The sequence below is a fragment of the Lysobacter arenosi genome (assembly GCF_016613475.2).
GTDB classification, from domain to species: Bacteria; Pseudomonadota; Gammaproteobacteria; order Xanthomonadales; family Xanthomonadaceae; genus Lysobacter_J; species Lysobacter_J arenosi.
The window spans coordinates 2,323,108-2,438,450 of the sequence record NZ_CP071517.1; the positions used below are offsets into that span (position 1 = coordinate 2,323,108).

90 protein-coding genes and 2 pseudogenes (1 of these 92 running past the window's edge) are annotated in these 115,343 nt (G+C 66.6%); 35 read left to right on the forward strand and 57 right to left on the reverse strand.

Features of this window, described 5'->3' with window-relative positions; all coding sequences use genetic code 11:
- On the reverse strand, positions 1-254 hold the 5' portion of the coding sequence (locus HIV01_RS10925; RefSeq protein ID WP_207526927.1) for a hypothetical protein. The gene continues 211 nt to the left of window position 1, outside the view; only the first 254 of its 465 coding nucleotides appear in the window; its start codon is at positions 252-254; the stop codon falls past the left edge of the window.
- 455 nt (positions 255-709) lie between these two features.
- On the opposite strand from HIV01_RS10925, the gene HIV01_RS10930 reads away from it, so the two are divergent.
- Together HIV01_RS10930 and HIV01_RS10935 are read left to right on the forward strand one after the other, a co-directional pair.
- Positions 710-1,243, forward strand: a complete 534-nt coding sequence (locus HIV01_RS10930) for an outer membrane beta-barrel protein (protein ID WP_200607043.1) — start codon at positions 710-712, stop codon at positions 1,241-1,243.
- Positions 1,244-1,947: 704 nt separating this feature from the next.
- Positions 1,948-3,258, forward strand: coding sequence for an APC family permease (locus HIV01_RS10935; protein ID WP_200607045.1), 1,311 nt, complete (start codon positions 1,948-1,950; stop codon positions 3,256-3,258).
- Here the strand turns inward: HIV01_RS10935 and HIV01_RS10940 are convergent.
- Positions 3,216-4,007 (reverse strand): N-acetylmuramoyl-L-alanine amidase, encoded by a 792-nt coding sequence (locus tag HIV01_RS10940; protein ID WP_200607047.1) that lies wholly within the window; start codon positions 4,005-4,007, stop codon positions 3,216-3,218. The genes HIV01_RS10935 and HIV01_RS10940 overlap by 43 nt on opposite strands.
- A gap of 13 nt (positions 4,008-4,020) precedes the next feature.
- Positions 4,021-5,121, reverse strand: coding sequence for a winged helix DNA-binding domain-containing protein (locus HIV01_RS10945; protein ID WP_200607048.1), 1,101 nt, complete (start codon positions 5,119-5,121; stop codon positions 4,021-4,023).
- Between the two features lie 165 nt (positions 5,122-5,286).
- Between HIV01_RS10945 and HIV01_RS10950 the strand changes: the two genes are divergently transcribed.
- Positions 5,287-5,613, forward strand: coding sequence for a hypothetical protein (locus HIV01_RS10950; protein WP_200607050.1), 327 nt, complete (start codon positions 5,287-5,289; stop codon positions 5,611-5,613).
- Positions 5,614-5,673: 60 nt separating this feature from the next.
- Here the strand turns inward: HIV01_RS10950 and HIV01_RS10955 are convergent, their stop codons facing one another.
- From HIV01_RS10955 to HIV01_RS10970, 4 genes are all read right to left on the reverse strand, one after another.
- Positions 5,674-6,111: a hypothetical protein gene (locus tag HIV01_RS10955; protein ID WP_200607051.1), complete on the reverse strand. Its 438-nt coding sequence runs from the start codon at positions 6,109-6,111 to the stop codon at positions 5,674-5,676.
- A gap of 114 nt (positions 6,112-6,225) precedes the next feature.
- On the reverse strand, positions 6,226-7,131 hold the full coding sequence (gene gnd / locus HIV01_RS10960; protein ID WP_200607053.1) for a phosphogluconate dehydrogenase (NAD(+)-dependent, decarboxylating): 906 nt from the start codon (positions 7,129-7,131) through the stop codon (positions 6,226-6,228).
- A gap of 125 nt (positions 7,132-7,256) precedes the next feature.
- Positions 7,257-7,688 carry a hypothetical protein gene (locus HIV01_RS10965; RefSeq protein WP_200607055.1) on the reverse strand — a complete coding sequence of 144 codons (432 nt, stop codon included), beginning with the start codon at positions 7,686-7,688 and terminating at the stop codon, positions 7,257-7,259.
- Between the two features lie 70 nt (positions 7,689-7,758).
- Entirely contained in the window at positions 7,759-8,196 is a 438-nt protein-coding gene (locus tag HIV01_RS10970; RefSeq protein ID WP_200607057.1) for a hypothetical protein, read from the reverse strand.
- 218 nt (positions 8,197-8,414) lie between these two features.
- On the opposite strand from HIV01_RS10970, the gene HIV01_RS10975 reads away from it, so the two are divergent.
- Complete coding sequence (locus tag HIV01_RS10975) at positions 8,415-9,959, forward strand: phospholipase D family protein (RefSeq protein ID WP_200607059.1); 1,545 nt, start codon at positions 8,415-8,417, stop codon at positions 9,957-9,959.
- A 10-nt stretch (positions 9,960-9,969) separates the two neighbouring features.
- Here HIV01_RS10975 and HIV01_RS10980 read toward each other — a convergent pair whose 3' ends face one another.
- The 8 genes and pseudogenes from HIV01_RS10980 to HIV01_RS11015 form a co-directional block, all read right to left on the reverse strand.
- Complete coding sequence (locus tag HIV01_RS10980; RefSeq protein WP_200607061.1) at positions 9,970-10,275, reverse strand: antibiotic biosynthesis monooxygenase; 306 nt, start codon at positions 10,273-10,275, stop codon at positions 9,970-9,972.
- A gap of 1 nt (position 10,276) precedes the next feature.
- A complete protein-coding gene (locus HIV01_RS10985; RefSeq protein WP_200607063.1) occupies positions 10,277-10,501 on the reverse strand; it encodes a hypothetical protein in 225 nt (74 codons plus the stop codon).
- Positions 10,502-10,711: 210 nt separating this feature from the next.
- Complete coding sequence (locus HIV01_RS10990) at positions 10,712-10,921, reverse strand: dodecin (RefSeq protein ID WP_158732594.1); 210 nt, start codon at positions 10,919-10,921, stop codon at positions 10,712-10,714.
- A 140-nt stretch (positions 10,922-11,061) separates the two neighbouring features.
- Positions 11,062-11,618 (reverse strand): annotated as a pseudogene (locus tag HIV01_RS10995) (lipocalin family protein).
- Positions 11,619-11,730: 112 nt separating this feature from the next.
- Positions 11,731-12,555: an aldose epimerase family protein gene (locus HIV01_RS11000; protein WP_200607065.1), complete on the reverse strand. Its 825-nt coding sequence runs from the start codon at positions 12,553-12,555 to the stop codon at positions 11,731-11,733.
- Complete coding sequence (locus HIV01_RS11005) at positions 12,545-13,561, reverse strand: glycoside hydrolase family 43 protein (protein ID WP_200607067.1); 1,017 nt, start codon at positions 13,559-13,561, stop codon at positions 12,545-12,547. The genes HIV01_RS11000 and HIV01_RS11005 overlap by 11 nt, the downstream gene beginning before the upstream one ends.
- 31 nt (positions 13,562-13,592) lie before the next feature.
- Positions 13,593-15,077: an MFS transporter gene (locus HIV01_RS11010; protein ID WP_200607068.1), complete on the reverse strand. Its 1,485-nt coding sequence runs from the start codon at positions 15,075-15,077 to the stop codon at positions 13,593-13,595.
- A gap of 157 nt (positions 15,078-15,234) precedes the next feature.
- On the reverse strand, positions 15,235-18,225 hold the full coding sequence (locus tag HIV01_RS11015; protein WP_207526928.1) for a TonB-dependent receptor: 2,991 nt from the start codon (positions 18,223-18,225) through the stop codon (positions 15,235-15,237).
- Between the two features lie 458 nt (positions 18,226-18,683).
- On the opposite strand from HIV01_RS11015, the gene HIV01_RS11020 reads away from it, so the two are divergent.
- The 5 genes from HIV01_RS11020 to HIV01_RS11040 are packed head-to-tail and all read left to right on the forward strand — an operon-like array spanning position 18,684 to position 26,229.
- On the forward strand, positions 18,684-19,985 hold the full coding sequence (locus tag HIV01_RS11020) for an MFS transporter (RefSeq protein ID WP_200607072.1): 1,302 nt from the start codon (positions 18,684-18,686) through the stop codon (positions 19,983-19,985).
- 23 nt (positions 19,986-20,008) lie between these two features.
- Positions 20,009-21,013 carry an endo-1,4-beta-xylanase gene (locus tag HIV01_RS11025; RefSeq protein ID WP_200607074.1) on the forward strand — a complete coding sequence of 335 codons (1,005 nt, stop codon included), beginning with the start codon at positions 20,009-20,011 and terminating at the stop codon, positions 21,011-21,013.
- 22 nt (positions 21,014-21,035) lie between these two features.
- On the forward strand, positions 21,036-22,457 hold the full coding sequence (gene uxaC / locus HIV01_RS11030) for a glucuronate isomerase (protein ID WP_200607076.1): 1,422 nt from the start codon (positions 21,036-21,038) through the stop codon (positions 22,455-22,457).
- A 35-nt stretch (positions 22,458-22,492) separates the two neighbouring features.
- Positions 22,493-25,183 (forward strand): beta-galactosidase GalB, encoded by a 2,691-nt coding sequence (gene galB, locus HIV01_RS11035; RefSeq protein WP_200607077.1) that lies wholly within the window; start codon positions 22,493-22,495, stop codon positions 25,181-25,183.
- The gene (locus HIV01_RS11040; protein ID WP_200607079.1) at positions 25,183-26,229 is read left to right on the forward strand and encodes an SMP-30/gluconolactonase/LRE family protein; all 1,047 of its coding nucleotides are present in this window, start codon (positions 25,183-25,185) and stop codon (positions 26,227-26,229) included. Before galB ends, HIV01_RS11040 begins: the two co-directional genes overlap by 1 nt.
- Before the next feature lie 31 nt (positions 26,230-26,260).
- On the opposite strand, the gene HIV01_RS11045 is transcribed toward HIV01_RS11040, so the two are convergent.
- From HIV01_RS11045 to HIV01_RS11070, 6 genes are read right to left on the reverse strand one after another with little or no spacing between them, the layout of a single operon-like run.
- The gene (locus tag HIV01_RS11045; RefSeq protein ID WP_200607081.1) at positions 26,261-27,718 is read right to left on the reverse strand and encodes a mannitol dehydrogenase family protein; all 1,458 of its coding nucleotides are present in this window, start codon (positions 27,716-27,718) and stop codon (positions 26,261-26,263) included.
- Positions 27,715-30,414, reverse strand: a complete 2,700-nt coding sequence (locus HIV01_RS11050) for a glycoside hydrolase family 3 protein (RefSeq protein ID WP_200607083.1) — start codon at positions 30,412-30,414, stop codon at positions 27,715-27,717. Before HIV01_RS11050 ends, HIV01_RS11045 begins: the two co-directional genes overlap by 4 nt.
- Positions 30,411-32,099, reverse strand: coding sequence for a glycoside hydrolase family 43 protein (locus HIV01_RS11055; RefSeq protein ID WP_425600226.1), 1,689 nt, complete (start codon positions 32,097-32,099; stop codon positions 30,411-30,413). Before HIV01_RS11055 ends, HIV01_RS11050 begins: the two co-directional genes overlap by 4 nt.
- On the reverse strand, positions 32,099-33,370 hold the full coding sequence (manD, locus tag HIV01_RS11060; protein ID WP_200607086.1) for a D-mannonate dehydratase ManD: 1,272 nt from the start codon (positions 33,368-33,370) through the stop codon (positions 32,099-32,101). Before manD ends, HIV01_RS11055 begins: the two co-directional genes overlap by 1 nt.
- Positions 33,371-33,393: 23 nt before the next feature.
- Positions 33,394-35,445 carry a sialate O-acetylesterase gene (locus HIV01_RS11065; RefSeq protein ID WP_245156780.1) on the reverse strand — a complete coding sequence of 684 codons (2,052 nt, stop codon included), beginning with the start codon at positions 35,443-35,445 and terminating at the stop codon, positions 33,394-33,396.
- A 6-nt stretch (positions 35,446-35,451) separates the two neighbouring features.
- Positions 35,452-37,590, reverse strand: a complete 2,139-nt coding sequence (locus HIV01_RS11070; RefSeq protein ID WP_200608474.1) for an alpha-glucuronidase family glycosyl hydrolase — start codon at positions 37,588-37,590, stop codon at positions 35,452-35,454.
- Positions 37,591-37,775: 185 nt separating this feature from the next.
- Here HIV01_RS11070 and HIV01_RS11075 point away from each other — a divergent pair, with 185 nt between their 5' ends.
- The gene (locus tag HIV01_RS11075; RefSeq protein WP_200607088.1) at positions 37,776-38,852 is read left to right on the forward strand and encodes a LacI family DNA-binding transcriptional regulator; all 1,077 of its coding nucleotides are present in this window, start codon (positions 37,776-37,778) and stop codon (positions 38,850-38,852) included.
- Between the two features lie 65 nt (positions 38,853-38,917).
- Here HIV01_RS11075 and HIV01_RS11080 read toward each other — a convergent pair whose 3' ends face one another.
- The 4 genes from HIV01_RS11080 to HIV01_RS11095 form a co-directional block, all read right to left on the reverse strand.
- Positions 38,918-40,351 carry a sugar porter family MFS transporter gene (locus tag HIV01_RS11080; protein ID WP_200607090.1) on the reverse strand — a complete coding sequence of 478 codons (1,434 nt, stop codon included), beginning with the start codon at positions 40,349-40,351 and terminating at the stop codon, positions 38,918-38,920.
- Positions 40,352-40,456: 105 nt separating this feature from the next.
- Positions 40,457-41,791 carry a xylose isomerase gene (gene xylA, locus HIV01_RS11085; protein ID WP_200607092.1) on the reverse strand — a complete coding sequence of 445 codons (1,335 nt, stop codon included), beginning with the start codon at positions 41,789-41,791 and terminating at the stop codon, positions 40,457-40,459.
- A 53-nt stretch (positions 41,792-41,844) separates the two neighbouring features.
- Positions 41,845-43,356, reverse strand: a complete 1,512-nt coding sequence (gene xylB / locus HIV01_RS11090) for a xylulokinase (RefSeq protein WP_200607094.1) — start codon at positions 43,354-43,356, stop codon at positions 41,845-41,847.
- 284 nt (positions 43,357-43,640) lie between these two features.
- Positions 43,641-44,708, reverse strand: a complete 1,068-nt coding sequence (locus HIV01_RS11095) for a phosphotriesterase family protein (RefSeq protein WP_200607095.1) — start codon at positions 44,706-44,708, stop codon at positions 43,641-43,643.
- Between the two features lie 135 nt (positions 44,709-44,843).
- Here HIV01_RS11095 and HIV01_RS11100 point away from each other — a divergent pair, with 135 nt between their 5' ends.
- The gene (locus tag HIV01_RS11100) at positions 44,844-45,551 is read left to right on the forward strand and encodes a hypothetical protein (RefSeq protein WP_200607097.1); all 708 of its coding nucleotides are present in this window, start codon (positions 44,844-44,846) and stop codon (positions 45,549-45,551) included.
- Between the two features lie 102 nt (positions 45,552-45,653).
- Here the strand turns inward: HIV01_RS11100 and HIV01_RS11105 are convergent, their stop codons facing one another.
- The 9 genes from HIV01_RS11105 to HIV01_RS11145 all read right to left on the reverse strand — a co-directional run bounded on the left by HIV01_RS11105 (position 45,654) and on the right by HIV01_RS11145 (position 61,107).
- Positions 45,654-48,755 carry an autotransporter domain-containing protein gene (locus tag HIV01_RS11105; RefSeq protein WP_207526929.1) on the reverse strand — a complete coding sequence of 1,034 codons (3,102 nt, stop codon included), beginning with the start codon at positions 48,753-48,755 and terminating at the stop codon, positions 45,654-45,656.
- A 63-nt stretch (positions 48,756-48,818) separates the two neighbouring features.
- On the reverse strand, positions 48,819-49,868 hold the full coding sequence (gene glk, locus HIV01_RS11110; protein WP_200607101.1) for a glucokinase: 1,050 nt from the start codon (positions 49,866-49,868) through the stop codon (positions 48,819-48,821).
- Positions 49,865-51,649 carry a cellulase family glycosylhydrolase gene (locus tag HIV01_RS11115; RefSeq protein WP_200607103.1) on the reverse strand — a complete coding sequence of 595 codons (1,785 nt, stop codon included), beginning with the start codon at positions 51,647-51,649 and terminating at the stop codon, positions 49,865-49,867. Before HIV01_RS11115 ends, glk begins: the two co-directional genes overlap by 4 nt.
- A gap of 10 nt (positions 51,650-51,659) precedes the next feature.
- Positions 51,660-53,189, reverse strand: coding sequence for a tryptophan halogenase family protein (locus tag HIV01_RS11120; protein ID WP_200607105.1), 1,530 nt, complete (start codon positions 53,187-53,189; stop codon positions 51,660-51,662).
- A 10-nt stretch (positions 53,190-53,199) separates the two neighbouring features.
- Positions 53,200-54,219, reverse strand: a complete 1,020-nt coding sequence (locus HIV01_RS11125) for a cupin-like domain-containing protein (RefSeq protein WP_200607106.1) — start codon at positions 54,217-54,219, stop codon at positions 53,200-53,202.
- Positions 54,203-54,925 carry a SapC family protein gene (locus tag HIV01_RS11130; protein WP_200607108.1) on the reverse strand — a complete coding sequence of 241 codons (723 nt, stop codon included), beginning with the start codon at positions 54,923-54,925 and terminating at the stop codon, positions 54,203-54,205. Before HIV01_RS11130 ends, HIV01_RS11125 begins: the two co-directional genes overlap by 17 nt.
- Before the next feature lie 75 nt (positions 54,926-55,000).
- The gene (locus HIV01_RS11135) at positions 55,001-56,554 is read right to left on the reverse strand and encodes a tryptophan halogenase family protein (RefSeq protein WP_200607110.1); all 1,554 of its coding nucleotides are present in this window, start codon (positions 56,552-56,554) and stop codon (positions 55,001-55,003) included.
- Positions 56,555-56,679: 125 nt separating this feature from the next.
- Entirely contained in the window at positions 56,680-59,721 is a 3,042-nt protein-coding gene (locus HIV01_RS11140; protein ID WP_200607112.1) for a TonB-dependent receptor, read from the reverse strand.
- Positions 59,722-60,099: 378 nt separating this feature from the next.
- Entirely contained in the window at positions 60,100-61,107 is a 1,008-nt protein-coding gene (locus tag HIV01_RS11145; protein WP_200607113.1) for a LacI family DNA-binding transcriptional regulator, read from the reverse strand.
- Between the two features lie 350 nt (positions 61,108-61,457).
- On the opposite strand from HIV01_RS11145, the gene HIV01_RS11150 reads away from it, so the two are divergent.
- The 3 genes from HIV01_RS11150 to HIV01_RS11160 are packed head-to-tail and all read left to right on the forward strand — an operon-like array spanning position 61,458 to position 66,138.
- Positions 61,458-63,971, forward strand: a complete 2,514-nt coding sequence (locus tag HIV01_RS11150; RefSeq protein WP_245156781.1) for a glycoside hydrolase family 3 protein — start codon at positions 61,458-61,460, stop codon at positions 63,969-63,971.
- Positions 63,943-64,809 carry a polysaccharide deacetylase family protein gene (locus tag HIV01_RS11155; RefSeq protein WP_200607117.1) on the forward strand — a complete coding sequence of 289 codons (867 nt, stop codon included), beginning with the start codon at positions 63,943-63,945 and terminating at the stop codon, positions 64,807-64,809. Before HIV01_RS11150 ends, HIV01_RS11155 begins: the two co-directional genes overlap by 29 nt.
- Positions 64,810-64,836: 27 nt before the next feature.
- On the forward strand, positions 64,837-66,138 hold the full coding sequence (locus HIV01_RS11160; RefSeq protein WP_200607119.1) for a sugar MFS transporter: 1,302 nt from the start codon (positions 64,837-64,839) through the stop codon (positions 66,136-66,138).
- 578 nt (positions 66,139-66,716) lie between these two features.
- Here the strand turns inward: HIV01_RS11160 and HIV01_RS11165 are convergent.
- The 4 genes from HIV01_RS11165 to HIV01_RS11180 are packed head-to-tail and all read right to left on the reverse strand — an operon-like array spanning position 66,717 to position 70,736.
- The gene (locus tag HIV01_RS11165) at positions 66,717-67,958 is read right to left on the reverse strand and encodes a cation:proton antiporter (protein WP_207526930.1); all 1,242 of its coding nucleotides are present in this window, start codon (positions 67,956-67,958) and stop codon (positions 66,717-66,719) included.
- 48 nt (positions 67,959-68,006) lie between these two features.
- Complete coding sequence (locus HIV01_RS11170) at positions 68,007-69,398, reverse strand: aspartate aminotransferase family protein (RefSeq protein WP_200607123.1); 1,392 nt, start codon at positions 69,396-69,398, stop codon at positions 68,007-68,009.
- Between the two features lie 13 nt (positions 69,399-69,411).
- A complete protein-coding gene (locus HIV01_RS11175; protein WP_245156782.1) occupies positions 69,412-69,834 on the reverse strand; it encodes a VOC family protein in 423 nt (140 codons plus the stop codon).
- A gap of 17 nt (positions 69,835-69,851) precedes the next feature.
- Positions 69,852-70,736, reverse strand: a complete 885-nt coding sequence (locus HIV01_RS11180) for an iron-containing redox enzyme family protein (RefSeq protein WP_200607127.1) — start codon at positions 70,734-70,736, stop codon at positions 69,852-69,854.
- A gap of 198 nt (positions 70,737-70,934) precedes the next feature.
- Between HIV01_RS11180 and HIV01_RS11185 the strand changes: the two genes are divergently transcribed.
- Positions 70,935-71,732 carry a hypothetical protein gene (locus tag HIV01_RS11185; protein WP_207526931.1) on the forward strand — a complete coding sequence of 266 codons (798 nt, stop codon included), beginning with the start codon at positions 70,935-70,937 and terminating at the stop codon, positions 71,730-71,732.
- A 4-nt stretch (positions 71,733-71,736) separates the two neighbouring features.
- Here HIV01_RS11185 and HIV01_RS11190 read toward each other — a convergent pair whose 3' ends face one another.
- Complete coding sequence (locus HIV01_RS11190; protein WP_200607131.1) at positions 71,737-72,369, reverse strand: DUF4136 domain-containing protein; 633 nt, start codon at positions 72,367-72,369, stop codon at positions 71,737-71,739.
- A gap of 225 nt (positions 72,370-72,594) precedes the next feature.
- Here HIV01_RS11190 and HIV01_RS11195 point away from each other — a divergent pair, with 225 nt between their 5' ends.
- Both HIV01_RS11195 and HIV01_RS11200 read left to right on the forward strand, forming a co-directional pair.
- Positions 72,595-72,921, forward strand: coding sequence for a hypothetical protein (locus HIV01_RS11195; protein WP_200607133.1), 327 nt, complete (start codon positions 72,595-72,597; stop codon positions 72,919-72,921).
- A 13-nt stretch (positions 72,922-72,934) separates the two neighbouring features.
- Positions 72,935-73,516, forward strand: a complete 582-nt coding sequence (locus tag HIV01_RS11200; protein WP_200607135.1) for a manganese efflux pump MntP — start codon at positions 72,935-72,937, stop codon at positions 73,514-73,516.
- Between the two features lie 25 nt (positions 73,517-73,541).
- Here HIV01_RS11200 and HIV01_RS11205 read toward each other — a convergent pair whose 3' ends face one another.
- Positions 73,542-73,997 carry an EF-hand domain-containing protein gene (locus tag HIV01_RS11205; RefSeq protein ID WP_200607137.1) on the reverse strand — a complete coding sequence of 152 codons (456 nt, stop codon included), beginning with the start codon at positions 73,995-73,997 and terminating at the stop codon, positions 73,542-73,544.
- 222 nt (positions 73,998-74,219) lie between these two features.
- On the opposite strand from HIV01_RS11205, the gene HIV01_RS11210 reads away from it, so the two are divergent.
- The 3 genes from HIV01_RS11210 (at position 74,220) to HIV01_RS11220 (ending at position 78,181) form a co-directional block, all read left to right on the forward strand.
- Entirely contained in the window at positions 74,220-75,836 is a 1,617-nt protein-coding gene (locus HIV01_RS11210) for an esterase/lipase family protein (protein WP_200607139.1), read from the forward strand.
- 71 nt (positions 75,837-75,907) lie between these two features.
- Positions 75,908-77,455 carry a phospholipase D family protein gene (locus tag HIV01_RS11215; protein WP_200607140.1) on the forward strand — a complete coding sequence of 516 codons (1,548 nt, stop codon included), beginning with the start codon at positions 75,908-75,910 and terminating at the stop codon, positions 77,453-77,455.
- Between the two features lie 81 nt (positions 77,456-77,536).
- Positions 77,537-78,181: a glutathione S-transferase family protein gene (locus tag HIV01_RS11220; RefSeq protein WP_200607142.1), complete on the forward strand. Its 645-nt coding sequence runs from the start codon at positions 77,537-77,539 to the stop codon at positions 78,179-78,181.
- A gap of 48 nt (positions 78,182-78,229) precedes the next feature.
- Here the strand turns inward: HIV01_RS11220 and HIV01_RS11225 are convergent, their stop codons facing one another.
- The 3 genes from HIV01_RS11225 to HIV01_RS11235 form a co-directional block, all read right to left on the reverse strand.
- Positions 78,230-78,724, reverse strand: coding sequence for a BON domain-containing protein (locus HIV01_RS11225; protein WP_200607144.1), 495 nt, complete (start codon positions 78,722-78,724; stop codon positions 78,230-78,232).
- Positions 78,725-78,819: 95 nt separating this feature from the next.
- The gene (locus HIV01_RS11230; protein WP_207526932.1) at positions 78,820-80,436 is read right to left on the reverse strand and encodes an autotransporter outer membrane beta-barrel domain-containing protein; all 1,617 of its coding nucleotides are present in this window, start codon (positions 80,434-80,436) and stop codon (positions 78,820-78,822) included.
- 75 nt (positions 80,437-80,511) lie between these two features.
- The gene (locus HIV01_RS11235) at positions 80,512-84,108 is read right to left on the reverse strand and encodes a beta strand repeat-containing protein (RefSeq protein WP_207526933.1); all 3,597 of its coding nucleotides are present in this window, start codon (positions 84,106-84,108) and stop codon (positions 80,512-80,514) included.
- 480 nt (positions 84,109-84,588) lie between these two features.
- Between HIV01_RS11235 and HIV01_RS11240 the strand changes: the two genes are divergently transcribed.
- On the forward strand, positions 84,589-85,356 hold the full coding sequence (locus HIV01_RS11240; RefSeq protein ID WP_200607148.1) for a TerC family protein: 768 nt from the start codon (positions 84,589-84,591) through the stop codon (positions 85,354-85,356).
- A gap of 40 nt (positions 85,357-85,396) precedes the next feature.
- Here HIV01_RS11240 and HIV01_RS11245 read toward each other — a convergent pair whose 3' ends face one another.
- The 3 genes from HIV01_RS11245 to yczE form a co-directional block, all read right to left on the reverse strand.
- Complete coding sequence (locus HIV01_RS11245; protein WP_200607149.1) at positions 85,397-86,554, reverse strand: MFS transporter; 1,158 nt, start codon at positions 86,552-86,554, stop codon at positions 85,397-85,399.
- Positions 86,554-87,858, reverse strand: coding sequence for an HdeD family acid-resistance protein (locus tag HIV01_RS11250; protein ID WP_207526934.1), 1,305 nt, complete (start codon positions 87,856-87,858; stop codon positions 86,554-86,556). The genes HIV01_RS11245 and HIV01_RS11250 overlap by 1 nt, the downstream gene beginning before the upstream one ends.
- A gap of 89 nt (positions 87,859-87,947) precedes the next feature.
- Positions 87,948-88,628: a membrane protein YczE gene (gene yczE / locus HIV01_RS11255; RefSeq protein WP_200607153.1), complete on the reverse strand. Its 681-nt coding sequence runs from the start codon at positions 88,626-88,628 to the stop codon at positions 87,948-87,950.
- A gap of 60 nt (positions 88,629-88,688) precedes the next feature.
- Between yczE and yczR the strand changes: the two genes are divergently transcribed.
- From yczR to HIV01_RS11275, 4 genes are all read left to right on the forward strand, one after another.
- Positions 88,689-90,140, forward strand: a complete 1,452-nt coding sequence (gene yczR / locus HIV01_RS11260) for a MocR-like transcription factor YczR (RefSeq protein ID WP_200607155.1) — start codon at positions 88,689-88,691, stop codon at positions 90,138-90,140.
- Positions 90,141-90,190: 50 nt separating this feature from the next.
- Complete coding sequence (locus HIV01_RS11265) at positions 90,191-91,222, forward strand: oxidoreductase (RefSeq protein ID WP_200607157.1); 1,032 nt, start codon at positions 90,191-90,193, stop codon at positions 91,220-91,222.
- A gap of 24 nt (positions 91,223-91,246) precedes the next feature.
- A complete protein-coding gene (locus tag HIV01_RS11270; protein WP_200607159.1) occupies positions 91,247-91,870 on the forward strand; it encodes a cysteine hydrolase family protein in 624 nt (207 codons plus the stop codon).
- Between the two features lie 180 nt (positions 91,871-92,050).
- Complete coding sequence (locus HIV01_RS11275; RefSeq protein WP_200607161.1) at positions 92,051-92,557, forward strand: hypothetical protein; 507 nt, start codon at positions 92,051-92,053, stop codon at positions 92,555-92,557.
- Positions 92,558-92,620: 63 nt separating this feature from the next.
- Here the strand turns inward: HIV01_RS11275 and HIV01_RS11280 are convergent, their stop codons facing one another.
- Both HIV01_RS11280 and HIV01_RS11285 read right to left on the reverse strand, forming a co-directional pair.
- A complete protein-coding gene (locus HIV01_RS11280; protein WP_245156783.1) occupies positions 92,621-93,304 on the reverse strand; it encodes a response regulator transcription factor in 684 nt (227 codons plus the stop codon).
- 4 nt (positions 93,305-93,308) lie between these two features.
- Positions 93,309-94,784 carry a sensor histidine kinase gene (locus HIV01_RS11285; protein ID WP_200607164.1) on the reverse strand — a complete coding sequence of 492 codons (1,476 nt, stop codon included), beginning with the start codon at positions 94,782-94,784 and terminating at the stop codon, positions 93,309-93,311.
- A gap of 192 nt (positions 94,785-94,976) precedes the next feature.
- On the opposite strand from HIV01_RS11285, the gene HIV01_RS11290 reads away from it, so the two are divergent.
- Genes HIV01_RS11290 through HIV01_RS11310 form a run of 5 tightly spaced genes read left to right on the forward strand, consistent with a single transcriptional unit; the run spans position 94,977 to position 98,825 of the window.
- Positions 94,977-95,357 (forward strand): response regulator, encoded by a 381-nt coding sequence (locus HIV01_RS11290; protein WP_207526935.1) that lies wholly within the window; start codon positions 94,977-94,979, stop codon positions 95,355-95,357.
- Between the two features lie 52 nt (positions 95,358-95,409).
- On the forward strand, positions 95,410-95,847 hold the full coding sequence (locus HIV01_RS11295) for a DUF3302 domain-containing protein (RefSeq protein WP_200607168.1): 438 nt from the start codon (positions 95,410-95,412) through the stop codon (positions 95,845-95,847).
- A gap of 2 nt (positions 95,848-95,849) precedes the next feature.
- Positions 95,850-97,031, forward strand: a complete 1,182-nt coding sequence (locus tag HIV01_RS11300) for an HlyD family secretion protein (protein WP_200607170.1) — start codon at positions 95,850-95,852, stop codon at positions 97,029-97,031.
- A gap of 7 nt (positions 97,032-97,038) precedes the next feature.
- Positions 97,039-98,484: an efflux transporter outer membrane subunit gene (locus HIV01_RS11305; protein ID WP_200607172.1), complete on the forward strand. Its 1,446-nt coding sequence runs from the start codon at positions 97,039-97,041 to the stop codon at positions 98,482-98,484.
- Entirely contained in the window at positions 98,481-98,825 is a 345-nt protein-coding gene (locus HIV01_RS11310; RefSeq protein ID WP_200607174.1) for a hypothetical protein, read from the forward strand. Before HIV01_RS11305 ends, HIV01_RS11310 begins: the two co-directional genes overlap by 4 nt.
- Here the strand turns inward: HIV01_RS11310 and HIV01_RS11315 are convergent.
- Both HIV01_RS11315 and HIV01_RS11320 read right to left on the reverse strand, forming a co-directional pair.
- On the reverse strand, positions 98,804-99,811 hold the full coding sequence (locus tag HIV01_RS11315; RefSeq protein ID WP_200607176.1) for a hypothetical protein: 1,008 nt from the start codon (positions 99,809-99,811) through the stop codon (positions 98,804-98,806). The two genes, HIV01_RS11310 and HIV01_RS11315, sit on opposite strands and share 22 nt — an antisense overlap.
- A 113-nt stretch (positions 99,812-99,924) precedes the next feature.
- Entirely contained in the window at positions 99,925-100,755 is an 831-nt protein-coding gene (locus HIV01_RS11320; RefSeq protein ID WP_245156784.1) for a LysR family transcriptional regulator, read from the reverse strand.
- Positions 100,756-100,874: 119 nt separating this feature from the next.
- Here HIV01_RS11320 and HIV01_RS11325 point away from each other — a divergent pair, with 119 nt between their 5' ends.
- From HIV01_RS11325 to HIV01_RS11335, 3 genes are all read left to right on the forward strand, one after another.
- Positions 100,875-101,369 (forward strand): lipocalin-like domain-containing protein, encoded by a 495-nt coding sequence (locus HIV01_RS11325; RefSeq protein WP_200607179.1) that lies wholly within the window; start codon positions 100,875-100,877, stop codon positions 101,367-101,369.
- Positions 101,370-101,432: 63 nt separating this feature from the next.
- Positions 101,433-101,777, forward strand: coding sequence for a 5-carboxymethyl-2-hydroxymuconate Delta-isomerase (locus HIV01_RS11330; RefSeq protein ID WP_200607181.1), 345 nt, complete (start codon positions 101,433-101,435; stop codon positions 101,775-101,777).
- Complete coding sequence (locus HIV01_RS11335) at positions 101,728-102,942, forward strand: SMP-30/gluconolactonase/LRE family protein (protein ID WP_207526936.1); 1,215 nt, start codon at positions 101,728-101,730, stop codon at positions 102,940-102,942. The genes HIV01_RS11330 and HIV01_RS11335 overlap by 50 nt, the downstream gene beginning before the upstream one ends.
- Positions 102,943-102,959: 17 nt before the next feature.
- On the opposite strand, the gene HIV01_RS11340 is transcribed toward HIV01_RS11335, so the two are convergent.
- Positions 102,960-104,636, reverse strand: coding sequence for an NAD(P)/FAD-dependent oxidoreductase (locus tag HIV01_RS11340; RefSeq protein ID WP_200607186.1), 1,677 nt, complete (start codon positions 104,634-104,636; stop codon positions 102,960-102,962).
- 139 nt (positions 104,637-104,775) lie between these two features.
- Positions 104,776-106,098, reverse strand: a complete 1,323-nt coding sequence (locus HIV01_RS11345; RefSeq protein ID WP_200607188.1) for a GAF domain-containing sensor histidine kinase — start codon at positions 106,096-106,098, stop codon at positions 104,776-104,778.
- Positions 106,099-106,274: 176 nt separating this feature from the next.
- Between HIV01_RS11345 and HIV01_RS11350 the strand changes: the two are divergent.
- Positions 106,275-107,001: pseudogene (locus HIV01_RS11350) on the forward strand (DUF72 domain-containing protein); the annotation flags it as partial.
- 31 nt (positions 107,002-107,032) lie between these two features.
- On the opposite strand, the gene HIV01_RS11355 reads toward HIV01_RS11350, so the two are convergent.
- A complete protein-coding gene (locus HIV01_RS11355) occupies positions 107,033-109,306 on the reverse strand; it encodes a catalase (RefSeq protein WP_245156785.1) in 2,274 nt (757 codons plus the stop codon).
- Positions 109,307-109,531: 225 nt separating this feature from the next.
- On the reverse strand, positions 109,532-110,302 hold the full coding sequence (locus tag HIV01_RS11360; protein ID WP_200607190.1) for a hypothetical protein: 771 nt from the start codon (positions 110,300-110,302) through the stop codon (positions 109,532-109,534).
- 284 nt (positions 110,303-110,586) lie between these two features.
- Here HIV01_RS11360 and HIV01_RS11365 point away from each other — a divergent pair, with 284 nt between their 5' ends.
- Complete coding sequence (locus HIV01_RS11365; protein ID WP_200608480.1) at positions 110,587-111,852, forward strand: phospholipase D-like domain-containing protein; 1,266 nt, start codon at positions 110,587-110,589, stop codon at positions 111,850-111,852.
- Between the two features lie 20 nt (positions 111,853-111,872).
- Here HIV01_RS11365 and HIV01_RS11370 read toward each other — a convergent pair whose 3' ends face one another.
- From HIV01_RS11370 to HIV01_RS11380, 3 genes are all read right to left on the reverse strand, one after another.
- A complete protein-coding gene (locus tag HIV01_RS11370) occupies positions 111,873-112,364 on the reverse strand; it encodes an inorganic diphosphatase (protein ID WP_200607192.1) in 492 nt (163 codons plus the stop codon).
- A 137-nt stretch (positions 112,365-112,501) separates the two neighbouring features.
- Complete coding sequence (locus tag HIV01_RS11375; RefSeq protein WP_200607194.1) at positions 112,502-114,499, reverse strand: hybrid sensor histidine kinase/response regulator; 1,998 nt, start codon at positions 114,497-114,499, stop codon at positions 112,502-112,504.
- A 124-nt stretch (positions 114,500-114,623) separates the two neighbouring features.
- Positions 114,624-115,331: a M23 family metallopeptidase gene (locus tag HIV01_RS11380; RefSeq protein ID WP_207526937.1), complete on the reverse strand. Its 708-nt coding sequence runs from the start codon at positions 115,329-115,331 to the stop codon at positions 114,624-114,626.
- Between the last annotated feature and the right edge of the window lie 12 nt (positions 115,332-115,343).

Here is a 115,343-nt window from a genome sequence, read left to right on the forward strand (position 1 = left end):
GATGCCTGTGCGCGTTCTTCGGCGCTCAGCTCCTCGTAGCGGCGACCGTCGATGATCCCGATCAGGGCGTCCTGGCGCTCGAGGAGCTCGCGACGCTTGTCGGTGGACAGCGAGCTGAAACCGGCAGCGTTTGCCGATACATCGCGACGGATGCGGTCCTGCTTTTCCATTACCGCGACGGTGTCGAACGGCGTTTCGTCCGCAGCCTTCACTGCGGGCATGGCCAGGCAGCTGCCCGCCAGGACGACCGCCAACACCAGATTCCTTGAAAACATTCGCATGGCTCCCTGCTTTGACTGTCCAGAAGATTTGGGGGATTGATCGGGGCAATGCTGTGGCGGCGCAGCCATTGCTGGCTCCGCTCGCGGCGATGGACACAGTCCCCGGATCGCGCCCGCGACGGCAACCAGTCGAAGTTCACAGTTCCGCCGCGGACGTGTCGATCGTATTGCGGCGCGCGCGATTTCACGGCCACCCGTGACCTTTCCGCCAGATTGGGAAAAGTCCCATCGGCGCGAGGCCGCGCGGGGCATATGTTCCAGACGCGGGACAGTGAATCCCCGGACCTGGCCCTTGGGCCGCGCGTACGCAGACCCACTTATCCCGTGCAGCGAAGGCTGCCCAGGCATTCCGCCGGGGCCCGTCGCAGACACGCCACCGCTCCCTCCCCCGATTGGCCGCGGTGACCGTTGCAGGAGTCAGTACAGCAATGAGCAAGAACAAGATGCTTTCCCGTGCCCTCATCGCCGTCCTCGCCGGTGCCGCCGCATTCGGCGCACAGGCCGCCGACAAGGGTTTCTACGCCGGTGCCGGCGTCGGTCAGTCGTATGTCGATGAAGGCAACTACGACGACGAGGACACCGCGTTCTCTCTGTTCGGCGGTTATCAGTTCAATCGCTACTTCGGCCTCGAGGCCGGCTACGCCGACTTCGGCAAGCTCGAGCCGCGCGGCAATGGCCGCGATCTCGAAGCCAGTTCGGTCTACCTGACCGCGGTCGGCACGGTGCCGATCACCGACAAGTTCTCTGCTTACGCCAAGGCCGGTTTCCAGCGCTGGGACCTCGACGCGGCGATTCCGAGCGTCGTCGGCAATTCCGATGACAGTGGCACCGACCCGACCTACGGTGTCGGCGTGCAGTACCGTTTCACCGACCACATCGCCCTGCGTGGCGAGTACAGCCGCTTCGAGATCGAAGACACCGACCTCGACCTGGCGCAGGTCCAGGTCCGCTACGACTTCTGATCGCGGCGATCTGCGTGACGATGAAGCCGCCGGTGAAAGCCGGCGGCTTTTTTTTTGCGCGATACGTGGTGCGTGGTGTGTGGTGTGTGGTGTGTGGTGTGTGGGCAGGGGGAGGAGGTGGGGTGTATTCCGCGAACCTCCGCTTCGCTCCGTTTACTGTTCGCGAAATACACCCCACCCCCTCCTTCCGGAAGCTTCTACTGTTCTATTGACTTCAACTGGTGGCGAGAGCGCAGTGCCCGCGTGATGCATCCGCGCCGGTCGGACTCGCGCTGTGCCGGCCCTGGACGGTGTCCGTGCCCTCGCTCATTCGCACGTCTGCTCGGTGATCTGGGTCCCGGACGCCCGCGAAAGGATGTGGTTGTTCCAAACCCAGGGGGTTGAAGAGAAGGCAACGAAGAAAAGGAAATGAACTGCCGGAGCGTCGTTCGACGGGCCGGGGATTGATCCGCAGTGGGCCATGGATGGCCCACGCCCCGCATCAGACAGGATGTCTGACTAAGGGGCGGAGCAATCCCCGGCCCGGCGGACGACGCCATGACGCAGACGCAAGCCCAATACGCTCGGCAGTCCTTCGACTTCGCTGCGCTACGCTCAGGACGAACGGTAGTCTTTGATCATCTTCGAGATCCAACGCGCGACAGTGGCAACCGCAGCGCAGCATCAGGCACTCTCGGCACATCGACCTCGCGCAGGCAACGCCCTTGGACCAGCAGGCAGCGGCACGTCCTACCACCACGCTGCGTGCGGTCAGCCGCTGGCAGATCGTCGGACTCTCGATCAACGACGTGATCGGCAGCGGCATCTACCTGCTGCCCGCCGCTGCGGCGGCACTGCTGGGGCCTGCGAGTCTCTGGGCCGTGCTGCTGGCCGGGTTCGCGGTCAGCCTGCTGGTGCTGTGCTATGCCCAGGCCGCGAGCTATTTCGACGGGCCCGGCGGCGGCTATCTCTATGCACGCGAAGCCTTCGGACCCTTCATCGGATTCGAAGTCGGCTGGATGCTGCTGCTCACCCGCCTGGCCACCGCCGCCGCGCTCAGCAACGGCCTGGCCGCGGCGGTCACCCACTACTGGCCCGCGGCCGCGACGGGGCTGCCGCGGATAGCCATCGTCACCGGCTCGCTCGGCCTGCTGGTGATGATCAACGTGATCGGCGTGCGCGCCGCGGCCCGCACCGGCGTGGTCCTGGCGATCGGCAAACTGCTGCCGCTGCTGCTGTTCGTCGCGATCGGCGCCTTCCATGTCGATGCCGCGCTGGCCTCGCCGGCCAACGCTCCCATCTCGACCAAGACACTGGCCGAAGCGGCACTGCTGTTGCTGTTCGCCTACGCCGGTTTCGAGAACCTGCCGGCCGCCGCCGGCGAGTACCGCAATCCGCGACGTGACGTCCCGTTCGCCCTGCTGACCATGATCGCCACGGTCACCCTGGTCTACGCCAGCGTGCAATGGGTGGCACTGGGCACGCTGCCCGGCCTTGCCAGCTCCTCGACGCCGCTGGCGCAGGCGGCCGCCGGCTTCAGTGGTGAAACCCTGGCGCTGCTGATGACGGTCGGCGCGAGCATCTCCATCCTCGGCACCACCAGCAACACGGTGATGATGGCGCCGCGCTACCTCCTGGCGCTGGCAAGCGACGGCTACGGCCCGCGCTCACTGGCCGCGATCCATCCGCGCCTGCACACACCCGCGGTCGCGGTGGTGGTGATCGGCGTGATCTCGCTCGCGCTGGCACTGTCGGGTTCGTTCGTGCAGCTGGCACTGCTGTCGGTGGTATCACGGCTGTGCACCTACATCGGCACGGCCTGTTCCGTGCTGGTGCTGCGCAAGCGCCACGGCCACCACGAGGGCGCACTGCAACTGCCCGGAGGGCCGCTGATACCGCTCGCGGCGATTGCCCTCAGTCTTGGCCTGCTCGCCAGTGCGAGCATCGCCAACCTGGTGGCCGCCGCAGTCGCGCTGCTGGTCGGCGCAGTGGTCTACATGTTCCGCCGCACGTCGGAGACCGGGTCAACGGCCTGAGCAGGCGGCATCTCCATCAGCTGGAGTTGCAGGTCGTGAAGGATCTCGGCGTCACCCGGCAGCCACTGCTCGTCTTCGTTGCCACGGTAGTGACGGTGGAACGCACGCACGGCTGCTGCCGGGTCGCGCAGGTCGTAACCGACCAGGCGCAACGCGGCCCACGGATCGAAGCCGGCAGGGACCGGCGCCAGCGGTGCTCGTGGCCACAGGCCATAGCCGGCCTCGGCCAGGCGCTGCCATGGGAACAGCGGGCTGGGATCGCGCTTTCGCGCCGGCGCGATGTCGCCGTGGCCGATGATGAGATGGCGCGGAATATCCAGGCGCGCGCTGATGTCGCCCAGCAATTGCAGCAGCGTGTCGATCTGGGCGGTGCTGAACGGTGCGACGCCGTCGTTGTCCAGCTCGATGCCGATCGAACTGGAGTTGAGGTCGGCCACGCCGCCCCAGCGCGATGCACCGGCATGCCAGGCGCGCGAGGACTCGGCCACCAGCTGGTAGAGGCGACCGTCCTTGCCGATCAGGTAATGGGCACTGACGCGACCGCCGGAGTTGCGCGTCTGCAGGGTCAGCAGCGCCGCCTCGGCCGACTCCATCTCGGTCTGGTGGATGATGATCATCTGCGCGCTGCGGACGTCGTAGTTGGGCGATGGATGCCACTCGGGCTGCTGCGGCGTGCGCGCAGCCGGCGGCGCGCTGGCGCAAGCGGTGATCGTCAACGCCATGACAATGGCCGCGGTGACTGACTTCATCAGGAACTCCAGCTCACTTCAGTTCGACCTCGTGATCTTCCGCGTCGGGCTCGAGGAAGCGCAAGAGCGCCTTTGCCTCGGTCGCGATCTCGTCACGCGTGCCGGCATCGACGCGCTCGAACATCCGCACCTGGATGCTGGCCCGGCCCTTGTCGCAGGCATGTGACCAGCCGGCGCGGATGAAGCCGTCGATCAGCACCGCGCGCAGGCGCCGACCGTTCGCCGTCTGGGTGAAGTGCTGGTTGTGCTGCGGCTCGATGATGCGGGCGCGGTCGTCGTGGGACAGGAAGACGTTGTCGTACTCGGGCAGGAAGCGCACCGGTGCTGGCGTCTCCGCGCGCGGCCTGGCCGCCTCGGGCAGGTCGAACAGCTCGCGCCCGGCCCCGTCGCGATACACGCGCAGCTGCGGACGCAGTGACTCAAGCACTGGCTTGATTCCGCGCAGCGCCGACCAGCTGCGCAGGTCGGCGGAGCTGGCCGGGCCGATTGCCGCGATGCCCTGCAACAACAGCTCAGCCATGCCGGCAGCCGTCAGCGGGCGTTGCAGCCATTGTTCCACCGGCGCGAAGCGTGGCGGCCGCGAATAACCCCATCGGTCGTCGCTCGGCACGATCGCCAGCGGCACGCGCGTGCGCACCCAATGGCCAAGCCCGGCCTTGTCCGCCTCCGGAAAATGCGCCAGCAAGGCGGCCCCGAGTTCCTGCGCGCTCATCGCCCGTTCGGCCATCAGCGCGCGCGCCAACGGTTCGACGCGATCGGGATCGAATCCGCCGCTGATCGACCGCCAGTGCGCGGTCTCCAGTTCGCGATCGATCACCTGTTGCAGCAACGGTCGGAACGCCAGGAAGTCGGCGCTGGCGACGGTGTGGATGGTCGAGCGCAGGTAGCTTCCGCGCACGATCTCGCGGCGCTGCGCGGCCGCGTGCAGTTTGTCGCTGCTGAAGCCGGTCAGGCGCGACCACAGCGCCACGTGTGGATCGCGCGGCTCCTGCGACTGCAGTCCGCCGACGCGATGGAGCATGTCGGGGATGGCGAGGCGTTGGCGCTTGAGCAATCCCTGCCTCGCCAGCAGGGCACGATTGAGTGCGCGGTCACTCAGGGGTTGTATCGCCATCAGGTCGGTTCCATTGCCGGTGGCGGTGACGGAGCAAGGGATTGTTTCACAGGTGCCTTTCACGCCATCGGCACGACCGTTCAACCCAGGCCTGGGCCTGTCGCGGGCGTGAATGCCGGTCGCTATCCTCCCGCGCTCGGAACACAGGGGCTCTGGGGAACAGGGATGGATATGCTGATTGCAGCGCTGCAGGACACGGTCGCGTCCAGGATGCTGGTCGCGATGCTGCTGACAGGGACAGTGGCGTCTCTGCTCGCGCTGATCGCGCCCCGCGGCGCGAAGTGGTTAGCGGTCGCCGCGATCACACTACTTGCGGCGGCCCATGTGTTCTTCGGGCATCGACTCGTGGGTGCGCCGCTGGTGCCCTATGGCGAGATCGGCGAGATCGGCGACAGCCATGACGCCCGATGCACCGGACACGCATTCGGCGAGGCGCAAGATGCTGCACGCCATGGCCGCGGTTCAACGCGGCAGGTCGAGACGGCACGCTGAGATCGGTTGGCGCATCGCCACGGGCAGCGGCGATGCGCCGTTTGCATCAGCCAGCCTCTCTCAGCCGATCCAGCGCCGGGCCGCGGCCTTGCCCGCGTACGACAGCAGGAACAGCGCGATGACCAGGATCAGCGCCGGCATGGCCAGGCTCATCGGTCCCATCGCGCTCCAGGCCGGGGTCACCGCGAACGTGCCGGCGATCTGCACTACCAGGGCCGCCAGCGACAGCTGGAACAGGATCACTGCCCAGCGCCGCTTCATCAGCAGACCGATCGCGCCGAATGCGCCGGCGAACACGGCCACGCCATAGGCGGCGTTGAGCCACGAAGGTGTCGCCGCGAGGACCTGCTGCTGCTCGGCGGGCATTGTCGCCAGCTGCGCGGGTGTTGCGGTCATCTGCATGTAGAACATGCACACGCCGATGAGATTCCATACCAGCGCCAGCGTGGCGATGATCCAGTAACTTGTGGGACGCGACGACGCGACAACGGTAGTCATGCTTGTCTCTCCTCCCCGAGGGCGGATGCCCGGCGGCAAGACTACCCGGCCCCGGGGCGGCGTGTTGCCGCACTGCGACATGACCCCGCCCGGCAGCCCGGACGGCGCGGACGCTCAGCTCTTGCGGATGGCGTGGCCGCCGAACTCGTTGCGCATGGCCGCCAGCAACTTGTCGGCGAAGGAGTCGTCCTCGCGCGAGCGCAACCGCTCCAGCAGCGACAGCGTGATCACCGGTGCCGACACGTCCAGGTCGATGGCCTCGGCGACCGTCCAGCGCCCCTCGCCCGAGTCGGCGACGTAGGGCGCGATGCCGTCCAGCTGCGGGTTGCGCTCGAGCGCGCCGGCGCTGAGGTCGAGCAGCCACGAACGGACCACGCTGCCGTGGCGCCAGATCTGCGCGACCTGTCCCAGGTCGAGGCCGAAATCGCTTTTGCGCTGCATGATCGCGAAGCCTTCGGCATAGGCCTGCATCATTCCGTACTCGATGCCGTTGTGGACCATCTTGGCGAAGTGGCCGGCGCCGCTCGGGCCTACCCTGCCCCAGCCGGTATCGGGCGTCGGTGCCAGCGCGCTGAAGATCGGCCGCAACCGTTCGACCGCCGCTTCGTCGCCGCCGATCATCAGGCTGTAGCCTTCGGCCAGGCCCCACACGCCACCGCTGGTGCCGCAGTCGATCCAGGCGATGCCATGCGCGGACAGCCGCTGCGCACGCCGCATCGAATCCTTGTAGTTGGAATTTCCGCCGTCGATGATCGTGTCGCCGGCGCTGAGCTGCGGCAGCAGTTCATCGATGCTGCGATCGACCGGGTCGCCGGCAGGCACCATCAGCCACAGCGCGCGTGGTGACGGCAGCGCGGCGATCAGTTCCGCCTGCGACGCCACCGCTTCGATGCCGCGCGTGGCCGCCTGCTCGCGCGCAGGCGCGCCCGGGTCGAAGCCGACGACGCGATGGCCGTTGCGCACCAGCCGTTCGGCCATGTTGGCGCCCATCCGGCCCAGTCCAATCATGCCAAGTTCCATGCAGCCTCCTCGCTTGTGGGGTCGCGCGGGCGACGCGACAGCATCGCGCAGGCTGCGGTGCAGGGGAAGCGTGCTGGTTCAGCTATCGCCGGACCGTTCGGGATCGAGGATCTCGATCACGCAGGTCAGGTACCGGCGCAGCGGCCGAAGCGCGACTTCATTGCCGGACCGCCGATGACCGCGGTGGCGCTGGGCACGTAGCCTTCCAGCGGTACATACATGCCCTTGGCGTCCTCGAACACATACAGCGAGAAGTCGTCGCCGATGAACTCGACTTTGTAGCCCTCGGGGACGGCCGACGTCGGTGCGCCGCCAAAGCTCGTATAGGAGTCCATGCGTGCCGGCGTGCTCACGTTCTTGCCGCTGGCGCTGATCTGCAGGCCGTCGGCGGCGATGCGCACCTGTGGCGCGCCAGCGTTGCCGCAATCGGGCGAATAGGTGCCGCCGTACAGTTTCAGCGACTCCGGACGCAGATCCTGCGCGGTCGCCGTCATTGGCATGGTCGGCATTGCCACGGTCGCCAGGACCATGGCGAGGCACATTCCGTGAGTGCGCATGGTTCTGCTCCGGTTCCTTGTCTCCGGAACAACGCGCCCCACTCCGCGTGCAGGCCAGAAAGACGCAGGATTACTGCAGGCGCGTTGGCGCTTCCAGGCCGGTTGACGGACGCGGCGGCGCGTCCTCCTCATCGCGGCTGCGGCGCTCGTGCTCGAGCGCGGCCAGATACTCCTCCAGCGTCTGCTCGTGCACGGCGGCTTCACGCGCGGCCGCGGTCAGCAGCGGCGGCGAGGCGTGCAGTTCCAGCTCCTTGCCGGCCCGTGCCTGCACGGCGACGACGTGCCGCAGCATCGCCAGCGCCATGGCCGCGCTGTCGCTGCTGGCGACCACCTGCCCGGCCAGCACCAGCAGCCACTGGTTGTCGCGCCAGCCGACGCCACCGACGGCATTGCCGTCGCCGTCGAGGAGCTGGGCGTGGGGCTGCAACGACGCGCCAAGGCGGCGGATGGGGCGCTTGGGTTCGTTCTTCCTGCGCACCGCGCGCTTGACCTTGGAATTGCGAGACATGGAGTTCCTTGCTTTGGCCAGATGGCTGGTCGGCCAGGTGGCGGATGAGGCGGCCTGCCGTTGAGTCGGCGTGCCCTGCGGCCTGCATCGGCATTCTAGGCCCAAGGGCGTGGATGCCGCGATGCGGCGCCGAGGCGGAAACGAACCACCCCGGCGCGCCCCATTGTGCCTCTGCAGGCCCTGTGGTATCCGACTGCAACCCAACCGGTGGAACGACCATGGCGCGCAAGATCCGGGTAGTCCTGTCGCTGTGCCTGCTCGCCCTCGCCGCATGCTCCAGCCTGCCCGAACGCCCGGTCCTGCCCGATGCCTTCGCACCGGCGCCCGCAACCCAGGGCGAACTGGCCCAGCGCACCGGCCCGGCGGAAACGCGCCACCCCGGCCAGTCCGGTTTCCGCCTGCTCAGCAACGGCACCGAGGCGTACGCCCTGCGCATGTACACCGCCCAGGTCGCCACCCGCAGCCTCGATATCCAGACCTACATCTGGCACGCCGACCTGACCGGCAAGATGCTGGCCCAGCGCGCACTGGCCGCGGCCGACCGCGGCGTGCAGGTGCGCCTGCTCGTCGACGACATGGACGCGCGCGCCAAGAATGCCGGCTTCGCCGGACTCGATGCGCACGAGAACATCGAAGTCCGGATCTTCAATCCCTTCGTCAGCCGCAGCGGCACCGCCAACCGCCTGGGCGAGATGGGCACGAGCTTCAACCGGCTCAACCACCGCATGCACAACAAGAGCTGGATCGCCGACAACCGCGTCGCCGTGGTCGGCGGCCGCAACCTCGGTGACGAGTACTTCAACGCCAGCGCCGAGAGCAACTTCGTCGACCTCGACCTGGCCATGGTCGGCCCGGTGGTGCGCCAGGTCAGCGGCAGTTTCGACCGCTACTGGAACGCGCCCAGCAACTACCCGATCGCCACGATCAGCCCAGGAGCGGTGACCCCCGAGGCGCTGGCGAAACTGCGCGGCATGCTGCAGGGCACGCCGGCCGAACTGGCCGCCAGCCCCTATGCCAGGGTGCTGCGCGAAGACCCCGACGTGCAGCGCATTCTGGTCGGTGGCACGCGCCTGCACTGGACCGCGGACTGGACGTTCGCCAGCGATGACCCGATGAAGCTCAATCTCAAGGGCAATGAAACCGCGATGGATCGCTCGGCCGTGCTGTCGACGCTGACGCCTGCGATCCGCGCCGCGCAGCGCGAACTGCACCTGATCTCGCCGTACTTCGTGCCCGGCCCGGTCGCCACGCAGTCACTGGTCACCTCGGCCATCGCCGGCACCGACGTGCGCGTGCTGACCAACTCGCTGGCCGCCACCGACGTCGCCGCCGTGCATGGCGGCTACTCGCGCTATCGCGAGGACCTGGTCGACGGCGGCGTGAAGGTGTGGGAGCTCAAGCCGACCAGCGACGCCGCCTCGCGCTTCAGCCTGCGTGGCTCGTCCGGATCGAGCCTGCATACCAAGGCGGTGATCATGGATGGGCGCCAGGTGTTCGTGGGCTCCTACAACCTCGACCCGCGCTCGACCTCGATCAATACCGAACAGGGCGTGCTGGTATCGCATCCGGCGCTGGCGCAGGAACTGGAGCGCATCTTCGAGGAGCAGCTGCAGGGCAGCCGCGCCTGGCGGGTCGAGCGCATCGACGGCAAGTTGCAGTGGAGCGACGGCACGCAGACCTTCACGCGCGACCCGGAGGCTTCGGGCTTCCGCCGCTTCCAGGCCTGGCTGATGAAGGTGCTGCCGCTGCAGTCGCAGCTCTAGCTCGCGCAGCTCAGTCAACCGCGCAGACTTCGTAGTGGACAACTTCCCGCTCGAACTCGAGCAGGAAGCGGTCGTCTTCCGGGTAGTACTTGGCCCTGGCCACTTCGCTGCCGGCGAAGGCTTCGATCGCCGCCAGCGACTGCCAATGGGTCAGGATCAGGAAGTGCGCGAGCCTGCCATCGACACGGTGCATCAGGCTGACCGACAGGTTGCCCGGCGTGCCACGGTAGTCGGGCACGGCACGCTGGCGGAGGAACGCCAGGTACTCGTCGGCGTCCTCGCGCAGCGTGATGCCGTGCCAGAGTCTGGCGATCATGTCAGCGCGGCAGCATCAGTTCGTTGAGCAGCACGGCCAGCGCGCCAAGACGGGAGGTGCTCCGACGGGAGGCGCCGCGTCCCTGCTGGTGCTGGCTGCCGTCGCGCGGCGCGGCCAGGCCCTTCGGCGTGGCCTGTGCTTCGTCGCCGTCCTGGGCCAGCGACAGAGCCAGCTCCGGGTTCTGGATATAACCGTGCTGGAACAGCAAACCGGTATAGATGTTCATGGCCAAGTCCTTGTTGCCTTGAGTGGAAGGCAACGTTAGTCCCAGCCGATTCGGCAAAAAAGCGATTGTTTGGCAAGCCTGTCTTGAAACAGGCTCAAGCCTGCGTGGCGGTCGACCGCGCCTGCGACAGGCGCGCGCAAACCGCCCGCCCTGCAGGCAACGCCGACGAACCATTGGATTGCTTGGGCGCGGCAGGCAACCGCGCGCCGGTCAACCTTCGAGCGTGAAGCCGATCTTGATGGTGACCTGCCAGTGCGCGACCTTGCCGTCCTCGACGTGACCGCGGGTTTCCAGCACCTGGAACCAGCCGATGTTGCGCACCGTGCCCGAGGCACGCTCGATCGCCTTGCGGATGGCGTCGTCGCAGCTGGTCTTCGACGAGCCGGTCAGCTCGAGGGACTTGTAGACGTGCTCACTCATGGCCTGGGTCTCCGTAGGGGAAGGACAACGCCGGGAAGCAAAACGCCGAGCAGTGAAACCACGATCCCCCCGCCGGTCAGACCACGGCGCGGGTGCCGCCGATCATAGCTCCGCCCATCCCTGTCCCCGTTGATGCGCCTTCACAACAGCGGCGCCATCACCTTCAGCTCGTCCAGCTGGTAGCCCTTGGCGATGGCACGCGCCTTGATCTGCTCGAGCAGGCACCGTCCATCCCCGGCGTCCGCGACAGGACCCACAGATGGTCGCGATCCGGGCCGCCGACCACCGCCCAGCGGTACTGGGGATCCAGGTCGATCACCCAGTAGTCGGCCCACACCATCGGCACCCAGGCCAGCCATTCCGGTGCGAAGCGGACTTCCAGTTGCCCCGGCTTGCCGCTGACAGGTCGTGCCACGCCTTCGGAGACGTCGTGCTTGCCATCGCTGGTGCGGCAGGCGTTGCGCACGCCGACGGTGCCGTCGGGTCTTGGCGTGTACGTGGCCGTGATGTCACCGACGCACTGGCGCTGCCAGAACATGGGCAGGTGCGCGATCTCGTGCCACTGGCCGCTGTAACGCCGCAGGTCCAGCGCGGACACCGGTGCATTGGCCGTGGTGCTGGCGCGTGCCTGTGCGTGCACGCCAGGCGCGGCCAATGAAGCAATCGAAAGACTCACTGCGAGGATCAGGCGTTGCATGGCCTCTCCTTGTGGTCAGGGAGGTGCAGGTTCCCGATCGCGGCGTTGGCGAGGCGTGAGAGCCAGGTGGAACACGTGGGCAATGTTCAGCTTTGCCACGATCCCGCGATGGTCACAGCCACTGCAGCAGGAACCACGCCTCGACCGACGTGTGGGGTGCCAGCAGCATCGGCTCGAGATTGAAGGCATCCGGCGGCCCGCTCTGCGGCTCGACGCAGGTGGCGTGTGCGGCTGCGTCGTAGACCACCCAGTGCAGGCAGTCGGATGTCATGCGGACACGTGCGTCGCCGCGCTCGATGAGCACCGGCAGGTCGTTGATGAAGCAGTCGTCCCACGGCCCCGGCGTCGGCGCGGTCAGTGGCCGGATGGCGATCCCGTCGGCGTCGCGCGGGTAGATCATGCGCGGCTCGAACTGCATGCGGTCGGGCTTGCGGAACCAAGGATGCCAGCCGATCGTCGCCGGCATCGCATGCTCGCCCGCGGTCGCCGACAGGGTGAGCCTCATATGACGGTCGCCGACTTCGATGCGCTGACGCGAGCTTCCACCGAAGGGCCAGTGTTCGTCCTGCGGCAAGGCCAGCGAAAGTTCGGCGTGATCGGCGTCGTGCGACTGCAGTTGCCAGGGCATGGTGAAGCCGACGCCATGGATCGCATGCGCACCCAGGTTCTGCGGCAGACGGTAACCACGGCCTTCGCTGGCGAAGCGACCGTTTCGCACTCGTCCCGCCCACGGCACCATCGGGTAGCAGCCCCACGCGATGGCGGCGCTGGTGCCTTCGCCATGGCCGACCAGTTGCTCGACGCCATCCAGGCGGATCTGCGCGATGCGTCCGCCCGCTTCGGGCGCGATGTCGACCGCGAGCGCTCCGGTTCCGATCGTGGTGACCGGTCCCGTCGCCAGCGGCGCCATCGCGTGGGCGCGCGGATCACTCCCCATAGGGATGGAGGGTCCTGATCTTGCCGTGGTCGTCGTAGTGGAGCTCTGCAACCTTGATCGAACGCAGGTGCGTCACGCCGCCCGACAGGATCGAGTCGTGATAGAACAAATACGTGCGGCCCTGGAACGCGCAGATGGAGTGATGCGTCGTCCAGCCCACCACCGGCGTCAGGATCGTGCCCTGGTAGGTGAACGGACCGTAGGGGTTGTCGCCCACCGCGTAGCACAGCAAATGCGTGTCGCCGGTCGAATACGAGAAGTAGTAGCGGCCCTGGTGCTTGTGCATCCACGACGCCTCGAAGAAGCGCCGGTCGTGGTCTTCGGCGCGCAACGGCTGGCCGGTCTCGTCGAGGATCAGCACCTCGCGCGGCACTTCGGCGAACTGCTTCATGTCGGCGCTCATGCGCGCGACGCGCGCACCCAGCGCCGGCTCGCCATCGGCCGGTTCCCCGTGCGACGCGGCGTAGGCGTTGTCGCGGTACTTCTGCAGCTGCCCGCCCCAGATGCCGCCGAAGTACATGTAGTGCTCGCCGTCGTCGTCGCCGAAGACGGCCGGGTCGATCGAGTAACTGCCCACGATCGCCTGCGGCTCGGGCACGAATGGACCTTCCGGCCGCGCACCCACCGCCACGCCGATCTGGAAGATGCCGTCGGCGCGCTTGGCCGGGAAGTACAGGTAGTACTTGCCGCCCTTGCTGGCCGCATCCGGGGCCCACATCTGCCGCTGCGCCCACGGCACGTCCTTGACGTGCAGCGCCAGGCCGCAGTCGACGGCCTCGCCGGTCGGCGAGTCCATGCGCAGGACGTGATAGTCCTCCATGCCGAAATGACCGCCGTCGTCGTCGAACGGCAGGCCGGCATCGATGTCGTGCGACGGATAGATGTAGAGCTTGCCGTCGAACACGTGCGCCGACGGGTCGGCGGTGTAGATGTGGGTGACCAGGGGCTGCGAGATGGCCTTCGCGGCCAGTGCTTTCAGCTCGTCGGTGTCGGTGTCGTCAGCCATGGCGATTGCCTTCGTGGTGGGGCGTGTGCGATCAGGTGGCGGCGCCGGCCTGCAGCCTGCGCGCACCCAGTTCCTGCTCGATGCGCGACTCCATCGACTTGTTGATCTGGTACAGGAACAGCAGCACGACGCACAGCAGCAGCGGAATCGAGCAGTAGATGCTGACCGCCAGGCGGATGCCGTCGATGGTCTGCGCCGACTGCACCGGCTCGCCGGCCTGGTAGCCGTAGTAGGCGAGCAACCCGGCGACCAGCGCGCCGCCGACGCTCAGGCCGATCTTCAGGCCGCACAGCATCGCCGAGAAGATGATCGCGGTGGCGCGGCGGTAGTTGCGCCACTCCGAGTAGTCGGCGACGTCGGCGATCATCGCCCACAGCAGCGGGATGGTGATGCCGTAGAAGAAGCCGTGCAGGACCAGCGAAACGAACACCAGGCCGACCGCCGTTGGCGGGTAAAAGAAGAACGCCAGCAGGAATATCGTCGAGACGAAAAGTGCCCCGCCGAACACGTCCCGCTTGCCGAAACGGTCGGCAAGGCGCTTGGAGAAACCGATGCCGATGATCATCGAGATGATGCCGGCGGCATTGAACATGCTGTACGCCGAGGTCGGCGCGTCCTTGGGCCACTGGAACTCGGTCAGGCCGATGCCGGTGAGCACGGCATTCAACCCGCCGATCAGGCGGTTGAAGCCGACGTCCTCGAGGAACCGACCCAGTGCGCCCGGATCCAGGTAGTACTGGAAGTAGTAGATGTACGAGCCGCCCTTCAGCGCCAGGGTGACGAACACCAGGATCGTCAGCGCCAGCATCACCAGCCACGGACGGTTGCGGGCCAGGTCGGCCAGGTCCTGCTTGATGCTCGACTTGTGTTCCGGCGCGGCCACGATGCGCTCGCGCGTGGTGAAGAAGGTGATCAGGAAGAACACGGTGCCGACCACGGCGAACAGCATCATGGTGTTGTGGAAACCGCGCACCTTGTCGCCGCTGCCCAGGATCAGCACCAGCGGCAGCAGCAGCACCTGGATCACGAACTGCGCCAGCATCACCGCCACGAAGCGGTACGAGGACAGGCTGTTGCGCTGCGCCATCGAGCCGGTGAGCACGCCACTGAGCGCGGAGTACGGCAGGTTGTTGGCGGCGTAGATCATCACCAGCAGGATGTAGGTCGCCAGCGCATAGATGACCTTGCCCTCCTCGCCCAGGTCAGGCGTGCTGAAGGCCAGCAGCGAGAACACGCCGAACGGGATCGCCGTCCACAGGATCCACGGGCGGAACTTGCCCCAGCGCGTATTGGTACGGTCGGCGGCAAAACCGATGATCGGCGTGAACACGAACGCACCGAGCATGCCGCCGATGAAGATGATGGTCGCCGCCGTGCCGGCCGGTATCCGGTACACGTCGGTGTAGAAGAAGGCCAGGAAGGCGACAAGGGTCTGGAAGATCAGGTTTGCGGCGAGGTCGCCGAGGCTGTAGCCGACCTTTTCCCTGACGGAAAGAATTTCTGATGTGCCGTTCATTGACCACTGCTTGATGAAGGTGGGAAAGCGTCCTGTACCGCGTCCCGGCACAGGCCCCGTATGGCGGCCCCAGTATGGCGCGGCCCGCCCGCTGCAGAAGCACCGGGCGGGCCACGCTGTGGTTCAACCACCGGTCAAACCAGTCTTTGCATCTGCATCAGAACGTGCCGCGAACACCCAGCAGCACGGTGTAACCCGGCTCGTAGTACTCGTAGGCAGCGTTGTCGTAGGCGAACGTGGTGCGCAGCGGCTCGCTGGTGATGTTGATGACGTTGAGCGTGAGCTGCGGCTGCGAGCGGATGTTGGCCAGGGTGTAGCTGGCCGACAGGTCGAGCTGGCCACGCGAATCGGTCAGCAGGCGGGCCGTCGGGATGCCGTTCTGGTTGGCGCCGGAGGAGATGATGTCGTCGGTCCAGGTGTAGGACAGGCGAACCTGGGCGACGTCATTTTCCCAATAGGCCGTTGCGTTCCACAGGTTCGGCGCCACGCCCACCGCCACTGCCGGGACACCGGAGCCTTCCGAGCTCTGGTCGACCTTGGTGTAGTTGGCGGTGAAGCCCAGGCCTTCAACCCAGCGGTCGAGCGGCTGCACCCAGATCGCTTCGTAACCGGCGATCTTCAGCGTGCCGTCGGCATTGACCTGCTGCTGCACCTGCACCGTGGCGGCGGTCGGGCCACCGCGCTGGTTCAGTGCGGCCTGCTGCGTCGGGTTCAGGTCTTCGTACGGGATGCCCAGGTCGGCGAACGGGATCGTGCGCGTGCCCAGGACGGTGAAGCCCTCGATGTCCTTGCGGAAGTAGGTCAGGCCGACGAAGCCCTCGGCGCCGGTGTACCACTCGCCACCGATGTCGAAGTTGGTCGACAGGTACGGGGCCAGGTCCGGGTTGCCCTGCGTGGCCTGCTGTGCCGACGGATCGCTGAAGTTGGTGTTCGGCAGCATGTCGCTCGGGTTCGGGCGGGTCAGCGTGCGCGAACCGGACATGCGCAGGACGACGCTGTCGGTCGCATCCCAGGCAAGGTTCATCGACGGCAGCATTTCGTCGTAGCTGGACTGCAGCGTGCGCCACACGCGCGTCGTGCCGGTCTGGACCGGACCGCTGGTCACCTGGTCGGTGCTGACATAGCGGACGCCGGCGTTGATGCGCAGCGGGCGCTTCCAGACTTCGGCTTCGCCGTTGGCTTCGACGTACGCGCCGAGGTTCTCCTCGTCGATCGCACCGGTGGTGGCGGCGGTGTTGGCCGAGCCCGACTCCGGTGCGTTGTCACGCAGGGCGTAGTAGTTGGTGTCGTTCTTGAAGCGGTCGAAATCGACGGTGACGAAACCGAACGGACCCGGGCGCAGGTACGACGCCAGCTCCGGCTGCGGCACGCCCGCCAGCGGACCGCCGATACAGGCCGGACGCGGGTTGGGCACGCTGCCATCGGGGTTCAGGCCGCGGCACGCCGCGTCTTCCCAGGCGGCGCTGTTGTCGAAGCCCTGGATGCGGCGCGAAGCCTCGTCGTAGGCGATACCGACGCGGATGTTGCTCTTGTCCTCGCCGAACTGCAGGTCGGCACGGCCGCCCTTGGTCTCGACGACGCGCTTTTCGTTGTTGATGTTGACGCGGCCACCGTTCCAGGTCCAACCGGAGTTGGGGTCATTGAGATCCAGCGGCGTGGTCCAGGTCGGGATGTCGCCGCCGTTGTTGCTGTACTCGACCGTCGTGAACGGCGTGTTGACCAGCACCGTCGGCGATTCGCGGAACAGCCAGCTGCGGCTCATGTTGGCCTGGAAGTCGAGCTTCAGGTCGTCGGCGAACCAGAACGTGCCGCCCGGGTTGATGTTCCAGAACTTCACGTCCTCGATGTACGGGCGTGCTTCCAGGAAGAACTGGGCGTTGGTGAACGTGGCGCTGGTGACGACGTTGTTGGAGTCGACCTGCATGTTCAACGGAATGATATTGCCGTTGCGACCGATCAGGTTGATGTCGATGCGGTCGTTGGTGCGGTGCGCCTCGGTGTACATCGTGTCGAGGTAGAAGTGCGCCGTGTCGGTCGGACGCCATTCCAGCGAGCCGACGAAGGCGTCGCGGTCGCGGTCGCCGGACATGTGCACCGGGCGGCCGAGGCGCGGGATCAACGCTTCGCTGATCTGGTCGATCGACAGGCCCGGGTTGTTGGCGAGCAGGAAGTTGCGGTCGATCAGCGTGTTCGGCACCAGGCCGGCGCCGGCCGTGGTTGGAACGCGATCGGGGATGCGCCAGTTGCCGCCGCCGCCGACGTTGCACGCGGCTGGCTGGTTGGTCGCCGGCGTGCCGGCGGGCGGGGTCAGGCCGCACTGGGTGTAGGTCAGGCCAGGGTTGGTCCAGCCGACGCTCTCGAAACCTTCGACGCCGATCTTGCCCTGCACCGTCGACAGGCCGACCAGTGCACCGAAGGTGTTGTCGTCGTTGGTCCAGCTGCCGATCAGCGAACCGCGCGGGCTGTACTTCTCGCTGGTCTCGTTGTAGTCGGCCTGCAGCTGGTAGGTCAGGTGCGTACCGGCCCGGTCGAACGGTCGCACGCTGCGCATGTCGACCACGCCGGAAACGCCGCCTTCGAGCTGGCTCGCCAGCGGCGTCTTGCTGACCGACAGCTGGTTGAAGAATTCGGTCGGGAACAGGTTGAGGTCGACTTCGCGGTTCTGGTTCTGCGCGTTGAGGCCGATCGAGGCCGTCGCGATCGAGGAACCGTTGAGCGTGGTCTTGGTGAAGCTGCTGCCCAGGCCGCGGATGGCGATGTTGAGGCCTTCGCCGTTGACGTCACGGGTGAGCTGCACGCCGGGGATGCGGTTGAGCGACTCGGCGATGTTGAGGTCCGGGAACTTGCCCATGTCCTCGGCGAACACCGTGTCGGTGACGTTGACGGCGTCGCGCTTGGCCTCGGTCGAATACTCAAGGCTCTTGCGGAAACCGGTGGCAACGACACGATCGAGATTGACCGCATCCTGCGAGCCGGCCGGCGTCTGCGCCGGTGCGGCCGCGGTGTCTGCCTGCGCGACCTGGGTCGACTGCGCCTGCTGTGTGGTTGCCTGTTCTTGAGCCTGCGCCAGCGCCGAACTGCTGGCCATGCCAATCAGGGCAATGCCCAAGGCGCGCGACAAGGCCGTTCTTGCGATATGGATTTGCACCGTACTCCCCTCCCGTTTCTGGTGTCTGCGCCTGCGCGCGGTCTTTGTCGCTGCGCAGGCGAGGCTAGGTTTTTTGTTGGCTACAACAGTGGTGACGCTACAAATCCGTCTGAGGCGATCCGGGTCGGATGGTAGCGCTACCATTTTTGCCCCGCACGCTGCATAGCAACATGAGCGTTTTCACCCCCTCCGATCGGGCAGCTGGCAGGCGCCCGATTGCGCAAGACGCAGAACCCATGGCGTTTTTTCGTTTGTGACCGCCGTCGAAGAGCAGTAGCCCGCGGCCTGATCCATGTGCTAATGCTAGCGCTAACACTCGTCTGGACTGCGTCAGAAAACGCATGGAAAACCGCGATGACACGATTCGCCATAGCCGCGCATGACGCGCTGCACTGCAGCATTTTTCCTCGCGCCTGCCGCCCTGCGGCGACACTGGCGCAGGTCCTGACGGGGGTCGCATGAGCGAAGCAACCACCAGCATCGGCGCTGCGGCACCGGTGGCGAAGGTCGGCATGTACCGCTGGCGCATCTGCGCGATGCTGCTGCTGGCCACGACCATCAACTACATCGACCGCCAGGTGCTCGGCGTGCTGGCGCCGTTCCTGCAGACCGAGATCGGCTGGAACGAGATCGAGTACGGCTACATCGTCACCGCCTTCCAGGCCGCCTATGCGATCGGCCTGCTCTGCGCCGGCGCGATCATCGACCGCCTCGGCACGCGTGTCGGCTACGCCATCGCGATCAGCATCTGGAGCCTGGCGGCGATGAGCCATTCGCTCGCCGCGAGCGTGATTGGCTTTGCCGCCGCGCGCTTCGTGCTCGGCTTTGGCGAGGCTGGCAACTTCCCGGCCGCGATCAAGACCGTGGCCGAATGGTTCCCGCGCAAGGAGCGGGCGCTGGCGACGGGCATCTTCAATTCCGGCTCCAACATCGGCGCGATCGTGGCGCCGATGATGGTGCCGGTGGTGGCCGCGACCTGGGGCTGGCAGGCGGCGTTCCTGGTCACCGGTGCGCTCAGCGCGGCCTGGCTGGTGGCATGGCTGCTGATCTATCGCACACCGGAAGACCAGCCCAGGCTCAGCGCCGGCGAACTGGCCTACATTCGGAGCGACCCGCCGGAACCGACTGTGCGCGTGCCGTGGTCGCGCATCCTGCGCCATCGCCAGGCGTGGGCGTTCGTCGCCGCAAAGTTCATTACCGACCCGATCTGGTGGTTCTTCCTGTTCTGGCTGCCGAAGTTCCTGCACGCCGAGTACGGCCTGACCCTGCTCGGCCTGGGCCTGCCGCTGATCGTGATCTTCGTGCTGGCCGACGTCGGCAGCATCTTCGGCGGCTGGCTCGCCGGACGCTTCATCAAGATGGGCTGGAGCGTCAACCGCGCGCGCAAGACCGCGATGGGCATCTGCGGCCTGGCCGTGGTGCCGATCGTGTTCGCCGCGAATGCCGACAACCTGTGGCTCGCGGTCGGCCTGATCGGCCTGGCGACGGCCGGCCATCAGGGCTGGTCGGCGAACGTGTTCACGCTGACGTCCGACATGTTCCCGCGCCGCGCGGTGGCGTCGGTGGTCGGCATCGGCGGCTTCGCCGGGGCCGTCGGCGGCATGATGATCGCCACCTTCACCGGCTTCCTGCTGCAGACCACCGGCAGCTACGTGCCGGTGTTCCTGATGGCCGGATCGGCCTACCTGATCGCGCTGCTGGTCGTGCACCTGCTGGCGCCGCGGCTGGAACCGGCGCAACTGGACGGAGCAGGCGCATGAACGTCATCAAGGGGGATGGAAGGATGAAAGCACTCGTGTTGGCCCTGCTCGCTGCCATGCCGCTGACGCTGCAGGCGCAGGGCGCCCCGCTCGCCGCCGGCCAGGCGAAGTTCCTCGGCAGTGTCCACAGCCCGCTGCAGGTGGCCGGTTTCACCGGCTACTGGAACAAGGTCACGCCGGAGAACGCCGGCAAGTGGGGCTCGGTCGAAGCCGTGCGCGACCAGATGGACTGGTCCGGCCTGGACGCGGCCTACCAGTTCGCCAAGAGCCACGGTTTCCCGTTCCAGATGCACGTGATGGTCTGGGGCAACCAGCAGCCGGAGTGGATGGAGAAGTTGCCGCCGAAGGAACAGCGCGAGGAAATCGAGGAGTGGTTCGCCGCCGTCGCGCAACGCTATCCGGACCTGGACTACGTCGAGGTGGTCAACGAGCCGCTCAACGACCCGCCCAACAAGGACGACGAAGGCGGCGGAAACTACATCAATGCCCTCGGCGGCAGCGGCGCCACGGGCTGGGACTGGATCGTCGAGTCGTACCGCCTCGCCCGCAAGACGTTCCCGCGCGCGAAGCTGCTGATCAACGACTACAGCATCACCAACAAGGACGAGAGCACCCGCCGCTACCTCGAGATCATCGAGCTGCTGCGCAAGGACAACCTGGTCGATGGCATCGGCGTGCAGGGCCATGCCTTCGCGACGACGTCCGAAACGCCGATGTCGGTGCACCGCGCCAACCTCGACCGCCTTGCTGCGACCGGTCTGCCGATCTACGTGACCGAGTTGGACATCGATGGCGCCACCGACGCGCAGCAGCTCAAGGACTACCAGCGGATCTTCCCGGTGTTCTGGGAACATCCGGGCGTCAAGGGCATCACCCTGTGGGGCTTCCGTCCGGGCATGTGGCGTACCAAGGAGAAGGCCTACCTGGTGCGCAGGGACGGCAGCGAACGACCGGCACTGTCATGGCTGCGCGGCTATGTTCGTGGAGTGACCGGGCCGGCCGCCTCCACGACCGCAGCCGCGAAGTGATTGCAACGAAGAGAACTGCACCATGAGCACCCCCAAAGCACTCGACCTGCACCCGGACCGCCTGTTCCCCGCCGAACCCGGCGCACGCGCGATCGCGCGGCGCCTGTACGGCCAGGTCGCGCAACTGCCGATCATCAGCCCGCATGGCCACACCGATCCGTCGTGGTTCGCCGGCAACGAGGCATTCGCCAACGCCACCGAGTTGCTGCTGATCCCGGACCACTACGTGTTCCGCATGCTCTACAGCCAGGGCATCGAGCTGGACGCGCTGGGCATCCCGCGTCGCGACGGTTCGCGGTCGTCCGTCGATCCGCGCGCGGCCTGGCGCCTGTTCGCATCCAACTTCCACCTGTTCCGCGGCACGCCGTCGTCGATGTGGCTCAACCACGTCTTCCACGAGGTGTTCGGCCTGCGCGAGCGCCTCGATGCCGGCAGCGCCGACCGCTACTACGACCACATCACCGCCGCGCTGCAGCAGCCTGGGTTCCGGCCGCGCGCGTTGTTCGACCGCTTCCGCATCGAACTGCTGGCGACCACCGAATCGCCGCTCGACCTGTTGCAGCATCACGCCGAAATCCGCGCCAGTGGCTGGCCGGGTCGCGTGGTCACGGCGTACCGGCCGGACCCGGTGGTCGATCCGGAGCATGAGGAATTCGCAGCATCGCTGGAGCGCTTCGGCGAGATCACCGGCGAGAACGTCTACACCTGGGACGGCTATCTGCGCGCGCATCGCCAGCGCCGTGCCGCGTTCGCGGCAATGGGCGCGACCTCGACCGACCACGGGCACCCGACCGCCGCCACCGCCGACCTGCCCGCCGACGAAGCGCGCCGCCTGTTCGAGAAGGTCGCCCGCGGCGGTTCCAGCGCGGCCGAAGCCGAGCTGTTCCGCGCCCAGGTGCTGACCGAGATGGCGGCGATGAGCCTGGACGACGGCCTGGTGATGCAGATCCACCCCGGCTGCTTCCGCAACCACAATGCGCGCCTGTTCGAACGCTTCGGCCGCGACAAGGGCGCGGACATGCCGATGCGCACCGACTACGTCAACGCGCTCAAGCCACTGCTCGACCGCTTCGGCAACGATCCGCGCCTGCGCGTGATCGTGTTCACCCTCGACGAGAGCACCTACGCGCGCGAACTGGCGCCGCTGGCCGGCCACTATCCGGCGCTGTTCCTCGGCCCGGCATGGTGGTTCCATGACGCGCCCGAAGGCATGTGGCGCTTCCGCGAACAGACACTCGCCAGTGGCGGCTTCTACAACACGGTCGGCTTCAACGACGACACGCGTGCGTTCCTGTCGATTCCCGCTCGCCACGATGTGGCGCGCCGCGTCGATTGCGCGTTCCTGGCCAAGCTGGTCAGCGAGCACCGCATGGACGAGGACGAAGCGGCCGAGCTTGCCGTCGACCTGGCCTATCGCCTGCCGAAGCAGGCCTACAAGCTGTGACGTTGCGGCACTGCCTGCGCTTGGCGGCGGCGCCGATGCTGGCGCTGTTCGTGTTCGCGGCCGCGCATGCTGTCGAAGGCGATGCGTCTGCGCGCGAGCGCATTTCGATCAACAGCGGCTGGCGTTTCCATCAGGGCGATCCGCCGGGCCTGGCGACGCGCCTGGACTACGACGCGCGGCCGAAGGTGACGGACAACCAGGACGGCAAGGCCGCCGATGCCCGTCCCGAGGAGGCCGAGCAGCTTGCTGCACGGGCCGAGGGCGTGCTCAAACCGTGGATCCTGCCCAGCGGCAATGCCTTCATCGGCGACCCGTCACGTCGTCATGTCAGGCCCGCGGGTGATCCCGGCGGTGATGTGGCGTTCGTGCAGGCCAACTTCGACGATCGGGGATGGCAACAGGTCACGCTGCCGCACGACTGGGCCATCGCCGGGCCATTCCTGCGCGAAGGTCCCTATGGCGGCATGGGCCGGCTGCCGAGCTGGGGCATTGGCTGGTACCGGCGCAAGCTGGACATCCCGGCGAGCGACCGCGGCCGTTCGGTCTTCCTCGATGTCGACGGTGCGATGTCGTACGCGACGGTGTGGCTCAACGGCCATCTCGTCGGCGGCTGGCCGTATGGTTACAACTCCTGGCGCGTGGACCTGACGCCGTACCTGCGGCCCGGTGGCAACAACCAGCTGGCGATCCGCCTCGACAATCCACCGGATTCGGCGCGCTGGTATCCCGGTGGCGGCCTGTATCGCAGTGTCTGGCTGAGCAAGGTCGATCCGCTGCATGTGGCCCACTGGGGCACGCGGGTGACGACGCCGCAGGTGTCGGCCGATGCGGCGACGATCCGCCTGGATGCGTCGATCGACAACGACTCCGCGCGTGCCGCCGAAGTCGAGGTGGCCACCCAGATCGTGGCGCTCGACGACTCCGGGCAGCGCTCCGGTGACGTGATCGCGCGCATCGAGCCGACACGCATCAAGGTGCCGGCGCGTTCCAGCGCGAGCGTCAACGGCACGACCACCCTCGCCCGCCCGCGGCTGTGGGGCCCGCCGCCGACACAGCGGCCGAACCGCTATGTCGCCATCACCACCGTTTCGCGCGGTGGTCGAATCATCGACCGTCACGAGACGCCTTTCGGCATCCGCTCGGTTCGCTTCGATGCCAACGAGGGCCTGGTCGTCAACGGCGAACGCATCGTCATCCGCGGCGTCAACAACCACCACGACCTCGGCGCGCTGGGCGCCGCCTTCAACGTCCGCGCCGCCGAGCGCCAGCTCGAGATCCTGCGCGAGATGGGCGCCAACGCCGTGCGCATGAGCCACAACCCGCCGGCACCCGAGTTGCTCGAGCTCACCGACCGCATGGGCTTCCTCGTGATCGACGAAGTGTTCGATTCGTGGGAGCGCAAGAAGACGCCGCTGGACTTCCACCTGATCTTCAAGGACTGGCACGAACCCGACCTGCGCTCGATGCTGCGTCGCGACCGCAACCATCCGTCGATCGTTGCCTGGAGCGTCGGCAATGAAGTCGGCGAGCAGTACACCGGCGAGGCAGGCGCGGCGATTGCCAGGCGCCTGCACGACATCGTTCGCGAGGAAGATCCGACCCGCCCGACCACCAATGCCATGAACTGGGCAAAACCTGAAATGCCATTGTCGGCCGTGCTCGACGTGATCGGCCTGAACTACCAGGGCGAAGGCATCCGCGACACGCCCGAGTTCGAAGGCACAGAGCGCATCCGCACGCCGCCGCAGTACCCGGCGTTCCATGCGCGCTTCCCGGACAAGGCCATCGTCAGCACCGAGACCGCATCGGCACTGAGCAGTCGCGGTGTGTACCTGTTCCCGGTGACGAAGGAGACCAGCGCACCGGTGCGTGACGGCCGGGGCGGTGACTCGAAGATCCGCCAGGTCAGCGCGTACGAACTGCATGCGGTCGATTTCGGCTCCAGCGCCGACAAGGTGTTCGCCTCGCTCGATCGTCATCCGTATGTCGCGGGCGAGTTCGTCTGGACCGGTTTCGATTACCTCGGCGAGCCGACGCCCTACTACGACTCGCGCAGCTCCTACTCCGGCATCGTCGACCTGGCCGGATTCCCCAAGGACCGCTTCTACCTCTACCAGGCGCGCTGGCGCCCTGAGCTGCCGATGGCGCACCTGCTGCCGCACTGGACGTGGCCGGGACGCGAGGGCCTGGTCACGCCGGTGCATGTGTTCACGTCCGGCGACGAGGCGGAGCTGTTCGTCAACGGCAAGTCGCAGGGGCGCAGGACGAAGGGCCCGTACGAGTACCGCCTGCGCTGGGACGACGTGGTGTACCGGCCCGGCGAACTGCGCGTGCAGGCTTACCGGAACGGCAAGCCCTGGGCCGAGGCGAGCACGCGCACGGCCAGTGCGCCGGCCAAACTCGAGTTGCAGGCCGACCGGCAGCAGATCCGCGCCGACGGCAGCGACCTGTCGTTCGTGACATTGCGCATACTCGACCGCGATGGACAGCCCGTGCCCGATGCCGCATCGCACATTGCGTTCAGCGTCGACGGCCTGGCCGAGATCGTCGCCACCGACAATGGAGATCCAACCGACATGACGCCGTTTCCGTCGCACCAGCGCAACGCGTTCAACGGCCTTGCGCTGGTGATCCTGCGCAGCAAGGCAGGCCAGGCCGGCACCGTGACGGTGCGGGCGCAGTCGGAAAACCTGCAAGCCGCACAAGCCACGTTGCAGGTGCGCTGATGCTTCGCAACCCGATCCTCGCCACATTCGCTGCCACGCTGCTGGCGACCGCAAGCGGGTGCGCACCGGCAGTGGATACCGCTGCCACGCACGCCTACCCGACCGTCGGACGCATCACCGTATACGACGACGCCCTGCGCTCGATCGTCGCGCCTGACGCACGCATCGAGCGCATCGCGGAGGGCTTCACCTGGTCCGAAGGGCCGCTGTGGGTGGGCGACGGCCAGTACCTGCTGTTCAACGATGTGCCCGGCAACACGATGTATCGCTGGTCGGCGCGCGACGGACTGTCGGTGTTCCTCAAGCCATCGGGTTACGGCGGCACGGACCTGGAAGGGCTGCGCGAGGCCGGTGCGAACGGGCTGGATGTCGAACCGGAAGGCACGGTGCTGCTGGCCGACTCGGGCTCGCGCCTGGTCGCCCGCCTGGACCCGGCGAGCAAGCGCAAGACCACGCTCGCCGCGACCTACCAGGGCAAGCGACTCAACAGTCCCAACGATGTTGTCCGCCACAGCGGTGGCTCGGTGTACTTCACCGACCCGCCGTACGGACTCAAGGGCATCGACGAATCGCCGCTGAAGGAGCAGCCCGCCAACGGCGTCTACCGCCTCGACAGAGACGGCTCCGTGCATCTGGTCGAAGGCGGCCTGCGCTTCCCCAACGGCGTCGCGCTCTCGCCCGACGAACGCACGCTCTACGTGGCCAACTCCGACGGGAAGCACCCGGTGTGGATGGCGTACCGGCTGGACGCTCGCGGCGACGTGCTCGACCGGCGCGTGCTGGCCGACGCGTCCGACCTGGTCGCGTCCGGCGCCAGCGGCGCGCCGGACGGACTGTGCCTGTCCAGCGACGGCCACCTGTTCGCCAGCGCTCCCGGCGGTCTGCTGGTGATGGATGCCAACGGCAAGCGACTGGGGTTGATCGAGACCGGCAGTCGCGTGTCGAACTGCGCCTTCGGCGATGACGGCAGGACGCTTTTCCTGACCTCGCACACCTTTGTCGCCCGGGTGCGGGTGCAAGTCACCGGGCTGGGATCCGACAGGTAGCCAGCAGGAGCGAGTTTGCCCGCTCCTGCGGTCAGTCGCTGAGGGCGCGCCAGACGGCCGCTGGCGTGCCGTCGCCCAGGCGCACGTACGCAACCCGCACCGCATCGACAAAGCGGTCATCGGCCGAGAGCGGCGCGAATATCGAGTCCAGTGCCAGGAACCGTGCGACGTCGTCATTCGCGTCGCCGGTCGTGGCGCGGCCGACTTCTGCAAGCACTTCCGCCATCGGATCCACCAGCGTCACGCCGTTGCGCGCCTGCCGACGCACGAACTGCATCCACGCCGCCACCGGCAGGCACAGCAGGTCGATCGGATGGCCCGCGGCGAGCGCGTCGCCGATCGTGCCGAGCAGACGCACGGGCAGTTTCTGCGAGCCGTCCCAGGCGATCTGCAGCAAGCGGTGCTGGATCGCCGGATTGCGGAAGCGCGCCAGGATCGCTTCGACGTAGGCACCGGCGTTGAAACCGGCAGGTGCCTTCACGTTCGGGACGATGCCGTCGTGCATCAGGCGTTCGACGAAGGCGGCGAGCACCGGCGTGGCCATGGCCTGCGCCACGGTCTCGATCTCCATCAGCGCGCCAAGGTAGGCCAGCGCCGAATGCGGTGCGTTGAGCAGGCGCAGCTTGGCGCGGTCGTAGCCGGCGATGTCGGCGCTCAAGGTGACGCCGACCCGTTCCAATGCCGGCCGGCCGTTGCAGAAACTGTCCTCGACGACCCACTGCGTGTACGCCTCGCGCTGAACGGGCCAGGCGTCGGTGCAGGCGAGCTGCGTGGCGACGCGCTCGCGCAGTGCCTCGTCGGTTGCCGGCGTGATGCTGTCGACCATCGAACACGGAAAGGCCACCTCGGCCTCGATCCAGCGCGCGAGGTCGGGGTCGACCTTCCATGCGTACTGGACGACAGCGCGGGCAAGCTTGCGGCCGTTCTCGGGGAGGTTGTCGCAGCTGAGTACGGTGTACGGCGGCAGATGCAGCTTGCGCCGTGCCGCGAGTCCCGCGACGACGTAGCCGATGGCGCCATTGGGCGCGTCCGGCGAGGCGAGGTCGTGGACGATCTCCGGATGGGCCAGGTCGAGGTCCGCACCCGCCAGGCAATAGCCCTTCTCGGTGATGGTCAGGGTGACGATGCGCACCAGCGGATCGGCCAGGCGCCTGAGGACTTCGTCGCGCTGCTCGCGTGCGAACAGCAGTTCGCGGATCGAACCGATCACGCGCAGCGACGGGTTCTGCCCGAGCAGCGCCAGTGTGTACAGGCCATCCTGCGGCTGCAGCGCATCGCGCACGTCACAGCTGTTGAGGCTGACGCCGCAGATCGCCCAGTCCGGTTCGCTGGCGAGCACGTCGTCCACGTAGACGGCCTGGTGGGCACGGTGAAACGCGCCGACACCGATATGGACGATGCCGATGCGGGTGCCGGCCCGGTCGTAACCGGGGCGGATCACGTCGGGCGGCAGTGCTGCGAGCGCAGCCTGGTTCAAGCGATGGCTCATTTGGTTACGCTCAGCTTCGCCTTCGCCCGAATGTCCTCGCTGGACGCGCCGACCTGCACTTCATAGCTGCCCGCATCGACCGCGTACGACTTGGCGCCTTCATCGTAGTAACGCAGGTCGACCGACGGATCGAGCTTGAACGTCAGCGCGCGCTCCTCGCCCGGCTGCAGCGTCACGCGCTGGAAGCCGCGCAACTCCTTGCGCGCACGCGGCTGCTTCGGATCGAGCGCGCGCACGTACAGCTGCACGACCTCGTCGCCTGCACGCTTGCCGCTGTTGCGCACCTTGACCGTCGCCGTCACCGGCTGCTTCGGACCGGCCTTGGCCCGGTCCAGACGCAGGTCGGAATAGGCGAAGGTCGTGTACGACAGGCCGTGGCCGAATGGATACAGCGCCTCGCCCTCGAAGTAGCGATAGGTGCGGCCCTGCATCGAGTAGTCGTCGAACGCCGGCAGCTTTTCGTCGGCCTTGTAGAACGTGACCGGCAGGCGACCGGCCGGGTTGGCATCGCCGAACAGCACGTCCGCCACCGCGTTGCCGCCGCGCTGGCCCGGGTACCACGCCATCACGATCGCCGGCAGGTTCTGCTTCGCCCAGTCCACCGCCAGCGCGGAACCCGCGGTCAGCACCATCACCACCGGCTTGCCGGTCGCGTGCAGCGCTTCGAGCAACTTGCGCTGCGTCGCGGGCAGGCGCATGTCGGTGCGGTCGCCACCGGCGAAGCCCGGGTAGCTGACCGTCATCTCCTCGCCTTCGACGTCGCCGGTGAGGCCGCCGACGAAGATCACCACGTCGGACTCGCTCGCGACCTGCAGCGCTTCCTCGAACGGCGGCTTGGCGCCGGGCATGCGCCAAGCCAGGCGCACGCCTGCGTCGCGCTCGCCGTCGTAGTACTCGAGCTTGAGGTCGTAGCTGCGTCCGGCCTGCAACGTCACCGTGGCGCTGTCGGCGCGCAGGCGGTCGCTGTCCTTCCACTGGTCGAGCACCAGCTTGCCGTCGAGGTAGAGGCGGAAGCCGTCGTTCGCCGACGCTTCGAGCTGGTAGCTGCCCGACACCGGCGGCAGCAGCTGGCCGCTCCAGCGGATGCTGAAGTTGTCCGACGGCACCGATTGCCCGCCGTGCGCCTCGCCACGTGCCATCAGGTTGTCGGTCGGCGATCCGCGGTCCCAGCGGAAGCCGATCTGCGAATCGACGCGAACCAGCGCCGGCTTACCGGACAGGTCGCGGCTGCGGAAGTACTCGCCACGCAGGCCGCGTTCGCTCGATCCCTTCTCCGGGCGCAGGTACTGCGGCTCGATCAGCGGCGTGGCCGCCGGGTCGTCGCGACCTTCCACCAGGTCGACGCCGCGCGCATGCACGACCTGTGCGTTCGGAACGGCCTCGCGGATGCCCTGCAGGATCGTCACCGGTGCGGCCGGCGTGCCGTAGTAGTTGCCAAGCAGCGCCATGGTGTCGTCGGCGGTCGGGCCCACGACCGCGATCCGCCTGGTGTCGCGCGATAGCGGCAACACGCCGTCGTTCTTGAGCAGCACGATCGACTCCTGCGCGACCTTGCGCGACAGCGCGTCGTGCGCGGGCGCCTGGTTCACCGAGTACGGGATGCCCGCCCAGCGCACCTTCTCCGGCGGGTCGAACATGCCAAGACGCATCCGCGCGGTGAACAGCTGCGTCAGCGCGTGGTCGATCTCGGCCTCGGTGATCAGTCCCTTCTTGACCGCCACCGGCAGCGACGGCGTGTAGGTGTCGCCGCAGTCGAGCTGGGTGCCGTTCTTCACTGCAAGCGCCGCGGCTTCTTCGGGCGTGGCGACGATCTTGTGGTGCTTCCAGATGTCGACGATGGCCCAGCAGTCGGAGACGACGTAGCCCTTGAAGCCCCACTGGCCGCGCAACGTGTCCTGCAGCAGGAACTTGCTGCCACTGGCGGACTCGCCGTAGACGCGGTTGTACGCGCCCATCACCGCGTCGACCTGGCCTTCCTTCACCAGCACCTCGAACGCGGGCAGGTAGGTCTCGTAGAGATCGCGCTGGCTCGGCCTGGCGTCGAAGGTGTGGCGGTCGGCCTCGGGACCGCTGTGCACGGCGAAGTGCTTGGCGGTGGCGTCGAGCTTGCGGTACTTCGGGTCGTCGCCCTGCAGGCCCTTCACGAACGTCACGCCCATACGCGCGGTGAGGTACGGGTCCTCGCCGTAGGTTTCCTGGCCACGGCCCCAGCGCGGGTCGCGGAAGATGTTGATGTTGGGCGACCAGAAGGTCAGGCCCTGGTAGCGGCCGTGCTGCCCCTGCCGCGCGAACTCATGGTGCTTGGCGCGCGCCTCGTCGCTGATGACGGTGGCGATCTGGCCCATCAACGGCACGTCGAACGTCGCCGCCATGCCAATCGCCTGCGGAAACACGGTGGCCGCGCCGGCGCGGGCGACACCATGCAGCGCCTCGTTCCACCAGTCGTAGGCGGGAACGCCAAGGCGCTCGATGGCGGGCGCACCGTTCTGCATCTGCCCGGCCTTTTCCTCGAGCGTCATGCGCGAGACGAGGTCGGCCGCGCGATCTTCGAAGCTGCGGTCGAGATCGAGGTAAGCCGGTGCCCTGGTGTCGGCCGACGGCGTCGCGCCCAGTGCCTGTGCACTGGCCGCCAGGAGCACGGCAGCGATGATCGTGCGCAAAGGTGAACCGGGGTCTTCGCGGCGAGTGTCGTTCATTTGTTCGTCTCCGTACGCGCATAGGGCCCCACGACCGCGCCGACGAACCCGCCGGCGACATCGGTGCTGAGGATGGTTCCGTCTTCATTGCGGCGCAGCCATTGCCAACCCTTGCCGTCGGCATCGAAGCCGAACGAGTAGGCACCGCTGTCGCCGGTGATCTTCAGTTTCAGTGTCTTCGCGTTCGCGATGGCCTTCGTGGCGACGATGCTGGCCTTGCCGTCGCTGCTTCGTTGCAGGAACAGTTCGAGACCGGCACCGGCACGACGCACACCCAGGAAGTACCAATGGCGTTCGTTCTGGAATGCGACGATGCCCGCTTCCGTTCCCGCCTCGACCGGCACCGTCAGCGCGGTGCTCGACTCGAAGGCAAGGTGCTGCTGCCGTCGTGCCAGGAACGAGGGATTGCGCAACGTGTTCAGGCCCTCCGCGAGCGGATGGATCGCCAACTGGCCAGGCTTCGCTGCCAGGTCGGCCCAGGGCTGCTTCGGCACTCGCACATGCATCCACGCGCGATCGAGCGTGGGCTTGTCGAAATCGTCGCGCCAGGTGAAGTTGCCGGTCATGGGCGCCTGCGACTTGCCACCTTCCATGAAGCCCGGGCCGGGCAACACCTGCGGGATCGCCCGTCCATGCTCGAGGATCAACGGCCAGCCGTCCTTCCACGTGACCGGCAACAGGTAGGTCTCGCGCCCGGTGTTGTAATGCACGCCGCCGTAGTTTCGGCTGGCGAGGAAGATCGCCCACCAGCTGCCGTCGAGCCCTTCGACCAGGTCGGCGTGGCCGGCGTTGGTGATCGGGTTGGCACGCTCCGGATCGAGATCGCGCTGGGTCAGGATCGGGTTGCCCGGGTACGGCGCATACGGACCCCACACGCTGCGACTGCGCAGCACCACCTGCGAATGATCCGGGCCGGTGCCGCCCTCGGCGCAGACCAGGTAGTACCAGCCTTCGCGCTGGTAGATGTGCGGACCTTCGATCCAGATCGGGTTCTTCGACGGATCGACGCCGCCGTCGATCAGCACCTTGCGCGGACCGACCGGCTTGCGCTGCGCCAGGTCGAACTCCTGCATCCAGATCGCACGGTGGCCGTCGTAGCGCGGCTTGCCTTCCGGCTCGCCGTTGTTGAGCAGGTAGGTCTTGCCGTCGCTGTCGAAGAACAGCGACGGATCGATGCCGTCGATGGTCGGCAACCAGACCGGATCGGACCACGGGCCGGCCGGATCCTTCGCCGTCACCAGGAAGTTGCCGCCGTTGTCGACCGCGGTGTTGACGACATAGAAGGTGCCGTCGTGGTAGGCGATCGTCGGTGCGAACACGCCACGCGACATGCCCAGGCCATCGAAGTCCAGCTGCGACGGCCGCTCGATCGCGTTGCCGATCTGCGTCCAGTGCACCAGGTCGCGGCTTTCGAACACCGGGATGCCCGGGAAGTAGGAGAAGCTGGAATTGACCAGGTAATAGCGATCACGCGCGCGGACCACCGCCGGATCGGGATGGAACCCGGCAAGCACCGGATTGCGGAAGCTCCCTTCCGGCAACGGTTGCTCGAACGTGGCGTCGTGGCCGCGGTACTCGAACCAGTCGAACAGGACCGGCTCGCGCGCCTGGGCGTGCCCCGAGCCTGCTGCAACGGCCGACAGCGCCAGCAGCAACGGAACCATCTTCCTCGACGGATTCATCATCACCAGTCCCACATCGAGCCGTCTTCCAGGCGCGCGATCGGCAGTTGCTTGGGCGAGTACGGGTAGCGCGCGGCGAGCTTCTCGTCGATGGTCACGCCGTGGCCCGGTGTGTCGCCCACGTGCAGGCGTCCATCGCGGAACACGTAGTCGTGCGGGAACACTTCGTTGGTTTCTTCGGAATGGAACATGTACTCCTGGATGCCGAAGTTCGGCACCCAGGTATCGAAGTGCAGCGCCGCGCCCATGCACACCGGCGAGAGATCCGTGGCGCCGTGGAAGCCCGTGCGCACCTGGTGCAGTCCGGCGAAATCGGCCAGCCGGCGCAGGTGAGTGATGCCGCCGCCGTGCACGATGGTGGTGCGGATGTAGTCGATCAGCTGGTTCTCGATCAGGTGCTTGCAGTCCCAGATCGAGTTGAAGACCTCGCCCACCGCCAGCGGCGTGACCGAGTGCTGACGGATCAGCTCGAACGACTTCTGGTTCTCGGCCGGGGTGGCATCTTCCAGCCAGAACAGGCGGTAGGGCTCGACGTCGCGGGCCAGGCGCGCGGCCTCGATCGGACTCAGGCGGTGATGCACGTCATGCAGCAGCTCGACATCGTTGCCGTGGTCGGCGCGCAGGCGCTCGAACAGCTTCGGCACCACTTCCAGGTACTTCGGCGTCGACCACACGGTCTCGGCAGGCAGTTCGCTCTCGGCCGGTTCGTAGGGCTTGCCGCCGCTGGAGATGCCGTAGGCCTTCTTCACGCCCGGCACGCCGCACTGCGCGCGCACGGCGAGGAAGCCTTTCTCGCGGTACTTGCCGACTTCCTCGCTGGCTTCGCTGATGTCGCGACCATTGGCATGAGCATAGACCAGCGCGCCTTCGCGCGAACGCCCGCCGAGCAGCTGGTACAGCGGCAGGCCGGCCATCTTGCCGAGGATGTCCCACAACGCGACGTCGACCGCGGCGATCGCGGTCATCGTTACGGGGCCACGGCGCCAGTACGCGCCGCGATAGAAGAACTGCCAGATGTCCTCGATGCGGCCGGCGTCGCGGCCGATCAGGTTCGGCACGAGGTGATCCTGCAGGTAGGACGCCACCGCCAGCTCGCGGCCATTTAGCGTCGCATCGCCGAGGCCGACGACGCCCGATCGGGTTTCGATGCGCAGGGTGACGAAGTTGCGTCCCGGGCAGGTGACGATGACACGCGCATCGACGATCTCGCGATCGCGCGAGGAACCGTGAGTCGTGGTTTCAGTGTGGGCGTCGGTGTGGGCGTTAGTGCTCATCTCAATCACTCGGCTGGATGCTTTTACTTGATCGGGGTTTCGAACGGACCGGCGGGCAGGCCGGCGCCGTCAAAGAGGGTGCAGACCGGGCCATCGGCCCAGCAATAGCGCACGCGCGTGACATCCACCGGCGCAGGGGCGCGCAGCGTCACGTTGCTGCCGCTGATGCGGGCATCGGCGTAATGGCAGCTGTCCTTTGCCGCGCCGCACAGCTCGAAGCCGATCGGGCCGTCGGCGCCGAAGGCGACCAGGCCATCGCTCACATCGGCGAACGAAACCACCACGGCATCGCCTTCGCGCTTCGCCGACGCAGGCACCGGTCCCGACGGCGGCTGCTTGTCGCGGTAGATCACATGCCGCGCGGCGCGAGCGAGGCGGCGTCCGAGTTCCTGCTTGTTCGGCGGGTGGATGTCGTAGCGGTCGCCGATGTCGATCGTTACCGCCAGGCCGCTGTGGGCATCCTCATCGACCACGTGGCGCTGCGCCTCGCGCAGCTCCGCCCAGCCGCTTTCGGCCGGCTGCGACTTCGGCATGCCATAGCCGGCGAGCTGGATGATCAGCGCCGGCAGGTCGGCACCGAAGCGCGAACGCCAGTCCTTGCGCCACATCCGCAGCAGGTCGGCATAGCGATCGGCTTCGAAGGTGTTCGATTCGCCCTGGTACCAGAGCATGCCGCGGAAGCCGTACTTGCCGATCGGCGCGATCATGCCGTTGTAGAGCGTCGACAGGCCCGCGGCCGTCTGCCACGGCGCGCGCGGCGGCCAGTCATGACCGGGCGCCGGACGATACTTCCACGCGCCGTCGAGCGGCACCGTGGTGCCGTCCTTGAAGCGGACCGCATACGCCGAGGCCGGACCGCTCATGCCACCGGCGCGATAGGTGTCGAGCACGTTGATCGTGACCGAGTTGTCGCCTGCCTTCAGCAGGCCGGCCGGCAACGGATACTCGCGACCGGAGCCCGGCCCGTACGTGCTGCCGACACCATGGCCGTTGACCCAGGTCATGTCGACTTCATCGATCGAGCCCAGCAGCAACACCGCCTCCTGTGCGGCCTGCTGTTCGGTGAGCTTCACCGAAGTGCGGAACCAGACCATGCCGTCGTACGCAGCCAGGTCTTTCTCGCCCCACTCCTCCCACGGCCCGAGTGCACGCGGCGCGTCGCGCCAGCCCTCGGTCGCGGCGTAGCCCGCCGTCCACGGTTCATCGCCCGCCTTGAAGTCCTTGCGACCGCGCCACCACTTGCCCCAGACCTCGCCCCACTGCCCTACCGCGGCGACGGGATCCTTCGCGTACGACGCCAGCACGTCGAGCTCGTCGTCGTACTGGCCCGAGGCGCGCAACGCCTCGCCGCTGGTCCAGGCCTGGATGCGCGAGCCGCCCCAGGCCGCGGTGACCAGACCCATCGGCACCTTCACGGTCTTCTGCAGTTCGCGCGCGTAGTAGAAGCAGGCCGCGGAGAAATCACCCACCGTTTCCGGCGACGCCTTGAGCCACTTCACCTGCGTGGCGAAATGCTCCAGCGGCGTGACGCTGCCGGTTTCGCCGACGGTGAGCATGCGGATGGAGTCATTGGCGGAACCGGCGATCTCGGCACGCGAGTCCAGCGTGCGATGCACCTGCAGCACCATGTTCGACTGGCCCGAGCACAGCCACACCTCGCCGACCATCACGTCGTCGACAGTCTGTTTCATGCCGCCCTGGGCGCTGACGTTGAGCGTGTACGGACCGCCCGCAGCCATCGGCGGCAGCGTCGCTTGCCAGCGACCGTTCTCGTCGGCGCGCGCACTGGCCTGCTTGCGCGCAAGCGTCACCTTCACCGCCTGCCCCGGCCCCGCCTGTCCCCAGACGCGGATCGGCGCGTTGCGCTGCAGGACCGCGTGGTCCTGGAACATCTCGTGCAGCAGCGGCGCTGGTCTGCGCTCGGTCGTTGTCGCGCCGGGCTGGTCCTGCAGCGGCTCGTGCGCGTTGCCGCCGGCGTGAGCGGCTGACGTCGCCAACAACGCCAGCGCAAGCATGCCGGCACGCGGGAGACGCAAAGACTTCGATGCGGTGGCTGTCGTCAGAGGGGATGTCATGCTGGCTCAGTTGCCCGGCGCGAAAGGAAAGGAAAGTGCTTCGTAGTACTCGAGCGAATGCGCGGGCGGCGCCTGGCCTTCCGGCAACGGTCGCTGCGAGAACGTCTGGAAGTAGGCAATGCTGGCGTCGCGCCACCACTGCGCTTCCTTGTGCTGGATGGCGAGGAACGTGGCGACCTGGGCGTGGCGCTCGGCATCGATGCGGCCGTCCAGCCCGTTCCAGGCCTGCTCCATCTGCTTCACGCTGTCGACGCCGTGCGTATAGCGGTGGACGAGCTCGTCCCACAGGGTGCGGCCGGACTGCGTGCGGTAATCCCACGGAACATGGTGGAACCAGAGCAGGTACTTCTCCGGCACGTGCTTGATGTCGCCGAATTCACGCGCCACCGGCGGCGCGTACTGGGCCACGGCATTGCTGCCGCTGGCACTGCGGTCGAAGCCGATGCCGTCGCGGTTGGCGCGGTGGTAGTAGACCGAGGTCCAGTCGGCACGCGGACCGCCCGACACCCACGGACCCGGGCCGTAGTGGTGACCGTTGCCCATCAGGTGATGCAGGCCGAGCGGCGTCATGTAGTCCACGACTGCTTCGCGCGAACCCATCATCATCTCGACGATCGGCTTCACCACGTCGGCGTCGTTGGAGAACGTCATCCGCGTCCATTCCTCGGCGATCGGCCGGGCCTTGAGCGACGGATCCCAGGCCATGCGGCCGAAGACATACCAGTTGGCCTGATCGAACTGCGATCCGCTCCAGTTGCGGTCCGAACCGATGTTGGCGACGCCGGCCATGCCGGTCAGCGCGTACTTGTGCAGGGAGCCGTCGACCACCTTCGCCACGGTCGAACCCTTGCCGCGACGATGGGTGTCGGCTTCCAGCGTCTCCTCGTACATCGGTCCCAGGTAGGCCAGGTGCGTGGCGAAGCCCAGGTATTCCTTGGTGATCTGGAACTCCATCATCAGCGGCGTCTTCGGCATCGCACCGAACAGCGGATGGAACGGCTCGCGCGGCTGGAAGTCGATGGCGCCGTTCTTGACCTGGACGATGACGTTGTCGCGGAACTTGCCATCAAGCGGCACGAACTCGCTATAGGCCTGCTTGGCGCGGTCGTCCGGCTCCTCGTGCGAGTAGACGAACGCGCGCCACATCACGACGCCGCCGTGCGGCTTGACCGCGTCGGCAAGCATGTTGGCGCCGTCAGCGTGGGTGCGGCCGTAGTCCTGCGGGCCAGGCTGGCCTTCGGAGTTGGCCTTGACCAGGAAACCGCCGAAATCGGGAATGACCTTGTAGATCTCGTCGGCCTTGTCGCGCCACCAGCGCTGCACCTGCGGATCGAGCGGGTCGGCGGTCTTGAGGCCACCAACCTCGATCGGCGCGCTGAAGCGCGCACTGAGGTAAACGCGGATGCCGTAAGGCCGGAACACGCCGGCCAGCGCCGCCGCCTTCTCCAGGTACATCGGCGTCAGGCTCAGCGCATTGGCGTTGACGTTGTTGAGCACCGTGCCGTTGATGCCGAGCGAAGCGTTGGCGCGGGCGTAATCGGTGTAGCGCGGGTCGAGGTAGTCGGGCAGCTTGTGCCAGTCCCAGATCGATTCGCCGGCATAACCGCGTTCGACGTGGCGATCGAGGTTGTCCCAATGGTTGAGCACGCGCAGCTGCACATGCGGCGCCTGGCGCAGGTCGAGCGCCGCCAGCGGCTGCGCGGTCTGGACCAGGCGCAGGAAGTGGAACGCGCCGTACAGCGCGCCGACGTCTTCATTGGCGGCAATGACCGTGGCGCGGTGGCCACCGACGCTGACGCTGCGGATCAGGTAGCCCTCTCGGCCAAGGCCCTGCAGCTTCAGGCGAAGACCGGCGATCAGCGGCGAGGACGCGGGCGTGCCGACGATGACGGCGCCGTCCGCGCTGACCGAAGTCGACACCGAAGGCGTGCTGCCAAGCAGCCCGGACAGGCCGCGCAGCAGTTCGGCACGGGTGGCGGCCTGGGTCGGCGTCGCGTCGGGCAAGATCAGCTGCGAGACGTTCGCGCGGTAGGTCGTGGCACTATCGGCCGGCAATGGCCGGTAGCGCAGCCACAGGTCGTAACCGTCCTCTGCGTGTGCGGCCGGCACGACCGACAGCGTCGCCAACAGGGCAACCATCGCCATCCCGGCCAGGCCCAGGTGCCGGAATGCTCGGCGCAGCAGGCGCCTTGCCCCGGAGATCGCGGAGGCGCTGTCGCTGCGTGGGACGGTTGTCGGTACCATGTGCTTCGTTGTCATTCCCTGTCCGATGTCACTTTGGTGTGGATAAGAACGTCTGCGCCGACCTAAGCAGAGCTAAGGAAGGAACGTTGGAAAAGCCCAAGAAATCGGTTCGCCGCAAGGGTCGTGCAGTCACCATCGACGAGGTGGCGGCGCTCGCCAACGTTTCGCCGATGACCGTGTCGCGCGTCGTCAACGGCTACGGCAAGGTCCGCGAGTCCACCCGCGAACGCGTCACCCAGGCGGTGCGCGAGCTGGGCTACACGCCCAACCAGGCCGCCAGTTCGCTGGCCGCGGCGCAGGACACGCGCATCGCGCTGATCTACACCAACCCCAGCGCGGCCTACCTGCGCGAGTTGCTGGTGGGTGCATTGAACGGTGCCTCGCGGACCGCCGCGCAGCTGGTCATCGACACCTGGGAAAACTTCGACGCCGAACAGCAGCGCCATGCCGCGCGCGCACTGGCCAAGACCGTGGCCGGCGCGATCCTGCCGCCGCCGCTGTGCGAGTCCAAGGCCATCGTGTCGGAACTGGTCAATGCCGGCGTCGCAGTTGTAGCGATCGCGTCGGGTCGCTTCAGCCAGGAAATCTCCAGCGTCCGCATCGACGACTTCCACGCCAGTCGCGAGATCACCGCGCACCTGATCTCGCTCGGTCATACCCGCATCGGCTACATCAAGGGCAACCCGAACCAGACTGCCAGCGCGCGCCGTTACGAGGGTTTCCAGGCCGCGATGAGCGAAGCCGGCCTCACGCTGGATTCGGCGCTCGTGCAGCAGGGTTACTTCACCTATCGCTCCGGTCTGGACGCCACCGAAAAGCTGCTCGGGCTGCGCAAGCCACCGACCGCGATCTTCGCCAGCAACGACGACATGGCCTCGGCGGTCATCTCGGTCGCACACCGACGCGGGCTCGACGTGCCGCGCGACCTGTCGGTCGTTGGCTTCGACGACACCTCGGCCGCGACCACGGTGTGGCCTGAACTGACCACCATCCACCAGCCCATCGCCTCGATGGCCGATTCGGCGATCGACATCCTGCTGCGCAACATCCGCCGCAAGGATCGCAACACGCGCGTGGTCGTCGACCACGTGCTTCCCCACCAGCTGGTGTCGCGCGACTCGGTCGCACCGCCGGCCAAACCGGGCGACACGACCGGCCAGTGAGGCCCGCATGGCGGGCCTCATGGCAACGCGAAACGGAAAGGGTGGAACCGGAAGCATCCTCCGGCTCAGCCTTCCATCTGTTCCAGTTCCTTGCCCTTGGTCTCGTAGACGTAGCGCAGGACGAAGAACACCGAGATGATCGCAGCGACCGTGTAGATGCCGTACGCGCCGGCCAGGCCGATGCTGGCCAGCAGCATCGGGAAGGTCACGGTGATGGCGAAGTTCGACGTCCACTGCGCCGCACCGGCGACCGCCAGGCCCGAACCGCGGATCTGGTTGGGGAACATCTCGCCCAGCATGACCCACATCACCGGGCCCCACGACGCGTTGAAGAAGATCACGTAGACGTTGGCGGCGACCAGCGCCAGCGTGCCCATCGAATCCGACAGCGCCAGCTTGTGGTTGGCATCGATCGAGCCGGTGGTGAAGGCCCAGGTCATCAGCGCCAGCGACACCGCCATGCCGGCCGAGCCGACCCACAGCAGCGGCTTGCGGCCGATGCGGTCGATCAATAGCACCGTCACAAGGCAGGCGCCGATGCTGAGCGCACCCGACAGCACGTTGATCAGCAGCGCGTCGCTCTCGGAGAAGCCGACCGCCTGCCACAGCACCGCGCCGTAGTAGAAGACGACGTTGATGCCGACCAGCTGCTGGAACGTGGCCAGGCCGATACCGATCCAGACGATCGGACGGATCTTGCCGGTGGTCTTGTTGATCAGGTCCGACAGCTGCGGGCGGTGATGGTCGGCCGACAGCGATGCATCGATCTCGGCCAGCTTGGTCCGCGCCTGGGCGGCGCCGTACAGGCGGGTGAGCACCGCCAGCGCATCGGCCTGGCGCTTCTTCACGACCAGGTAGCGCGGGCTTTCCGGAATCGTCAGCAGCAACACCAGGAACAGCAGCGACGGAATCGCCTGCACCCAGAACATCCAGCGCCATGCCGCCTGCCCCAGCCACAGACCCTCGGTGGAAGCGCCGGCGGCCTTGGCCAGCAAGTAGTTGCTGAGGAAGGCGCAGAACAGTCCACCGATGATCGCGATCTGCTGCACCGTGGCCAGGCGGCCGCGGTAGCGCGCCGATGCGACTTCGGCGATGTAGGCCGGTGACATCACGCTGGCGGCACCGACGGCGAAACCACCGAGCACGCGCGCGATGACGAACATCGTCGAGGTGGCCGCCGCGCCGGCGCCAATGGCCGACAGCAGGAACAGCACCGCCGAGATGATCAGCACCGAGCGCCGGCCCCAGCGGTCGGCCAGGCGCCCGGCGAAGAACGCGCCGATCGCGCAACCCAGCAGCATCGAGGCGACCTCGAAGCCGAGGCCGGCCTTGCTCGAACCGAATGCCTGCTGCAGTCCGTCGACGGTGCCGTTGATCACGCCGCTGTCGAAGCCGAACAGGAAGCCACCGATGGTGGCCACGCAGCTGACCAGGATGATCAGGCGTGTGTTCTCGGCGTCGTGGTTGGACGTGGCGTTTTCGAGCGTGGCGCTGTTCATGGCCTACCCCTCATTGTTGATCCGGCCCCCTGTCACCGCGCATGGCGCGGTGACCCTCCCGTCTTCCCTTCCCCCGTTGCCGGAACGGGGGAAGGCTTGTGCCGCTCAGCGCATCAGGTACTGGTTGAGCAGGTTCTCGTAGCGCTCCTGCTTGCCGCTGATCTTCGCAGGCTCGCCCTTGCCCGCAAGTGCGCTGAGCGCGGCGAGGTCCAGCTTGCCGGCGGCGAAGTCGTTGCCGGCGCCCTTGTCGAAGCTGGCGTAACGCTCGGCGCGCCACTGTTCCCACGGCGACTTGGTCAGCAGCGCGTGCGCCACTTCCAGGCCGCGCGCGAACGCGTCCATGCCGCCGATGTGGGCCAGGAACAGGTCGTCGGCATCGGTCGACTCGCGACGCACCTTGGCGTCGAAGTTGAGGCCGCCCGGCTGCAGGCCGCCCTGGCGCAGCACCACCAGCATCGCGCCGACGGTGTCGTACAGGTCGGTCGGGAACTGGTCGGTGTCCCAGCCGTTCTGGGCGTTGCCGCGGTTGGCGTCGATGCTGCCGAGCATGCCGGCGTCGGACGCGACCTGCAGGTCATGCTCGAAGGTGTGGCCCGACAGCGTGGCGTGGTTGGCTTCGATGTTGAGTTTGAAGTCCTGGTCCAGGCCGTGCTCGCGCAGGAAGCCGACGACCGTGGCCGAGTCGAAGTCGTACTGGTGCTTCATCGGCTCCATCGGCTTGGGTTCGATGAGGTAGTTGCCCTTGAAGCCGATGCTGCGGCCGTAGTCGCGCGCCATCGTCAGGAAGCGGCCGAAGTGCGCCAGCTCGCGCTTCATGTTGGTGTTGTGCAGCGAGGCGTAGCCTTCGCGGCCGCCCCAGAACACGTAGTTCTCGCCGCCCAGCTCGACCGTCGCCTCGATGGCGGCCTTGACCTGCACGGCAGCGCGCGCAACCACGGCGAAGTCCGGGTTGGTCGAGGCACCGTTCATGTAGCGCGGGTGGCTGAAGAGGTTGGCGGTGCCCCACAGCAGCTTCATGCCGGTCGCCTGCTGGCGCTCCTTGGCGATGGCGACCATGTGCTTGACGTTCTTCTCGTACTCGCCGATGTCCTCGGCGTCGGGCGCCAGGTCGATGTCGTGGAAGCAGTAGTACGGCACGCCGAGCTTGGTGAAGAACTCGAACGAGGCATCAGCCTTGGCCTCGGCACGAGCCAGCGGCGTGGAGGCGGCATCCCACGGATAGACGCGGGTACCCGGGCCGAACGGGTCGTGGCCGGCGTTGCAGAAGCTGTGCCAGTAGCACACCGCGAAACGCAGGTGCTCTGCCATCGTCTTGTCGCCGATGCGCTTGTTGGCGTCGTAGTGCTTGAACGCCAGCGGGTTGTCGGAATCGCGTCCCTCGAACGGGATGCGGCCAATGCCGGGGAAGTATTCGCGGGCGCCGATGAAGGGAGTCGTCATGGTGGCAGTCACTGTCTGGTGTGTTTGGGTGGCGGGCCGCAGCCCGGCTGGCGTCAGGGCTTGGGGGTGTTGGAATTGGCGTGGGATTGCATGGCCGCATCGAGGTGGCGGCGGAACTGGCGGTAATGCGAGCGATAGGCGGAGGCGGCGTTGCCGTCGGGACGCGCGACCGAAGCCGCGTCGGTACCGACGTGCTCGCGCGCGATCGTGGCGATGTCGTCGCCGCCGCCGTTGGCGCGGCCGTGCGACCACAGCGCCTGCAGCGCGGCACCGAAGGCGGCGCCCTCGCTCTGTTCCGGCACGGCGACCGGCAGCTCGAACACGTCGGCCACCATCTGTCGCCATGCGGCGCTCTGGCTGCCGCCGCCGGTCAGGCGGATGGCGTCGAATTGCAGGCCCGCCGCGGTCAGCGCGTCGTAGCCGTAGCGAAGGGCGTAGGTCGCGCCCTCCATCGCCGCGCGGTAGACATTGCCGCGGGTGAGGTTGGTCGAGTCCATGCCGTGCAGCGAACCGCGTGCATGCGGCAGGTCGGGCGTGCGCTCACCGTTGAGGAACGGCAGCATCACCAGCCCGCCCGCGCCGGGCGCCGTGTCGGCCATGACCGCATCGCCGTCGCGGCTGCTGAAGCCGAACATGCGCGCGACGCTTTCGGTGGCGACGGTGCAGTTCATAGTGCAGATCAGCGGCAGCCAGCCGCCGGTGGACGAGCAGAACGCGGCCCAGCCGCCAGCCTCGTCGACGACCGGATGGTCTGCATGCGCGAACAGCGTGCCCGACGTGCCCAGGCTCATGCTCAGCACGCCGGAGGCGACGTTGCCGGTTCCTACGGCGGCCATCATGTTGTCGCCGCCGCCGGCGGACACGCGCACGCCGTGCGGCAGGCCGAGCGCTTCGGCGATGTTTGCGGCGATGGTGAAGCTGGCATCGGCCTCGACCAGCGGCGGCAGCAGCGCCGACAGATCGCGCTGCGCATCGGTCGCGGCGAGCATGCGCGACGACCAGCGGCGCGTGCGCACGTCGAGCCAGCCGGTGCCGGAGGCGTCCCCATACTCCATCCAGCGTTCGCCGGTCAGCCAGAAGTTGACGTAGTCGTGCGGCAGCATGATCGCCGCCAGGCGCGAGTAGACCTCGGGCCGGTGCTTGCGCGTCCACGGCAGCTTGGATGCGGTGTAGCCGGCGAGGATCGGATTGCCCGCCAGCGCGATGCAGCCCTTGGCGCCACCGGCCGCGGCCATGATCTCGTCGCACTCGACCGTGGTGCTGGTGTCGCACCACAGCTTGGCCGGCGCGAGCACGTCGCCGGCGGCATCGACCGGCACGAAACCGTGCTGCTGCCCGGAGACACCGATCGCGCTGACGCGTGCGCGTTGCGCGGGCTCCATGCGCGCGAAGCAGGCGCGGATTGCGTCGATCCACCACCGCGCGTGCTGCTCGCGACTGCCGTCATCGCCGGCGATCAGTTCCAGCACCTGGCCGTGCGTGGCCACGACTTTGCGTGCCTGCGGATCGTAGGCAATCAGCTTGACGCTCTGGGTACCAACGTCGAGACCGACGAAGAGGCTCATGCAGACCTTCCAGAAAAAAAGTTAGCGCTACCACTCTGGACGCATAAAAAAACATCACTGGTGATGCTGGCCAGCCGAGTCATAGGTAAGAGGGGGTCCCGGGACGGATGGTGGAACTCTACCCAGCGTTTCGCCAAATGGCTTGCTGCAATGCGGAATGCCTTTGGCGACAGGCACTTACGACGGTCACCAGGGCGCTGGGGGGGCGCCCCGATGGGCCGGCTGGCGGCCGCGGCGGCGGGGGCGGCCATCAGGCCCTCGGTTCCGGGCGCCAGGCGATCCTGTCAGCTCACTACTTTCCGGAGCGCAAACGCACGCGCCGGGTTGTCGACCAGGATCGTGCCGATCTGCGCCTCGTCGAAACCGCCCTCGCGCAGCGCCGGGACGAGCGCAGTGAAAAGTGGCAGATAGGGTTTGAACTCGCCGCCTCGCGGCTGGCCGGCGTTGTACCAGCCTGCGTCCTGGGACACGAGCACGTGGTCGAGCAGGCCTTCGTCGCGCATGCGAGCGATCATCGCCAGATAGGCCACCTCCTGTCCCGGCCGGAAGCCATCGAACGACACCCAGGCACCGCGGCGCGCTGCCTCGACATGCTGGCTGCCCTGCACTTCGTTTTGCGCATGCACCCAGATCCAGGCCGAAGGCGCGACGCCTGCCGCCTGCAACAGGTCGAGTTGCGCGAAGGCGCATCTCGCATTGCGGCCTGGCTCGACATCCGCCCACGGCCCGGTGTGCGAGGCAATGACGAGTCCGGATTCGAGATGCGTCATTGCCGCGGCGCGAAGCACCTTGCGTTCGATGTCACTGGGCGGATCGCCCTCGATCCCGAGCTTGATCAGGCCCGGGCGAATGCCGGTATCGCCAATGCCGTCGCGCCACTCTGCGCTCCAGCGATGTGCAAGCTGTTTGTCCGTTTCCGCCACCACGTACGGCGGCACGAAACGACCGCCAGCGGCGACATAGGCGCCGGTGACGGTCAGCATCTGCAGCCCGCTGGCTTGCGATAGCCGCCGTGTCAGAACCGGATTGCGCCCGAGCGTCGTGGCGGTGCAGTCGACCAGCGTGCGGCAGCCCGCGCGGTATATCTCGCGGAGGTAGGGGAGCACCACCTCCACCACTTCATCCATGTCAGGCGCGATCGGCTTCGCCATCTGCTCCGCGTAAGGACGCACGTCGGCGAACAGGTGCTCATGCGCCAGCGTCATGCCCAAGTCCGCGGCCGGGACGGGACCGCTCACCGTCATCGCGGATGCGCCTGCCTTGCCGGCGGCGCCGTCGATACCGGCGCAGCCGGGCAGGCCCCATGCGAGCGACGACGCCGCCAAGGCGCCGAGAAATTCCCTGCGTTGCATTGCGCGGCATCCCGTCAGGACTGAGGCATCGCGATCTTATCGCCATCGTTGCCGCCCCGGCCCGCACGCGGCCGTCACGGACGCCGCGGTGGTGTTGCCTACAATGGATCCGCCGTCCGCCTAGGGAGCCGCTGCATGCGCAATCTGGATTTCAGTTCCTGGCAGACCGTGCTGTCGACACTGGTCGGGCTGGCGGTGATCACGCTGATCGGCGTCGGCATCCGCCTCCTGGTAATGCAGGTGGTGCAGCAGCGCCGTGAGCGCGAGAACCGGCAGATCAACGAGCGGCTGCGTACCTTGATCGCGGCCTACAAGACGCTGGGCGGTTCCTTCACCGGCGATCTCGCGGTGGATCCGACCCACCTGCGCGAGCTGCGGCTGCGCGAAGCGCGGCGCGCCGAGCAAGGCGAAGCCGCAGGTGAAACGGTACTGGCCACCGGTAGCGACCGCTCGCGCCGCGTGCGTGATGCGGTCGAAGCCGCGCTGTCCGACATCATCCTGCTCGGCACCGAGGAACAGGTGCGGCTGGCCGCGCGCGCCGCCGGCGAGCTGGTCGCCGGCCGTCCGATCCATACCGGCGAGCTGGTGGTGTCGCTGCGCGACTTCATCCGTGGCGTGCTCGACCTGGAACCGGTGCCGCGTGGCCTGGAAATTCCACGCCAGGGACCGGCGCGCCCGTCGTCTTCCGCTGCCAAGGGCAAGGCGGATGCAGGCGGCAAGGAGGACGGCCGTGGCGGCAACAAGGGCATGGGCGGCGGCGCCGGCATGGGCGCCGGCATGGGCATGGGTGTTGGCCTGGGCGGAACGCTGGTCGCCGAAGACGACGCCGATACGCATCGCTAGGTTCGCGGTCGTCGCCGCTTCGCGCTGACCGCTGCTTTTCCAGGCTTGATGACGGACTGGGCAGTCACCGGCTTCCTGCTCGGCGACTGAGAGCAGGGGCTTCTACAGCCCCATGCTCCATTCCACCATGGCCGTGCCCCAGCGCTCCTGTGAAGACTCGCGCGCCCCCAGACTGACGCGCATCTGCGCGTCCGATCCGAACCCGCGCTGCAGCCCGAACTCGAGCAAGCCTGCATCTTCGGCGAGGCCACGATCCGCCAGTGGCGTCCAGGAATCGATTCCGGTGAAGCGTGCCCGCATGCCGCCCGATTGCGCGAACACGTGTTGCCATTCGACTCGTCCATGCAGGTCCCAGCGCGAACGACCGGTCCGCAGCGCGTGACTCCAGCGGGCGCCGGCCACACCCAGCGCGGCGGTGGTTTCGGAGTCCGCCGCAGTCAGGCCGAAGCCTGCAGCGCCATCCTCCTGGAACCCGTCGCGCTGCAAGTGCAGGGCCTGCACACCGACATATGGCACCAGTCGCGAATGTGCCCACGCCAGGTGTTTGCCGGCCTGCAGGGTCAACGTTCCGTATTGCTGCTCGTTCGCGGAAGACAGCTGATGGCGCTCGCCGCCCAGGTCGATCTCGCGGCGCAGCCAGCGCTGGCCGTGACCGAATCCGACGCTGCCCAGCAGGTAGGCCCCTGCGCCGAGATCCCGGTTGGCGTACCACTGGCCGTCAACAAGCCGGCTCTGCTCACGATCGTTGCGGAATCCGTTCCACACGGTCGCCTGCGTCGATGTCATCGACACACCCATCGTTGTCGTTGCCGTGCGCAACAGGTCCGTGCCGATGATCCAGCCGCTGGACCGGACGTCGAACGAGGTTCCTCCGCGCTGCTGGTCGAATGTGTCGGTCCAGGCCCGCGGCGATGCCGCGTCGCGCCTGCCGTCCACGCGCGACTCGAGTGCGCGGCGCGCGTCGTCGGCGGACATCAGCGTGAAGGTCGTATCCATGCGATGAAGCTCGCCGGACAGGCTGCGCAGCGAACGATCAAGCTGCTCGGCCGAGGCGGTTGCCTGCAGTGCCGCGGCGCCGGCAACGAAGCTGGCATCGGCCAGATCCGGGGACTGGTCCAGATCGGTGAACGCCTCCTCCACCAGCTGCGCACCGGCAATCGCTTCCGCAGACAGTCCCATGCTCATGGCCGTGGCGGTGACACTGTTGCGCGCCAGCTCAAGCCATACCTGACCAGGTTCGTAATGCGGGGTCACGCTGACCAGGTACGACGGACCGGTCCAAGTCACCGTATCGAACTGCCCGACCACCTGCGAGGCGTCGAGCACGTCGGCACGCGTGTTGAATATGTATCCGTTGACCGCGCCAACGATGACCAGTTCGCCGGCCAGACTGGCGACGCCTCCGACATGAACTGGCTTGGCACCCAGGTACATCTTGCTCGAAGCGCCTGCCGACTGCGTGTAGTTGCCGCCGATGGTGACCGAGAGGTCGCTCTTCGATGGCATCCACATTGCCGACTGGTTGACGACGTCGCCATCGATCTGGAGCGTGGTCTTGTTGGCCGCCGCCGACCAGCTCGGGTCAGACCCCAGGAGCAGGGAGCCGCCTTCGACGCGGATGTCGCCGCCGAAATGCGAACCGTTGGCGGCGGTCAGGAAGGCGTTGCTCCGCACAACGAAGTCCCCTGCCTGGTAGCCGAACACACCCAGGGTGAAATCGTTGCCGATGGTCGTCGCACCGGTATAGGTGTTGTTGCCTTGCAGCCACATCAGTGCCCCGTGGCCGTCACCATTGATGGTCAGGCCGCCCGTGCCGCTGATGTCGTTGGTCCAGTTGCCGGCCCAGCCACCGCTGGTCATGCGGCTCAGGTCGATCACCATGTCCTGCGAGCCCAGCCGCTCGGGGCCGTTGAGGGCCTTGGCGACGTTCAGGAGGCCGTGGCCATAGACGTCGTCGACGCCCGCAGCGCCCAGGTCGGTGGCGGTGCCCAGCAGCACCTGCTGCACGGTCTTCGCATCCATGTAGGTGTAGCGGTCGCGAACCAGTGCGACCGCGGCGGACACCTGCGCCGCCGCGAAGCCGGTGCTGTGGCCGTCGACGAGACCTGTAGCGTTGGGATCCACGGTCTTCACGTCGCCCGGCGCCATCAGGCAGACGTCCTTGGCCACCCCGCAGGCATTGGAGTACGCCGAAATCAGCGATGTCACTTCGCTGGAGACGGCGCCGGCCACCAGCCAGCGGTCGCGAAGGCGCGAGGGGTCATCGCCCGACCAGGGCAGTTGCGCCAGCTGCGATGGTTCGCGGCCAACCGCGTCGCCTGCAGCGACCACCACCATTGCATCGGTCGCGCTCAAACTGGCGAATCCGGAATACAGCGCGGCGCGTCCCGCCTCGTTCTCCCAGCGCAACGAATCGGTGGACACGTTCACCACGTCCACGTCGTTCGTGTTGAACACGTCCATGGCGATGCCGAAACGTGAGCCGGGGGCGACGTATTGCTCTGCCGGGTAGTCGTCGCCGAGATAGCGCACCGACACCAGTTTCGACCTCTGCGCAACGCCGCCCGGATGGCCGCCTGCAAAGCCTGCACTGAAGCCCAGCATGATCCGCGCGACCTGCGTGCCATGACCGGACTTGTCGGGCACGGACATGTCCTTGCTCGACGAATCGACCGTGGTGTGGGAGCCGAAAACCATGCCGGTCTGCGTGAGTTTCCGCGTGTCGACTCCCGTATCGAGGATGCCGATGGTCGCGCGCTCACCGGAATACGTCAGACCCGTTGCGCCGATGCCCGACACGTGCGCGTCGATCGCCGGGTTGGCCACCGGCGCGGCACGCTCGATGGGCGGCGGAGGCGGCGGCGGTGGCGGCGGAGGCGGCGGCGGTGGCGGCGGCGGCGGCGGCTCCGGAGGTGCGGGCGGTACCGGCGGCGGGGGTTCCGGTGGCGCCGGCGGAGGCGGGCTCGGAGGTGACGGTGGCGTGCCGCCCCCTGTTGCGGGCGGAGGGTCGCTGCGAACGTTGCCGCCACCACCGCCGCCACCGCACGAGGCAAGGACCATCGTGAAAAGTCCCACGGCAACAGCACGCGCAAGCGGCGCGTAGCCTCCCGTTCCCAGATCCATTGGCTGTCCCCATTTGCTTCCGCCGACCGGCACGGTCGACGCCCCTTGCCGAAGACTAGGCAATCGAGTGAGCAGGCTCAAGTCGGGCTGCCAACCCGGTCACACTTTGACCGGCATGCCGGCAAAACCGGGCGTCACCGACGCTCAAGCATTGGACGCGTGCAGCAACTCCGCCGCGTGCGCCGCCGCACCCAGCAACCCGGAGCTGGGATGCACGATGGCCAGCGAAGGCACTTCGGCCAGCGCCGAGGAGAAGCGGCCCTTGCTTTCGAACCTTTCGCGGAACGACGACGCCTGCAGCGCGGGCAGCAGCTTCGGCACCAGACCGCCCGCGAGGAATACGCCATCCCATGCGCCGTGCGTGAGCACGAGGTCGCCGGCCATCGAGCCGAACGCGGCGCAGAACACTTCGATGGCCCGCTGGCAGTTCGCGTCGCCGGCCGCTGCCCTGGCCGTGATCGCCGATGGCTCCGTCGTCTCCTGCGTTTGCCCATGAATCTCGCACACGGCGCTGTACAGGTTCACCAGGCCTGGCCCGGATACCAGGCGCTCGCACGAGACGCGACCGAACCGGCCGATGAGGCATTCCAGCAGGCGCAGGTCCGCCACCGTCACCGGCGCGAATCCGGCGTGACCGCCTTCGGTCTCCAATGGGTAGCACCTGCCGTTGCGAACCAGCAGTCCGCCCACGCCCAGTCCGGTGCCCGGACCGATCACGGCATAGGTGCGCGGCACGCGCGCATCGAACGGGCGCCAGGCCTGCGGCCCGATCGCAACGACGTCATCGCGCTGCAGGCAGGTGATCGCCATCGCCTGCGCGGCGAAATCGTTGATCAGTGCTACATGGCTGATGCCCAGCGCGCGCTCGGTCTGCTCGCGCGAGATCACCCACGGGTGGTTGGTGATGCGGACTTCGTCGTCGACGATGCGCCCCGCCACGGCGAAGACCGCCAGGTCGACATGCTCGCCCTGCATCTGCAGGTAACTGCCGGCCGCTTCGCTCAGCGAAGCAAACCCGGCCACCGGGAACTCGCGGACACTGCCCGCGACCAGCACGCCGCGACTGCCGGCCTCGGCCAGGCCGAAGCGCGCGTTGGTGCCGCCGACGTCGCTGACCAGCACGCGCGTCCCTGCCCGTCTTGCGAAATGTCGAGCGCTTCCGCTATCACGGAAGCGACCCGCGGCGTTGTTCATCTGCGCTCCGATGCCGCGGTCGGCGGCGTGAACTGGACGGACTGCAGGTCGGTGCCGGCGCTTATGGCCTCGATGACCAGCGTGTTACGCCCTTCGAGCAGCGCCACCTCGCGCGGTCGTCCGGTCGTGGCCTTCCCGACCACGACACCGTTGAGGGTGACGCGGGCATCGCCGCGGCTGCCCTGCAGTTGCAATCCATAGCGGCCCGCATTGGCGGCCGTGAAGGTGTACTTCAACCACTCGCCCGGCTGCATGTCGGCGACGTGCAGGCCGTCCGCGCCGTCAGCCAGGTCGACGCCGTCGTTGCGGTAGGTCTTCGAAGGATTCCAGCCGGTGTCGGGCTTGCCGCTTTCGTTCGCGGACGTGAGGTCGTGGTAGGCGACGCCATTGCGGCCCATGTCGAAGTCGACGGCCGCTATCGTGTCCATGCCTGTGCCGCCGCCTGCGCCGATGCGATGGTCCTTGAACGGCACGCTGCGGTCGTCGCCCGGCGCGCGCAGCAGGGCGTCGACGACGTCGGGGTGGAAGGTGTTGTTCTCGTAGCGGATGTCGTGCGTGGCCAGCGTCATCAGCGCCGCTTCCGCCTCGGCCGGTGCCGGCCTGGCACTTTCGCCGCGCCAGTACGCCAGCACCTTGGCGTAACCGGGATTAGGCTGGATCTGCAGCGGATTGTTGTAGCGGATCTTCTTCAGCGGCCAGATCGCCCAGCCGATGCCCTCGGCCTCGACCGTCGCCACGGTGCGGGTGAACCAGTCGTTGGAGTTCTCACCGGTCTCGCCCAGCCACAACGGCAGGTTCCAGCGTTCGCGCAGCGCCAGCGGGTCCTCGAGGGTGTCGCGACGGGTGCCGTTCCAGTACTTGTGGAAGCTGACCACCAGGTTGTCGTCCCAAAGCCCCTGGTCGAGCACGCCGCGGTAGTTGTTGCCCCAGCAGTTGCCCTCGATCACGACGATGTGGCGGCGGTCGACTTCTCGGATGGCCTGCGTGGTGCGCACCAGCAGGTCGCGCAGGGGCGCGTTGCCGTTCTCGCTGCAGCCGTGCTTGTCGCCGGCATCGGCGAAGCCCCAGTTGGGCTCGTTGATGATGTCGTAGGCGGCGATCGCCGGCTCGTCCTTGTAGCGATCTGCCAGCTTTCGCCACAACGCGACCATCTTGTCGCGGTTGGCCTCGTCATCCCACAGCGACGGCGTCGCCGGGTCGCGGTCGGAAATGTTGAGGTCGTTGCCCTGCCCGCCCGGCGCCGCGTGCAAGTCGAGCACCAGGTACATGCCGTTGGCCTTCACCCACGACAGCAGCTCGTCGGTGCGGCGGAAACCTTCCTCGCGCCAGGTCTGCTGGCCGCGCACGGGCTCGTCCGACACCGGCGGCGTGTAGAGCTCGTAATGCATCGGCAGCCGCACGGAGTTGAAACCCCATGCCGCCAGCGCGTCGATGTCGGCCTTGGTGACATGGTTGTCGCGCCACGCCTGGTAGAACGCTTCGGCCTTCTCAGGGCCGATCAGTTCGCTGATGCGGGCGCGGATCGAACGCTGGGTGCCATTGCCCTGCACTTCCAGCATGTAGCCTTCCTGCAGCATCCAGCCGCCCAGGCCGATGCCGCGCAGCAGCACCACGTTGCCCTGCTCGTCGACGATGTGCCTGCCCTGCGCGCGAAGGAATCCGCCGGCATGGGCGGGCAGCGCCGCCAGCAGGCAGCTGGCCACGAGCGCACTGGCCGCAACGCGGCCCGCTCCCAGCCCGACCCGGCGGCAGATGCCGCCGACGTTCTCCGGCGAGCGCATCCGCGCCGACTCAGGTCGCGCCGACCGGCGCCGGCTCGCGCGGGCCCGGGCAGTACTGGTCGATGTAGGCCTGATGCTGCGGCAGCGCCCTGACGGTGCTGTCGACATTGCGACGGATGTCGTCGAGGAACCGCTTCAGGTCCGGCTCGCTCATCACGTCGGCGGTCGGGTGGTACTGCCTGGGCATGACGCCCTGCCCCATCATCACCTGGATCCACGAGTTCTCGGCGAACAGCTCCTCGGCCTGGCGGAACACCTTGCCGGTCTCGCGGAACAGGTCGATGCGATGCTTCAGCGTCGCCGGGATCTCCATCGCCTGGATGTCGCGCCAGTACTGCGAGTCGCGACGGTTGGTCAGGTGGTAGTGCATCACGACGAAGTCGCGCACATGCTGCAGCTCGGAATCGAGCGTGGCGTTGTACTGGTCGATGTCGGGCTGGGTGACCACCTGCGGGAACATCCGCAGCAGGTGAACGATGCCGCGCTGGATCAGGTGGATCGTGGTCGATTCCAGCGGCTCGATGAAGCTGCCGGCCAGGCCGAGCGCGATGCAGTTCTTCTCCCAGCTTTTCTTGCGCTGGCCCGGCTTGAAGCGGATCGGCCACGGGTCCTTGATGATCTCGCCTTCCACGCTCGACAGGAACTCGTGCTTGGCCTCGTCGTCGCTCATGTGCTTGCTGGAGTAGACGATGCCGTTGCCGACGCGGTGCTGCAGCGGGATGCGCCATTGCCAGCCGGACTTGCCGGCGATGGCGCGCGTATAGGGCACCGCGTCGCGCACGGCCAGCGTCTGCGTGGCCAGGGCGCTGTCGTTGAACAACCAGTGCGACCAGTCCTCGAAGCCGACGCCGAGCGCCTTGCCGATCAGCAGCGCACGGAAGCCGGTGCAGTCGATGAACAGATCGCCCTCGACGGTCGAACCGTCAGCAAGCTTGAGCGCGGTTATGAAGCCCGAGGCCTCGTCGGTCTCGACTTCGACGATCTTGCCTTCGATGCGGCGCGCGCCATGGTCCTGGCTGAGCTTGCGCAGGAAGCGCGCATACAGGCTCGCATCCATGTGGTAGGCGTAGTTGATGCCGCCGCGCGGCAGGTGCGCGAACTTGTCCTCGAGCGCGGCCTTGAGCTCGACGCAGTAGTCCTCGTAACCGCTGGCGATGCCGAGCTTCTGGCCGCGCATCCAGAAGTGCTGGAAGCCGGCGGACCAGTGGTCCTTGCCGCTGATGCCGAAGGAGTGGATGTAGCGGTGGCCTTCGTCGAGCCAGTTCTCGAACGAGATGCCGAGCTTGATCGTGCCCTTCACCGCCGACATGTACTCCTGCTCCTTGATGTCGAGCAGGCGGTGGAACGTCACCAGGGTCGGGATGGTGGCTTCGCCGACGCCGACCGTGCCGATCTCCTCGGACTCGATCAGGGTGATGTCGAGCACCTTGCCCAGCGTCTTCGAGAGCGCCGCGGCCGCCATCCAGCCGGCGGTGCCACCACCGGCGATGACCACGCGGCGGATCGGCTTGTTTCGGAGGTCGGGGCGGTCGGTCGTCATACGGTATGCCTCAGCGGTTGAGTCGTTGCAGCAGGCGCGCGCGCAAGCTGCGCGCCTGGGTTTCATCGAGGGGCGAGAGCACGCGGCGCGCCCCCTCGGGGATGTGGTCGGCGGTCGCCTCGCCGGGCTGGAACACGTAGTGGCGGAACACGTCTTCCCAGTTGGCGCGCTGCTCCGGCGGCAGGTCGCGCACGGTCATGATCGCCAGCATCAGCGCGTTCATCGGCGTGTCCATCCACGCCGGCGTCTGCCGCCACCAGTAGTTGACCAGCACGTTGAAGTCTTCCAGCGCCTCCATGTGGTGCCACCACAGGCTCGGGATCAGCACCGCGTCGCCGGGTTCGAGCACCGCCGTCAGCGCATGCGCCTGCGCCTCGCGGAAGCGCGGGAAGCGCTCGTAATCCGGCGCGGCGAAATCGACCAGGCTGATCGGCTGGCCGGCCGGCGTGTGGTCGAGCGGACCGATGTAGAGGTTGCGCAGCTGGTCGGGCGGGAACAGCGTCACCCGGCGCCGGCCGGCAACCACGCAGGCCAGGTTGTCCGGCACGTCCTGGTGCGCGGCGATGCGGGTGCGGTTGCCGATCCAGATGCTGGCCAGCGGCTCGGCGCCCGGGATCGTCAGGTCGTTGCGTTCGCGGAAGCCCGGCAGCCAGGTGTCGATCGTGGTCGAGCCGATGTAGATCGCCGGGGACGTATCCTGCTGCGCGTACTTCAGCAGCGTCTTCAAGGCGACGCCGAGCGGCACGTGCTCCTGGCGGAAATTGAAGCCGCTCAGATCGTCGTTGTAGAAGAAGCGCCCGCCGATCTCCGGCGGCCCGACGGTGGCGACCACCGGCGGCGCATCGGCGCGCTCAAAACCGCGCAGGTAGGCCACCGACGCTTCTGCCGGGCCGCGGCTTGCCTGCACCATCGGCCAGTTCGCCACCAGACCGCGCAGCACCACCGGCTTGCCCGATTGCAGCAGGTCGGACGGGATTGCACGCGGATCGACGTCCGCGAGCTCGCCGATGGGGCTAGTGCCCGGCAGCATGGCGGCGGTTCATCCGCGCGATGAGGTCGCGGAAGCGCGAGACCGACGCGACCACCATGTACACCGGCTCCAGATGACCAGCACGGTGCAGCTCGTCCAGCGCGGCGGCATCGAGCGCGCGCAGCCGCTCCTCGTTGATCGTGTAGAAGCCGACCAGGCGATTGAGCGAACCGTCGTCGAGTTCGACATCGAGGGTGAACGACTCGATCAGGTCGTGGCGCAGCATCGCCGCCATGAAGGCCGGAGTGCCCTCCAGGCCATCGTGCAGCGTCATCAGCACCGAGGTGATGCGGTCGAGGTAATCGGTGGTGCCGCCCTGGTCGCGGAACAGCATCTCGCCGCGGTCGCTGCGCACGCGCGGATGGTCGAGGTCGATGTGCACCATCAGCTGCTCGCCGTCGCGACCGATGAGGAACGGCTGCCGCTCGATTGCCAGCGGTACGTAGGTCGCGTCCCAGCGTCCTTCATCGAGGAAGAGGTTGCTGCCCTGCCTGTCCTTGCCCTGGTAGAAGCCGAACATCGCCACCGGCTGCAGTTCACCCTGGGCGTCCTTGTGGAACACGATCGGGTAATGCGCCTGGACGCTGCGGAACTCCGCCGGGAAGGTCACCGTGAACATGACATCGTCGCCCAGCGCGGCGTCGTGGCCGGTGTCGACGCGCAGCGCCTTGTGGTCGATGTTGTTGAGCAGTACGTGGTTCGGCATGGCCCTGGTGTGTCCTGGCAAACGCGTGAGTTCGTATCCTATGCCGCCACCGCGGCCCTTTGCCGCGACTGGCAACTAGATCTTCGACATCCCCCGCGTCATCACGTGGTCGAGCATTTCGCGATGTCCGGGCAGCGCGGCCAGCATCTTGCGGGTCAGCTCGGCCGCTTCGCGGAAGTAGCCCTCGGCCTGCGCGGGATCGTCCATGCGCCGGGTGGTCGGTCGCTGCTCGGGATGGAAGCCCATGCCGTAGAGGATGTACTGGTAGCTGGCCGAGGGGAACACCTCCTCGATCCTGTACAGGTCATGGCGCGACGGTGGCTGGTGACGCCACAGCTGCAGCAGTTGCTTGAGGCGATCGGGGATCGACTCGGGCCGGCAGTTGTCGCGCCAGTAGTCGCTGTCGGTGCGCCCGGTCAGCACGTAATGCAGCTTGAGGAAATCGACCACCCGTTCCCAGCGGTACTGGAACGAGTCGTTGTAGCGCGCGGCGACGATGTCCATGTCGCTGCGCGTGGCCGGCAGCTGGTCGCTGAGCATGCCGGCCGCCAGTTCCACCAGCACCAGCGAGGACGCTTCCAGCGGTTCCATGAACCCGCTCGACAGGCCGATCGCGACGCAGTTGCGGTGCCACGACTTGGGCCGGTAGCCGGGGCGGATGGTGATCTTCGGCAGCGTGTAGATGTCCTGCTCGCGCCCGCCGGTGGCCTTGACGTACTTCAGCAGTTCGTCGGCAGCCGCCTCGTCCGTCGTGTGCGTGCTCGAGTACACATGGCCGACGCCGCGCCGCGTCTGCAGGCCGATGTCCCAGACCCAGCCGCTGCTCTGCGCGGTCGAGATGGTCTGGCAGGCGATCTCCTGGCGCGGGTCCGCATACGGCACCTGCAGGGCGATCGCGCGGTCGTTGAACAGCACGTGCTTCTGCGACTGGATCTCGATGCCGTAATGCTGGCCGATCAGCAGCGCGCGCATGCCCGTGCAGTCGATGAACAGGTCGCCCTCGATGGCGCCGTGATCGCGCGTCTGCAGCGAGGCGATATCGCCGTTGTCGTGGGCGTTGACCCCGGTCATGTGGTCGCTGACGTGGCGAACGCCGAGCCGCTCGACGCAGTGCTTGCGCATGAACACACCGAGCTTGCCGGCGTCGAGGTGGTAGGCGTAGTTGGCCACGGCCGCCCACTCGGGCGTGGAGAACTGCTTGGGTGCCTTGCCGGCCTCGCACAGGTGCGGCTGGAAGCTGACCAGCTTGCCGAACGGCACCTGCGAATGCTTCATCCACCCGGCGACCACATTGGTCTCCAGGTAGCCCTGCGGCAGCACGAACGGATGGTAGTAGTAGTCGTCGTCGCGATCGACGCGCCAGCGGGCGAACTTGGAGCCCTGCTTGAAGGCGCCATCGCACTCGCGGATGAAATCGGTCTCGGTCACGCCGGTCCTGCGCAGGGTATCGCGCATGGTCGGCCAGGTACCTTCGCCGACACCGATCGTGGCCACGTCGGGCGATTCGATCAGGGTTACTTTCAGGCCGCCAGCGCTGGACGCCTGGTGGTCAGCGGCCAGCACCGCCGCCGTCAACCAGCCCGCCGAGCCGCCGCCAAGGATCACAACGTGCTTTACACCTTGACTCAAACCAGCCTTTCCCAGATCAGCCTGACTCAAATCGTCCCCCTGGCCACGCCGGCTAGCGTGGCACTACTCCCCGGACAGCGAACGGGAGCCACCGGCGTACCGGCGGCCCCCGCGACTTTCGCACATCAGAACTGGTAGCGGAATCCGAGCATGTAGCGCGGACCGTTCTGCGTGGCGAACAGCGTCTGCCGCTCATTCCGGCCGAACACCCGCACCGTCTCGTCGGTGATGTTGATGCCTTCGAACTGCACCGACATCTGGTCGTTGATCTGGTAGCCGATGCTGATGTCGAGCTGGCCGTAGTCATCGACGTAGTTCGGGTTCGGAATGCCCGAGCCGTCGAACACCGCCGACAGGAACTGGTCGCGCCAGTTGTAGGCCGTGCGGACCGACCAGTCGTACTTCTCGTAGAACAGCACCAGGTTGGCCGAATCGCTGAGGCCGACCAGGGCGAACTGCCCGCCGAGCACTGCGTTGTCGTAGTTCAGGTCCGGACTGTCGACGATGGTGTAGTTGGCGGCGACGCCGAAGCCGGTCTCGCCGAACACGTGCTGGACGTTGAATTCCCAGCCGTCGAGCGTGGAGTCCTGCTTGTTGGCCGGCGTGGTGATCCTGAAGCTCGCCAGCGGATCGCTGGACAGGCCGTTGATCGTGCCGGTGGCGTTGCCGTTGGCATCCGTGCCCGTCCTGGTCACGCCCGGCTGGCCGTTGAAGTTGCCCAGGATGTAGTTGCGGATGCAGACCACGTCGGCCTGCGGGCAACCGTTGGCCAGTGCCGCGTTCCAGTAGCCGCCGCCGACCGGCGTGTGCAGGTTGAACGGCGTCTCGCCGTCGCTGCCGCCCACGTCGATGATCTGCGAGGTGCCGATGTAATTCTCGATGTCCTTGCGGAAGTAGCCCACCGAGACGTAGCTGGATTCGGCGAAGTACCACTCGAACGACAGGTCGAAGTTGTCCGACACCAGCGGCTTGAGCGACGGATCGCCCTGGGTGCCGGTGCCGCCGTCGACGCGCACGATCTGGTCGAGCGTGCGCCCGCCCTGGATGTCCGCCCAGCCCGGCCGGCCGATGGTCTGGCTGTAGCTGCCGCGCAGGATGATGCTGTCGGTGATGTCCAGGCTGGCGTCGAGGTTGGGCAGCCAGTAGTCGTACTCGCCACGCAGCGTCGCGAAGCCCGGCTCGCCGAAGTTCAGGTTCAGCTCGTTGGCCGCGCTCCAGGAGATGCCGGTGGCGGTCGGCACGAGTGCCGAGGACGTCACCTCGGTCTTCTCGTAGCGCACGCCGGCCGCCAGGTTCAGCGGCATCGACCAGTTGAACGTGGTCGTGTACTGCATGTAGCCGCCGGTGGACTTCTCTTCCGTGCGCAGGTCGCGGGTGAACGCCTCCGGTGCCCGGTACCACTCGGGGTGGCCGGTCAGCTCGGCCGCCCGCGCGCGCAGTCGATCGAAATCGAACAGCAGGAAGCGGTCGGTGAAGGCCGGGGCGTTATGCCCGGAGAAGCTCTCGAAGTATTCACCCATGTTGTCCGGGGTGAAGATGCTGTCGTCGTAGTCCGCCGCGGTGCCGACGCCGCCCCAGGTATCGCGCTGCATGAAGCCGAACGCGGTCCGGTTCTCGACGTCGGTGTAGGAGGCGCCGAAGTCCAGTCCGGAGTACTCACCGAACTCGAAGCGGCCCTTGACCTGGGTCTGCTCGATCTCGGACTTGTTGTAGGCGTTGTTGAACACCGAGCCCGATACCAGCGCCTGCGACGGTTCCACCTGCGACACGCCCGGCGGAAGCGCGATGGTCACCACCGGGAAGTCGCGGGTGAAGTCCGCCGTGGTGTCGCCACGCACGAACGCCGACATGCCCAGCACGCCAGCCGAGCCCCACGGGCTGTCCGGACGCGTTTCGGCCGAAGAGTTGTGGTAGTCCAGCGACAGGTCGAGGGCGTCGCTGATTTCCCAGTCGACGTTGAAGCCGAGCGACTTGTTCTCGTTGACGTTGGCCAGGCGCATGCCGCCCATCGAGACGTCGCTGTTGGCCGGGTTGATGATTTCCTTGTAGATCAGCGGCGCGGCCACCGGGCCATCGGTCCAGGAGGAGACCGACGGGCCGAAGTTGAACCACACCGACAGCTCGTTGCGCTGCTGCTGGATCTTGTTCTCGGAGTAGGTGTAGTCCAGCGTCGTCGTGACGTTGTCGGCCGGCGCCCACTGCAGGGTCAGCTGGCCGTTGGTGCGCTGGCGCTGCACGCCGTTGACGCTGTAGTTGAGGTTCTGCGGAACCGAGTAGATGTCGGTCGGACCGGGGCGGTTGGTGATGTTCTCCGAACCCGGCGTGCCCGGCTGCGGAATCGTGCCCCAGTTGTTCTCGTCGCCGCGGAACGGACGCCAGCCGTTGGGCACGCCGACCTGGCTGAAGCCGAAGTCGCGTTCCTGGTAGCTGCCGGTCAGGGCCACGCCGAACGTACCGTCGAAGTAGCGCTGGCTGAAGATGCCCGAGATTTCCGGGGTGATGTCGTGGCCCTGCAGCGAATCGGGCAGGTTGCCGTTGGACGTGTCGTGCACGGCCTTCATGCCGACATTGATGACCGGCTCGGACTCCAGCGGCCTGGCGGTGCGGATGTTGATCGTCGCGCCGATGCCGCCGGGCGGGATGCTGGCCCGGCTGGTCTTGTAGACCTCGACGCTGGAGATCGCTTCCGACGCCAGGTTGGCGAAGTCGAATGCGCGCGAGTTGGAGACGCCGGCGCCGTTGCCGTTGCTCGAGGCCGGCATCTGCCGTCCGTTGAGCATGACCATGTTGTAGTCCGGGCCAATGCCGCGCACGGTGACCCGCGCGCCCTCGCCGAGCGAGCGGTCGATCGACACGCCGCTGATTCGCTGCAGCGACTCGGCCAGGTTGGTGTCCGGGAACTTGCCGATGTCCTCGGCGACGATGCCGTCGACGACACCCTGCGAGTCGCGCTTGAGGTTCATCGACGAGGTCAGGCTTCCGCGGATGCCCTGCACCACGACGGTGTCCAGCGTCCGCGCGTCCTCATCGACCGTTGCCGAGCGCTGCCCGGCTTCGGACGTGTTGGTGGTGTTGGTTGTTTGTTGTGCATACAGCGGCTGGCTCAGCGCCAGCAGCAATGCGGACGTAAGAAGTGTGCGCTTGGGGGCGACACGCGACTGCTTCATCGAAACTCCTCCCCAGAATTCACGATCGAGATTGCAGGCGTCGCCACGCTGCCCGCATGTTCAGTGCGGAGGGATTTGACGTCGGATTGACAGCGCTGTCAACACACCCCTGTCCGGAGACTCTTTTTGATCGAATACCGCTGTTTTTCAGTTGTTTTTTCGTTGTGCAGTGCAGCGATTCAGGCCGACTTGCCCGCGAATCGAAGCATTGTCGCGTCAGTGTTAGCGCTAGCATTTGTGCACTTCGTGCGCGCTCGCACATACGCGCGCACACGCATGCACGCGCGAGCAGTCATGCGCAGCAGTTGACGGGAGTGGTGTTCGAACGGTCGCGCGTCGATCGAGTGGCCGATCGCGTCTTTAACCACGCGACATCCGTCAGCGGCGCGACGGCGCCTGCGTCGATTCGCGCATGACCAGTGCATGGTCGACGCGCAACATGCGCCCTGCTTCGGGCGACTTGATCCTGGCCAGCAGTTCCAGCGTGGCCAGTCGCCCCATCTCGGACGTGGGCTGGCGGATGGTGGTCAGCGACGGATAGATGTGCCGCGAAATAGGCGTGTCATCGAAGCCGCACACCGACAGGTCGCCCGGCACGTTCAAGCCGCGCTCGCGGGCGACGCGTATCACGCCTGCCGCCATGTCGTCGTTGGCGGCGAAGATCGCGGTCGGCGGCTTGCGCAGGTCGAGCAGTTCCTGCGCTCCAGCGCAACCGGACTCGAACGAGAACGCGCCCTGCACCACAAGCTCCGGATCGAATTCGATCCCGGCGTTCTGCAGCCCCTTGCGATAGCCGTCGAATCGCCAGCGGCAGGCACCGTGCGCGGCGGCGCCTTTGATGTGACCGATCCGGGTGTGGCCGAGTTCGACCAGCTTGGCCATCAGTTCCAGCACCGCGGTCGTCTCGTCCATCGCCACGCCGATCCGGCCGGCGGCGTTCTTGGGCGCGATGCAGGCGAACGGCACGCCCATCTTCTCCAGCTCGTCGATGATCAACTTGTCGTCGGTCAGCGGCGGGATCAGCAGCACGCCGTCCGGGCCGAAGTTGCGGAACAGGCCCTGGATGTCGGCGACCCGCTCGCGGCCGAGGCTGACCGCGGCCAGGAAAAGGTTGTAGTTGCTGGCATGGCAGGCCTCGAGCATGCCGTTCTGCACTTCCATCATGTAGTTGCGCGACGGGTTGTTGTAGGCCAGTGCCACGCTGTAAGAGCGCTGCCCGGCGAGGCTGCGCGCGGATGGATTGGGTTTGTACTGCAGCTCGGTCACGGCCTGCATGACGCGCTCGCGCATCTCTTCGCGCACGTTGGGCTCGTTGTTGAGCACGCGCGAGACAGTCTTCATCGACACGCCGGCAGCGGCGGCGACATCCTCGATTCGAATACGCATTGAGCGGCGGATGCTCCAGGGGGCGGAACGCGGCAGATGGTGCCAGAACCATGGCTGTCCGCGATGACAGGACCGGACATGGGCTCCGAGCGGCCAGAGTATGCATCGCAAAGGCTTGCTGCGGCGCAGCAGCCAGGACCGGGCCGCCGGGGGCTATTTCGCGACGGCTTTGCATATCCATGCGATGGCTGGTCGCGAACATTGACAAGGGGCATTGCCGGCTTGTATTGACAGCGCTGTCAATCGCTGGCGCGGCGGCTGCCGGACATGGTCCCGGCCAGCCTTGCGCTGCCAGAATCGTCCATGGGGAGCAGAACGTGCAGGCGAGAGTTTTCGTTGGAGCAAGTCTTTTGGCGATCGGTGCGGCACTGTTCCTGTATGGCGGCAATGGAGTTGCGGCCGACCAGTCCTCCGGGCAGGCGACGGCCCTGCAGGACTGGCCACGTGTCGACAGCGCCATCGCCCGTGACGCGGCCATCGAGGCGCGCGCCCGGCAGATCCTCGCCGGCATGACCCTGGCCGAGAAGGTCGGCCAGATGACGCAGCCCGAGATCAAGGCGATCACGCCCGATGAGGTGCGCAGCTACCACATCGGCTCGGTCCTCAACGGCGGCGGTTCCTGGCCGGCCATGAACAAGCACGCGACCGTCGCCGACTGGCTGGCCCTGGCGGACAGCTACCACCAGGCGTCGATGAGCGCGCAGGTCAAGACGCCCATCCCGGTGATCTGGGGTACCGACGCGGTGCACGGCCACAACAACGTGGTCGGTGCGACGCTGTTCCCGCACAACATTGGCCTGGGCGCGGCACACGACCCGGAGCTGGTCGAGAAGATCGGCCACGCCACCGCACAGGCAACCCGCGCCACCGGCATCGACTGGGCCTTCGCGCCGACCCTGGCCGTCGCCCAGAACATGCGCTGGGGCCGCAGCTACGAAAGCTTCTCGTCCGACCCGGCGGTCGTGCACGCCTATGCCGCGTCCTACATCCGCGGCCTGCAGGGCGACCTGCGCGGTGACGGCACCGTGGTGGCAACGGCCAAGCATTTCATCGGCGACGGCGCCACCGACATGGGCCGCGACCAGGGCAACGCGCTGATCCCGCGCAGCGAGATGATCAACGTCCACGGCCAGGGTTACTACGGCGCGATCGGCGCCGGCGTGCAGACGGTGATGGCCTCGTTCAACAGCTGGGACGACGTCGACGGCGGCGTTGACTACGGCAAGATGCACGGCGCGCAGGCGCTGCTGACCGGCGCGCTCAAGGACAAGATCGGCTTCGACGGCTTCATCGTCTCCGACTGGAACGGCATCGCCCAGGTGCCCGGCTGCAGCAATGCCAGCTGCCCGCAGGCGATCATCGCCGGCATTGACATGGTGATGGTGCCCGAGGACTGGAAGGCGTTCATCGCCAACACCATCGCCCAGGTCGAGGACGGCTCGATCCCGATGTCGCGCATCGACGATGCCGTCACCCGGATCCTGCGCGTGAAACTGCGTGCCGGTTTGTTTGACCGCAAGCCGTCCGACGGGCGTTACGCCGGCAAGGCCGACGCGCTGGTGCATCGCGAGCTCGCCCGCGAGGCGGTGCGCGAATCGCTGGTGCTGCTCAAGAACGAACGCAAGGCGCTGCCGCTCAAGGCCGGCCAGCGCGTGCTGGTGGTCGGCAAGAGCGCCGACAGGTACACCAACCAGACCGGTGGCTGGACACTGACCTGGCAGGGCACCGACAACACCAGCGCCGACTACCTCAACGCCGAGACCGTGCTGGCCGGCCTGCGCGAGGCGCTCGGCGCGGACCGCGTGACCTTCGACCCGACCGGCACGGCCGCCGATCCGGGCAAGTTCGACGTCGTCGTCGCGGTGATCGGCGAAACGCCGTATGCCGAGACCAACGGCGACATCATCGGCTCGGACACGATGGCGCACAGCCGCCGCCACCCCGAGGACCTGGCGGTGCTGAAGGCGGCCGCCGCGCACGGCAAGCCGGTGGTGACCGTCTTCATGTCCGGCCGCCCGCTCTACAGCAACGACCTGATCAATCTGTCCGATGCCTTCGTCGCCGCGTGGCTGCCGGGCTCTGAAGGCGGCGGTGTCGCCGACGCACTGGTGGCGTCGAAGCGTTTCGACTTCCGTGGTCGCCTGTCGTTCTCGTGGCCAGGCGTCGCCTGCCCTGCGCCGGAGAACCGCCCAGATCCCAAGCGCCCGCCGCTGTTCGCGCGTGGCTACGGCCTCACCTATGCCAAGCCGGCTTCGGTGCCGAAGCTGGATGAGTCCGACGTCGATGCCTGCGGCCCGGCGACGTCGCTGCCGATCTTCAACACCAACGACGCCGCGCCGTTCCAGCTGCAGGTCGAAGCCGGCGGCGCCACGCAAGTGGTCGGTGCCTCGCTCAACGACACGCTGGAGTGGCCGAAGGCCAGGCCGGCGATCCGCGTCGCCACCACGCAAGTCAACACGCAGCAGGACGCCAAGTCGGTGACCTGGCTGGCACCGGCACGCCTGCTGGCGCGCAGCACCGGCGCCAACAACCTCAACGCACTCGCCTTCGCCGGCGGCGGCTTGCAGTTCGACGTCGTCGTGCAGAAGGCACCGACCTCGCCGGTGCTGGTGGGCATGACTTCGGGCAAGGTCTCGGGCAGCGTCGACATCGCGCCGCAACTGATCGCGGCCGGCATCGGCAAGAAGGTGACGATCAACGTGCCGCTGAAATGCTTCGCTGACCAGAAGGTCGACGTCGGTGCCGTCGACGTGCCCTTCAGCGTCTCAGCAAAGGCGCCGTTCGCGGCTGCGTTCACCCGCGTGGCGGTGGTCGCCGGCGCGGCGAAGCAAGCCAATGCGATCGACTGTGGCCCGGCACCGTAACCGGCCGCAGGTCCGCGCCGCTGCGGCGGCGCTGGCCCTGCTGGCGATACTGGGCGGCTCGCAGGCCGCCATCGCCGCCGAACCGTTCGCCTGGCCGCAGGGACGGCAGGCCGCAGTCAGCCTGGGCTATGACGACGCGCTCGATTCGCAGCTCAACATCGCCATCCCGGCGTTGGACAGGCACGGTTTCAAGGCGACGTTCTTCCTGGTGATGGCCAACAAGCCGGTCGCCGCGCGCCTGGCCGACTGGCGCGCGGCCGCGGCCAACGGCCATGAGCTGGGCAACCACACGTTGTTCCACCAGTGCTCGCGCTCGGCCCCAGGCCACGAGTGGGTCGAGCCGCAGCGCGACCTCGACACGACCACGGCGCAGCAGATGAAGGACCAGGTGCTGCTGGCAAACACCATGCTCAACGCCATCGACGGCAGGACAGTCCGCACCATGGCGCTGCCCTGCAACGAGTCCGTCGCCCAGGGCCAGAACTACCTGGCGCTGGTCGCCGATGCCTTCGTCGGCGTTCGCGTCGGCGGCCATGCCGTCACCGCCGACGTCGCCGGAATGGACCCCGCCGCCGTCACGGTAATCTCCACCGAAGGCATGAGCGGCAAGGACATGATCGCGCTGGTGAAGGAGGCAAGGCGCAGGCAAGGCCTGGTGAGCTTCACCTTCCACGGCGTCGGCGGCGACTACCTCACCACCTCGGCCGAAGCACACCAGGAGCTGCTCGATTACCTGGCCAGGCACCGCGATGTGTACTGGGTCGATACTTTCGCCAACATCATGACCCACGTCAGGCAGCAGCAGGCGGCGGTCAGCAACGCACCGGGCGCCCCTTAGGCCCATCCTTTCGTCAGCGGAGCCCACATGAACCAACGCCAGCTGTCCACCCCCGTCACCATCGCGATGATCAGCCTGATCTTCTTCGCATGGGGCGGCATGACCAGCCTCAACGATGTGCTGATCCCGCATCTGAAAGCCGTGTTCGCGATGAACTACGCGCAAACGATGCTTATCCAGTTCACCTTCTTCGGCGCCTACTTCCTGATGTCGTTGCCGTCGGGCGCGATCGTCTCGCGCATCGGCTACAAGTCGAGCATCGTCGTTGGCCTGCTGACGGCGGCGGTGGGCGCGGCCATGTTCTATCCGGCGGCCCGACTGCCTTCGTATGCAGTCTTCCTGGCGGCGCTGTTCGTGCTGGCCAGCGGCATCACCTTGTTGCAGGTCGCCGCCAATCCCTACATCAGCCTGCTCGGCAACCCGGCCACTTCGGCCAGCCGCCTCAACCTGGCGCAGGCACTGAATTCGCTGGGCACGACGGTCTTTCCGTTCTTCATTGGCCCGTTGATCCTGTCCGGCGCGGTGCTCGGCGCGGACCAGCTGGCGGCGATGGCGCCGGAAGCGGTGGCCGCGTACAAGACCACGCAGGCGCAGTCGGTGCAGGTGCCGTACCTGCTGCTGGCGGGCGGCCTGCTCGCGATGGCGGCCCTGGTGCTGCTGCTGCGCATCCCGTCGTTGCGCGAGGCCACCGACGCCGGCGACAAGCTGCACCACCACACGTATCGCGAGACGCTGCAGCATCCGCACCTTCGCTGGGGCGTGCTGGCGATCTTCCTGTATGTCGGCGCCGAGGTCTCGATCGGCAGCTTCCTGATCAACTACATGGCCCAGCCCGACATCGGCGGCTTGAGTGAAGCCACCGCCAGCCGCTATCTCGTCTATTACTGGGGCGGGGCCATGGTCGGCCGCTTCATCGGCGCGGCACTGATGACCGTGGTCGACGCGCGCAAGCTGCTGGCGCTGTTCGCTGTCGTCGCCGCGGTGCTGCTGGCGACCACGATGGGCACCAAGGGCAACATCGCGATGTGGAGCGTGCTGGCGATCGGCCTGTTCAACTCGATCATGTTCCCGACCATCTTCGCTTCGGCCATCGAGGGCATGGGCCCGCTGACCGGCAAGGCCTCGAGCCTGCTGGTGATGGCAATCGTCGGCGGTGCGCTGGTGCCGATGCTGCAGGGCGGGCTGGCCGACAGCATCGGCATCCAGGCGGCATTCGCCGTGCCGCTGGTCTGCTATGCGTATATCGCGTGGTATGGCATGCGCGGGTCGCGGGTGGTCGAGAACCTGGGCCAGGCGGAAGGTGCTGCGATGGCGCATCCGCGGCATTGAGGCGTTGCCGTTGCGCCGATAACGACAAAGGCTCCGCGAGGGGCCTTTGTCTTTGTTGGGCTTGTTCTTTGCGTGGTTGGTTTGTGGGGGGAGGAGGTGGGGTGTATTCCGCGAACCTCCGCTTCGCTCCGTTTACTGTTCGCGAAATACACCCCACCCCCTCCTTCCGAAAGCTTCTACTGTTTTATTGACTTCGACTGGTGGCGAGAGCGCAGTGCCCGCGTGATGCATCTGCGCCGGGCGGACTCGCGCCGTGCCGGCCCCTGGACGGTGTCCGTGCCCTCGATCATTCGCACGTCTGCTCGGTGATCTGGGTCCCGGACGCCCGCGAAAGGCTCACGTGGCTTTGAAAACCAAGCGGGGAGCAACGTCCCTGGGTTCCCGCCTTCGCGGGAATGACGGCCTTCGGACGAAGACAGTGCAGTGAATTGCCGAAGCGTCGTCCGCCGGGCCGGGGATTGCGCAGCAGCGGGACATGGATGTCCCGCGCCCCGCATCAGACAGGATGTCTGACTAAGGGGCGGAGCAATCCCCGGGTCGGCGGACGACGCCACTCCGCAGAATCAACCGCAAGCCCCTCAAGCCATCTCGCGGCTCGGAGATTCCACCATCCGTGGCCTTACCAGCCAGCGGAATGCGGGGCCGGTGAGGAGCGTCGACAGCACGGCCAGTGTCACCAGCGCCGCGAACGCATGCTCCGACAACAGGCCTTTGTCGCGCAGGATGGTGGCCGCGACGATTTCCATCAGGCCCTTGCACTGCAGCAGCGCGCCAACTGCCAGGGCCTCACGTCGCGGCAACTGCGGCGCAGGCGGACAGATCAGCACCGCTGCGAGCTTGGCGGTCACCGCCAGCACCAGCAGCACGACCGATGCCTGTAGCGATGCCCAGCCGAGCACGTCGCCGTCGATCTTCATGCCGCTATGGCCGAAGAACAGCGGCGCCAGCGCGAGCAGTGCGAACTGGCCTATGCGCTCGACCGGCACCTGCTTCGACCACGCCTGCGGCACCATCGCGCCGGCGAAATAGGCGCCGAGCAGCTCATGCAGACCAAGCTGCGACGTCGACCAGGAACCCGCGAACAACAGCACCGGCAACGCCGCCCACACCAGCCAGCGCGGCGGCGACAGGCCCAGGCGCTTTACTGTCGAGCCGATCAGCGCCAGCGCCACGAGCAGCAGCAGCGCGAGCACCTGCGTGCCCGAAACACCGTCCAGCAGCGAGCCGCCGTTGGCAGCCAGCAATACCGCTGCCAGACCGATCCACAGCACGGCGTCATCGATCACCGCGATGCTCAATGCCAGCTGCGAGAGACGACGATGCAAGGGACCCAGTTCGCGAACGATGCCGATCAGCACCGGTAGCGCGCTGACCGCCACGCACAGCCCGATCGCGATCGAACCCAGCCACTCACCACCATTCGGCGCGGCCCAGCCGGGTAAGCGGGTGAAGTAGAAATGGGCGGCAACGGTACCGACGCAGAATGGCAGCAGCAACGCGACCGCCGCGCTGGCAAGGAAGCGCCGCTTGCGCGGACGCGCCTGCGAGGCTGCACCCGGGTTGGCCGGGAGGTGTGCCTCCTGCCGGGTCTCCAGTCCCGCCGCGAAGGCCAGCAGCAGCACGCCGAGCCAACCGATGTCCTCGCCGATCGCGGAGGGCAGCCCCCAGGAGGCAGGTATCACTCCGGTTCCCGCCAGCACCAACCCGATGATGATCGGGATCACCGCGATGGGAATGGATCGGCCCAGCGCACGCCACACGCACCAGGCGAGGACGACGAATACCAGCGAATCCAGAACGGCTGCGAGCAGTGACGGCATGAGGCCGATCATAGCCATCCGGGGCGGCGATGGGCCACCACTTTCACCTCATCCGACGCAGTAGCGATCGGCCGTGGCCAGCGCCTCGTCGATGATGGCCAGGCCTTCGCGCATGGTCTGCTCGTCGATGATCAGCGGCGGCGCGATGTGCAGGCGGTTGCCGACCACGAACGGCCACAGGCCCTGCTGCTTGCAGGCGGCCGCGAACATGGTCATCGGCGCGTTGTCGGCGCCGGAGGCATTGAACGGCACCAGCGGTTCCCGCGTATTGCGGTCGCGTACCAGCTCGATCGCCCAGAACACACCCAGCCCGCGAACGTCGCCGACGCTGGGGTGTCGCTTCTGGATCGCCTGCAACGCCGGATCGATCACCTCGTCGCCCAGACGCCGGGCGTGATCGATGATGCCCTCGTCCTTGTAGATCCCGATGCACGCCACGGCCGCGGCGCACGCCAGCGGATGGCCGGAGTACGTCAGCCCGCCGGGATAGGCGCGCGATTCGAAGCTGGCGGCGATGGCGTCGCTCATGATTACGCCACCGAGTGGCACGTAGCCGGAGTTGACGCCCTTGGCGAAGGTGATCAGGTCCGGCACCACCTTCCAGCGATCCACCGCGAACCATTCGCCGCAGCGGCCGAAACCGACCATGACTTCGTCGGCGATCAGCATGATGCCGTGCTTGTCGCACAGCGCGCGCACGCCCTGCAGGTAGCCATCGGGCGGCACCAGGACGCCGCTGGAACCGATCACCGGTTCGAGCACGATCGCGGCGATGCCCTGCCCGCCTTCGACCATGATCGTGTCGGCCAGGTGCGCCAGTGCGCGTTCGCATTCCTCATGCGCGGTGGCTGCATGGAATGCGGAGCGATACGGATACGGTCCCCAGAAGCGGGCGAAGCCGGGCGCGCCGGGCTCGGATGCCCAGCGCCGCGGATCGCCGGTGGCGGTGATCGCACCGGCGGTGGCGCCGTGGTAGCTGCGGTAGGCGGTCAGCACCTTGTGGCGGCCGGTATGCAGGCGCGCCATGCGGATCGCGTTCTCGATCGCTTCGGCGCCGCCGTTGGTGAAAAAGACCCGGTTCAAGTCGCCCGGTGCCACCTCGGCGATCAGCCGCGCCGCTTCGCTGGTGGCGGGGTTGGCGTGGTACGGCGCGACCGTGCACAGCACCTCGGCCTGCGCCTTGATCGCCGCAATGAGCTTCGGGTGCTGGTGGCCGACGTTGACGTTGACCAGCTGGCTGGAGAAGTCGAGCCAGCGTCGCCCGCTCTCGTCGTGGAAGTGGACACCGGACGCGCCGGTGACGACGAGCGGATCGAGCGCGCCATGGGCCGACCAGGAATGCAGTACATGCAGGCGGTCATCGCGGGCAGCGGCGGATTTCGCAGCTACAGGTGGCGCCGCGCCCGCACTGGGCACGGCATCAGGGGAGACGTCACGCATTGGCTTTGCGCCCTCAGGGGATGAAGGTCTGTTCCGGGTCGTCGAACGACTTGAACTCTAGCGCATTGCCCGAAGGGTCGAAGAGAAACATCGTCACGTGCTGGCCTGGCTTGCCCTTCAGCCGCAGGTGCGGCTCCTCGGCAAAGGCGATGCCAGCTGCCCGGAGACGCTTGGCCAGCGTCTCCCACGCCTCACGGTCCAGGTTCATGCCGAAGTGCGGAACCGGCACCGCTTCGCCGTCGAACCGGCTGTCCAGCACGGGCTGGCTGTCGCCGCCGAGGTGGGCGACCAGGTGGTGGCCGAAGAAATCGAAGTCCTGGTAGTTGACGTCACTCCTGCCCTGCGGGCAGCCGATCACGCCACCATAGAAACCGCGCGCCTCATCCAGGTCGCGGACCGGGAACGCCAGGTGGAACTGCGTGATTGTGGACGGCACCCTCGGCCTCGCCTGGTTCATGACACCGCGCCTGGCCGGATCGTGCACGTTGCAAAGATGTTCTGCCAGAACAGGTTCCATGCGGTGATGCTGCATTCGTAACCGTCGGCCAACTCGGACAGCGCCTCGGGTTCGTGCCGGATGTAATCGTCGATGGCTTGTCGCGTCAGCTCGCCGTGGATGATGTCCTGCTCCCCCGTATGGATGGTCCAGAACTCCCAGTCGATGCGTTCGGCGTTCTCGACCATGTAGGGATGTGTCTTGAGGTGTTCGAACAGCACCGACAGATAGGTCTGGCAAAGGCACTCGCCGCCCATCCCGCGCAAGCCAACGCCAAACGCGGAGCTGCGCGCGCCCAGCTGCCGCGTCAGGCTGTCGAGGTTCCTGCGATTGGCGGGAATGCATCGCTCCAGCTGCGCCGGCCCGACACCTATGGTCGTCAGGAAGCGGTCGTAGATCGCCGGATGCGCCTTGTCCGGATCGCCTTCGCCCAGTTCCTCGGCAAGGATCTCGCTGAGCAGGCTGCGCAGGCCACCGAACGGCAACTTCGCCAGCAACAGGGCCAGGTCGCTGATGTAGTCGATGGTGAAGAACCGGTACTGCACGCAAACCTGGCGCAGATCCTCGATCGATAGCTGCGGCAATACTTTCATCTTCTGCGCCGCCAGTGCTTCCGTCGCTTCCTTGGCCGCGTCGGCAAACTGCCAGAAGCTCTGCCGATCCCACGCGCCGGAAGGCATCGATACGGATTCGATGGATGATGGTGTCGTCTGCGCGTCTTGGCTCTTCAGCAATGTCATTCGTCCAACCCTGGAGAGTTCTGGCCGAGCATAGCCTCGGAAAGCGGTGCCGCATTTCACGTTGCGTAGACCATCACGTCGCAATTTCGAGCGATGGTTCACTGAATGTTTGATCTGCGTTCGCTGCACGCAATCTCAGGCGTATTCATCATCAGGATTCGATGCTCCGCGATTCACGATCCGTTTTGAATGAGCGAAACGCGCCGTGCAGCTTTTGTTCACGGCCTGACGTGCCATATAGGCCTTCGTATGGATGGACGCACGATGCAAGCCACGCGTGATGACAAACGCGGATCCACCGTGAACCTGCTCTGGACGGGCGGGTGGGACTCGACGTTCCGCTTGTTGCAGCTGTTGTTGAAGCATCGCGTTCCGGTGGTTCCTTACTACCTGGAAGATCCGACCCGGGCCTCGACGCAGATCGAGCTGCAGACCATGGTCCGCATCGGCGACCACCTGCGCGCGACCTATCCGCGTACCCGTGAGCTGCTTCAGCCTATCCGGATCGCCTCGGTCTGCGACGTCGTCGAAGACGACGAGATCAATGCCGCGCTGCGGGAGATCCGCCGGCGCATGTTCATCGGCAGCCAGTACGCGTGGCTGCCATCGTTCTGCAAGCACAACGCAATCGGCGAGATGGAACTGGGCGTGCACGTGGACGACAAGGTGCAGGCGCTGGTACGGCCCTATGCGCTGGAGTTCGATCACCCGGACGGCTACCGCAACGTCCGCGTCGACCCCCGCCATGCCCACACGGCCGAGTTCCGCCTGTTCCGCTACTTCAGCTTTCCGCTGTTCCACATCGACAAGGTGGGCATCGACCGGCAAGCAGCGGCCGAAGGCTGGAGCGAGATCATGGACATGACCTGGTTCTGCCACACGCCCGTGCATGGCAGGCCCTGCGGCATCTGCGCGCCGTGCCTCTACACGATCGAGGAAGGACTGGCGCGCCGCGTCCCGGCATCGCGACGGATCGTGTCGTTCTTCTATCGGCACCTCGCACTGCCGCTGAAGGCACCGCTGCGGCGCGTGCGGATGTCACTGCGCGCGGGACGAGCGGGCGGGCGCCCTCCCGCGCCGGGCGTGGGCCGCCCGTGAAGCCTCAGGGCGAGGTCGTGCTCGCCTTAGGCAGCTGCGCCAGGGTCTTCGTGGCCACCGTGTCGAGATTGACCGACGGCCCCTTGCTGGCGCGCACGGAACCGCGATAGAGCGCGCGCCACAGCACGCGGATGTCAGCTGGCTGCAGCACTTCCACCAGCAGCCCGCCTTCGACCATCGACTTGGTATCCAGCTTCACCGCCGGCACGCCGTTGACGCCCTGGGTGACGATCTGCGAACAGCCACCGGCCTTGCACTCGACACCGGCCTCATTGGCGCTGGCCAGTCCGGTGTCGCGGACCAGCGTTTCCTCGCTGTCGCGCACGCCGACGCGGTAGGCCACGGCAATGTCGGCCTGGCGCAGGTCGTTGGTACGCCGGTAACCCTTGGCCGCGAGCGCCTTGTCCAAAGCCGCCTGCAGCCTCGCGCGCAGCTTCGGGTCCTGCACGCGCTTGTCGAATTCCGCCGCCAGCTGGGGCGGCATGTCGACCCAGGCGTAGCGATTGCCCGGCATCGAGGTCGCCGGCTTGGACACCTGCACCTGGGCATCGGGTTGGCTCGCATGCACCGCCGGTGCAGCCGGTGCGAGGAAGGCCACCAGAGCACAGCAAAGCAGGCACGACTGCAGACGATTCATGGGCGGCGCTCCGACTCTAGGGATGTGAACCAGGGATGTGACCTTCGACCCAATCGTCGTGTCAGCGCATGTGAAACAGACGTGATGGCAAATGCGCGCTCTGCCCCGTTCACGACACCATCACCGGCGCGGGCGACGCTACTCGCCGGGGACGAATAGCGTCGTTGCATCCACCGCAGAGGCCGGCATCGCATGAACCTTTCACCGAGAAGCCTGTTCCTTGCCATGCTGGCCATCGCCGTCAGTGGTTGCGGCGACCAGTGCAGGAACGAGCCGGTCACCATCGTGCCATCGCCTTCCGGTGCGAGCCGCGCCGTCGTGTTCCATCGCAACTGCGGGGCGACAACGGAAATCAACACGCAGGTCGCCGTATTGCCGCGTAGTGCGCAGCAACCCAACATCCCCGGCAACGCCCTGATCCTCAGTGGTGACGTGCCGTTGAAGGTGCGATGGGATTCGGAGACGGCGCTGACCGTGTCCGGACTGGGTAGTGCGCGGGTGTTCAAACAAAGCCCGGCGGCGGCGGATGTAGCGATCACCTACGAGAAGTAGGACTGCCCCGTCGATGAACCCGATATCCATCGTCCTGCTCGGCCTGGCCATGTCCACCGATGCCTTCGCCGCAGCCCTTGGTAAAGGCGCCGGCATGCTCAGGCCGCAATGGCCGGAAGCGCTGCGGATCGGACTGATATTCGGCGTGGTGGAAGGCCTCACGCCCATCGTTGGCTGGTTGCTGGGCTCGGCAGCCTCTCGCCATATCGAGCAGTGGGACCACTGGATCGCCTTCGGAATGCTCGGAGCGCTGGGTCTGCACATGATCTACAAGGCCGTCACCGACGATGGCGACGCCGAAGGATCAGTCGCCGGACAAGGCAGGGCCGGGATGTGGTCGCTGGCCCTCACCGGCCTGGCGACCAGCATCGATGCGATGGCCGTCGGCGTCGGCCTGGCTTTCGTCGACGTGAACATCCTGGTCGTCGCCGTCGTGATCGCGCTGTGCACGTTCACCATGGTCACGCTGGGGATCATGGCGGGACGGGCGCTGGGCACGTTGATCGGAAAGCGCGCCGAGATGGTCGGTGGCGTGATCCTGATCCTGGTGGGCGCGACGATCCTCTACGAGCACCTGCATGCGGCTCCCGCCTGATCGCGCTCCTGCACGCGACGTTTGATCAGGGACGGACGCGAACGCCGTAACCGGATTTCATTTCCTCGAGGTCGAGGTTGCCGTCGCTGTTGCGGTCGAGCCAGCCGAAGCGCATTTCCAGGGCGCGACGAAGTTCGTTGTCGTTGAGTTCGCCGTCGCTGTCGAGATCGGCAATGATGAGCCGGTCGGCGATCGGCACGCCGGGCGCCTGCGGTCCCAGGATCGCCTCCAGCTCACTGGGGGAGATCAGTGAGTTGTGGTCGCGGTCGGCGGTTTCGAAGGCGATGTCACTGTCGTACTCGTACTTGCTCAGGACACCGTCGCGATTGACGTCAAGGTACTCGAAGCGGGCCTCCGCGCCCTGCGGGAGCGCCTGCGTTGCAGTCCCGGGCGCGTCGCACAGGCCCGGACCTGCGATTCCCAGGCCGAGCGTGAGTACGGACAAGCGCAGCAGGCAGGCGGCGGTCGTGGCGGCGGTCATGGTGGAGTCCCCCGGAGTGATGAGCACAAGCTCATGCAACGGTGGCGAGACCCGGAAGCGGACAGCCGGCCGGCGCATTGTTGCGCCCGGGGCAACACCGGGTGGAGGCGGCCGGGCCTACCGCTGCAACTGGACCGGCCCTACCGTGTCCCCGGGAGGAGGCGCATTTCCGTGCCTTGTTGGCCGGCGCCGGCACGATCGCCGGCGTGCGCGATTCGGGATATGAGCTCGTCGCAGTCGACTGCCGGATCATCGTGCGACAGTGCCGGCACGCCGGCGCCTGCGTCCCTGGACGCGTGTGCCGCCAACGCGCTCGAATCGGCACGCCACTGGGCCAGTCGAGCCGGGCAAGCAGGTCACCGTGCGTTGCCGGCGTGGCTGCAGTGCGCCACCGACGCTTACCGCGCGCTGCACACCGACGACCCCTCGCGCGCCGATGCAGCGGCGACATTGGCGACACAGGCGACCGCCGAACTGCTGTCGCGCTTGCTGCAACAGCATCCGCACGGCTGGTCGCCCGGCCTGCTGCAGGTGGACGGCATCCGTCTGCAGGTCGAGTTTCGCCAGGTATCGCCCTGGCTTGTGCCGCCAGTGCGGATCAGGCTCGCCCGCGACGTGCCGATGGATGCTTTCGGTGGTGAACGCTTCGCTCGCCCGGGGTTCGGTGTGCCCGTGGCGGCGCTGTCCCGTCGCCATGACGACGAGCCATACGGCCGGCTGCAACCTCTCTTCGGCGCATTCCGGAACCTCACGGCCTGGATCGAACCGGACCCCGCGCAGAGCGATGCGCCGCCGATCCTGGTGTTCGCCGACCCGCAGAAGATCGGCGCCATTGCCATTGGTCCTCATCGGCGCCAGCTCGCCAGCGACACCTCGGCCGCCTATGCCTGGGCCATGCGAATCTCGAAGCTGGCGCGCACCGGGCTGTGGGGCCTGCTCGGTGGAGAGGCGATCGAGCATCGCGCAGGCTTGTACCTGCTCGAGGACTACGATCCGGACAAGCGGCCGCTGGTGATGATCCATGGACTGGGCAGCATTCCCCTGATCTGGGCGCATCTGTCCAACGCCGTGTGGGGCATGGACGAGCTTCGTGCCCGATACCAGATCTGGCAGGTGATCTACCCGACCGACGAGCCGCTGTTGGTGACCCGCTCACGGATACAGGGTTACCTGGACGCCGCCTGGCAAATGCTCGATCCGGACGGCGATGCCCCTGCCCGCTCGGGTGCGGTGCTGGTCGGCCACAGCCTCGGTGGCGTGATTGCACGACTGCTGTGCGTGGATAGCGGCGATGCGCTGTGGAACGCCGCCTTCCTGGTTCCGCCCGGGTCGCTCGATGCCAGCGTCGAAGATCTGCAAGTCATACGGCGGCTCTTCTCCTTCCATTCCTATCCCGGCATCGCGCGCGCGGTGTTCCTGGCCGCGCCGCATCGCGGCAGCCCCAGCGCCGCAACGCCACTGGGACAGGTCACGCGCGCCCTGGTCGGTCGACGCACGGCCGAAGTGCATGCCCTGCAGCGCATTGCCATGGCCAACCCGGAAGCGATCCGGCCGGAGTTGCTGCACACCTTCCAGCAGGGCTGGATCAACAGCATCGCCACGCTGCAGTCCGAGCAACCGGTCCGGCGGGCAACCGAATCGCTGCTGCCACCCGCGGGCATCAGCTTCCACACCATTGCCGGCGTGCAGCCGGGCCGCCGGCAGCAGACCGACGGCGTCGTGCCGCTCGACAGCGCGCAGATTCCCGGCGCCGCCTCGTGCCTGGTGGTCGAAGACGGACATCGCCTGCATGACAACCCGCAGGTGGTTGCAGAAGTCCTGCGAATCCTTCGCCTGTGATGGGCCAACGGACGCCTGCTGGCCAGGCTCGCCCTCACATGCCGCCCACTGCCAACGCCCCGGAGAAACCGATGTGGCCCTGGTTTGCCGTTGCATTCTTGCTGCTGCTCGCGCTCATCGGCGCCAGCCTGCTGCTCGTCAACCACCTCGCCCCACCGGCAACCGGCAGGCCCAGCCATACCCTGCCCCTGCAGGCGGCGCAGACCGACATCGACCGCGAGCTGTCGCCGCTGCTGGCTGCCCATCCCGGCAAGACCGGCACGGTCGTGCTGACCGATGGCGTCGACGCCTACGCCGCGCGCGCGGTGTCGGCGCGCAAGGCCGGTCGCAGCCTCGACCTGCAGTACTTCATCTGGCACAACGACCTGTCCGGGCGAATGCTCGCCAGCGAAGTCCACGCTGCCGCCGAGCGCGGTGTGCGCGTGCGCATCCTGCTCGACGACATGAATGCCGCAGGCCTCGATCCGCACTTGCTGGCCATGGACGCCCATCCCGGCATCGAGTTGCGGGTCTATAACCCGTTCCGCAACCGCGCCGGTCCCGGCCGCGCCTTCGAACTGCTGCGGCGACTGTTCAGCATGAACCACCGCATGCACAACAAGGCCTGGATCGCAGACGGCCGCGTTGCCGTCATCGGCGGTCGCAACATCGGCGAGCGCTACTTCGGCGCCGCGACCGAGGTCAACTTCCGCGATCTCGACCTGCTGCTGCTCGGACCGGCCTCCGGGCAGGCGAGCGCGCTCTTCGACCGCTATTGGAACAGTGCAGCCGCGGTGCCGATCGCCACCCTTGGCGCACAGGCGCCGGAGGCATTGCGCAACCTGCTGGACGAAGTCCATCGCGATGCGCGCAGCGAACGCGCCAGGCGATACCTCGATCGCGTCGCCGACTCGCAGCTGGTGCGCGACTACTACCAGCATGCGCTCAGTCCGCACTGGAGCGTCGGGATTGAAGTCTTTGCCGACCCACCGATCAAATGGAGAAGCGACGACCGCGAACAGTGGCTGGTGGGGCACCTGGTGCCAATGATCTCCGCGGCACGCAGCAAGGTGATGGTGATTTCGCCGTACTTCGTTCCGGGCAATGATGGCGCGGCCATGCTCGCCGCCCTGACTGGACGCGGAGTCAGAGTCGGCGTCGTCACCAACTCGCTGGCGGCCACCGATGTCTACCCCGTGCACAGCGGCTACGCCGGTTACAGGGAACGACTGCTCCTGCATGGGGTCGACCTCTACGAACTGCGCTCGCAAGTGCATGCGAAAGAGATGCCGCGCGTGGTTCGCCAGGGCGTCAGCCTGCACACCAAGGCGCTGGTGCTCGACGATGCGCGCGGCTTCGTCGGATCGTTCAACGTCGACCCGCGCTCGAAGAACCTCAATACCGAGATGGGCGTGCTGTTCGACGACCCGGTCATCGCCACACAGGTTCGCGACGAGTACCTGCGCCTGACTTCTCCCGCCATGAGCTACTGGGTGTATCGAAACCGGCAGGGGGAGCTTCGCTGGCTCGATCGCACACAGCCCGAACCGGTGGAGATCGAGCACGAGCCCGACGCGGACTGGTGGATGCGGGCCGTCGCGTGGGCCTCGGGCTGGTTGCCGATCGAGTCGCAGCTTTAGGTTGGGCTTGTCGAATCCGGGTCCGGTCGTTCGTCTGTATCGTGAAGCCGGACGACCGGCATTCCACACCGGAGCGATTCAATGATCCCGACCATTACCGCCTTTGATCGCTCGCCTGACGGCGGCAAGGGGCTGGCGCGAGATACGCGCGTGCGCTGGGCGTTCGAGGAAGTCGGCCAGCCCTATGAGGTCCGCCCTGTTTCCATGCAGGCGATGAAGGAGCCGGCGCACCTGGCGCTTCATCCTTTCGGCCAGATTCCGACCTACGAGGAAGGCGACCTGGTGCTGTTCGAGACCGGATCGATCGTGCTCCACATCGCGCAGCGCCATAAGGGCCTGCTGCCGGACGATGGCGATGCCCGGGCGCGCGCGATCACGTGGATGTTCGCCGCGGTCAATACCGTCGAGCCGCCAATCCTCGAACTGACCAACGCCAGGCTGCTGGAACGCGACAAGCCGTGGAACAAGGAGCGCCTGCCGCTGGTCGAGGACCGTGTACGCGAACGGCTGGGACCGCTTTCCGATCGCCTCGGCAATGCCGACTGGCTCGATGGCGCTTTCAGCGCGGGCGATCTGATGATGGTGTCCGTGCTGATCCGACTGAAGCGATCGGGCATCGTCGACGAGTACCCGAACCTGTCCGCCTACGTCGCTCGTGGCGAAGCGCGACCGGCGTACAAGCGCGCATATGCCGCACAGGCTGCGGCTTTCAAGGGTGATGCGTGATCGAGAACCCGGCCGCTGCTTCGGCCAGGTCCTTCAATGGCAGCAGGATCAATGCGGGCCGAGTCGCGGCCCCTCCGGCTGTGGCGGCGGCGAAGTCGTGCGCAGCAGGCTTTCAAGATTGCGTACGCCGCGCATCGACGAGACCTCGCGCAGCAGGTCCTCGAACTCCTCCTCGGCCACCGCGCCCTTGAGCTGCACCCATCCGTCGTGCACATGCACTTCAACATCGTGCGGGTGACCCACCACGCGCCCGAGCCGGGCGCGGATGCGGTCGTGCAGCCTGTCGTCGTCGAGCAGCTCGGTGGACAGGCTGGCGCGTCCGCGCGCGGCGACGCCCTTGAGGCGATGCGCCGCGCGTTTGGCCTTGCCGCGCACGTAGTGCCCGGCGTCGTTGCCCAGCGACGCCCCGCGGTCGCGAATCAGCGCGCGACGCCTGCGCCCGGTGTTGGGGTCCATCAGGTACATCGCCAGCGCACCGGCGGCAAAAGCCAGGGCGACGCCGTACAGCGTCTTCAGGGTGCTATGCGCGGTTGATTCATGCATGGGGCATCTCCACTCGACTTCGCGTGAACAGTGATGCTGCCAAACCTGTTGCAAACGAAGCGCGAAGAAATGGCCATGGTTGGCTTAACCGGCGATCAGGGCGCTCCTTGTCGACGGCACTGGCGACCCGTGCACGCTGGCTCCTGATCTGCAACGCCGGAGGCCGGCGCCGATGCAGGGCGGGCGCCGGAAGCGCCGTACGAGATCGAGAGGCCGACGCTGTTGGCGCGGGTGGAGTTGCCGCCCTGCTCGTGACCGACCAGCAGCGTGAACAGCCAGCCGGCGCGCAGGCGTACATCCATGCCCGCGCCGATCGCGAACAGATCGTCGTAGTAGCTGCGCAGGCGCAGGCCGTAGTCGCTCGATACCGGCTGCTGCGAATAGTTGATGCGCGCCAGCCCCTGGTTCTCCAGCGCCTGGGTGTACTCCACGGTCCAGAAGGGACGGTAGCGTGCATTCAAACCGGCGAACTCGTAGCTGCCTTCCATGCCCACGGCCAGCGAGGTGTTCTGCACCGTCTGCTCGCGGTAGCTGAGGTCATAGATGCCCAGTCCGCCTTCCTGGTACGGGTCGAGCGTCGTCCGGCTGCCGTCGAGGCGACCGTAGCCTGTCAACGCGAGTCCGCGGGTGTTGCGGTGCTCGTAGCCGAAGCTCACCGATCCGAAGAACTGATCACCGTCGCGTCGTGCATTGGCAGCGCGTCCGGCCGCCTCGCTCCAGCGAACCAGGTCGAAGTCGAGCTGGCCGTAGGCCAGCATGCCGTCGACGAAGAGGTGTTCGCCGGCGCCCCACAAACCGTACACGCTGAGCGAACGCTGGTCGGCGTTCACGCTCGATGCGGAACCGACGGCATCGCTGTCGTGCGTGGCCATGCTGCCTGCGAGGCCGATCAACGCATGATCGCCCAGCGCCCGATCGGCGCCGAAGCTGACACCGTCGGTCTGGAAGTCGTAACGACGCCCTTCACCGCTCTTGCCGAAGTTGACGGTGCCCGCCATCCACATGCCCCAGCCATTGCCCAGCATCGGCCAACGGCCACCGACTGCCTGGCCAACGGGCAGCGCCATGCCTGGCGAACCGGTTTGGCCGGCATAGGCCAACGACAGCGATGTGCTGGAGGCGTTGTCACCGTTGCGCACCTGGCGCAGGCGTCCGCGGATGTTGCCCTGCTGTACGGCGGCGAAGCGAACGCTGGCATCCACCTGCGCCTGCAGTCCGCCGACCACGTCCGCGTCCCGCGTCGGATCGGGGCGATCGACGACCTGCAGGCGCATCTGCACCGAGCCCGCGGTGAAGTTGCCCGCGGCGGCCTGGGTGGCGGTCAGCACCGCAACACCGGCACCGACCACGGTCACGGTGCGGCCATTGACTGTGGCCACCTGCGTGTTGTCGCTGCTGTAGGTGAAGGCGCCGCTGCTGTCGCTCTGCGGTTCGGGCAGGTCGAAACTCGGCTCGCCGTACACCTTGTGCAGCTCGTCGACCCACTGCAGCGTCGGCACGGCGGCGGCGATGGTCACCTCCAGGGTGACTTGCGCAGCCGCCTGGTAGTTGCCATCGCCGGCCTGGTTCGCGGTCAGCGCGCACAGGCCCGACGACAGCATCGCCACGCTCGCGCCGGTGACCTGGCAGACCGCAGGCGTCGTGGTGGCAAACACCACGGCGTTGCCGGAAGCACCGCCCGTCGCCGACAGCGCGAAGTGGCCATTGCGCACATAGACCGGCGCCTCCGGATTGGCGGCAAAACCGCTGATGACCTGCGTGGCCTGGGCTATCTGCAGGTCGAATGCCTAGGTGGCGGCAAAGCCGTTGGCATCGTGTGCTTCAACGGTGAACGCGTATTGCCCCGCTTGCTCGGGCACACCGGACACACGGCCCGCGGCATCCAGGCTCAGCCCGGCAGGAAGCGCGCCTGCAATCACGGCGAAGGTGTACGGCGCCGTTCCGCCGGAGACGTCGAGCGCCTGGTCGTAGGCGGCCCGGTGGGTGGCATCAGGCATGGCGCTGAGCGCGAACACCAGTTGCGGCGCGGCGATCACCAGCGTGTAGACACGTTGATCCGAGAACGGCCCGGTGCCCGTGCTGCTGTCGCTAACTTGTACCGTCAGGTCGAAACTGCCGGCCACCGTCGGTGTGCCCGACAGCTCACCGTTGCCGGCGAGCACCAGTCCAGCCGGCAGGTTCGCCGACACCACCTGGAAGCTATACGGCGCCGAACCACCGCTGGCATGGAGCTGATGGTGGTACGCGGAGCCGCCCGTCGCACCCGGCATCGCGGACGCATCCAATGCCACCGCCGCATTGGCCACGGTGATGCTGACGGAGGCCGGCGCAGTCGTGCTGTAGGCGTCGGTGGCGGTGTAGCTGAAGCTGTCCGGGCCCGCATAACCGGGATTGGGCCGGTACGTGATCGAGGTGCCGCTGGCAACGGCGGTGCCGTGTGCGGGCGCACCGGCAACAGCCACCGCGTTCGCATTGCCGACGATGTTCAACGTGATTGCGGTGGCGTTGGCCGCGTACGGAATGTTCGCGCTGACTGGCGACGCCACCAGTGCCGGCACGGGCGTGACCGCGTTGGACGGGGCCGAGGGCACACCGGTACCGGCCGCATTGGTGGCCGTCACGGTGAAGGTATAGGTCACTCCGTTGACCAGGTTCGTCATCGTGAGCGGCGAAGCGGCACCCGTGGCGGTGACCCCGCCCGGACTGGAGGTCACCGTGTAGCCGGTGATCGCGGCGCCGCCGACAAAGGCCGGTGCGGTGAAGGCAATGTTCGCCTGGGCATTGCCGGCGCTTGCGCTGACCGCGGTCGGCGCCCCGGGCGCCACTGCGCTGACGGTGAACGATCGCGACACTTGCGGCGCCGGCAGGTAGCTGCTGTTGCCACCCTGATCAGCGTTGATCGTGCACCTACCCGCCGTCACGAAGGTGAGCACACCGACGGGAGTGATGGTGCACACGCCGGTCGTCGAAGAGCTGAGGGTCGGCGTCAGCCCCGACGTTGCGGTGGCCGTCACCACGGGTGACGTACCGAAGTTATGCGGGCCCGGATTGTTGAACGTGATGAGCTGCGGCGCTGCCGGCATCACCGAATTGCTGGCCGCCGATGCGCTGCCGGTACCGGCCATGTTGGTCGCGGTGACGGTGAAGGTGTAAGCCTCGCCATTGGTCAGCCCGGTCACGGTGATCGGGGAGGCGGCACCTGTAGCGGTGGCCCCGCCGGGGCTGGCCGTCGCCGTGTACTGGGTGATCGCAGCGCCACCCGTCGATGCGGGCGCGGTGAACGTCACCGTGGCCTGGGTGTCGCCGGCCGTCGCGGTGCCGATGGTCGGCGCCGACGGAACCACACTGTTGACGGTGAAGGAACGCGTGATCGTCGACGCCGCATCGACCGTGCTGTTGCCTGCCTGGTCGGCGTCGATGGTGCACGTGCCGGCCGTGACGAAAGTCAGCACGCCATTGGAAGTAACCGTGCAGACACCGGTCGTCGAGGAGCTGAAGGTCGGCGCAAGGCCGGACGTTGCCGAGGCCGTCAAGGTGGGCGACGTGCCGAAGTTCTGCGCACCGGGGTTGGCGAAGGTGATCGACTGGCTCGCCTTTGGCGTGACCGGGTTGGACGCCGCCGAGGACACACTGGTGCCGATGGCATTAGTCGCCGTGACGGTAAAGGTGTAAGCCGTGCCGTTGCTCAGGCCCGTCACCGTGGCAGTGCAGGCCGCAGGCCCTGCGCAGGTTCCGAATGCGCCACCGGGACTGGCCGTCGCGGTGTAGGTGGTGATCGCGGACCCGCCATTGCTGGCAGGCGCGGTGAACGTGATGGACGCCTGCGCGTCGCCTGTCGTCGCGGTACCGATCGTCGGCGCGCCTGGCGCAACGGGAATCACCACGGTATGGACCGAACCGCCGTTGAAGCCGGCCTGGGCATTGCCCGCGTCGTCGGTGATGTCGGTGGCGGCATTGAGGTCCAGCCTGAGCGAGCCGTTACCGGTGATGCCGACGATGTTGACGTTGACGCTGGCACCGCCGGCGGCGGAAACGCTGTCGATGCTGGCCGACGCAGTGCCGGTGCCCACCAGGGTGAAATCATCGGTGGAGACATTGCCGACCGGCTCGCTGAAGGCAACGGTGAACGCAATGCTCGTGGCGCCCGCAGTCGGCGTGCCGTTCACCGCGATGCTGCTTGCGGTGGGACGAATGTTGTCCACCGTGGCATTGCTGGAATCGGACGTCGTGGTCGCATTGCCGGCGTTGTCGGTCGCGGTGACCGATACATTGCGGCTGGCGTTGTCGATTGACCCGGCAGTGATGGTGTAGGTGGCGGTCCAGGTGCCGCTGCTGTTGGTCGCCGCAACCGCCGCGCCGCCGCCGAACTGCGCGAAGTTGACCGTTACCGAACTGATCGAGTCGCTATTGTTGTCGCCACCGGCCGTGTTGTTCCAGGTAGCGGTGACCGTGTCGCCGATCTTGTAGGCGCCTGCGGTACCGGAGGCACCGGAGACGGTGATGCGTCCGTCGCTGACCGTCGGCGCCACGCTGTCGACGGTGGCATTGGAGCTGTCGGCCCGGGTGGTCGATCCGGCCACGTTGGTCGCCGTCACGCTGACGTTGCGGTTCGCCGCATCGATGGCGCTCGCAGTGATCGTGTAGGTCGCGGTCCATGTCCCGGAACTCTCCGTCGCGGTCACTGCCGAACCACCGCCGAACTGGCTGAAGTCGACGGTGACGCCGGTCACGCCACCGTTGTTGTCGCCGCCGGCCGTGTTGTTCCAGGTGGCAGTGACGGTGTCGCCAATCTTGTACGCCCCGCCTGTTCCGCTCGCACCCGAGACGCTGATCCGACTGTCGCTGACCACCGGCGGTACCGGCGCTTCGCTGTCGCCGCTGATGTTGTCGAAGTTGGTCAGGAAGAAGTCGCTCGAGGTCAGCCGCACCTCGTCGACCAGCAGTCGGCCGAAGCTCAGGCTGACCGACGTTCCCGGGGCCACTGTCCGCGGCGTGCCCGTGGGGACGCCGTCACGGTAGGCCTGGACGGTCACCGACTCGCCCATCAGGACATCAACGAGGAGGCCTTGGAAAATGAAGTCGGCGCCATCGCTGCGGGCGATGGTGACCCTTTCGATACTGGCGTCGGGCGGCGCGGAGGAATTTGCCGACAGCATCGGGTTGCCGAGGTAGGTCGTGTCGTCCCACGCGAGGTCGCCGCTACCCGTGAAGGTGTATCGGAAGGAGGTTCCTCCCAGCACGCGGGTGACCGCGGTGGTTGGAGAGTCGAAGAACGGCGAGGTGAAGTCGTCGTTGAACGGGGCCGCTTGCGCCAATGGCGCGGCCGCGCACAGCAGCATGACCATCGACTGCGCAAAACGACGCCACGCGCGATGCGTGCTCAACGAAATTCCCACGATGTCCCCTTTCATCCTGATGGTCGCGGGGGCATGCAGAGTGCTCGCCACGCGCACGAAAACGACGTCGCCGCTTCACTGCGGCAACGCAACCTGCAATACGTCGGAAATCCCCTGTCGCCCCCCGCCGTCAGAAGTGGGGAGGGCCTTCGCAAACGGTCCCTGCCAATAGCCGGGCCTGATGCGAGTCGCGGGAGTCTATCACTGTTATCTCGTGATGAACGTCTCGTTCAGCACTGGACACGAATGGCACAGCCGAGGGTTCCCGGGCCGGCAATATGCATTACCATCGCGGTCACGAAGGGGAGTAGCTCCCAATGCTGTCACCGTCATTACGGGATTCGTCCCCGGTGCAGCAGCAGGTCGCCTGAGGCGGCCTGCGAGCAAGACCTTCGCCGTTCCACGGCGAAGGTGCGTCCATCGGATACGCAGTCGTCGTGGCACCCCTGCCCTTCCGACGAGCTCCCAATGGACGTACTGCTGAACCCCGAAATCTGGATTGCACTGGCGACGCTGACCGCGCTCGAGCTCGTGCTCGGCATCGACAACATCATCTTCATCTCGATCCTGGCCGGCAAACTGCCGCCGGAGCAGCGCAACAAGGCCCGCCGACTGGGCATCACCCTGGCTGCGGTGACACGACTGGGCCTGCTGCTGGCCATTGCCTGGATCGTCAGCCTGACCGCACCGCTGTTCTCGGTGCTGGGCAATGAGTTCTCCTGGCGCGACCTCATCCTCATCGGCGGCGGCCTGTTCCTGATCGGCAAGGCCACCCATGAGATCCACCAGAAACTGGAAGGCGCCAGCGAGCATGTCAGCGTCGGCGCGGCGACGGCGACTTTCGCCAGCATCATCGCCCAGATCATGGTGCTCGACATCGTGTTCTCGCTGGACTCGATCATCACCGCCGTGGGCATGGTCGACGAGCGCTGGGTGATGGTCACCGCGATCCTGATCTCGATCGTCTTCATGCTGATGTTCGCCCGACCGATCGGCGATTTCGTCGAGCGCCACCCGACCGTGAAGATCCTGGCGCTGAGCTTCCTGATCATGATCGGCCTGGTGCTGATCGCCGATGGCTTCGGCCAGCACATCTCGAAGGGCTACATCTACGCGGCGATGGCTTTCTCGGTGTTCGTCGAGATGATCAACCTTTGGATCCGCAAGCGCGAACAATCCAAGGTCGCGCCGGTGAAGCTGCACGAGCGGTTCACGGACGACGCACCGTCGGCGTGATGTCCTGATGCGGAAGCGGCCGGCCTTCGGGTCGGCCGCTTCAAACGTTCGGCTCGGCAGCGCGCGGCGACATCATCAGTCCCAGCGCGAACAGCGCACAGCAAACCGCAGCGAACCACGGCAAACCGTGCGCGGAGATTTCCAGCGCCAGGCCCGCGCCCAGCGGCCCCAGCAGCGCGCCTGCACCCCAGGCCACCGACATGGCGCCATACACGGCAACCAGTTCGCTGCCATGGAACTGCGTGCCGACCTCGGTGACGATCAGGGTGTAGATGCCGACGAATGCGCCACCCCAGACGAACAGCAATCCGTAGGCGAGCGGCGCGCTGGCCATCACCCATGGCCACAAGCAGGCGCCTGCGGCCGACAGCACGCTGAGCAGCAGGATCAGCGGCCGCCGCGGGAAGCGGTCGCCGAGCCAGCCGATCGGTAGCTGCAGCACGATCGCGCCGAGCATCAACGTCGAGATCAGCAAACTGGCCGATGCCGGCGACCAGCCCTGTTGCACGGCATAGATCGGCAGCATCGACAGGCCGGCAGCCTCCAGCGCGGCATTGAGCGCGGTGCCGGCCATCGCCAGCGGCGCGGCGGCGGCCAGTGCCAGCAGACCGCGGGAATCGCCACTTCCGGTGACAGCGCGCGGTCGTGCGCGTCCGGCGGCGAGCACGCCCAACGCGATCAGCGGCAGGACACCGCCGACCGCATACGTCACCCAGCTGTGCGTGCCCAGCACGCTGAGGATCGCCGGACCGATCGCGAATCCCGCCGACAGGCTGGCGGTGTAGACGGCGATGTTGGTCGAGCGTCGGGCTTCCTCGCTGGAGTTGCTGACCCAGGTTTCGGTCAGCACCATCACCGTCTCGGAGCCGACGCCGAGCAGGAACCTCAGCACGAACCACACGCCGATCCACGGCAGCAGCCAGAACAACGGCAGCGTCAGCGCCACAACGAGCAGGCCGAACACCAGCAACGGCCAGCTGCCCCAGCGGGTGATCGACCCGGGCAAGCGCGGCGCCATGGCGAGAACGCCCAGCGCATACATCGCCGCGTTGGCGCCGATCACCGACTCGGTGATGCCGCGCTCATGCAATGCCAGCGAGATCAGCGGCGCACTCAGGCCATACGCGAGGCCGAACACCGCAGCGGCGGCGTGCACGGGCAGCAGGGCCGTGACGCTGCCGCGGGTCGTGGCTGACATCAGGCCGTTTCCCGGTTGGCGGCGATGCCGTGGTTGGCGCGCTGGCGCGAATACCCCTCGCCAACGATCACCCGCAGCAATCGCGCATAGTCCAGCACCAGGCCCGGCGTCCATGCCATCGTCGCGCCGCGCCGGCGCAGGATGGCTGCCGTCCATACATTGGCATCGCACAGCAGGCGAAGGAGCGTCAGCATCGGCCGGGAACTGGCCAGCGTGCCTTCCAGTGCCGACTCGATCGCCAACGCAGTCACCGTCGAGCAGCTGCGGCTGGTGAGGTTGTAGGTGGCGTCGACGCGGTAGTTCGCCCAGAACTGCTCCAGCGCGCCGGCGTTGTAGTACTTGAAGTGGACCTGCTGGTCGGCCTCGCACCATTGGCCGACCTCGAAGGCATGGTCGGGCTGCCAGCGGCCCGCGATGTCGTTCTCCGGACCGGCGCGCAGCAACGCGGCGAAATCATCGGGGGCATGGTCGATCTCCACTGCCGGGTAGTGGCTGATATAGAGGTCGGGCAATCGCTCCAGCGCCGAGTGGCCCGTGGAGATCACGCCGTTCGCATCGACCGCGGCGATGTAGCGGTCGACCAGTAGTCGTCTTTGCGGATGTTCGGCCGATCCCACCGGCGTCCACACGTACAGCGTCATCGGCGCATCATGCACGGCCGGCCGGCTGTCGATCACCACCGGCGTGGCGGTGGCGTTGTACCAGCTGCGTGCCGAGAAGATCGGCAGCGAGGTGATCGACCGGCCTTGCGGCAAGCTGCGGATCTGCAACGCCAGGATGATCGCGCTCCAGCCCGACACCGCCAGGATCACGGCGAACACCATCGGCACGGTGTAGTGGTGATGCAGCGGCCAGTTGCTGCCGATGGCGACGGCGGCGAACAGTTCGACCAGACCGGCGACCATGGCGATGCGCCAGTGCGGGAAGCGCACGACCCAGGCCGAAGCGACGCGCAGCGCGCCATCGGCGAGGAAGGCGGTGGCGAACAGAACGCGATCGGGCAGGCCATTGTCCAGGCTCAGCGGCAGCGCGATCATCACCCCGAGCAGCAGCAGTATCAGCCCGCGCACGTAGAGCAGCTGCCGCACCCGCGGTGGTTTGCCCGTGGCCCGCAGCAACGCCGTCAGGCCCTGCAACACCAGCAACAGACCGAGCGCATCGACGGTGTAGAACAGCTCGCCGTCGGTGGCATCGAGCACCAGCCACAAGGCCAATGCGATCCCCAGCAGGCCGTACAGGCACAGCAGCCACCAGCGATGGCGTATCGAATCGGCTCCCAGCAACAGCATCGCCAAACGCACCATGGGTTACCGCGCCTCGGGTATCGCCTCCAGCGAATGGAACTACCGCTGGCGTTGGCATGCCGTGAGGGCTGGTGCGCGCCACGGCCACGCTACGAAACCGCAGCGGAAACCTTTTCCGTCGGCGCCTCCAGGCGCAGCACCAGGTAGCGCATGAAGAACTGCGTGATCGGCCCGACACACAGTGCGAACACGATGGTGCCGACGCCGGCGGTGCCGCCCAGCACCATGCCCATCGCGAGCACGACGATCTCGATGCTGGTGCGCACGCGCTGTATCGACCCACCCGTGCGGCGCGCGAATCCGGTCATCAGGCCGTCGCGCGGTCCGGGACCGAGCTGCGCACCCACGTAGAGCGCCGTGGCGATCGCACACACCACCACGCCACCGACCAGGCAGAGCCAACGCAGCGGCAACGACTCGGGCGTATCGAGCATCCAAAGATTGGCGTCGGTGAACGGCCCCAGCAGCAGCGTGTTGGCGAGGGTGCCCAGCCCGGGCATCTGCCGCAGCGGGATCCACAACAGCAACACCGCCACCGCGACCAGGATCATGATCACGCCGAGCGACAGCGGCAGGTGCAACGACGCGCCCTGGTGGAATACCACCCATGGCGAGCCGCCGAGCCCGCTTTCCATCAACAGCGCGTTGGAGACGCCGTACAGCCACAGGCCGGCCAGCAGGCGCACGAGCCGTTCGGGCAGGCGGCCGGCCCGGAGCTGGGCGAGCGGGCCGAGATTGGCCAGTCCAAGGGGGGAGGTGTCGGGATTCATGGGGCCAGTATCTGGACGATTGGCACTTCCACGTAGAGCCACTTTCGCCATAGTGGCCTCATGAACCGGTCCCTGACCCCCGAGCACCTGGCCACTTTGATCGGCCAGTTCCCGCGCAAGCCGGCCTACCGCGGGCTGCGCCAGGTCCTGCAGGAACTCATCGGCGACGGCCGCATTCCCCTCGGCACCCGCCTGCCCAGCGAGCGGGCGGTGTCGCAGGCGCTCGCGGTCTCGCGCAATACGGTCACCCGCGCCTATGTGGACCTGGTCGCCGCCGGTTTCGCGACCACGCGCCAGGGTGCGGGCACGTTCGCCGCCGTTCCCGACGACCGTCGCCGCGCGCACGAACACTCGCTGCGCTCGCTCGCCAGCGCGCAGGCACTGGAAGGCGCCATCGATCTCAACTGCGCCGCCACGGCCGCGATTGCGGGCATTTCCTCCGCCTACGAACGCGCCCTCGAAAGGTTGCCCAGTCACCTTGGAAGCGACGGCCACCGCCCCACCGGCCTGCCGATGCTGCGCGCCCTGATCGCGCAGATGTACGCGCGGCGTGGATTGCCGACCGAGCCCGAACAGATCATGGTCACCTCCGGCGCGCTGGCAGGCACGGCCGTCGTCGCGCGCGCACTGTCGCGGCCCGGTGACCGGGTGATGATCGAATCGCCGGTCTACCCGAACGTCATCGAAGCACTGCGCCTGGGAGGCGCGCGCCTGGTTGCGTCACCCATGGGCGATGCGCTGGGCGAGGAAGGCTGGGACCTGGAGGGCATCGAGGCCACGCTGCGGCAGACGCGGCCGCTCCTGGCGTACACGATCCCCGACTTCCAGAATCCCACCGGCTTCCTGATGCGCGACGACCAGCGCGCGCGTTACGCCGCCGCGCTGCATGCCACGCGCACGACCGCGGTTGTCGACGAATCGCTGCAGGCCATCGCACTGGGCGACGTCCGCATGCCCCTGCCCTTCGCCGCGCACGCGCCGGGCGCCATCACCATCGGCAGTGTGTCGAAACTGCTCTGGAGCGGATTGCGCGTCGGATGGATCCGCGCGCCGCACGACCTGATCGATCGGCTCATCAAGGCCCGCTTGCAGTTCGACCTGGGCACGGCGCTGTTCGACCAGCTGGTGGTTACCGAACTGCTCGAAGACGATGACGTCATCGCAACGCGGCGCGCGCAACTGCGCCAGCGTCGCGATGCCCTCGCCCACGCCATCGGCGAACGACTGCCGGACTGGCGTTTCCGGCTGCCCGAAGGCGGCATGACGCTCTGGCTGCAGTTGCCCCATGGCAGCGCCACGCAACTGGCAGCGAACCTGGAGACCGTCGGCGTGCATGTCCCGCCCGGCCCGATGTTCAGCGTCGAAGGCGGCGCGGACCAATGGCTGCGCATCCCCTACGTGCGGCCGGAAGATGAATTGATCGAAGCCGTCCGGCGCATCGCCGATGTCTGGTCGCGGGCCCCGAGCCGGGCCTCGGGTCGTCGCGAAGGCTCGCGGGTGGTCATACTCTAGAACGTGCTTCGCGGGACCTTTGCCATGAATCCGCAACCAGGCCATCCGGCATGAGCAGCCCTTCGAGTCCAGCGCGCGTCGCCCTTATCGGTTACGGCTATGCCGCGCGAACCTTCCACGCGCCGCTGATCCAGGCCGTACCGGGCCTGTCATTGGCGCTGATTGCCTCGAGCCGGCCCGATCAGGTGCGGGCCGATCTCCCCGGCATCGCGGTTGAGGGCGATCCGATGCAGGCGGTCGTCGACCCGGGCGTGGACCTGGTCGTGATCGCCACGCCCAATGACACGCACTTCCCGCTTGCCCAGGCCACGCTTCGCGCAGGCAAGCATGTCGTGGTCGACAAGCCGATGACACCCAGCCTGTCGGAAGCGCGCGAGCTGAGCGCGACCGCGCAGGCACACGACCGACTCCTTTCGGTGTTCCACAATCGCCGCTGGGACAGCGACTTTCTGTCGGTGCGGCAGGCGCTGGGCGAAGGGCTCATCGGTGAAGTGCGCCATTTCGAATCACGCATCGAACGCTTCCGTCCGCAGGTGCGCGATCGTTGGCGCGAGCGTCCGGGACCCGCGACGGGGTTGTGGTGGGATCTTGGCCCGCACCTGGTGGACCAGGCGCTGACCCTGTTCGGATCACCCGACAGCGTGCAGGCAAACTTTGCGATGCAACGCAGCGGTGCGACCACCGACGATTGGGCGCACGTCGTGCTGGGGTTCGGCCCGATCAGAGCGATCCTCCACGTGGGGATGCTTGCTGCGATCCTCGGACCGCGCTTCGTCGTGCATGGCACAGGCGGATCCATGATCAAGGCACGCCCCGATCGCCAGGAGCAGCAGCTGCTGGCGGGCCTGCGACCAGGCGATTCGCAGTGGGGAACCGATCCGGACCCGCTGCAATGGCAAAGCGATGACGGGCCGGCCCAGACACGGCCAGCCCTGTCGGGCGACCAGTCCAGGTTCTATGCGGAACTCGCGGACGCCATCGCAGGTAAAGGCCCCAATCCTGTCCCGCCGGATGAGGCCATCCGGGTCATGGCCGTCATGCAGGCGGCGATCGACTCGGCATCGAGCGGGCGCACACCATAGCCAACGTCCCTGAAGGAGTCTGCAATGACTGCGTACCCTGCCAGCGAGACTGGCCTGCTGGTCATCGATCCCTACAACGACTTCATGAGCGAAGGCGGCAAGCTCTATGAGGCGACGAAGGAAACCGCGATGGCGTCGGGGTTCTACGAGAATCTGCCGCGCGTCATTGCCGCCATCCGCTCAGCGTCGATCCGGGTCTTCATCGTCCCCCACCGCCGCTGGCGTCCGGGCGACTACGACAGCTGGTTGCAGATCAACCATTCCCAGGAAGGTGTCCGCAAGACGCAGCTGTTCGCCGAAGGCAGCTGGGGTGGCGAGTTCCATCCGCAGTTCGGTCCCAAGCCTGGCGACATCGTCGTCCACCAGCATTGGGGCCAAAGCGGCTTTGCCAACACTGATCTCGATGCCCAGCTCAAGCTGCACGGGATACGCAAGATCATCCTGGTCGGCATGGTCGCAAATACCTGCGTCGAGTCCACGGCCAGGTTCGGGATGGAGCTGGGCTACCACGTGACGCTGGTGAAGGACGCGACCGCGGCGTTCAGCGCAGCCGGGATGGACGCTGCCCATGCGGTGAATGCACCGACATTCGCCCATGCCATCGTCACCACCGATCAGCTGCTCGAAGCCCTGCCCAGCTCCGGTTGATGCCGACCTTGCCGCCCTCGGCGCGTACATCCTGAACAGGGAATACGCGTCCTGGTTCGACACCATTGCAGCAAAAATTCCCACCTCCGTGACGAGCGTCCGCCTGGCATTGCCGCTTGCGTTGGCAACTGAGGAGCCACGCTCCAGGCATACCGTTGAAGCCACAAGGAGGAACGGACCATGGCGTTTCATCACAGCAAGCGCGGTCGCAGGCTGGCACTGGTGGCGGGATTGGGCATCGCCACGATGGCCTACGCGTCACCACCCCCGACCCAGGCAAAGATCGACTTCGCCGTACGCACCAGCGACCTGATGCTGGCGACGATGTTCGCCGCACTCACGCAGGAGTTCGATGAAACCACGCCGCAGAACGTCGAGGAAGGCAAGAAATCCATCTCGCTGATCTTCAACGACCAGAACCGCGACATGCGCCTGGTTGGCATCGACCAGCCCTTGCAGGCCAACGACATGCCCCTCGACGACTTCGAGGAGGACGCGCTTGCCGCCGCACTTGAAACGGGCACGGCGCTGACGCGGGTGGAGAAGGTCAAGGGCAAGTGGTACTACCGGCGATCGATCCCGCTGAGCAACTTCCGCGCAGAGTGCGCCATGTGCCACAGCAACTTCCCGGCTGGCCCCACGCCGGACCGCGTCGGCGCACTGATGCTTCGCGTACCGACCGACTGAGAGCTACGGTCGTCGCTCGAAGCCCTGCCAAATCCTGGTTGATGCAGGGGAATCCCCACTGCATCAATCCAGTTTCAGCATCATCACTGATTTTGGCGGCAGCTCGACCTGCAGGGTGCCTTCGCCCGGACCCTGCGAGTGCGGGCGGCCCGTGCGTTCGAGAAAGCGGAGCAGCTCCACTGGCGAGCGAATGCCAAGTTTGTGCATCACGCGGGAACGATGGATCTTGATGGTCTTCTCGACGACGCCAAGATCAGCCGCGATCTGCTTGTTGAGTCGGCCAGTGAGCAAGTAGGGCACGAGCTCGCGCTCGCGTGGTGTCAGCGTGTCGAGCAAGGCGCCTGCGTCCCTCCGTTCCAGCGCGGCCCGGCGTATCTCCGTGTCCCGTGCCACGGCGCGACTCACCGCCTCGATCAGCGCGTCGGCGTCGACCGGCTTGGTGAGGAAGTCGACGGCACCGGCCTTCATCGCACGGACACTGCTGGGGATGTCGCCGCTTCCAGTCAGGAAGACCACAGGGCAGTCCAAACCCAGTGCCGGCATCTGCATTTGCAACTCCAGCCCGCTCGTTCCCGGCATGGCGACATCGAGCACCATGCAGCCGGGCACGGTGCGATCGTATGTCTCCAGGAACGCCTGGGGCGATGGGCTCAGCGAGGTCCGGAACCCTTCACTTTCCAGCAGGCGCGCCAGCGCCTTGCGAACACCGGGGTCGTCGTCCACGACGTACACGATCGGTTCCTGCATGACCTCAGCCATAACGGGGAAGCTCGAAGCAGAGACAAGCACCAACCGGCATGTTGCGCTCGGCCCAGATGCGGCCGTTGTGCGCCTGGATGATCGTCCTGCACACCGAGAGGCCAAGACCCATGCCCGTGGCCTTGGTGGTTTCAAACGGCTCGAAGATCTGATCGACGATTGCCTCGGCAACCCCGGTGCCCGTGTCAGCGACCTCGGCAAGCACGCTGCGTTCATTGGAAGACGTGCGGACCCGGACGGTGCGCTCGCCGGGGACAGCGTGCATCGCGTCGCAGGCGTTCACGATCAGGTTGACCAGCACCTGTTGCAGCTGCACCCGGTCGCCCAGGCACGCGGGCAATCCCGGCGCGAGGTCGAGGTGGAGCGCCACGCCACGGTCCTGCAGCTCTCGGCGCATCATCCGGGCGCAGTCCTGGACCACCTCATTGGCCGACAGTGGCGCGAACTCATGCGTCTCCTTCCTCAGGAAGCCGCGCACCCGCCCGATCACCTGGCCCGCGCGGCGATCGTCCGCAATGATGTCGGACAGGATCTCCTGAACCTCGGCGACCCCGGTCGGTTCCCGGCGCAGGATCCGCTGCGCAGCCTGCGCGTTGCTCAGAATGGCCGTCAGCGGCTGGTTCAGCTCATGGGCCAAGGACCCGGAGAGCTCTCCGAGCACGGCGACGCGCGACAGGTGGGCAAGGCTTGCGCGCTCGGCTTCCACCTCCTGCTCCGAACGCAGTCGGCGCAGTTCACTCTCCTGCAACTGCATCGCCAGGCGATCGGAACGGAACAGTTCGCTGACCAGCCGGTAGCTCGTGGTGACCACCACGATGGCAAAACCCGGGGCGGCGATCATCGGTGGACGCGGCAACCCGAACGCCATCAGGGTCGCGTCCGCCACCATGACGCCTACCAGCAGGAACCAGCTTCCGCCCACGATCCATGCCGCGTTGCGTGCCGAGGCCGGCTCGTTCCGGGCCCGCCAGATCGTCTGGCCGATGTAGGCCAGGGCCAATGCATTGCTCGCCTGCCCCACGATTACCCAGGGATTGGCCATGCCGATTGGATGCGAAACCGGTACGCCCCACCAGATCGAGCGACCAACCTGCTCCACGACGAGGAACGTGAGGTTGTCGCCCACGGTGAAGTCGATCACGAGCGCGATCACGCGCAAGACTGCCGCGGCGATCGCGATGCGCACCGACCCATACCCGAACCAGTGGTGCAGCACGTATATCAGCGACAACACCATTGCAGTGATCGCCACGTGCATCCAGCGGATGAGGACCGCCATGGTCTCGGGCGACTGGGTGCGATAGGTCACCAGCTCCAGCAGCGCCAGGACACCAATGGATGCGGCCGCCAAGGCGAAGGCGAGATGGACGCGATGCAGCGGTCGTGCGAAATGGACCAGGGCGTGTGCAAGCGCGACGATCAGACTTGCGCTCGCGAGCATTGGCCACGCCAGCTCAATCCAATTCATCAGGGTTCTTGTCGAGTTCTAGTTCGGGGCGAAGTTTTTAGCACGTAAGTTCACCGCGCACGGGAATGCTCCGTGAATGCGTGGTGAAACACTTCGTTCCGAGTGATTACTTCAAACGCTGGTGCTGGCGACGTAGGCCCAAAGGCCAATTCCGCCTCGCAGGAATCGCCATTACCTTGGCCGCCGATGCAGATGAAGCCGCCAATCATTGCTGTCGTGGATGACGAAGAAAGCGTCAGGCGCGCCCTGTACCGACTGCTCGCTTCATCAGGATTTGACGTGCTGGTTTACGCGTCTGGACGCGACTTTCTGCGCCATGCCCCGAGCATCCCTGTGGACTGCGTCGTGCTCGATCTGAACCTGGGCGACCACAGCGGACTCGACGTCCTGCTTGCGCTTTCCGCCGTGCTCCTACTCATTCCGGTTGTTGTTCTGACCGGAAACGACACGAGCACCAACCGAGCACGTGCGCTGACCACTGGCGCGCACGCGTACCTCACCAAGCCAATAGAAGACGAGTTGCTGATTGATGCCATTGTTTCCGCCATCCGCTCAAGGTCGCCAGGTGCATAGGCGCGGCCACACCCCACGGTTGTGGGCGATCCCTCTGCTCGCCGGCGCTGCAATGCTGCCCCGTCCGGCAAGCGCATCTCTGCTCAGCGGCGAGACGCTGGATGCCGCAGCCAATGTCGTTTCCTGGATAGCGCTGGTGGTCGTGCCGGTTGCGCTGATCACCGTGTTCTGGCTGGTCCACATCCTGCCCGAGAAGATCGCCGAGCAACGCCGGCATCCGCAGCTGGCGGCGATCAAGACGCTATGCCTGCTGTCATTGGTCTTCGGCGGCTTGCTCTGGCCGCTGGCCTGGCTGTGGGCGTACACCAAGCCGGTGTTTCACAAGCTCGCCTACGGCACCGATGTCTCCGACCATCCCGAGCACGGCGAGCCGCTTACGCCATTTCACGATGCGGGCATCGAGCGCCATCACAAGGAGCACGGGACTGCAGTGCTGGCTGGGCTCGCCGATACGGATGTCGGTGACAAGTCCGTTGGCACGGCGGGTTGATCATGGAGATCATCCTCCTACTCATCTATTCGTTCTTCGTCTGGCTGGTCTTCTTCAAGTTCAAGTGGCTGCCATGGACCTTCGTATCGCAGGTCATCGTGGTGTCGCTGCCGATCTTCGCCCTGAGCGCGACGATCCTGGTCCTCAACGTGGTCGCCCCTTCGTCGGCCGACGTGCGCGTCGTCAACTACGTCGTGCAGGTGGTTCCGCGCGTCCCGGGCCGCGTCATCGAGGTCCCGGTCGAAGCCAATCGCCCGGTGAAGAAGGGCGACGTGCTGTTCCGCATCGACCCGGTGCCCTTCCAGCAGGAGCTCATGGCCCTCGAGGCGAAGGCGCCGGAGCTGTCCGCCAAGCTCGACAGTGCCCTCGCCTACCAGCGCGAACTCAACGAGCAGTTGAACTCTTCCCGCTCGGCCAGCGACGCAGTGGCCGCCCGCCTCGCCCTGGCCGAACGGCGCGAGCGCCAGACGGCCGAGCTTGCGCAGAGCGGTGCCGGGCCGGCGTTTGACCACGAGCAGGCGCAGACCGAAGCAGCGAGCCTCCGCTCGGAACTGGCGTCGACCACTGCGCAGATGGCTCAGGTGCGGCAGAAGCTGTCGGCGAAGACGCGCGATGGACAGCTGTCCGAAGTCGCCCAGGCCCGCTCGGCGATGGAGCAGCTCAAGGCGCAGATCGTCCAGGCCAGGTGGCAGCTCGACCAGGCAACCGTGCGCGCCCCCTCCGACGGCACCGTCATCAACCTGCAGCTGCGCGAGGGTTCCTATGCCGCGAACCTGCCGCTGACGCCGGTGATGAGCTTCGTCGAGCACGAGCAATGGGTGCTGGCGCTGTACTCCCAGAACGAGCTCGGCAATGTCGAGCCCGGCAACGACGCCGAGATCGCGCTGAAGACCCACCCCAACACGATCATCAAGAGCAAGGTCGATTCGATCATCTGGGCTACCGGCACGGGCCAGATGCCGATGGGCGGCATGGTTCCGCAGTCTGGATCGCAGCCGATCCCGCCGGGCCGCATCGCGGTGCGCCTGCGCCCGACCGGCAAGCACAAGGACATGTTCCTCGCCATGGGCGCACAGGGACAGGGTGCGATCTACACCGATCACGGAGAGTTTCTCCACATCATCCGCAAGGTAGTCATTCGTGTCAGTTCCAAGCTCGACTGGCTGGTTCTCAAGCTGCATTGAGGCCGGCATGTCCATCACTTACCTATCCCGCCCCGTTACCCGCTGCGTGCTGGCTTCGTGCCTGCTCGCAGCACTTGCAGGCTGCGCCGCGCTCCCCGAGCCGACCGGATCCGTAGTGCAGGCGCAAGCCCTCGCCGGCACCGCGATTCCCCCCAACTGGTCGGCCGCGGCGAGCGCGGCGCAGGTAGACGAGGGCTGGCTGGCCAACTTCAACGATCCCGTGCTCAGCCAGCTGGTGCACGAGGCGCTGGCCAACAATCCTGACCTGCACATGGCGGCGGCCCGCCTCGAGCAATCCAACGCCCAGCTCGACATGGCCCAGGCACAGCTGAAGCCCGGTATCACATTGCTCGGCCGCACCGGATCCAAGCCGGTGGCGGACCTGGTACCGCTGCTCAGCGGCGCGATGTTTCGACTGTCGTGGGAAGTCGACCTGTGGGGCCGGATGCGCTACGCGCGCAACGCCGCTGCCGCCGCGCGCGATGCCACCAGCGCGGAGTACCGCTACGCCCAGCAATCACTGGCGGCCGCGGTGGCGCGGGCCTGGTTCGTCGCCAGCGAGGCGCGCCAGCAGCAAGAACTGGCGACCAGGATGGTGCAGTCCGCGAAGGCGCTGACCGAGCTTGCGGCGGACCGCCAGCGCATAGGCGCCGGCAGCGAAGTCGACTCGGTCGCCGCGCGCGCCAATCTCAACGGCTACCAGGATGCGGAGCAGCAAGTCGAGCTTGCGCATCGCCAAAGCCTGCGGGCACTGGAGCTTCTGCTCGGCCGCTACCCAGGGGCCGACATGGTCGCGTCCGCGACGCTCACGCCGCTCCCTGGGCCCGTGCCCGCCGGCATTCCCATGGACGTGCTCAATCGTCGTCCGGACATGGTCGGGGCCGAACGCCGCGTCGCCGCAGCGTTCGACAAGGTAGGCGAAGCCAAGGCCGCGCAGCTTCCGTCGTTCTCGATCTCGGCTGGCTATGGCCGCCTCAGCAACGAGGTCCTGGAGACCCGCGACGTCCTCGAGCAGCGCATCGCCAGCATCGCCGGCACCGCGGCCGCGCCCCTCTACACAGGTGGCGCACTCAGCGGGCAGGTCGCGCTGCGGACCGCGGAACAGAAGGAGGCGGTTGCCGACTACGCTCGCCGGGCCTTGATGGCGCTTGGCGAGGTCGAGAGCGCATTGAATGCCGAGCACATCCTGGGTGAGCGCGAGCTCATTCTCGAAAAGACCGCCGCTGCCGCTGAAGAAGCATTGAACCTGGAAATGACGTCCTACCGGATTGGCAGGTCCGATCTGCGCGCGGTGAATCAGCGTCAGCTTGCTGCGCGGGCTGCCGAAGTGGCCCTGCTATCGGTTCAGCGGGAGCGCCTCGACCGTCGCGTCGACCTGCATCTGGCGCTCGGCGGGAACTTCGACTCGCCGCGGCCGGGAGTAGTCGCTGTCCAGGGATGGCCTGGACCATGATGCAGCGTGACGGGTTCACCCTCGTGATTGCACTTCTGGTCCTGATCGCCGGAACACTGTTCGCCCACGGCGAGGAGCTTTATCTGTTCCTGTTCGGCATCGCCGTGGCCGATCTTGTCGTCCTGAGGCTCGCGTCGCTGAGCAAAGAGCGCCGGCGGCTTCGAACCAGATCAGGGTTGATGGCGTTGGTCGTGGCAATCGCATTCTGGTTCGTGCTTTCGCGGTACTACCCCGCCAAGGCGGAGGCATCTGGCCTCGGGCCATTCCTCGATGGCCTGGTTCCATCGCTTGCGCTCGGCGGGGCGCTGGTCTGGCTGTATCACAGCTGGGAGCGCCGATGAGCCCAGGGCGAGACGAACTCGTTGCGTTCACACAGTTCGGTGCCTGCAACCGGCTGCTGCATATCCCGCTCACGTTGTGCGATCGGATCAAACTCGGCGCCAGCCGCAGGCTTCAGGGTGCGCCGCAACTCATCGAAACGACGCGTGCCCTCGCTGATCTCGTCCGGTGACATCATCAAGCGCAGCCCGTTCGCCTCGGTCTGCAGCTGGAGCGCGCTGATGCGAGTAGACGTAACCGTCCGCTGCAACTCCTGCGCCATCATGTAGTACGCAAGCGCCTGCGCAGCATCATGCGACACGGCCTGGCGCAACAATGGCGTCAGGTCTGGCCCCGTGCTGCGCGGTGCGTAGGCGCGCGCAAGCATCAGGTTGGCATGCAGGTTTCCGCTTCGAGCAACGTGTTTCGTCATCTCGACACCGTCACGACGATAGTCCTTCAGTTCGTCCAAGGTGTCGAGGAGGCGATCCTGTCGGAAGGCCAGGCCAGCGCCGTACTGCAACATGGACGGGAGGTGGCCGCGCAAAGCAGCCTTCCGCCACAGGTTGACGCTATCGGATGGAGTTGCCGGAGGCATTCCAGCGCAGTATTCGCTTCGGACCTTCGCCAGCTCAGCCATGGTCTGGAGCACGTCGTTCCTGTTCAACACTGCCCCGCTGTCGGCCTTGATGCGCGCTGCGACCATGGCCATGCGGTGACTCGCCTCTTCCGAACCGGCGCAGAACTCGACCTCCCGCGCCAGTTGGCAGGTCGCCTTGGGATCCCCCGCGTCGACGCGCTCGCGCAGGATTCCAATCACTTCGCGCGCAGTCGCGGCCTGTGGCAGTAGCCGGGCGTCAGCCGCGACGGGCTGGTCTTCTTCTGGTTGCAGGCCTGCCATCTGGCCGGGTTGTTGCTGCCCGACCGGTGGAACGCTCGCTGGCACACGTTCCTGACTGCATCCCGCGATATGCAGTAGCAGGCCAGCCGCAAGAACCAACCTTCTCATCCATGTCCCCTGTCGCGCCGGCCCCCGCAGCGGCTACCGCGGAATCGTGCCACAAAAGGCCCAATCGGGAGTCGGGACCTCCACGACGGTGACAGGCGACATGCCCAGGGTCCTTACTGGAACGCCAACGTGAGCACGCGCAATGCATCGCGCGTTCGCCGGTCGCTGAGGGTGCTGTAAAGCATCACGTCCTGCGCGCGAATCGTCGGCAACGACAGCAGTCCGCTAACGTCGACCGTGCCCGGCGGCGCCGCACGCCGCGCCAGTAGCGCCACCGCGAGGCCGGCGACAGCGGCCGCCCCCAGGATCGCGGCGCCCTTGCCGACGAAGACCTCGCGCCATTCGACGCCGGCCCGGTCCAGCGCGCGTACTGCCTCCATGCGGACACGGCACGACTCGCCTTGCGTCGCCAGCGACACCGGCTGGCCGGCACGCGGCTCCCAGCCGGCCGCGGCGAACCATGAGAAGGACTCGGCGAACACTATCTTGCCGCGCTTGCCGCGATCCTCAGGGCGCAGCACCAGCACCGCGTCGAGCTCCCCGCGCTCCTGGGCCTGCATGAGTTCGTTGGTGCCGGCGATGCGGATCTCGACCAGCAGGTTCGGGTCGTGCTCCCGCATCCGGCGCAAGAGCAGAGGGAGTTCGCTGCCGACCAGCTGCTGGTTGATGCCGATCGCCAGGCGGCGCTGTTCGGTCTCGAAGGCGGCGGCCGCGCGGTCGTGGGACGACACCAGCTCGCGCGCAACACCGAGAAAGGCCAGACCCTCCGCAGAGAGACGGACATGCCGGGGCGTGCGTTCCAGCAGGCGGCGGCCCAGTTGATCTTCCAGGCGCCGCAGCTTGAGGCTGACTGCGGACTGGGTGGTGCCCAGCACGTCCGCTGCCCGGGTGAAGCTCTGCAGGTCGGACGCCAGCAGGAAGGCCCTGACCGCATCCACGTCCATCGCTTTCATCTGGAGTCATTCGATTCCGAAATGCCAGATATCGTTGTAGATGCGTTTTTCGTATGACGCAAGCGGCCTAGGATTGGGGCAGTCAATCCCATCCACGAGGACCCAACGCCATGAAAACCCTGACCGGAGCCTTTGTCGCAATGCTGGCGGGGCTGGCCGCGCGCGACGCGCCAGCGCCTACACCCCTCTTCCCCCTGCAAGGCACCTGGACACTCGTCGCAGCGGACAAGATCCTTCCGGGTGGCGAGACCGTGCGGGACTACGGTGGGAACCCCAAGGGCAGGCTCGTCGTCGATGCCCAGGGGCGCTACTCGCTGCAGATCTTCAAGTCCGAACGTCTGCGCTTTGCCAGCGACAGCAAGGCCGACGGCAGTGGCGAGGAACTGAAGTCAGCCGTCATGGGCAGCAGCACCCACTACGGCACCATGGAGATCGACGAGCGGGCAGCGGTGCTGGTGTTCTCGATTGACGGCTCGTCCTTCCCGAACTGGGAAGGCACGACCCAGAAGCGCCAGTACACGTTTGACGGCGCCGAGCTTCGTTACAAGGTTCCGCCGCGGCCGGATGGCAGCATCCCGGTGTCCGTGTGGCGCCGGCTCGACTGAGCCGGACACTCTCGTTCGGGGGCGCTCGCGCCTCCGACTCACGCTTCACCCAACGGAGGCAACATGCCGCACTTCGTAGTCGACTGTTCCCAGGCAATCCTGAAGATTCAGGATGAAGAATCGATCATCACCCGGCTGCATCGAGTGGTGAATGCTTCCGGGCTGTTCCAAGAATCGGACATCAAGATCCGGGTGAACCCCTTCGCGATCAATTCCGTCGGCGGTGGTCGGGAGGACTTCATCCACACCTTCGCCTGGATCATGGAGGGACGCACGGTCGAGCAACGCGCCGCCTTGTCGAAGGCCATCGTCACCGAGCTTGCCGCGATGTTTCCGGAGCTTCCCCGTATTGCCGTCAATGTTGCCGAGTTCGAGAAGGCGACCTATTTCAATCGCGCGATGCTGTGACTTCCAGGCCGACATGACCTCCCCCAGCCGCAATGCCCGTTGTCGACCAGAAGCGGCCGTTCAAGGCTTGGCGCCGGAGGCGAAGATGAAGAGGTCGATGTGGCGGGTTGCCGCCTTGTTCCTGCTCTGGTCGTCGCAGGCGGTGGCCGCGCCGGACGGGCCCGTCCTGATCGACGTCGAGCGGTTCGCCGAACTGCCGGCAGGTGTTCGCCAACCGGAAGGGATGACCGTCGATCCGGCCAGCGGCGAGTTCTTCGTCGGCACGTTCGATGCACGCGAGCCGGCATCCGCGCGCAACAACCAGGTGCTGCGGTACTCCGCGCAGGGCAAGGTGATCGCACAACGAAGCTTCGGCGCGACTCCGCTGACCGGTCTGGCGTTCCGCGATGGACAGGTCTACATGCTCAACTTCGGCGCATCGAAGCTGCAGCGCATTCCGGCCAGTTTCGACGCGAACAGCCCGATCGAGGACGTGGCCACGTTCGCCGCGCTTTCACCCGCTGCACCGACCGAACGTCGCATCGACAATCCCGACGGCAGCCACGACCGGATCACTTACGGCGCATCCGGTCTGCCCGCCATCAACGGCATGGTGTTCGATCGCGCCGGCAACCTGTACGTTTCCGATTCGTTCCAGGGCGCGATCTACCGGATCGCCAATGCCACGAAATGCGCGCCATGCCAGGTCGAGGTGTTCTCGCGCGATGCGCTGCTTGGCACCACGGGCGCGCTGCCGTTCGGCGCCAACGGCCTGGCGTTCAGCGCCGACGAGAAGATCCTTTACATCAACAATGCCGGCGACGGCCGCGTACTGCGCATGACCATGCCTGCAGGGCCGGTGACCGTGCTGGCGGAAGGCATGTATGGCGCCGACGGGCTCCTGTTCCACCGCGGGTTCCTTTGGGTGGCCACCAACCAGATCGACAACATCGTCGCGCTGGACGAGAGGGGACGCGTGCGCGCGCGTGCAGGCAGGTTCGAGGGCATCGACGCCGACGGAGCACCGCGCGGCCTGTTGTTCCCGGCCGCCAGCGCCGTGCAGGGTGACTGGATGCTGGTGATCAACCTGTCCCTTCCCATCACCGCGGCCGAAGGCGATGAATGGGAAGAGGAGGTCACGCGCTGGACGATAGCGCGCTTCCGCATTCCGGCGACCATGAAGTAGGTCGCAACGAAGGAGCGCTACGCCGCTCGGCTGGTGCGTGAAACGATATCGAGCGCGACCGCTTCGGCGGTGCGGATGCCATCGACGCCGGCCGACAGGATGCCGCCCGCATAGCCGGCGCCCTCGCCTGCCGGGAACAGGCCACGCGTGTTCAAGCTGTGGCCGTCCTCGCCACGCGTAATCCGCACCGGCGAGGACGTGCGGGTTTCCACGCCGGTCAATATCGCGTCGTGCATCGCGAAGCCACGAATCTGCTTCTCGAACGCCGGCAGCGCTTCGCGGATCGCATCGATTGCGTAGTCGGGCAACGATGGCGCGAGATCGCCCAGGCGAACACCGGGTTTGTACGAGGGCAGCACCGTGCCGAACTCGCTCGACGCCCTCCCCTTCAGGAAATCGCCCACCAACTGGCCCGGCGCTTCGTAATCACCGCCACCGAGCTCGAACGCCCGCGCTTCCCAGTGCCGCTGCAGTTCGATGCCGGCGAGCGGGCCCTCGCCGTAGCGGGCGTAGTCTTCCGGCGTGATGCCACAGACAATCGCCGCATTGGCGTTGCGCTCGTTGCGTGAGTACTGGCTCATGCCATTGGTGACCACGCGGCCGGGTTCGCTGGCCGCGGCCACCACCGTACCGCCCGGGCACATGCAGAAGCTGTACACCGAACGGCCGTTGCGGCAATGGTGCACGAGCTTGTAGTCGGCCGCCCCGAGCAGCGGATGCCCGGCCTGCGGACCGAAGCGGGCGGTATCGATGAGTGATTGCGGATGCTCGATGCGGAAGCCGATCGAGAAGGGCTTGGCTTCGACGAAGACGCCGCGTGCGTGCACCATCGCGAACGTGTCGCGGGCGCTGTGGCCCAGCGCCAGCACGACGTGGTCGGCGCGAAGCTGCTCGCCGCCCTGCAGCGTCACGCCGCGCACATGGCGCGTACCGGCGCTGTCGGTCTCGATCAGCAGATCGTCGACGCGCTGGCTGAAGCGGATTTCGCCGCCGAGGGATTCGATCGTCGCGCGCATCTCCTCGACCATGGACACCAGGCGGAAGGTGCCGATGTGCGGCTTGCTGACGTAGGCGATCTCTTCCGGTGCGCCAGCCTTGACGAACTCGTCGATGACCTTGCGCCCGTAGTGCTTCGGGTCGCTGATCTGGCTCCACAGCTTGCCGTCGGAGAACGTACCCGCCCCGCCCTCGCCGAACTGCACGTTGGATTCGGGGTTCAGCACCTTCTTGCGCCACAGGCCCCAGGTGTCCTTGGTGCGCTCGCGCACGGCCTTGCCGCGCTCCAGCACGATCGGACGGAAGCCCATCTGCGCGAGCACGAGGGCGGCGAACAGGCCGCACGGACCCATGCCGATGACAAGCGGGCGCAGTGGCAAGTTGTCCGACGCGCGCGCCACGAACTTGTAGCTCGTGTCCGGCGTGGGCATGACCTTGCTTCTGTCGCCGGAGCGCGCGAACTGCGTGGATTCGGCGTCGAGCTGAACCTGTCGGAGGATGTCGGATTCGCGCGGCGTGTCCACATCGATCGAGTAGATCAGCACGATCGCGCCGCGTCGGCGCGCGTCATAGCTGCGCTTGGCGACGGTGTAGCCGGTCAGCTCGTCGTCGGCGATGCCCAGTCGCGCCAGGATCGCTTGGCGCAGTTCCGGCTCGGAGTGGTCAAGCGGCAGGTTGAGGTCGGTCAGTCTGAGCAAGGATGATCTCGTGGGCGCTCGGCCCTGACGCATGATTTTAGGCTCGAAGACGGGAAATGTCCGCCATGGGTCGCGCCAGCGCCTCGGGACGGCACCGGGCGATTGGCGCCGGGCAACACCGGAGCCCCATCAATGCCTGTCAGAGGCGGGCATGGCGGATGGGCAACGTGACCGTGAAGGTACTGCCCTTTCCCAGACCTTCGCTCGCCGCCGAAACATCGCCCCGATGCAGCCTGACGATCTGCTTGACCAGCCACAGACCGATGCCCAGGCCGCTGTCGACGGGACGGTCATCCACTTGCACCTGCATGTACATGTCGAAGATGCCCGAGATCTGCGATGAGTCGATCCCGATGCCTGAATCGGATACGGAAAGCGCCAGGGAGTGCTCTCCGCGCACGACGTCGATCTCGATCCTGCCGTGTTCTGGCGTGTACTTGATGGCGTTGTTGACCAGGTTGACCACGACCTGGGTCAGGCGAACGATGTCTCCCTCGACCACGACAGCTTCTTCCGGAATGTGGAGATGCAGTTGCTGACCCTTCGATCGCATCTGGTCACCACACGCGTCCAACGCCCCGGCAACGACGTCCTGGATCGCGATGGCTGCCATCGACAGGCTCAGCTTGCCCTCGCGGATGGCCACCACGTCGGTCATGTCCCGTATGAGCGCAGTCATGAACCTGGTCTGCCGCTCCAGGATGGCGACCGCGGCGTCGCGCCTCCCGGCGTCACCGCCCACCCGCTTGATCAGCTGTGCATTGAGAGAGATCGCCGACAAGGGTGTGCGCATCTCATGGGCCAGCAGCGCCATGAAGCGGTCCTTGCTGGCATCGCGTTTTGCGTGATCGGCAAGCTCGTCGGCTTGCGCGGCATTGGCGGCAGACAGGTGTTTGACCAGGCCGGCGGTCTCGACTCCGGCCGCGGCGAAACGCGTGAGCGTCTGTACGATTCGAAGGTCTTCGCTGTCGAAGTGCTTGCGCTCGTCATGGCTCACCACCCAGACCGTTCCCACCGGTGCGCCCCTATGTCGGAACGGGACGAGCAGGACCTCGTGCGGCGGCTCATTGAGCTCCTTCACGTACGCGTAGAGCTTCTGCATCTCACGCATGAGGATCGGAGCATCCCTCCTCACCACTTCGCCGCAAGGACTGAAATCCCAGGGCATCGTACCGTTGATATAGCGCGAGTAAGTGCCGGCAGTGGCCACCCAACGGAAGACGCGCGGCACTGAATGCACTTCGTCGATGCTGATCCCTGCCGCCTGCGCACCGGTCATGCTCACCGCTGCCTCGACGAGGGCCTGCGCAAGTTTTTCCGGGGCCTCTGCAAAGACCTCCGCCAGCGAGGCAAGCGCCTCGGCCTCCTGGCGCCAGTCGGGCGTGCGCCGCGGCCGGCTCTGCAGAAGCGCAGTCGCATCGATTTCCGCTAAGAGATGCGGCTGGCGATCATAGGAGCTCATGGGTCGGATCCTGTCTGTTGGCCCGCCTGGCCGATTCTACGACCAGAACGACGAGGCCGCCGGTCGCTCGGGACGATGGGGCCGGAGGGCTCGCTGACGCTGCCCTGACGAGCTTTTCGCCATGGACTAACGAGGCCGCCACGATACTGGCCGCCCTGCGTTCGGGACCCTGCCGCATGCATCATGGCGTCGTCGGTTGTGCCGGCTGGTCGATATCGCGCCGGCATGCACTGCTGTTCGGAGAAGGCGACAGCATGCTTGCACGCTATGCCACCCGATTTCCGGTGGTGGAAGTGAACTCGTCGTTCTACCGTCCGCACCAAGGCAAGACCTATGCGCGATGGGCAGCCTCGGTGCCGGCCCACTTCCGCTTCTCGGTCAAGATTCCGCGGACGATTTCCCACGACCTGGCTCTGCGCGGTACCGGCGCCGCGCTCGACCGCTTCCTTGCCGAAGCCGAAGAGCTGGGCGGGAAGCTCGGCGGGTTCCTGCTGCAACTGCCACCGAGCCTTGGCCTTGGACATGCGCACGGCGTCGTCGTTCTTCCGCGCCTTCCGCACCCGGAGCGGCGCACCATTGGTGGTCGAACCGCGTCATGCCAGCTGGTTCACCTTGAAGGGCGCCGCCATGCTGGACCGGTTCGAGGTAGGCCGGGTTGCCGTTGATCCCCCGCGCGCCGAGGGCGCTGATCGGCCCAGCGCCGGGACAGGCTGGCCATACTGGCGATGGCATGGATCGCCGCGCATGTACTACAGCGCCTACTCGGAAGACGACCTGAAAGCATTGGCAGTCGAGGTACGCAAGCGCAAGGACGTGACACCTTGGGTCATCTTCGACAACACCGCACACGATTTCGCGATCGCCAATGCGGCGCGGCTCCAGAAACTGCTGGCAGCGCGTGGAAAGTCCAGCAAGCGCACGCGCGCCTCCACGTCTAGACCAGCGGCGGATCCTTCTCGCGGGCGAAATGGCGATGCGCGGCCACGGCCTCGATGAACTTCGCGACGACACTGGATTCGCCCTCGCCCTGGAGGAACAAGCCGCTGTCCGCGTCGTCGCGAAGGACGCCTGCACTCTCCGCGAGTCCAACCGCCTCGCCCAGGACGGCAATGGGTTTGCAATGTCGGTACTGGTCCTTGAGGAACTCCGTGGCACGACCATCCTTCATCAGCGTTTCAACGTGTGCGGTGCCGCCGGGAATGACCATCGCGTCGAACACCACGGCCGGTTCATTCTCCAGTGAGCAATCAGCCTCCAGCACTTCACGCCCCGCGGCTTCCAGCGGACCGATGCGTGGGCCGACGAGCCGCACTACAGCGCCCGCTTTCAGCAACGGGCCCCGGAACCGTTCCACTTGCCCCGCATCAACACCCGGTGCAACCAGAATGGCGACCTTGCGGCTACGAACTCCGACCTGCCCGGGCCTGGCGGTCAGTGACAGCGCCGGCGACTGGTCGATCTCAGGCGTGGGCGGCTCGATCGCCCGCGGCATCGCTTCCGGTAGCGGCATCCCGAGACCCTCCGCGACTTGCGTGGCGAGGTCCTCCGACACGTTGCGCAGCATCGACAGGACACGCCGCCTGACGGCAGGCACTGTCACCTTGGAAAGCTCGAACCGGAAAGCTGCCGCAATGTGGGCCTGCTCCGGGGGCGTCTGACTGTTGAAGAACAGCGTGGCCTGGTTGAAGTGCTCGGCAAACTTCTCCGGCTTGCCGCGCACCTCGTCTGCCTCGATGGGCTCCGGGAACGGGACGAACCCCGCGCTGCCGGCCTGGTAAGGGCAGCCGCCGGCCAGCGAATTGGGCTCATAGGCAACCCTGCCACGATGGATGCCCTGGCGATGCATGCCATCGCGCTGGTTGTTGTGCACCGGACTGATCGAGGCATTGATCGGAATCTCGTGGAAGTTCGGCCCGCCCAGACGCGTGAGCTGGGTATCCACATAGGAGTGGATGCGTCCAGCCAGGAGAGGGTCGTTGCTGAAGTCGATACCGGGCACCACGTGCGCGGTGCAGAAGGCAACCTGCTCGGTCTCGGCGAAGAAGTTGTCCGGGTTGCGATCAAGCACCAGCCGCCCGATCGGCTGCACCGGCACGAGTTCTTCGGGAATGATCTTGGTGGCGTCGAGCACGTCGAACGAGAATGACTCGGCCTGCTCTTCGGTGAAGAGCTGCACGCCGAGCTCCCATTCCGGGAAGTCGCCGGCTTCGATGGCCTCCCACAGATCGCGTCGGTGGAAATCCGGATCGGCGCCCGACACCTTGACCGCCTCGTCCCAGACCTGCGAGTGCGTGCCCTGTTTCGGATTCCAGTGGAACTTGACGAAGGTCGAGTCGCCATCTTCGTTGACGAAGCGGAAGGTATGGACGCCAAACCCCTGCATCGTCCGGAAGCTGCGCGGGATCGCCCGGTCCGACATCACCCAAAGGAGCATGTGGGTGGATTCGGGCATCAGCGACACGAAATCCCAGAAGGTGTCGTGTGCCGATGCCGCCTGCGGCATGCCATGGTGTGGCTCTGGCTTCACCGCGTGCACGAGATCCGGAAACTTCATCGCGTCCTGGATGAAGAAGACGGGGATGTTGTTGCCCACCAGGTCCCAGTTGCCTTCGTCGGTGTAGAACTTGACGGCAAAGCCGCGCACGTCGCGCGCCGTATCCTTCGATCCGCGCTCGCCTGCCACGGTCGAGAACCGGACGAACACCGGCGTTCGCTTACCGGCTTCCTGGAACAGCGAGGCGCGGGTGACGTCGTCCAGTGGTTCGTAGCACTCGAAGAAACCATGTGCTCCGGAGCCACGCGCGTGCACTATCCGCTCAGGGATGCGCTCATGGTCGAAGTGCGTGATCTTTTCCCGAAGGATGAAATCCTTCAGCAGCGCCGGTCCGCGCACCCCCGCCTTCAGCGAGTTCTGGTTGTCCGCTACCGGGACGCCCTGGTTGGTGGTCAAGGCCTGGCCGCTCGCATCGATCCTCACGCGATCCAGGGACGCTACGGTGGGATTGGCACCTGACGCGGGAGGTGCTCCGGCCTTCGCGTTTTCCTGGTTTTCCGACACAGTGCTCGCGCCGGCCAGTTCCGAAGGCGGCGTGATCACGGTGCCTTCCGGCGGATCCAATGCGCCCTCACGCGTGTACTCGGTGGCCTTGTTCTCGTTGAAAGGCATCAGCGATGCGATGTCTTCGACTTCACGTGCCTGCTCTGCCATCGGCCCGACTGGCGCCCGCGCCTTGCCCTTGGTCCGGCCCGAACGGGATGTGTCTTTTCGCGTAGCCATTGGTGCGGTCCATGTCGGAGGCAGGCGAAAACAGTAGAGGCGCTGCTATGACAGACCCGTGATTTGAAGGGCGTGTAACTGAACGTCGAGAGTTGGACGAGCGCGAGTGACTGCTGCTCGTCCAACCGGCACAGCGGCTTGTCCGCGTGGCGCGGCTCAGCGCCCGTCGCGATCAGCGTCACCGGGCAATGCGCGCTCGACGTTATGCCAGGCGTCCTTGACCGCGCCCTTGGCGTCGTTCCAGGTCAGGCGCGAATCGCCTTTGATGGCGTTCCATTGCCGTTCCAGCTTCGGCTCGGCTTCGTCCCACTGCTGGTCCGGGTAGTGCGTGCGCGCGGCAGTTCCATAGCGATAGGCCGGGCGATAGTCGTCGAACGATGCGCCGGAAACCCGGTACGGCGCCTGGTCGAACTGAGCGCCGTAGTACTGGTCGGCCTCGCGGAACGCACGATGCGTGCGGTCGCTGCGTTCCCATGCATCCCTGACTGGGCCTTGAGCGGTCTCCCAGTCGAGCCTGGACGTTCCCCTCGCTTCGTTCCAGCGTTGCCGCAGGTCGTCCTCGAGCGATTCGTCCCAACCGCGATCGCTCAGCTGGGAGCGTGTCGTCGCACCAAGGGCAAATGCCGGGCCGTAGTCGCTCTGATAGTCGTACTGCGGGTCGTAGTAGGGGCGCGTCTTGTACTGCGTGCTCCAATACTCGTTCTCCAGCGTGGGATCGAGCTGCTCTGCAACGGCCTTGCCCGCCAGCGCACCGGCGATCGCGCCGACGCCACCGCCGATCAGCATGCCGATGGGGCCACCGATTGCGCCGATGACCGCGCCGCCGACAGCACCGCCCACACCGCCTACGCCTACGCCGACCGGATGCGATCCGGGAGTTCCGCTGATGGGATCGCGATTGAGGTCCTTGTCATGCTGGGTGTTCATGCGGTTGCTCCGACTGTGGAGCGACGACTGTTGTCCGCCGGCAGTGAGCACGTTGTGGGCAACCCCCCGTGAAAGAGAACGGGCGCTGAACAACGCCGGCTTATCTTTCTGCCGATCGAGGGACGGATCGGGCCGCCGGGAAGCCGGGTGACGCCACCTACACTCGCCGTCCGCTATCCATGCACCGAGTCGAGCCCTGGCCAGACCCAGCGTTTTCGCTGCAGGTTCCGGCCTGCCCCTCCCCTGCGAGCGTCGGCGCCATGACCCACTGGATACGCGAACATATGCTGGCCACCATCGTCCTGACCGTAGTAGCAACCCTCGCCGCGGTCATCATCTTCACCAACCTCACCGGCTCGGAAAAGCGGGTGCAGCGGGTCGTGCAGCACCGTTATGCCGTGAGCGATCCGCAGTTCCGCCGGGAGATGGGCGTGATGCTGGGCCCGACGGTGGTCCCCGGTAACCGGATCGTCCATCTGCGCGATGGTGACCAGATCTTTCCGGCGATGTTGCAGGCGATCGAGGGTGCGCGCGAAACCATCACGTTCGAAACCTACATCTACTGGTCCGGCGACATCGGCCGCAAGTTCAGCGAAGCACTCGCCCGGCGTGCGCGGGCCGGCGTCGACGTCAAGGTGACGCTGGACTGGCTGGGCAGCAACAAGATGGACGACGCCATCATCGAGCAGATGAAACAGGCCGGTGTCCACGTCGAGCGGTACCGCCCCTTGAGCTGGTACAGCCTTGACCGCATCAACCACCGCACCCATCGCAAGTTGCTGGTGATTGACGGGCACACCGCATTCACCGGCGGTGTCGGCATCGCCGACCTTTGGCAGGGACATGCGCAGGACCCGGAGCATTGGCGCGACAGCCATTTCCGCATCGAGGGTCCTGCCGCGGCGCAGATGCAGGCGGCCTTCAGCGACAACTGGATCAAGATGACCGGACACATCCTCAATGGGGCGCCGTATTACCCGGCGATCGACCGCTACGGCGACGTGGATGCCCAGGTCTTCGTCAGCTCACCGTCCGGTGGCAGCGAGAGCATGCACCTGATGTACCTGCTGTCCATCGCGGCCGCCACGAAGTCCATCGACCTGGCTGCGGCGTACTTCGTTCCTGACAAGCTGACCCAGCGCGCATTGATCGAGGCCCGGGACCGCGGCGTGCGGATTCGCATCCTGGTGCCTGGCCCGCATATCGATTCCGACGCGGTTCGACTCGCGTCAAAGGCGCAATGGGGCGACCTGCTCAGTCGCGGCGTGCAGATCTGGGAGTATCAGCCCACCATGATGCATGTGAAGCTGCTGGTCATCGACACGCACCTGGTGTCGGTGGGATCGACCAATTTCGACGCCCGTTCGTTCCAGCTCAACGACGAGGCGAGCCTCAACGCCTACGACCCGGCTTTCGCGCAGGAGATGACCGGCGTGTTCGAGGACGATCTGGCGCACTCGACACCCTATACGCTCGAGCAATGGACCCGCCGTCCGTGGAAAGAGAAGCTGCTGGAGAAGTTCGTGATTCCGCTGCGGTCTCAGTTGTAGCCAACGAGACGTTCCGCCGATCAGGCAAGCCGCCCGGCAAATTCCCGGCATCCCTTTCGCGTGAGCGCCTCGGCGCGTTTCGCGCCCTGGCGCCCCAGCGGGGTGAATTTCTCGCCCTTCTGCGCGTTGTAGAACATGAAGAAGCGTTCGATCTCTTCCAGCACGCTCCGGTCGAGGTCGGCCAATGCGTTGACGCGCCGGTAGGAATGCGATTTGTCGGCAACCGCAAGCAGACGGTCGTTGCGCATGACCGCGCCGTCCTTGGTCTGCGTCGCCAGGATCACACCTACCAGCCTGCATGGCACGACGACGCCTGGTGGCACCTGTTCGTCGAGGAACACCATGACGTCGAGCGGATCGCCATCCTCGCCCAGCGTCGATGGCACGAAACCGAACGCGTAAGGGAATGATGCTCCGAGTGGCAGCATGGTGTGCAGCATCAGCACGCCCGTCGCGGTATCAAACTTGAGCTTGTTGCGCGAACCGGCCGCAGCCTCGATCACGGCCTGCACGCGCCCTTTCGAATCGAGCGCAGGCAGTGAACCCAGCGCAAGTGGCACCGGAGTATGGGCAGGAACGTCAGGCATGGCGGAGCTCGGCATTTAGTCCAAGTCTGGCCCGCAGAAGGTGAAGACCCCGCGTAAACAGCTCAAAGGCCGCGCATGCGCCCGGGTAGCACGCGCTTGGTCGATGCCTCCAGGGATGCCAGCAGACTGACGAGCACGGAGATCGCGATCGGCTTCACCAGATGGTGATCGAAACCCGCAGCAAACGCCCGCTCGCGGTCGGCGGGCTGGCCCCAGCCGGTCAATGCGATGAGTGGCACTTCCACGCCGCGTGCCCTGAGCGCACGGGCAACGTCGTAGCCGGTCATGCGAGGCATGCCGATGTCGAGGATCACGACATCCGGATCGATGCTCTCGAACTGGTTCAGGGCGTCGCCACCGTTGTCGACGACATGGACTTCGGCGCCGGACAGACGCAGCACCTCGGCAAGGCTGTCGCCGGCGTCGGTATCGTCGTCGGCGAGTAGCAGGCGAAGGCCGAGGTTGACGACCACATCACGCCGCCCCGCGCCCGTCGGTGATGCGTCGGCGTCGCCGGACAAGGGCAATCGAAGCGTGAAGATGCTTCCCTTGCCCGGCCCGCCGCTTGTTCCATCGAGGGAGCCTCCGTGCAAGGCCGCCAGGCGCCGGGACAGTGCCAGGCCGATTCCGAGCCCCTCATGATGGGACGAGGTGGCCCGCCCTCCGCGCGTGAACATCTCGAACAGGTGCGGAATTTCCGAAGGCTCCATGCCCATGCCGTGATCGCTCACCGAGAGCGACAGCGAGCCATCCTCGACGAGGCCACGCAGCACGATGGCGCTGCCCGGCTCCGAGTACTTCGCGGCATTGTTCAGAAGGTTGGTCAGGATCTGCGACAGGCGCACGCGATCCCCGTGCAGCACTAGCGAGGCATCCGGCAGTTCGATGGACAGCCGATGGTGGCCGGCGTCGATTTCCGGTCGCACCGCTTCCACCGCGTTCTCCACCACCGTCCTGAGCTCGACCGGCTCGGACTGCAACGACACGTTGCCGTGAGTGATGCGGGACACGTCCATCAGGTCATCGACCAGGCGTACGAGATGGTCGACCTGCCGCTCCAGGACTTCGTGGATCTGGGCATGCGGACTGTCGGCGCTGGTGGTGTGGCGCAGGATCTGGATCCCGTTGCGCAGGGGCGCGAGCGGATTGCGCAACTCATGCGACAACGTCGCCAGGAACTCGTTCTTGGCCCGGTCGGCCTCCGCCAGTCGATCCGCGTGTTCGCGCACGATCTGCTCGGCGGCCTGGCGATCGGTGACATCCCGGGTCGTTCCCGCTACGGCGACCACGTTGCCGGCGCCATCCAGAACGGGGGCGAAGATGTAGTCGTAGATGCGACGGCCGTTGGTGCCGGTGAATGGGATCTCGCCACGAATCGGCGCCTTGGTGGCGATGACCTGCGCCAGTTCACGATCGTGCATGTCCGCATGCCACTGCTCGTAACCCAGCTCCATCCACACCTTCCCGCGCACGTCCTCGACTCCCCAGACCTTCCGTAGCGAGTCATTGGCGTAGATGGCGCGCAGATCGGTGCCAAAGATGTAGACGAAATCCGGCGTGTTGTTGAGTGCGGTTTCGTAGATGCGGCGCTGATGTTCGGACTGGGCAGCTACCCGGTCGCGGTCCTGCTCGGCACGCCTCGCATCCAGGAAGGCCATTGACTCGTGGCCGCGCCCGGTCGCCGCCACCTGGACCTGATGGAGGATGTACTCCACCTCGCCGGCGTCATCGAGGATCGGACTGTTGACCGATGACCAGTGGCGCTCCACGAAATGGCCGGTGGAGGGATCAACGATGTCGAGTCGCTGCGTGTGGCGGTCGGTCGACCGGGTACGGATCACTCGCTCGAAAGAAGCATTCAGCGTGGCCACGCTCCCTGGCGCCTGCGCAGAGTCGGGGAACAACTCAAAGTAGGGACGGCCGAGCGTGTTTCCCGGGTCTGCCGCCATGGACCGCAGTTGCGGGGTGATGGCAACAATCGGAAATCCCGGGCCTGCCCGCAACAGAGCCGAATCGCCTTGCAGACTCTCGAAAACGCGGTTCAGATCGCGCGTACCCATGGGCATTGGCTGAGGTCGACGGCTGGTTAGGCTACAACAGCATTTGGACCCTGGTGGAGCGGGCGTCTCGCTGTTACTTGCGCCTGCCAAGCCACAAGCCAGGGCTGTTGCAGTGCAGCAACGATCAGGAGCCAAGTCTTTGGGCGCCCATGAGGACCGGGTACGGATTGATCGCGGTGCCCTTCCACCACTGCCGTTCCGGGCCTAGCTCGAATATGGCGAAATGCAGGTGCGGCGCAGACGGGTCAGCGTTGCCGGTGCTGCCGACGTACCCAACCACGTCGCCACGTCGGATCGCCTCATGCTCGCGCAGACCTTCGGCATAACGGTCCAGGTGCGCGTAGTAGTACGCGTAGCGGCCGCTGGGTTCGAACTGGTAGATGGTCAGGCCGCCGGGCACGCTGGTGAACAGCTTCGCGACCGTGCCGTCGGCCACCGCGAGCACCGCGGTCCCTCGCGGAGCCATGATGTCTATGGCCTCGTGCACACGGCCCGCCGCGCGGGCGTCGCTGAAAGTGTCATGCAGCTCCGCCGCGGTAACGCCTTGCACCGGAACCATGAGTCCGGTGCCGGCATGGCCTGCGGGGACCGGCATCGCGGCGGTAACTTGAGGCGGGGCACTGGCTGTCACCGCAGTGGTCGAATCCGACCTCGTGGATGCCACCGGCGTTGCTGCGCGGCTTGCCGCTGAGGCCGCGACTGGACCAGCCGCGGACGCCGGCAACGTAGAACCAGCGGCAACTCCCTCAGGCCGATCATGCCAGTACCGGTACAGACCCACGTTCGCACCTGCCAGCACGATCAGAAGGAACACCAGAACAGTTCGGGGCATCTGAGCCTCCAT

Coding starts and splice junctions, on each gene's coding strand:
- HIV01_RS10930 (WP_200607043.1), top strand. CDS start 710: ATGAGCAAGAACAAGATGCTTTCCCGTGCCCTCATCGCCGTCCTCGCC.
- HIV01_RS10940 (WP_200607047.1), bottom strand. CDS start 4,007: ATGAAGTCAGTCACCGCGGCCATTGTCATGGCGTTGACGATCACCGCT.
- HIV01_RS10945 (WP_200607048.1), bottom strand. CDS start 5,121: ATGGCGATACAACCCCTGAGTGACCGCGCACTCAATCGTGCCCTGCTG.
- HIV01_RS10950 (WP_200607050.1), top strand. CDS start 5,287: ATGGATATGCTGATTGCAGCGCTGCAGGACACGGTCGCGTCCAGGATG.
- HIV01_RS10955 (WP_200607051.1), bottom strand. CDS start 6,111: ATGACTACCGTTGTCGCGTCGTCGCGTCCCACAAGTTACTGGATCATC.
- gnd (WP_200607053.1), bottom strand. CDS start 7,131: ATGGAACTTGGCATGATTGGACTGGGCCGGATGGGCGCCAACATGGCC.
- HIV01_RS10965 (WP_200607055.1), bottom strand. CDS start 7,688: ATGCGCACTCACGGAATGTGCCTCGCCATGGTCCTGGCGACCGTGGCA.
- HIV01_RS10970 (WP_200607057.1), bottom strand. CDS start 8,196: ATGTCTCGCAATTCCAAGGTCAAGCGCGCGGTGCGCAGGAAGAACGAA.
- HIV01_RS10975 (WP_200607059.1), top strand. CDS start 8,415: ATGGCGCGCAAGATCCGGGTAGTCCTGTCGCTGTGCCTGCTCGCCCTC.
- HIV01_RS10980 (WP_200607061.1), bottom strand. CDS start 10,275: ATGATCGCCAGACTCTGGCACGGCATCACGCTGCGCGAGGACGCCGAC.
- HIV01_RS10985 (WP_200607063.1), bottom strand. CDS start 10,501: ATGAACATCTATACCGGTTTGCTGTTCCAGCACGGTTATATCCAGAAC.
- HIV01_RS10990 (WP_158732594.1), bottom strand. CDS start 10,921: ATGAGTGAGCACGTCTACAAGTCCCTCGAGCTGACCGGCTCGTCGAAG.
- HIV01_RS11000 (WP_200607065.1), bottom strand. CDS start 12,555: ATGGGGAGTGATCCGCGCGCCCACGCGATGGCGCCGCTGGCGACGGGA.
- HIV01_RS11005 (WP_200607067.1), bottom strand. CDS start 13,561: ATGGCTGACGACACCGACACCGACGAGCTGAAAGCACTGGCCGCGAAG.
- HIV01_RS11010 (WP_200607068.1), bottom strand. CDS start 15,077: ATGAACGGCACATCAGAAATTCTTTCCGTCAGGGAAAAGGTCGGCTAC.
- HIV01_RS11020 (WP_200607072.1), top strand. CDS start 18,684: ATGAGCGAAGCAACCACCAGCATCGGCGCTGCGGCACCGGTGGCGAAG.
- HIV01_RS11025 (WP_200607074.1), top strand. CDS start 20,009: ATGAAAGCACTCGTGTTGGCCCTGCTCGCTGCCATGCCGCTGACGCTG.
- uxaC (WP_200607076.1), top strand. CDS start 21,036: ATGAGCACCCCCAAAGCACTCGACCTGCACCCGGACCGCCTGTTCCCC.
- galB (WP_200607077.1), top strand. CDS start 22,493: ATGCTGGCGCTGTTCGTGTTCGCGGCCGCGCATGCTGTCGAAGGCGAT.
- HIV01_RS11040 (WP_200607079.1), top strand. CDS start 25,183: ATGCTTCGCAACCCGATCCTCGCCACATTCGCTGCCACGCTGCTGGCG.
- HIV01_RS11045 (WP_200607081.1), bottom strand. CDS start 27,718: ATGAGCCATCGCTTGAACCAGGCTGCGCTCGCAGCACTGCCGCCCGAC.
- HIV01_RS11050 (WP_200607083.1), bottom strand. CDS start 30,414: ATGAACGACACTCGCCGCGAAGACCCCGGTTCACCTTTGCGCACGATC.
- HIV01_RS11055 (WP_425600226.1), bottom strand. CDS start 32,099: ATGATGAATCCGTCGAGGAAGATGGTTCCGTTGCTGCTGGCGCTGTCG.
- manD (WP_200607086.1), bottom strand. CDS start 33,370: ATGAGCACTAACGCCCACACCGACGCCCACACTGAAACCACGACTCAC.
- HIV01_RS11065 (WP_245156780.1), bottom strand. CDS start 35,445: ATGACATCCCCTCTGACGACAGCCACCGCATCGAAGTCTTTGCGTCTC.
- HIV01_RS11070 (WP_200608474.1), bottom strand. CDS start 37,590: ATGGCGATGGTTGCCCTGTTGGCGACGCTGTCGGTCGTGCCGGCCGCA.
- HIV01_RS11080 (WP_200607090.1), bottom strand. CDS start 40,351: ATGAACAGCGCCACGCTCGAAAACGCCACGTCCAACCACGACGCCGAG.
- xylA (WP_200607092.1), bottom strand. CDS start 41,791: ATGACGACTCCCTTCATCGGCGCCCGCGAATACTTCCCCGGCATTGGC.
- xylB (WP_200607094.1), bottom strand. CDS start 43,356: ATGAGCCTCTTCGTCGGTCTCGACGTTGGTACCCAGAGCGTCAAGCTG.
- HIV01_RS11095 (WP_200607095.1), bottom strand. CDS start 44,708: ATGCAACGCAGGGAATTTCTCGGCGCCTTGGCGGCGTCGTCGCTCGCA.
- HIV01_RS11100 (WP_200607097.1), top strand. CDS start 44,844: ATGCGCAATCTGGATTTCAGTTCCTGGCAGACCGTGCTGTCGACACTG.
- glk (WP_200607101.1), bottom strand. CDS start 49,868: ATGAACAACGCCGCGGGTCGCTTCCGTGATAGCGGAAGCGCTCGACAT.
- HIV01_RS11115 (WP_200607103.1), bottom strand. CDS start 51,649: ATGCGCTCGCCGGAGAACGTCGGCGGCATCTGCCGCCGGGTCGGGCTG.
- HIV01_RS11120 (WP_200607105.1), bottom strand. CDS start 53,189: ATGACGACCGACCGCCCCGACCTCCGAAACAAGCCGATCCGCCGCGTG.
- HIV01_RS11125 (WP_200607106.1), bottom strand. CDS start 54,219: ATGCTGCCGGGCACTAGCCCCATCGGCGAGCTCGCGGACGTCGATCCG.
- HIV01_RS11130 (WP_200607108.1), bottom strand. CDS start 54,925: ATGCCGAACCACGTACTGCTCAACAACATCGACCACAAGGCGCTGCGC.
- HIV01_RS11140 (WP_200607112.1), bottom strand. CDS start 59,721: ATGAAGCAGTCGCGTGTCGCCCCCAAGCGCACACTTCTTACGTCCGCA.
- HIV01_RS11145 (WP_200607113.1), bottom strand. CDS start 61,107: ATGCGTATTCGAATCGAGGATGTCGCCGCCGCTGCCGGCGTGTCGATG.
- HIV01_RS11155 (WP_200607117.1), top strand. CDS start 63,943: ATGCGATCGACTGTGGCCCGGCACCGTAACCGGCCGCAGGTCCGCGCC.
- HIV01_RS11160 (WP_200607119.1), top strand. CDS start 64,837: ATGAACCAACGCCAGCTGTCCACCCCCGTCACCATCGCGATGATCAGC.
- HIV01_RS11165 (WP_207526930.1), bottom strand. CDS start 67,958: ATGCCGTCACTGCTCGCAGCCGTTCTGGATTCGCTGGTATTCGTCGTC.
- HIV01_RS11170 (WP_200607123.1), bottom strand. CDS start 69,398: ATGCGTGACGTCTCCCCTGATGCCGTGCCCAGTGCGGGCGCGGCGCCA.
- HIV01_RS11190 (WP_200607131.1), bottom strand. CDS start 72,369: ATGAATCGTCTGCAGTCGTGCCTGCTTTGCTGTGCTCTGGTGGCCTTC.
- HIV01_RS11195 (WP_200607133.1), top strand. CDS start 72,595: ATGCTGGCCATCGCCGTCAGTGGTTGCGGCGACCAGTGCAGGAACGAG.
- HIV01_RS11200 (WP_200607135.1), top strand. CDS start 72,935: ATGAACCCGATATCCATCGTCCTGCTCGGCCTGGCCATGTCCACCGAT.
- HIV01_RS11205 (WP_200607137.1), bottom strand. CDS start 73,997: ATGACCGCCGCCACGACCGCCGCCTGCCTGCTGCGCTTGTCCGTACTC.
- HIV01_RS11210 (WP_200607139.1), top strand. CDS start 74,220: ATGAGCTCGTCGCAGTCGACTGCCGGATCATCGTGCGACAGTGCCGGC.
- HIV01_RS11215 (WP_200607140.1), top strand. CDS start 75,908: ATGTGGCCCTGGTTTGCCGTTGCATTCTTGCTGCTGCTCGCGCTCATC.
- HIV01_RS11220 (WP_200607142.1), top strand. CDS start 77,537: ATGATCCCGACCATTACCGCCTTTGATCGCTCGCCTGACGGCGGCAAG.
- HIV01_RS11225 (WP_200607144.1), bottom strand. CDS start 78,724: ATGCATGAATCAACCGCGCATAGCACCCTGAAGACGCTGTACGGCGTC.
- HIV01_RS11240 (WP_200607148.1), top strand. CDS start 84,589: ATGGACGTACTGCTGAACCCCGAAATCTGGATTGCACTGGCGACGCTG.
- HIV01_RS11245 (WP_200607149.1), bottom strand. CDS start 86,554: ATGTCAGCCACGACCCGCGGCAGCGTCACGGCCCTGCTGCCCGTGCAC.
- HIV01_RS11250 (WP_207526934.1), bottom strand. CDS start 87,858: ATGGTGCGTTTGGCGATGCTGTTGCTGGGAGCCGATTCGATACGCCAT.
- yczE (WP_200607153.1), bottom strand. CDS start 88,628: ATGAATCCCGACACCTCCCCCCTTGGACTGGCCAATCTCGGCCCGCTC.
- yczR (WP_200607155.1), top strand. CDS start 88,689: ATGAACCGGTCCCTGACCCCCGAGCACCTGGCCACTTTGATCGGCCAG.
- HIV01_RS11265 (WP_200607157.1), top strand. CDS start 90,191: ATGAGCAGCCCTTCGAGTCCAGCGCGCGTCGCCCTTATCGGTTACGGC.
- HIV01_RS11270 (WP_200607159.1), top strand. CDS start 91,247: ATGACTGCGTACCCTGCCAGCGAGACTGGCCTGCTGGTCATCGATCCC.
- HIV01_RS11275 (WP_200607161.1), top strand. CDS start 92,051: ATGGCGTTTCATCACAGCAAGCGCGGTCGCAGGCTGGCACTGGTGGCG.
- HIV01_RS11280 (WP_245156783.1), bottom strand. CDS start 93,304: ATGCAGGAACCGATCGTGTACGTCGTGGACGACGACCCCGGTGTTCGC.
- HIV01_RS11285 (WP_200607164.1), bottom strand. CDS start 94,784: ATGAATTGGATTGAGCTGGCGTGGCCAATGCTCGCGAGCGCAAGTCTG.
- HIV01_RS11290 (WP_207526935.1), top strand. CDS start 94,977: ATGAAGCCGCCAATCATTGCTGTCGTGGATGACGAAGAAAGCGTCAGG.
- HIV01_RS11295 (WP_200607168.1), top strand. CDS start 95,410: ATGCTGCCCCGTCCGGCAAGCGCATCTCTGCTCAGCGGCGAGACGCTG.
- HIV01_RS11300 (WP_200607170.1), top strand. CDS start 95,850: ATGGAGATCATCCTCCTACTCATCTATTCGTTCTTCGTCTGGCTGGTC.
- HIV01_RS11305 (WP_200607172.1), top strand. CDS start 97,039: ATGTCCATCACTTACCTATCCCGCCCCGTTACCCGCTGCGTGCTGGCT.
- HIV01_RS11310 (WP_200607174.1), top strand. CDS start 98,481: ATGATGCAGCGTGACGGGTTCACCCTCGTGATTGCACTTCTGGTCCTG.
- HIV01_RS11315 (WP_200607176.1), bottom strand. CDS start 99,811: ATGAGAAGGTTGGTTCTTGCGGCTGGCCTGCTACTGCATATCGCGGGA.
- HIV01_RS11320 (WP_245156784.1), bottom strand. CDS start 100,755: ATGGACGTGGATGCGGTCAGGGCCTTCCTGCTGGCGTCCGACCTGCAG.
- HIV01_RS11325 (WP_200607179.1), top strand. CDS start 100,875: ATGAAAACCCTGACCGGAGCCTTTGTCGCAATGCTGGCGGGGCTGGCC.
- HIV01_RS11330 (WP_200607181.1), top strand. CDS start 101,433: ATGCCGCACTTCGTAGTCGACTGTTCCCAGGCAATCCTGAAGATTCAG.
- HIV01_RS11335 (WP_207526936.1), top strand. CDS start 101,728: ATGTTGCCGAGTTCGAGAAGGCGACCTATTTCAATCGCGCGATGCTGT.
- HIV01_RS11345 (WP_200607188.1), bottom strand. CDS start 106,098: ATGAGCTCCTATGATCGCCAGCCGCATCTCTTAGCGGAAATCGATGCG.
- HIV01_RS11355 (WP_245156785.1), bottom strand. CDS start 109,306: ATGGCAGAGCAGGCACGTGAAGTCGAAGACATCGCATCGCTGATGCCT.
- HIV01_RS11360 (WP_200607190.1), bottom strand. CDS start 110,302: ATGAACACCCAGCATGACAAGGACCTCAATCGCGATCCCATCAGCGGA.
- HIV01_RS11365 (WP_200608480.1), top strand. CDS start 110,587: ATGCTGGCCACCATCGTCCTGACCGTAGTAGCAACCCTCGCCGCGGTC.
- HIV01_RS11375 (WP_200607194.1), bottom strand. CDS start 114,499: ATGGGTACGCGCGATCTGAACCGCGTTTTCGAGAGTCTGCAAGGCGAT.
- HIV01_RS11380 (WP_207526937.1), bottom strand. CDS start 115,331: ATGCCCCGAACTGTTCTGGTGTTCCTTCTGATCGTGCTGGCAGGTGCG.